The sequence below is a fragment of the Streptomyces sp. NPDC002564 genome (assembly GCF_042889645.1).
Taxonomy (GTDB): Bacteria; Actinomycetota; Actinomycetes; order Streptomycetales; family Streptomycetaceae; genus Streptomyces.
Genome location: NZ_JBIARE010000002.1, coordinates 814943 through 927747, shown reverse-complemented (window position 1 = coordinate 927747; position 112805 = coordinate 814943). Strand labels below are relative to the sequence as shown.

Genomic DNA, 112805 nt, shown 5'->3' with positions numbered 1-112805 from the left:
CTGTCCGGTCTGTTCCTGGACACGGCGGCGCACCAGGTCGCGGTCGACGATGTTGACGTCCTCGCCGTGGTGCTTGGCGAAGCTCTCCACGGGCAGGGTGGTGAACTCGACGTTGCCGCCGGTGAGGTTCTTGGCCTGCTGAACGAACGAGAAGACGCCCCAGCCCTTGTCGAGGACGACGTTGTCCTTCACGACGTCCTTCAGGTCCAGCAGCCGGGCGGGGTTGGTCAGCGTGCCGACGCTGTTCGCCTCGTGCAGTGCCGAGGCGAGGAAGGCCTGCTGGCGGCGGGTGCGGTCCAGGTCCCCGCGCAGCAGGCCGTGCCGCTGCCGGACGAAGGCGAGGGCCTGCTGTCCGTCGAGCTTCTGCTTGCCGGCCGGGAAGTCGGCGCCGGAGTAGCGGTCCTTGACCGGCTTGTTGAGGCAGACCTCGACGCCGTCGAGCGCGTCGGCCAGGTGGTAGAAGCCCGCGAGGCTGACCTCGGCGAAGTGGTCGATGGGGACGCCGAGGAAGTCGCGCACCGTCCGGATCTGGGCGGCGCGGCCCGCTTCCCTGCCCGCGCTCTCCAGTTCGTGGCCGTCGGTGACGCCCGCGTCGCGCAGCTTGGTCTCCTTGGCCGCCTTCGCGAGACCGTACGCCTTCTTGATCTTGTCCTTGCCGAAGCCCGGTATGTCGACGAGGTCGTCGCGCGGGATGGAGAAGCCCTTGGCCTTCCCGCCGTCGGCCGGGACGTGCAGGAGGATCAGGGTGTTGGCGTTGTACCCGCCGATGTCGGAGCTGCCGGCGTGCAGCTTCTTCAGGACGTCCGCCGGGAGGTCGTCGCCGTTCTGGTCCTTGCGCGTGTCGAGGCCCATGAGCAGGATGTTCGTCGAGCCGTCCGTCGACTTGGGGGCGTCCGCGCCGAGGGCGGACGAGGATCCGATGCTGTCGATCTCGCGGTACAGGTACCAGGCCGTGGCGCCGCCGCAGAGCACCAGGACGCCGGTGAGGATCAGCAGCGTGCGGCCGAGCCGGGCCCTTCGGGAGACGCCGCGCGAGTGCCTGCGGCGCGGGCCATGTCGTCGTGAGCGGGGGCTGACGGCTCGGTGCTGGGACATGGGGACGATCCTGGCCGCCCCTTCCTGAGCGGATCCTGAGGAGCCGGAAGGGCTCTTCAGGAAACCGCCGGGGTCCTCAGGAAAGGGGGCCCGCCGTGGGCAGCCGCAGGACGAGCCGTGCGCCCCGCTCGCCCGGTGCCACCCCCAGGGTCCCGCCGTGGGCGCGGGCGATCTCCCGTGCGATGGCGAGGCCGAGTCCGGTGCCTCCGCTGGCGCGGTTGCGGTCCGCGTCCAGCCGCGCGAACCGCTCGAAGACCTCCTCGGCCGACTCCCGCGGAATGCCGGGTCCGTCGTCGGTGACGTCGAGGCGTGCGGTGCCGGTCGCCGGGTCGACCGCCGTGGTGACGCGGACCTCGGAGTCCGCGAACCGTTGGGCGTTGTCGAGCAGGTTCGCGAGCAGCCGCTCCAGCTGACCGGGGTCGGCCCGTACGAGGACGGGGTCGTCGGCCGCGTCCAGGACGAGCGGCACCGGGGCCGACCGCCGTCGGGCGATCTGCTCCGCCGCCAGCAGCGACAGGTCGACGAGCTCGACGGCCGGCGGCTGCTGCGCGTCGAGACGGGCCAGGAGCAGCAGGTCGGCGGCGATGCGTTCCAGCCGGACCGTGCTGTCGAGTGCCTGGCCGAGGGAGGCAGCCGCTTCGGGCTCCGGCTTCTTGAGGAGGGCCAGTTCGAGTTCGGCGCGGGCGGCGGCGATGGGGTTGCGCAGCTCGTGCGAGGCGTCGGCGACGAACTGCCGCTGCCGGGTGACCGAGTGCTCCAGGCGTTCCAGGGTGTCGTTGACGGTCTCGGCGAGGCGGGTGATCTCGTCCTGGGCGTCGGGGGCGGGCACGCGGCGGCCGAGCCGGTCCGCGGTGACGGACGCGAGCTCCTTGCGGATGGCCTCGACGGGGCGCAGCGCGGCGCCGGTCACCGACCAGGCGATGAGTCCGGTGAGCAGGACGACGAGCGGGCCGCCGACGAGGACGGTGACGCCGAGGGCGCGTTCGGCGTCGGCCACGGCGTTGAGCACGGTCAGCGCGTAGACGTAGCGGTCGCCGTCCGGCGAGGGGGTGCGGACGACGGCGACGACGCTGGTGTGGCTGGCCAGCGCGGGCGAGGCGTCGAAGTCGCGTACCGCGGAGTCCTCCCCCGGGCCGGGGCGGAAGGCGGCGAGGACGCTGGCGCGGGCGGCGGGGTGCGGGGCGGTGCTGGCCAGGGCGCGGCCCCGGTCGTCCAGGACGAGCACGGCGTCGACGCCGCCGTCCGGCTCCGGCATGTCGCCGTGCGGGGGGCCCGGCCGGGCGGCGATGTCGGCGGCGGCCTGCCGGGCGGCGAGCTCGGTGCGGGCGGAGGTGTTCTCGATGAGGTTGCCGCGCAGGGTGGCGTACAGCCACCCGCCGCCGAGGGACAGCGCCAGGATCATGGTGAGGACGGCCGCGGCGGTGGCACGGGCACGCAGGGTCCGGGGCAGGCGCGGGCGGAACCGGCGGGGGAAGCGGGGGGCCTTTCGGGGGTGGGTGGGGGTGGTCGGGGGTGCGGGGTGCGCTGCCGAGTCGGCGGGGCTGTCTGCTGGCCCGTTCACGTCGGCCGGACTGACTCCCGGCCCGGTTACGTCGGCCGGACTGACTCCCGGCCCGGCCACGTCGGCCGGACTGGCTTCCGGTCCGGTCGAGTCGGCCGGTCTGCGGTGGCCCTCGGGCGGGCCCGTCGGTTCGTTGTGGCCCTCGGGTGGGTCCGTCGGTTCGTTGTGGCGCCCGGGCGGGTCCGTCGGGGGCTCAGGGGGCATCGGGAGCCAGTCGGTAGCCGATGCCGCGCACCGTGCGGATCGTGTGGCGGCCGAACGGCGCGTCGATCTTCTTGCGCAGGGAGCTGACGTACACCTCGACGATGTTGGGGTCGAGGTCGGTCGGCGAGTCCCAGACCTCGTCGAGGATGTCCTGCTTGGAGACCGTGCCGCCCTCCGCCGCCAGGAGGCAGCCGAGCACCTCGCCCTCCCGCGCGGTGAGCTCGACGGTCTGCTCGCCGCGCTTGCACAGCCGGGCGACGACGTCCAGCGTGAGGTCGCCGACCTGCAGCGTCGCGGGGCGCTCCCGGCCGGCCCGGCGGCCGAGCGCGCGCAGCCGGGCGAGCAGCACGACGAGCGAGAACGGCTTGGTGAGGTAGTCGTCCGCGCCCGCGTCGAGCCCGTCGGCCTCGTCGTACTCGCTGTCCTTGGCGGTGAGGATGAGGACGAGGGCGTGCTCGTCCAGGGCCCGCAGCCGACGGCAGACCTCGAGCCCGCTGAGGCCGGGCAGCATCAGATCCAGCACGATCACGTCGTAGCCGCCGGTCAGCGCGAGCTCGAGCCCCGTGTGCCCGTCATGGGCGACGTCCACCCAGTGGCCGTCCGAGGAGATGGCCCGGCGCAGGGTGTCGGCGAGTGCTTGCTCGTCTTCGATGACCAGGATCTTCACGGCACAAATGTCACATATCTCGTCAATACGATGCGGACTGCCCACTCTACGGTGCCGTTGCTGAGCCGTTCCTGAGGAGCCGGTGGACGGGACCCGGTCCTGAAGGGTCGTTCAGCTCGCTCAGGTTGCCTTCAGGGGCCGGGCACCAGGGTGGAGGGGCCGGCGCCGGGAGTGCGCCGCCCGAGGATGTGAGGAGGTGGTCGTTGTGCTGTACGGCGACCCTCCCAGTCGCTCGTCCCGCCGTTCCGAGCGTGTGGTTCCCGCCGGACGGCCGCGGCACCTCGCCGCCTGACGCGCCCTGGTACGCCCTGACGCGCGAGGCGGCCCCGGCCTGCCGCGCCCCGACGCGTCTCCCTGTCACCCCGCCTCAGGGCCCGCACCCGCGCGGCACGTCCGCGCCCGTGCACCGTGCCCGCAAACCTTCCGGGTCTCCCCATGTCCAAGCTCCGCCAGTTCCCCTCCCGCGGCGCCGTGCGCGTCGCCCGTATGCGCCCCGTCGACGTCCTCGTCCTGCTGGGCGTCGTCGCGGTCTTCTACCTCGTGGCCCGGGTCGGCGCCTCGACCGACCGGCCCTTCGACGCGGACCGGCCGCCGGTCGTGTCCACGGATCCGGGCGAGCTGCCGTACTACGCGGCGCGCTCGCTGCTGCGGATGTTCGCCGGGCTGGTGCCCGCCGTGCTCTTCACCTTCGTGTTCGGCACCTGGGCCGCCCGCTCGCGGCGCGCGGCCAAGGTGATCGTGCCGGCCGTCGACATCCTGCAGTCCGTGCCGGTGCTGACCTTCCTCAGCATCACCGTCACCGGGTTCATCGCGATGTTCCCCGGCTCCACCCTCGGCCTCGAACTCGCCTCCGTCTTCGCCGTGTTCACCGCCCTGGTGTGGAACATGGCGATGGCCTTCTACCAGTCCCTCACCACCCAGTCCAAGGAACTCGACGAGGCCGCGCGGCTGATGCGCCTCACCCGCTGGCAGCGGTTCTGGAAGGTGGACGTGCCCAGCGGCATGATCGCCCAGGTCTGGAACGGCATGATCAGCTTCGGCGCCGCCTGGTTCGCGCTGTCCGCCTCCGAGACCATCAGCGTCAACGGCCGCGACAACGGCCTGCCGGGCGTGGGCTCGTACGTGGCGCAGGCCCTGGACAAGGGCGAGGGCAGCAGGGTCGCCCTGGCCATCGCCGTGATGATCGTGATGATCGTGTCGGTCAACTTCTTCTTCTGGCGGCCGGTCACCGCGTGGGCCGAACGGTTCCGCACCGAGGACTGCGAGATCGCCGAGCAGCCCCGCAGCTGGTTCCTGAACGTGCTGCGCCGCTCCACCCTGCCCGCGCTGGCCGGGCGGATGCTGCACCCGGCCGGTGAGCGCCTCGACCGGGTCATGCGGCGCGCCCTGGGCACCAGCTCCGGACGGCTGCAGCACGACCCGGTCCGCCGCAGGCGGGCCGACATCGCCTTCTACGTCCTGTGCACCGCGGCCGTCGCGGCCATCCTGGGGAAGGCCTGCTCGTACATCCTGGACAACGTCCCGGTCGGCGAGGTCGGCCACGCGGCGTGGCTCACGCTCATCACATACGGCCGCGTCATGATCCTGGTGGTCTTCTCCACGCTCGTCTGGGTGCCCATCGGCGCGTGGATCGGCATGAACCCGAGGGTCAACCGGATCGCCCAGCCGATCGTCCAGGTCCTCGCCTCGTTCCCGTCCAACTTCCTCTTCCCGCTCGCCGTCGTGGCGCTCGGCGCGTCCGGGATCTCCCTGAACTGGGGCGCGATCGCGCTGATGGCGCTGGGCGCCCAGTGGTACGTCCTGTTCAACGTGATCGCGGGCGCCAGCTCGATCCCCGGCGACCTGCGCGAGGCCGCCGACGACCTGGGCCTGCGCGGCTGGCTGCGCTGGAAGAAGCTGATCCTGCCCGCGGTCTTCCCCTCGTACACGACCGGCGCCCTGACAGCGTCCGGCGGCGCCTGGAACGCCTCCATCCCCGGCGAACTCGTCAGCTACGGCACGACGACCCTGACCGCCGTCGGCATCGGCGCCTACATCACGCAGGCCACCGACGCGGGCGACTTCGCCCGCAACTTCCTGGGCGCCGTCCTCATGAGCGTCTACGTCGTCATCATCAACCGGCTCCTCTGGCGGCGCCTGTACCGCTTCGCACAGAAGCGCTGCGCCCTGTGACCGGGCCCGCCGCACCGGGGCACGGCCCCTCCGCCCGCTGCCGGTACCGGACCTCCTCCCACCACCCCCGCACCACCGCATCGCTCAGGAGCGATCCCATGAACACACCCGCCACGAACACACCCGCCATGAACGCGTCCGGCACCTGCACCGCGGCCCGGGTCCCGGCCCTCGCCGAGAGTGCCGTCATCACCGTGAGCGGCCTGCACAAGCACTTCACCTCGCCCACCGGGGACGTGCTGCCGGTCCTGCAGGACATCGACCTCACCCTGCACGAGGGCGAGATCGTCGCGCTGCTCGGCAAGTCCGGTTCGGGCAAGTCGACGCTGCTGCGGCACATCGCCGGGCTGCTCGCCCCGTCCGCGGGGACGGTGCGCTACCGCGGCGCGCCGGTCGAAGGACCCAATCCGGGGACCGCCATGCTCTTCCAGTCGTTCGCCCTGATGCCGTGGCTCACGGTGCAGCAGAACGTCGAACTCGGCCTGCAGGCCCGGGGCGTACCGGCCGCCGAACGGCGGAGCCGGGCGCTCGCGGCGATCGACATGGTCGGCCTCGACGGCTTCGAGAACGCGTACCCGAAGGAGCTCTCCGGCGGCATGCGCCAGCGGGTCGGCTTCGCCCGCGCGCTGGTCGTGGAGCCGGACGTGCTCCTGATGGACGAGCCGTTCTCCGCCCTGGACGTCCTGACCGCGCAGACCCTGCGGGGCGAACTGCTCGATCTGCTCACCCGCCGCGACAGCCCCACCCGCACCGCCCTCCTGGTCACGCACTCCATCGAGGAGGCCGTGCAGCTCGCCGACCGGATCCTCATCCTCGGCACCGACCCCGGCACCCTCTCGATCGAGCTGCGCGTGGACCTGCCGCGCCCCCGCAACCGCCGCACCCGCGGCTTCGAGGCGCTCATCGAGGACGCGTACGAGTGCCTGACCGGTGAGCGCGCGGAGCTGCCCGCCGCGCTCGGCGGGCACGACCCGCTGCGCGCCGCCGCGCCCCTGCCGCACGCCGACGTGGAGCAGCTCACGGGCCTCCTCGAGGAGCTCGACGGCCGCGGCGGTGCCGTCGAACTCCCCGTCCTCGCGGACGCGCTGTCCTACGCGGTGGACGACCTGATGCCGCTGGTGGAGGCCGCCAAGATGCTCGCGTACGCCCGGGTCCGGGCCGGCGAGCTGCGGCTGACCACCACCGGCAGCGGCTTCGCGAGCGCCGACATCCTCACCCGCAAGCACCTCTTCGCCGCCGCGGTGCTCGCCAACGTCCCGCTCATCGCCACCGTCCGCACCCTGCTGACGGCCTCGGACGGCGGACGGCTGCGCGAGAGCCACGTGACGGACCGGCTCCGCGCGACCTGCTCGGAGTCCACCGCGCGCCAGCAGCTCACCATCGCGATCACCTGGGGCCGTTACGCCGAGCTCTTCGAGTACGACGCCCGTGACGGTGTCCTGACGCTGCCGTGCGAGGACCACGGGGCGGGGGACGAGCGATGACGGCCCCGTTCCTGTGCGGCGTGCTGCTCGCGGTCGCGACCGCGGCCGTGGGACTCGCCCTGATCGGCTGGGGCTCCGCGCGCCGCGCACCCGGCGACCTCTGAAGGAACGGCTTCCCCCATGCGCATCGCCCTTTGTGCCCTTCTGCTCACCGGGCTCCTGGTCTTCCCCGGCGTGCTGCCGAACTCGCCGGGGCACCTGGGAAGCCTGGCGGAGACGGCGCTGCCGTGGTTCGGCCTCGGCGTCCCGCTCCTGCTGGTGTGGGCGGCGGTGCGGCGCTCCGTCAAGGAGGTGACGTGCGTCCTGGTGCCCGCGGTCGCCTGGGTCGCGCTGTTCTGGCCGGGCATCGTGGACTTCGGGGGGCGGGACCTGGGGCGTGCCGACTTCCGGGTGCTGACCGTCAACGTGGGCGGCGACCGCACCGCGCCGCGCGACGTGGCCCGTCGGGTGCGGGCCACGGATGCCGACGTGGTGGCGCTGGAGAAGGTCCCCGGCCCGGCCATGCACGCGTACGAGAAGGAGCTCGGCGGCCGCTACCCGCACCACGCGGTGGGCGACACCCTCGGGCTGTGGTCCCGCTATCCGCTGCGCGGGGTCGAGAAGCTGGACCTGGGCGGCGCCTGGCCGCATGCCGTACGCGCCGTCGCCCGGACCCCGGTCGGGGACACGGCGGTGTACGCGGTGCGCCTGCCGTCCGTCCGCGTCGGCCTGGGCAAGGGCTTCACCGTGCAGGAGCGGGACGCGAGCGCGGCGCGGCTCGCCCGGCGCGTGGCGGACGACGGCACGCCGCGCGTGGTGCTCCTCGGCGACCTCAACGGCAGTCTGCGCGACCGGGGTCTCGCCCCGCTGGCCCGGGAGCTGCGGTCCGCGCACCGGCAGGCGGGCGAGGGACTCGGATTCACCTGGCCCGCCGCGTTCCCGCTCGTCCGTCTCGACCACGTCCTGGTGCGCGGTCTCGACGCGACCGGCTCCACCGTGCTCCCGGACCTGGGCAGCGATCACCGCCCGGTCGTCACCGGGCTCCGGGCCGCCCGCTGAGCCCGCCCGTCCTCCCGCGTCGGCCCGGCGTTCAGGAATCGGTCAGGGAACGCACGCGGATTCCCAGAGGCCGAAAGTCCCCGCCTTTAAGGACCTTCGCCGGGGAGTTCGACGGAATCGAGCTGTGACGATGACAGAGCGGAAGATCATCTATCGCCCCGTCAACACGCTTGCGCAAGGCGCCCGTTGCTCGACGCGGACAGCGCACCGATCGCCGGGCACCACCTGCGCAGTCACCGAAAGGCAGGTCACACAGTGCGGAAACCGAAACACACCCCGGCGCGGCACGGCGCGCCTCGACGGCGGAGCGTGGCGCGGGGAGCGGTCCTGGCGGCCGCCGGCACCGCCGCGCTGCTGACCGTCGGGGCCGGGACGGCGAGCGCCGAACCGGCACCGAGCAGGGCGGGCTGGGACGGCTCCCGGTACTGGTACAAGGACGCCACCGGCTGGTGGCGCTGGACCAGCCACAAGGACCGGTACGAGGCCCGCACCGGCACGTCCGGGGCCACGGGCACGTCCCGGGCGACGGGACGGTACGAGGCGCCGGGCAGGTCCGGGCGCGTCGCGCGGGGCGACGGCGGCTCCCTCCACGGCGCCCCCTCGCGCCACGGCTCCGCCACGTCGAGCGCCGCCGCCCGGTGGGCGCAGGGGCAGCTCGGCAAGCCGTACGTCTGGGGCGGCAGCGGCCCGTACGGCTTCGACTGCTCGGGGCTCGTGCAGCAGGCGTTCCGGCACACGGGCGTCAGCCTGCCGCGCGTCGCCGACGCCCAGTACCGCGCCGCCACGCACATCTCCCGCTCCGAGCTGCGCCCGGGCGACCTGCTCTTCTGGTCGTCGGACGGCTCGGCGGCCGGGATCCACCACGTGGCGATCTACCTCGGCGGCGACACGTACGTGGAGTCCCCGCGCCCGGGAAAGCAGGTCCGCGTCTCGTCCTTCTCCGCGTACCACCCCGACCTCTACGGCCGCGTGGGCTGATCCCCGCTTCCTTTCGGTCGCGCACAGAAAGGCTGTCCCATGACGTTCCCCACGGCGCTGCGCCACAAGAGCCCCGCGACGGTTCCCGCGCCCCGCCCCCTCCCCACTCCCGTCCCGCTCCCCGCCCCCGCGCCGGCGCCGAGTCCCGAGCCTGCCGCCGTCGCGCGTGCCGCCACCCCGCTCCACCCGCTCACCCACGGCTTCCTGCCGCGGCGCCTGCCCGTGCCGCATCTCTCCGGGGCCTGGACGGATCTGGACGACCTGGCGCGGGCCGCCGCTGCCGCGCCCAGCCGGGAGGTTGCCCGCCTCCTGGTCGAAAGGGCCTGCCGGGACGAGGAGTTGGCGGTGCTTCGCCGGCGCGTCGCCCGTCTGTCGGAGCACCGGGCGACGGCGGCGGCCATGCGGATGGCGGTCGTCGTGGCGGCCTGCGGCTGGACCGGCCTCGACCCGCACGCGCCCGTCTCGCGCCGGACCGCGAACGAGCAGTTCCTCGCCCTGTGGGCGTCGCTCGCGCACCGCAGCGACCACCAGCAGTTCGTGGCGCTGCCCACGCTGTCGCTGCTCAACTGGACGCCGGTGCGCAAACCCGGCCGGGCGGTGGCCGTCGACCAGCTGGCCCGTGCCGAGAGCCTGACGCCGATCGTGCGCTGGTCGGCACCGGGCCTGCCGCTGTCCCGCCTGGACCGGCTCATGCTGGCCACGGTGCGGCTGGAGGCGCACGGGACGTGGCTCTTCCGGCTCGCCGAGTCGCTGGCGGGCCGGACTCCCGGGGACGACGCGGTCGGGGTGGCGCTGAGCCGGATGACCCGCATCCAGCACGCCCTGCTGCGGCACCTGAGGCTGAGCGCGGTGCAGTTGAACCTGGCCCCGGCGACCGCCCAGCAGTGCGCGGTGCTCGACGCGCTCGCCGAGCAGGAGGCGCTGGAACCGCCGGTGCTGCTGGTCTCGGACGCCGTCCTCGGCATGGGCGGCCGGATGGGTGTCGGCAGCCGCTACCAGCTGCGCCGCCACCTGCCCGCCCGGCACCGCGCCTGGCTCTCCACCCTGGACCGGCGCAGCGCGGCCCTCAGGACCCTCGCGCACCGGCGCGGCCCCGACGCGGACGCCTATCGCGAGGCGCAGGAGTCGCTGGTCGCGCTGCGCTGCGCGTACGCGGGTCTGGTGCGCACCGCCGGCACGCCGTCGCCGGGCGGGCGCGCCCCGGTCGTGCCGCGCGGCAGCGGTGCGCCGGGGCGGCCGGTGCCGCGGCTCAGCGCTTGAGGGCGGCCGCCCCTTCGGCGGCCTGGTCGGCGGCCTTCGTGCGGGCCGCGGCGGCTTGCGCGCCCTGCCCGAGGCCGTCGGCGAGGCGGGCCTGGGCCAGCCAGTTGTAGGGGCAGACCGGGCGCAGGTTGATGCGTTCGCTCAGCAGCGTGCGGGCCAGTGCGTGGTGCTCGGCGCGCAGGGTGGCCTCCAGCAGCGTCTTGTGCACGGCGTCGCGCTGGGCGTGGCTGCCGCCGTACTCCCCCAGGCGGTGGCGCACGGGCAGCAGGAGGTCCACGACCTCGTCGTAGTGCCCGCGTCCGTAGGCGACCAGCGCGCGGCACACCGGCAGGCCGATGTCCGCCGTCATGGCGCGGTTGGCGGTGCGGGGGCCGCCGACCGCGACGTACGCCTCGCGTGCGCGCACCAGGCGTTCGGCCTCCGCGAGGCGGCCCGCGCAGACGTACGCCATGACGGCGTGCACGTCGTTGAAGGCGTAGTAGGCCCCGTCGTGCCGGGCGGCCCAGGCGTCGGCGAGCCGCGCTCCGCGCTCCCCGGTCTCCGCGTCGGCGAGGTGCAGGCGCCACAACAGGGCGGCGGCGTCCAGGAGTTCCATGGCCGCGCCCGGTGACTGCGCGTGGTGCAGGGCGGCGTCGTAGATCTCCAGGACGCGGGGGGTGTCGCCGGCCTCCAGGGCGTAGAGGCAGTAGTGCCACCAGTTGTGCACGTTCAGGTAGTTGCCCGTCGCCCAGGCGTCGGCGCGGGTGTCGAGGTAGCGGATGCCGTCGGCGAAGCGCCCTTGCATCTCGTAGGTGTGCACGACGGCATGGATGGCCCACACGTCGCGCGGCCCCCGGTCGACGGCCTCCAGGCCGGCCTCCCTGGCCTGTTCGTAATGGCCGGACTCCTCCAGGCCGAAGGCGTACATGCCGAGGACGGGGCCGTAGTGCGGGTCCGAGGGGTCCCAGGCGGACAGGGCACCGCCGATGCGGTCGCGCAGCCGGGGCGCGTCGCCGGTGAAGAAGTCGATCTGGTGGCCGACCGCCAGCGCGAGCGCGTCGTGCGGGTACTCCACGGAGATCTCGCCGAGGACCCGTCCCGCCCGGTGGATGTCGCCGTTCAGCCAGGAGGTGGCGGCGGCGACGTGCATCCGTTCGCGCGGTGTCATCTCGCCGCGGTGCGCGTGTTCCTTGAAGCGTTCGAACGCGGTGCGGGCCTCGGCCGCGTCCTTCTCCTCGGTGCCGAGCAGGCCGAGGTGTGCGGCGAGGACGTTGCCCATGACGGAGCGGGGTGCCTCGGCGAGCACCCGTCCGGACGCGTCGGCCACCTCGGGGCGGAAGAACAGCAGGTGGTCCAGGGCCTGTTCGTAGGAGGCCACGGCCTCGGGGCCGGTGCGGGACATCGGGTGGCCGTGCCGGTCGCCTGGCATGGTCGGCTCCTTCCGCGGGGCGGCGCTCGGCGGTCCGGTGGACGGCGCGTCGAGCGACGGGGTCCCCATCCTGCCCGCCGCGGGGCCGCCTGACGCGTCGCGACCCGGACGGAACGTGTCCCGGTGGCGGCCCGAAGGCACTCTGGCATCACCGCTCCGGGCGATCTACCTTGGCAGCGGTGCACGCACCACTCGCACGGCTTGTCATGCACTTGTCCATTTTGTCCCGGCAAGAGGCACGAGGTGAGCCATGTTCCTCCGTCACAGACGCGCCGCGCACGGACACCACACCCGTCCGCGCCGCGGCCAGGCCCGTCGTACGACCGTCGTCGCCACCGCGCTGGCCGCCCTTGCGGCCGCCGCCATCGGCACCGCCCAGGCGACACCCGACGAGAGCGGGGAGGCCGACCGGACCCGGCCCTCCCTGGTCCGGCCCATCGACCCGCAGAACTGGCGCAATCCCGACGACATGACCTGGAGCGAGTACCGCTCCGTGCCCGGCACGAACTGGGCCGACCCCGACATCGAGCCCACCCGGCGGACCTTCAAGGGCGCTCTGGTGCTCCTCGACTACCCCGACGAGGAGTTCACCGTCAGCGGACCGCCGGGGTCGACCGTGTTCGGCAACCCCCAGCCCACCGCATCCGGCGTACCGCGCGACGAACTGCCCGCGTTCTACGAGGACTTCCTCAACAAGCCCGGCACCCTGAACCGGGGCCACACCATCAACGAGTACTGGATGGAGGACTCCGGCGGTCGCGTCGGCGTCGACCTGAAGGCGTTCGGCGTGTACCGCATGCCGTTCAAGTCCTTCCAGTACGGCATCGAGCCGGGCATGAACCCCGGCGCCTGCCCGACCGGCAGCACCTGCGGCAAGGACATCCGCGCCAACGGCAAGGCGGCCTGGATCGCGCAGGTCGGCGAGGCGGAGGCGGCCAAGTACGACTTCGTCTTCTACCTCACCGCGGGGCAGGACGAGTCGTCCACCTGGCAGGAGTTCGGCCAGATGAAGTTCGGCTCCGAGGGGCAGGTACCGGCCGCATGGGGCCCGCCCTCCCCCATCCTGTCCGGGAGCAACGCCGCCACCACCCGCTACGTGCCGTGGACGTCCTGGCAGGCCGCGGCCCGCATCTGGCCCAACGCCGTCACCGGCTCCTCCACCCAGGCCGAGAGCTCCGGCATGGGGGTGTACGCCCATGAGCTCAGCCACATCCTGGGCATCGGCGACAACTACAACAATCCCTACGGCAAACCCCTGAGCCGCGCCTACACCGGCATCTGGAGCATGCTCTCGCGCGGTTCGTTCAACGGCCCCGGCGGACCGCACACCCGCTGGAAGATCCCCGCCACGGACGGCGGCTCGATGGGCTCGCAGCACATCCTGCGCGACAAACTCGAACTCGGCATCGTGGACGAGAAGAACGTGCTGCGTCTGGACCGTGACGCGCTGAAGGACTCCGGCGTGGTCGTCGCCAAGGTCACCGCCCGCTCCGCGCCGCCCGGCGCCACCGGCCTGTCCGGCGTCAACATCGCCATGAACCGCGACCTGTCCCCCGCCTGCGACCGCGACACCGACCCGCTGTGCGATGGCGGCGGCTACCAGAATTACACCGTCGAAGTCGTGGACCGGATGGGCATGGACTCGTTCACCCCGGACAACGGAGTGCTGATCACCAAGACCAAGAACGAGGACCGGGCCCCCTTCGCGTGGGTGATCGACAGCCACCCCGAGGACATCGACATGGTCGACTTCACCCGCCCCGACGGTACTCCGCAGAAGATCACCATGGGCGACTACCGTCAGCTGAGCGACGCGCTCTTCCACGCGGGGGCGGACTCCGGCAGCTCGTACGAGTACGTCGACCGGGCCAACCGCCTGCACTTCTACGTCACCGACATCCAGCGCAACCGCTCGCGCATCCTGTCGTACACCATCGCCGTCAAGTCCCTGGACGGCGCGGGCCCGCAGCGCCGCGGGGCGTCCCTGCGCCGCGGCGAGGCGGCGGGCAGCCCGGTCAAGGGCCGCGCCACCTGCACCTTCCCGCTCAAGAACACCGGCAGGGCGGCGGCCGAGGCGCCCGGCGGGCACCCCGAGGACGTCTCCCGCTACCTCGACTCCGACGTCTACCGGCTCTCCGCCGAGGCAACGGGGCGCGGCTGGTCCGCGTGGCTGCCCAACGAGCTGGCCACGGCCCGGGCCGGCGCCACGGTCGACGTGGACGTCGCCGTCACCGCGCGGCCCGACGCCCGCAAGAACGCCCGCATCACCCTCACCGCGCGCTCGGTGAGCGACCCGGGCAAGAGCGCCGAGGCCTCCTGCGTCGTCGACAGGAAGGGGAGCAGCCGACACGGGTGACCCGTGACGACGGGCCATTCCTGGGGGCGCGGTTCATCCCCTGGGTCACGGCCCACTCCTGGGGGGGGCGCGGGTCACGGCTCGCGTCCCCGAGGTGTCAGCGGGGCAGGCAGGCGCTCACTCCGCCGCTTCCGCCGGAGTTGAACGCCTTGATGCGCTGGTCGGCGTTGCCGTGGTCCCGGGAGCTGGTCCAGGGTGTGTCGTCGGCCAGGGCGGTGAGGGCCTGGCCCAGCTCCTGGGAGTCGCCGTCCTCGAACCGCAGGTCGTCGGAGCCGTAGAGGGTGGCGCCCGCCAGGCAGTCGGCCTGCAGCTCCGCCGCCACGTCGGACAGCCCCTGCACCCGGCCCTGCACGGCGTGCGCCCATTCGTGGGCGATCACCAGATAGACCCACGCGTCACCCTGCTGATAGCCGCTGCTCATCAGCTCCGCGTCCCAGGCGACGAAGTCCTGGGGGCGGCAGTAGAACGCGTTGAAGGCGACGGCGGGTTGGCCCGCGCAGGTGGGGGCCTCGGCGGTGCCGGGGGTGTAGGCGCCGCGCACGGTCGGCGAGTTGTAGGCGCCGCTGAAGTGCTCGTTCCAGTGCGCGCGCCAGAACCCGTCGACGACGTTGACGGCGTCCTGGGCCTCCGCCTGCCAACCGCGGTCCGGGGTCTGCCCACCGGCCGCCCCCGGCGTGCCGCCCCCTTGCGCCGGAGCGCTCGGGTCGGCCTGCGGGCCGCCGTCCGGCGCCGGGGAGCCGTCCGAACAGCCGCCCACGGCCAGGACCGCACCGACGGTGAGGGCGAAGAGAGGCCTTCGGCGGCGCGCCGCCCTGACGGGGTTTCCCGGGGTCACGTCCATACCGGTCTCCGTTCCGCGATGCTCAGATGATGGCCTCGATCCCCCCAGCCGTCGAGACCACCGCATCACTCCTGAGACCACCTCATCACGGCCGAGACCACCCCATCACGCCCGGGACCACCCCATCGCCGTCGAGATCACCCCGCCGTGCCAGGACGCATGCCGCCCGCCCGGACCCCGCGTCCCGTCGTCCCGTCGTCCCGGCGCCCCGCTCACTCGAAGACGTACCGCTGCCCCGCCCGCACCTTCACCACCTTCGATCCGCCCCCGAACAGGTCGCTGCGCAGGGTGAGTTCACGGGTACGCGTGGCGGTCAGCGTGATGCGGGTGGCGCGGCCCGACGACCAGTCGATGTCGAGCGTGGCGCCGCCGCGGGCCCGCAGACCGCGCACCGACCCCTCGGGCCAGGTCGCGGGCAGGGCCGGCAGGATCTCTATCGCCGTGTGCTGGCTCTGCAGGAGCATCTCGACGATGCCGGAGGTCGCACCGAAGTTGCCGTCGATCTGGAACGGCGGGTGGGTGTCCCAGAGGTTGGGCAGCGTCGAGGACTTGAGCTGTTCGCCGAGCATCTTGTGCGCGTGGTCGCCGTCGTGCAGGCGGGCCCAGAAATTGATCTTCCAGGCCTTCGACCAGCCGGTGCCGCCGTCGCCGCGCGCCGTCAGGGAGACCTTGGCCGCGTCGGCCCACTTGCTGCCCGGCTCGATCTGGCGCCCGGGGTGCAGGGCGTAGAGGTGGGAGACGTGGCGGTGGTCGTCGGCGCGGTCGTCGAGGTCCGTCTTCCACTCCTGGAGCTGGCCCCACGAGCCCACGCGCAGGCCAGGATCGAGGGCTCTGAGCGTCTTCTCCAGCTCGGCGCGGAAGGCCGGCGCGTCGCCGAGGACCCGGGCGGCCTCCAGCGTGTTGGTGAACAGGTCGTGGACGATCTGCTGGGCCATGGCGTCGCCCGCGGTGAAGTCGCCGTGCTCGGGCGAGTAGCTGGGCGTCACGATCAGCGTGCCGTCACGCGGGTCGGCGCGCAGGTTGTCCAGCCAGAACTCGGCGGCCTCCTTCATCGGGGGATACGCGGTGGTGCGCAGGTAGTCCGTCGAGCCGCCGAAGCGGTAGTGCTCGTAGAGCTGCGCGGTGAGCCAGGCCGCGGCCTCGGGGAACCAGAAGGAGGTCGACCAGTCGTGGACCCCGGTGAAGCCGAAGGGGTTGGTCTCGTTGTGCACGACCCAGCCACGGCTGCCGAACATCTCCTCGGCGGTGCGCCGCCCGGGCGCGCGCAGCGCCTCGACGAAACGGTCGTAAGGGGCCGTCGTCTCGGGGAGGTTCGCCGCCTCGGCGAGCCAGTAGTTCATCTGGAGGTTGATGTTGGTGTGGTAGTCGGCCGACCAGGGCGGGGTGGTGCTGTTGTTCCACACGCCCTGGAGGTTGGCGGGCAGCGAGCCCGCACGCGAGGAGGCGATGAGGAGGTAGCGGCCGTACTGGAAGAAGAGGGCCTCCAGGGCCCGGTCGGCGGCGGCCGCGCCGGTGCCGTACTGCTTGAGCAGCCGGTCGGTGGGGACGTCGGCGGGCAGCGCCTGCCCGATGTTCAGGGCCACGCGGCCGAACAGGGCACGGTGGTCGCCCAGATGCCGGGTGCGCAGCGCGCCGTGGCCCGTCGTCACGGCCTTGTCGACGGTGCGGGTGACGGTGGCGTGCGGGTCGTCGCCCCGGTAGTCGGGGTAGGTGTCGGCGTACTCGGTGCCCGCGGCGAGTACGAACCAGACGTGGTCGGCGCCGGTCACCGTGACGCTGCCGTCGCCGTTCGCCACCCGCTTGCCGCCCTGGTTCAGCACCCGCAGCTGGGCCTCGAACGTGAGCGCGTTGTCGGCGAGTTCACCTCGTACGGTGATCCGGTCGCCGTTCGCCCGCGCGGTGAAGTCGGCGCGCGGCGAGCCGTACCGGAGCGTGCACGTGACCTGTCCGGTGCGGTCGGCGGACAGCTTCCCGACGATCACCCCGTCGGGACAGGAGGCGAAGAACTCCCGCTGGTGGTGCACCTGTTCATGGGTGTACGAGACGGTCGCGAGGCCCTGGGCCAGGTCGAGGGAACGGCGGTAGGTGCCGTCGGGCGCGGCCGGGGCGCCGGGCATCTCGATGTGGAGGTCGCCGAAGGTCTGGTGGGCGCCGTAGCCGCGCCGGGCCTGGCCAAGTCGCGCCGCGACGGCGTCCGGGGAGAGCCGGCCCTTCGTGTCGAGTTCGTCGCGCAGGGCGTCGAGGGCGCCGGGGCGGTCCTCGCGCCAGTTCCCGAAGTCGTAACCCTCCCGGGAGCCGGGGCCGCCGGTCCACAGCGTCTTCTCGTTGAACTGGAGCCGTTCGGAGGCGAGGGTGCCGAAGACCATCGCACCGAGGGCTCCGTTGCCGATCGGCAGCGCCTCGCGCTCCCAGTCCGCGGCGGGCGCCGCGTACCAGAGAAGCGATTCATCGGAGGTATCGAGTCCCGGACGTGCGTCAGCCGCCGCGGCGGACCCGGCACCGGCGAGCGTGCCACCGCCCGCCGCCAGTGCGGCCGCACCGCCGATCGCGGACCTCATGGTCGTTCTTCGCGTGATCCCCTGAGTCATGTCCGGTCACGTTAAAAGTCCGATGACTGCGTGGCAAGAGCACGACACAAAACTGCCCCGCTCCGTGGCAGGAACGGGGCAGCGCGGGGACAGGAGGAACGGTCAGCCCTGCTGGAAGAGCTCCGCGGGCAGCGGCTTCAGGAGCGCGTACAGGTCGTCGGTGATCGGTCGGTCCCAGGCCGCGATGGTCACCAGGACGTTGTCGCTGCGGTCGAACTGGACGCAGGAGATCCGGCTCTCCGAGAGCTTCAGGCGGCGCACGATGAGGAGGTTGTCCCCCTGCATCACCGGCATGTCCTCGGAAGAGACGACCGTGACCTCCTCCTCGTTCTCCAGCGCCAGGAGAAGCTGGGCCACCTCGAAGGGGATCTCGCCCTCGGCGGTCTCACGGGCGGGCGATCCCTCGGGAAGATTGCCGATGATCATCGCGGGGCCGCGGCCGCCGAACAGGTCGTAGCGCAGGAAGACGCCCTGGCAGCTGCCGTCGGGGGCGGGCAGCAGGCCCGCGCCGAGATTGCCGGGCCAGTCACCGGGGTCCATGGCCAGGACATCGAAGTCCGGGCCCGCGGGAGTGGCGGAGCTGCGGCGGCGGAGGAAGGACATGCGCCCATGGTACGTGGCCCGCCGCGCGAACCGGCGCCGGGGCCACGCCCCCGAAAGGCGCCGCGCCGGGGTCTCTGAGGTTCCGTACCGCTCGTGTGACCAGCGAGGACACGGCCGGGGCACGCCGTGCCGTTCACCGGGAAGGGGGCCGCTGGGCACAGCCGCCCGCCCCGACGCCTCCTCCTCAGCCCGCCGCCGGCTCCGGCGGTACCACCGCCACCGGGCACCCCGCGTGCGGCAGCACCGCGTGGGTGACGGAGCCGAGGATCCGGCCGGGGGCCAGCCTGCGCCGGTGGCGGCCCACGACCAGGAGGTCGGCGCCCTGGGAGGCCTCCACGAGGTGCCGGGCGGCGTCACCGGGGGCGACGACCACGTCCACCGGCACCTCGGGGTGGCGCGTGAGGTAGGGCGTGAGCACGTCGTCGGCGAGCTCGCCGTAGTCCCGCTCCGTCTCCTGGTCGGCGACCGCGTTCATCACGAAGTCACCGGCGGGCGTGCAGCTCAGCACGGGCCACGGGTAGGCGGCGACGACCTGCAGCCGGGCCCCGCGCCGCTCGGCCTCGGCGAAGGCGAACGCGACGGAGTTCTCGTCCGGCGCGGGCGCCGAGAGCCCGAGGACCACGCGCGGTCCCGCCGCCGCCCCGGGGTCCGCGGTCTGCCCGGCCGCCGTCGGGCGGGGCACGATCACCACGGGGCAGGCCGCCTCGCGTGCGCACGCGAGACCGTTGGAGCCGAGCAGCAGGCTGGCGAAGCCGCCCCTGCCGCGCGAGCCGAGCACCAGCAGGCCGGCCCCGGCGCCGAGCCGCGGCAGCTCGCGCCCGGGACTGCCGTCCACGCCGACGAACTCCAGCTCGGGCAGGTCGGCGCGGCCCACGAGGGCGGCGCGCACCTGATCGAGCACCGGGTCGCTCTCGGTGCGTTCGAGCACGGAGGAGAAGGGGCCGTCGACGAGCGGCATCTCGTACCCCCGCACATGCGTGATGCGCAGGGGCACGCCGCGCAGCCGTGCGGCGGTCAGCGCCCACTCCAGGGCGCGGCCGCTGCCGGCCGAACCGTCGACGGCCGCGACGACGCGCTCGCCGTCCCCGGACCCGTTGCCGCTCACGGACTCACTCACGGACTCGACTGTCGCGTTGCTGACCGGTTCGCTGCTCATGGCTTCAGCCTCGTGCAGTCCGGCCCCCGGAGGGAGAGTCGAAAGTCACGTGCTCGGCGGGGTCCAAGGACCGTCGGGCGCCGTCGCGCCGGGCGCTACGTGAGGTCGAACTCGCCCGCGCGGGCGCCGTGGACGAACGCGCCCCACTCGGCCGGGGTGAAGATCAGCGAAGGGCTCTCGGGGCGCCCGCCGTTGCGCATCGCGATGAAGCCCTCCACGAAGGCGATCTCCACGTCCCCCCGCCCTTCACTGCTGGATCGCCAGTCCGCGGTGCTGAGGTCGAGCTGCGGCTTCTCCCAGCCCGCGAGCGGGTGTTGCTGAATGGTGCTGTCGGCCACGTCGGTGCTCCTCCCGGATGCGTCGTCCGGCGCCAGCCTAGCTTTCGCTCCCGGCGCCGGACAGGCCGCGGCGGAAGGTCTCGGTCCACCCTCGCGCGGCGAATGCCCTCAGGTGGTGGGCGGGCGGTCCCCGACGAGCCACATGGCGAAGAACTGCGAACCGCCCCCGTAGGCGTGCCCCAACGCCTTGCGGGCGCCGTCGACTTGGTGCTCGCCCGCCTGACCGCGCACCTGAAGTGCCGCCTCGGCGAAGCGGATCATCCCGGAGGCGCCGATGGGGTTGGTCGACAGGACGCCCCCGGACATGTTGACCGGGAGGTCGCCGTCCAGCTCCGTGACGCCGGACTCGGTGAGCTTCCAGCCCTCGCCCTCGGCGGCGAAACCGAGGTTCTCCAGCCACATGGGCTCGTACCAGGAGAACGGCACGTACATCTCGACGGCGTCGATCTCCCGGCGCGGGTCCGCGATGCCGGCCTGCCGGTAGACGTCGGCCGCGCAGTCCTTGCCGGCCTGCGGGGACACGAAGTCCTTGCCCGCGAAGAGCGTCGGCTCGCTGCGCATGGCGCCGCCGTGCATCCAGGCGGGCGGGCGGGGCGAACGGGCCGCGCCCGCCCGGTCGGTGAGGACCATCGCGCAGGCGCCGTCGGAGGACGGGCAGGTCTCCGAGTAGCGGATCGGGTCCCACAGCATCGGCGATGCCTGGACCTTCTCCAGGGTGATGTCCTGCTCGTGGAGGTGCGCGTAGGGGTTCTTGAGGGCGTTGCGCCGGTCCTTGTAGGCGACGAGCGCGCCGACGCCGTCGGGGGCTCCGGTGCGCCGCATGTACGCGCGTACGTGCGGGGCGAAGAATCCGCCCGCGCCCGCGAGCAGCGGCTGCTGGAAGGGGACGGGCAGCGAGAGGCCCCACATCGCGTTGGATTCCGACTGCTTTTCGAAGGCGAGGGTGAGGACCGTGCCGTGGACGCGGCCCGCGACGAGGTTGGCCGCGACGAGGGCCGTGGAGCCGCCGACGGAGCCCGCCGTGTGGACGCGGAGCATGGGTTTGCCGACGGCGCCGAGGGCGTCGGCCAGGTACAGCTCGGGCATCATGACGCCCTCGAAGAAGTCGGGCGCCTTGCCGATGACGACGGCGTCGATGTCGGCCCAGGTCAGCTCCGCGTCGTCCAGGGCGCGGCGGGCGGCCTCGCGGACCAGGCCGGCGATCGACACGTCGTGCCGTGCGGCCACGTGCTTGGTCTGGCCGATCCCGACCACGGCGACGGGTTCCTTGGCCACCCGCTTCCCGGCCACGGGCGCGGTCCCCTCAGGACTGCTCATCGGGCGTCTCCTTCCAGGACGGCGACCAGGTTCTGCTGCAGGCACGGCCCGGACGTGGCGTGGGCGACGGCGCGGTCGGAGGCACCGCGGTGGATGCGGGCGGCGGCCTCGCCGATCCGGATGAGTCCGGCGGCCATCACGGGGTTGGCGGCGAGGGCGCCGCCGGACGGGTTGACGGTGACGTCGTCGCCGAGGCCGAGGACCTTGCGCAGGACGACCTCCTGCGAGGTGAAGGGGGCGTGCAACTCGGCGGTGTCGACCGGCCGTTCGAAGAATCCGGCGCGCTCGGCGGCGAGCCGGGTGGACGGCGAGTCGGTGAGGTCCCGGACGCCGAGGCCGTGCGCCTCGATGCGGTGGTCGATGCCGCGGATCCAGGCGGGGCGCTCGCACAGCTCCCCGGCCCGCTCCCCCGCCGCGAGGATCACGGCGGCGGCCCCGTCGCCGATCGGCGGGCAGTCCCCGGTGCGCAGCGGGCGTACGGCGTACTCTCCCTGCGCGACGGCGCCGCGCAACTGCGCGTGGGCGTTGTCGGCGGCGTCCGCGCGGCTGCGGCTCGCGACGCCGGCGAGGGCGGGCTCGTCGGTCTCGCCCGCGTCGATCAGCGCCTGCGCCTGGAGGGCGGCGAGGGCCACCGCGTCGGGCCAGAGCGGGGCCAGGTAGTACGGGTCGAGCTGGCGGGTCAGGACGTCGCGCACGGAGCCCGGCGACGACTTGCCGTAGGAGTAGACGAGCGCGGTGTCGGCCTCGCCGGTCTGCAGCTTCACCCAGGCCTCGTACAGCGCCCAGGCGCCGTCCATCTCGACGTGCGACTCGGAGATCGGCGGCCAGGCGCCCACCCCGTCGAGCGCCATGGTGAAGGAGAAGGCGCGGCCCGCGAGGTAGTCGCACGATCCGGAGCAGGTGAAGCCGATGTCGCTGGTCTTGAGGCCGGTGGCGGCGAGCACCTGGTGCAGCACCGGCATGAGCATCTCGACCTCGGAGAGCTCGTCGGAGGTGCGCAGGTGGTCGCTCTGCCCGAAGGCGACGACGGCGACCTCGCGGGCGGGCCGCATCACGGACGGCTTTCGGGGCGCCATCACACCAGCTCCTTGTACGTGTCGTAGTCGGCGTCGGGCTCGCCGGTGGGGCGGTAGTGGTCGGGGAAGCGGCCGCCCTCGGTCCACACCGGTTCGACGCGCAGGCCCATGCGGACCTGGTCGTAGGGGATGCCCGCGATGCGTGCGTGCAGGGCGAGGTCGGCGCCGTCGAGCGCGATGTGCGCGTAGACGTAGGGGACTTCGATGTCGAGGTTCTTCGCCTTGATGTTCACGATGCAGTACGTGGTGACGGTGCCGCGCGGACCGACCTCCACGCGCTCGACCGTGGCGACGCCGCAGGTGGGGCAGGCGCCGCGGGGCGGCACGTACACCTTGCGGCAGGAGGGGCAGCGCTCGCCGACCGTCTTGCGTTCGGAGAGCGCGTTGATGTAGGCGGTCTGGGCGCGGCCCGGCGAGTAGGTGTAGTCGAGGCGTGCGGCGGCGACGATGCCGGTCACGGGGTCCTCGAACACCCCGTCGTGCGGTGCGGGTTCTCGTGCCGTCCCGTCTCCTTCACGCGGTGCGGGTTCGTGCGGTTCGAAGCAGGCGATGTCCGTGATGGCGCCGGTCCGGTCGGCGGCCCAGCGGACGCGGACCCGCATGCCGGTGCGGACCGCGTCGGGGCCCGGCGCGTCCAGGGCGTGCAGCAGGGCGGTGTCGGCGCCGTCGAGGGTGACGAGGACCCAGGCGAAGGGCGTGTCGAGGGGCTGGCCGCGGCGGGGTTCGTGGTTCCAGGCCCAGGTGGTGACGGTGCCGGTGGCGGCGACCTCGACCAGGTCGCGCAGTTCCTCGGCGGTCACCGGGTCGTACTCGACGGGCGGCACGAGGGTGCGGCCGTCGCCGGTGCGCACCCCGAGGACGGTGCGTTCGCGCAGGCCGGTGAGGAAGGCACTCTGGACGGGCCCGAGGGAGCGGGTGAAGGGGAACTCGACGACGAGCGGCGCGCGCAGCACCTCCGGCGAGGGGGCGGACGTCATGGCAGCACTCCGTTTCACGTGACGGCGGGGGCGCCCCGGCGAGGGGCGTGGGTGGCCGCTGCGGCCCGCAGCGGCACGGCGGCTACGCGCGCCGGAAGACCGGGGCCCGTTTCTCCGCGAAGGCCTTGGAGCCCTCCTTCGCGTCGGCCGTGTCGAAGACCGGCCACCCCCGTTTCAGCTCGGCCGCCAGGCCGTCCGTCTCCGTGAGTTCGGCGGCCTCGTACACGGACGCCTTGACGGCCTCGACGGCGAGCGGCCCGCACGCGTTGATCTGTTCGGCGACGACGAGCGCCTTGTCGAGCGCGGTGCCGTCCGGGACGACGTGTCCGATCAGGCCGATCGAGGCGGCCTCGGCCGCGGAGTAGGGGCGGCCGGTGAGCAGCATTTCCAGGGCGTGGGTACGGGGGATCTGGCGCGGCAGGCGGACGGTGGAGCCGCCGATGGGGAACAGTCCGCGCTTGACCTCGAAGAGGCCGAAGGTCGCCGACTCGCCCGCGACGCGGATGTCGGTGCCCTGCAGGATCTCGGTGCCGCCCGCCACGCAGTAGCCCTCGACGGCGGCGATGACGGGTTTGCGGGGGCGGTGGTGGCGCAGCATCGCCTTCCAGTGCAGGTCCGGGTCGTCCTTGAGCCGGTCCCGGTACTGCTCGCCCGTCATGCCCTGGCCGGCGAGCGCCTTGAGGTCCATGCCGGCGCAGAACGAGCCGCCCGCGCCGGTGAGCACGATCGAGCGGATGTCGTCGTCGGCGTCGGCCGCCAGCCAGCCGTCGTAGAGGCCCACGAGCATCGGCAGCGACAGTGCGTTCTTCGCCTCCGGCCTGTTCAGCGTGAGTATCAGTGTGGCGCCTTCGCGCCGCACGGAGAGGTGTTCCGTCCCACCCATTGCCGTGCTCCCTCCGTCGCCGGCCGTCCTGTCGCCGCCGGACCTGGAACAGGTTGCAGTAGCCGGGGAGCCAGTTCAATAGTTTTCTGACACTCAGTCAGTTTTCTTGCGCGGAGGCCCTTCCCACTTGTGTGCGCCTCTGCTCTGATGACCGCCAAGCCGGACGCCGCTCGGGACGGGCGAGACGTCACTGTGGACGCCGGGGTCAGGAGGAGTGCGGTGGAGTACAACCTTGCCGACCTGTTCGAGTCGGTCGTCGACGTGGTCCCCGACCGCGAGGCGCTCGTCTACATCGACCACCCCGGCACGGGCGCGGAGCACCGTCTGACGTATGCCGCGCTCGACGCGGCCGCCAACCGCATCGCCCACCACCTGATCGACAGCGGCCTGCAGCCGGGCGAGCACCTGGGTCTGCACCTGTACAACGGCGTCGAGTACCTGCAGACGGTGCTGGGCTGCCTCAAGGCGCGCCTTGTCCCGGTCAACGTCAACTATCGCTACGTCGAAGAGGAGTTGGTCTACCTCTACCGGGACGCCGACCTCGCGGCGCTCGTCTTCGACGCCGAGTTCACCGCGCGGGTCGCGGCGGCGCTGCCGCGCACGGAGAAGCTGCGGCACCTGATACGGGTGGGGGCGCCGCCCGCGGACGCGCCCCCGCTCGACGTGGTGGCCTTCGCCGACGCGGAGGCCGCGGCGTCACCGGAACGCGGGTTCGGTCCGCGCTCGGCCGACGACCTGTTCATCATCTACACCGGCGGCACGACGGGCATGCCCAAGGGGGTGATGTGGCGCCAGGAGGACCTGTTCTTCGCGGGGCTGTTCGGCGGCGAACCGACGGGCGAGCCGGTGAAGCGGCCCGAGGAACTGGCCGAGCGGGTCGCGGCGGGCGGTCCCGGCCTCACCTTCTTCCCCACTCCCCCGCTGATGCACGGCACGTCGACGCTCACGTCGTTCATCGCCTTCAACTACGGGCAGCGGGTGGCCCTGCACCGCAAGTACGTGCCCGAGGAGGTGCTGCGCACCATCGAGAAGGAGAAGGTGTCGAGCGTGTCGCTGGTCGGCGACGCGATGCTGCGCCCCCTCATCGACGCGCTGCACGGCCCCCTCAGGGGCACCGACCTGTCGTCCCTGTTCAGCGTCTCCTCGTCCGGCGCGATCATGTCGGATACGGTGCGCGCCCAGTTCCAGGCGCTGGTGCCGAACGTGCTCCTCCTCAACAACTTCGGCTCGTCCGAGTCGGGCTCCAACGGCAAGGCGACGGACGACTCGGGCCCCGAGAAGGGCTTCCGCCTGGAGGTCAACGAACGCACCCAGGTGGTGGATCTCGCGACGCACGAGCCGGTGCCGGTGGGTGAGGTCGGCCGCCTGGCCCAGCGCGGCCACGTGCCCCTCGGCTACTACAACGACCCCGCGAAGACCGCCGAGACCTTCTTCCAGAAGGGCGCGGAGCGCTGGGTGCTGCTCGGCGACATGGCGACGGTCGACGAGGACGGCATCGTCACCGTCCTGGGCCGGGGCTCGCAGTGCATCAACACGGGCGGCGAGAAGGTGTATCCGGAGGAGGTCGAGCAGGCCCTCAAGTCACACCCCGACGTGTACGACGCCCTGGTCGCCGGGGTGCCCGACGAGCGCTGGGGCAGCCGGGTGGCCGCGGTCGTGCAACTGCGCGGCTCGGCGGACCCGTTGGACCTGGAGAAGATCCAGACCCACTGCAGGTCCCTGCTCGCCGGTTACAAGATCCCGCGGGCCGTGGTCTTCACGGACCGCATCCAGCGCTCGCCGAGCGGCAAGGCCGACTACCGGTGGGCGAAGGCGGTGGCGGCCGGCGACCAGGCGCCGTGAGCCGGTCGTCCGCGGCGCTCACCGGGCCTGCTCGGCCCCGGTGAACATGTCGACCAGGCTGTGGGGCGCGCCGGCACCGAACATGCGCTCGTGGAGGCGGGCGGCCTCGACCGCCTCCGCGGCGCTGCGGGGGAACAGCGCCCGCTCGTACTCCGCCAGCGCGGCCTCGGCGTCCCCGGGGTGCGCGGCGAGGGCCTTGCCGAGTTCGGCGCCGTCATACATGGCCAGGTTGGCGCCCTCGCCGGACGGGATCATGAGGTGGGCGGCGTCGCCGAGCAGGGTCACCCCCGGCACCCGCTCCCACCGGTGGTCGGCCGGCAGTGTGTGCAGCGGGCGCAGGACCGGCGCGGTCTCCCCGTCGGTGATCAGCACGGTGAGCTCCGGCGCCCAGCCGTCGAACTCGGCCGCGACGCGCGCGGTGACCGCGTCGGCGTCGGTGAAGTCGAGCGCGGCGAACCACTCCTGGGGCCGGGCGAGTGCCACGTACGTGTGCAGGGTGCCGCCGGTCTCCCGGTGGGCCTGGATGCCCTTGCCCGGGACGAGCGCCAGCAGGGACCCGGCGCCGACGGCCTTCGCGGCGTCCGGGTGCCGGGTGTCGCCGTCGAACAGGTAGGTCTCGACGTACGACGTGCCGACGTACGCGGGCCGTGCGTCGGAGAGCAGCGGCCGCACCTTGGACCAGGCGCCGTCGGCGCCGACGAGGAGGTCGGTGGTCACGGTCGTCCCGTCGGCGAACGCCACCTCGTGGCGGCCCGCGCCCAGGGGGCGGACGCCGGAGACCTTGTGGCCCCAGCGGACGGTGCCGGTGGGCAGCGAGTCGAGCAGGATGCGCCGCAGGTCGCCGCGGAGCACCTCGGGGCGCCCGCCCGTGCCGTCGTCGGGCTCGTCGTGCAGGACGGCGCCGTGCCGGTCGAGGACGCGCAGGGCCTCGCCACCCTCGTGGATGAGTGCGCGGAACGCGTCGGTGAGTCCGGCCGCGGCCAGGGCGGGCTGGCCGTTGTGCTCGTGGATGTCGAGCTGTCCGCCCTGCGTACGGGCGTCGGCGGAGGCTTCCGCCTCGTAGACCGTCGCGGGGATGCCGTGGACGTGCAGGACACGGGCGAGCGTGAGGCCGCCGAGTCCGGCGCCGATGATCGTGACGGGGGTGCGCATGGTGACTCCTTCGGGTGGGGGTGTCGGTGAGGGTGCCGGTGTGGGTGCCGTCCGGGGACGGGATTGGAACACCGTTCCACTCTCATGTTGGAACGACGTTCCAGTCATGTCAAAATGGGTCCATGACAACGCGGACGCGCCGCTCGCAGCGGCGCACGGAGGCGCTCTCCCGGGAGCGCATCATCGAGGCCGCCGTCGAGCTGCTCGACGCGAGCGGGGAGCGCGGGCTGACGTTCCGGGCGCTGGCCGAGCGCCTCGCCACCGGGCCCGGGGCGATCTACTGGCACGTGGCGAACAAGGACGAGCTGCTCGCGGCCGCGACCGACTCCGTCGTCGCGGCGGCCTTGGCGGTCGAGCCGGTCGGGGACCGGGCGCCGCAGGCGGAGATCCGTGCCGTCGCGCTCGGCCTGTTCGACGCGGTCGAGGAGCATCCGTGGCTCGCCGCCCAGCTGTCCACGCAGCTGTCGCGCAGTCCGTGGGGTGCGGTGGCACCGCGCATCTTCGAGAGCTTCGGGCGGCGGGTCGGCGCACTGGGCGTGCCCGAGGAGGGCTGGTTCGCGGCGACCTCGGTCCTGGTGCACTACGTCCTGGGCGCCGCGGGGCAGAACGCGGCGAACACGGAGAGCGCCCGCGCCCTCCCGCCCGGCACCGACCGCACGGAGTTCCTCGACAGCGTGTCGCGGGCCTGGGAGGAGCTCGACCCCGACGCGTACCCGTTCACCCGGGCCGTCGCGGGCCGGCTGCGCGACCACGACGACCACGAGCAGTTCCTCGCGGGCGTCGATCTGGTGCTCACCGGCATCGCGGCGTCGGGGCGGCCCGAGATCGTGCGGTGAGGGTCGCGACGCCCCGGGACCCGTCCGGCGTCAGGCCACCCAGCGCGGTCGCGCGGGGGCGGAGGGCGGCGCGAGGTCGTCGGCGAGTGCCGCCGCCATGCGGCGCACCGCTTCGTGGAGCGTGTCGGCCGGCGTGGTGTACGGGATGCGCAGCCGCTGTTCGAAGAGGCCGGGGTCGGCCGCGAAGAAGGAGCCGCTCTCGATCCGCACGCCGTGGTCGAGGGCCCGCTCCGCGAGCGCCGGGGCGACCGGCTCGCCGAGATCCACCCACAGCGAGAGGCCGCCGGGCGGCAGGCGCAGGCTCCACCCCGGAAGGTGCTCCTCCAGGGCGGCGCAGAGCGCGGCGCGCCCCGCCCGCAGCTCGGCCAGGCGCGGCGGCAGCAGGACGTCGGACCGGTCGAGGAGGTCGAGGGCGAGCAGCTGGTCGAGGACCGGGCCGCCCATGTCGGTGGCGACGCGCTGCCCGGCCAGCTCGGTCACCAGCCGCGCGGGCGCGCGCAGCCAGCCGATGCGCAGGCCCGCCCAGTGGGTCTTGCTCATCGACCCGACGGTGATGACCTGGCCCGCGCCGCCGGGTCCCGCGTGCGCGGCGAGGGGCGGCGGCGCGGGCACGTCGAGGGCGAGCTCGGCGAGCGTCTCGTCGACGACGAGCCAGCTGCCCGAGCCCCGGGCGGCCCGCAGCACGCGCGCCCTCTCGTCCGCGGGCATGAGACAGCCCGTCGGGTTGTGGAAGTCCGGGATGAGGTAGGCGAGTCGGGGCACCGCCTGCCGGAAGGCCGACTCGACGACATCGATGTCCCAGCCCGCGTCGGTCACCGGCACCGACAGGGTGCGCAGCCGGGCGCGGCGCATGGCCTCCAGCGCGTTCGGGTACGACGGGTTCTCCACGAGCACCCGGTCGCCCGGCGCGCACAGCAGTCCGAGGACGAGGGTCAGCGCGTGCTGGGCGCCCGAGGTCACCAGGATCTGCTCGGGCACGGTGGGCAGCCCCCGCCGGGTGAAGCGCTCGGCGACGGCGGCGCGCAGATCCGGCAGGCCGTAGGGGTGGTAGCCGGGCGTGTGCGCGTGTGCCGCCAGCTGCGGGGCGACGCGCAGCAGGGTGTCGGCGAGCTCCTGCCGCGGCAGTCCGGGGGCGGCCCTGGCCAGGTCGATCGCGGTGTCCTCGGCCGCGAGGAGCCGCCGCACGCCCCTGGGCGCGCGCCCTTCGGGGAGCGCCGTCCAGGTGCCCGCGCCCTGGCGGCTGCGCGCGTATCCGTTCTCGCGCAACAGGTCGTACACAGCGGTGACGGTGGTCCTGCTGGTGTCCAGGGCGGCCGCCAGTTCCCGTTCGGCCGGGAGCCTGACGTGCAGGGCGATGCGGCCGTCCAGGATCAGGTCCCCGATGGCCTGGGCGAGATGCCGGTAGGCGGGGCGCAGGCCGGACGGATCGGGCAGCAGCGCGGCGAGCTGCCTGCCGCCCAGCGTCCGTTCGGCACGGCCGGACGGGTCCGCGGGCCGCTCCGGGTCCATGTCGACCACACCATTCTCCCGGGATTGGCTGTGTTGACCGGGCCAATGACTCTACAGAGTGGCCGCAATGGCCCTGAAGGCACGGGCTTCAGGGCGGACACCGGCACGGAGGCACCCCGGCATGCGGCAGGACAGCTCACACGTCCCCACCCCGGACATCTCGTACGTCCCCTTCCACGACGGCCTCCTGAGACGCCTTCCCCAACTCCTGCTCGGCCTGGGCCTGTACGGCTTCAGCCTCTCGCTGCTGGTCCGCGCCGGGCTCGGCGTGAACCCGTGGAGCGTCCTGTACGAGGGCCTCGAGCGGCGCACGCCGCTCAGCTTCGGCACGATCAGCGCCGTGCTCGGCGTGCTCGTGCTGCTGCTCTGGATACCCCTGAAACAGCGGCCGACGTTCGGCACGTTCGCCAACATCGCCGTCCTCGCCGTCTCGTCCGACCTCGGCCTGCGGGTCGTGCCCGAAGGCCTCGGCCTGCCCGCGCGGACCGGCCTGCTCATGGGCGGGGTGGTCCTCAACGGCCTGTCCGTGGCCGTCTATGTCGGCGCGCGGTTCGGCCCCGGCCCCCGGGACGGCCTGATGACGGGCGCGGCCGCCGTCACCGGTCGTTCGCTGCGGCGGGTCCGCACCGTCATCGAGCTGGGCGTCCTCGCCGTGGGCGCCCTGCTCGGCGGGACCGCGGGCCTCGGCACGGTGCTCTACGCCCTGGCGGTCGGCACGGTCACCCAGCGCGCCCTGCCGTGGTTCGCCTACCGGCTCCCCCGCGACCGGCCCCGGGTCTCAGCCCGCGCAGACTGACCGCAGCGAGCGGCCGAGGGCGACGGTGTGCAGGGCGTCGAGGCGGTCCGCACGGCGCACGCCGTCGGCCGCCGCGACCAGCATCGCCCCGCAGTACGGCGCCGTGCGCGCGCCCGTGGACGCCGCGATGCCGCGCACCAGCTCGGCGTTGACGCGGTTGATCTCCGCACGGACCTCGGCGAGGTCGGGCCGCTCCGTGGGCGCCTGCGCCGGATCGGCGTCCCAGTGCCGGAACAGGCCGCGCTGGACGACCTTGTTGGCCTCGATCTGGTCCCGGAAGATCCGCACGGTGACCTCGGGATCGGCGCCGGCCTCCGTGGCCTGCGCGGCCACGGTGTCCAGCACCTGCCGCTCGCGGGCCGGGTCGTCGACGGGGCTGCCCGTGCCGTATTTGGCGGCGGCGACCAGGTCGGCGGTGGCCAGCCGCCGCGCGGACAGCTCGGCGAGGGGGCGCAGGCGGGCGGAGGACCCCGTCACGGCGCCCGCGCCGGGCCGGTCGGCCGCCGCGACGGCGGTGCCGCCGCCTCCCGCGAGCAGGGTGGCGCCCAGGACACCGGCGGCGAGCAGACGGCGGGCGGAACGGGTCGGGCGGGTGGAGACGGCGAGGCGCACGGCGGATCCCAGGGGCTCGGTGGCGGACGTCCGGCGACCGCGCACGACCCGTCGATCGCGTACGGCCGTGGCCATCGTACGAGCGGGGCCTGTTGGGAGGGGGAACGCGCCGGACGGCGTGCGCGCGAGACGCCCTGCGCTCGGGTCGGCCTGCGCGCGATGCCGTTTCGAAGGGCGCTCTCAGGACACCCGTATGTGTCCGGCCCCGACGGTGACGCGGCGCGGGTGCGCTCCGGACGCGGGGCGCGCGGCGCTCCTGAAGAAACGAGTCCCCCCATGATGACCAAACTGCTGATGGGTCTCGCGCTCGTGGTGGGCTACGTCCTGGGGCGGCTGAGGCGTCCGAAACTGGCCTTCGCCCTGGGCACGATGATCGCGGGCAGGCGGCTGCGGCTGAGCCCCAAGTCCCTGGCGTCGTTCGCAGCGGAACAGCTGGCGCAGCACGGGAACCGGCCGCAGTAGGTTGGCCGGATGCAGTCACACCAGGACCACACCACCCCTGCCCCGCCACCCGTCACGACCGGTCGGCCGGGCCGCCGCACGTCGACCGCCGCCGTGTGGCTGGCCGTCGGCCTCCTCGTCGGGGCCGGGGCGGTCGGCGCGGCGTGGGCGCTGGACGGCGGCGGCGCGAGCGCGGACGGGGCCGACGCGGCCGGGGACGCGCGGGCCGCGTGCCAGGCGCTCGACGGGTTCGACGAGGGGGCGTACACCAAGAAGGGCACGGCCGGTGAGATCGCCATGAACCGGTTCGCCGCGGCGGGCGCGTTCGCCGGGGCGGCCGCGGCGGGCGACGAACGGTACAAGCCGCTGGCCGAGGCGGTCCGCCGCACGCAGGAGCGCCACGCCCGGCTGTTCGCGTTCGACGCCGAGGCGAAGCGGGACCTGGCCGAGGCCCGCGGGTTCTGCCGCGACCTCTAGCGCGCGAGGCGCCGGCCCGCAGGTGCGGGCCGGCGCCGTCCCCGGTGGGGATGCGGTCGGACGGGGGAAGCGGCGGTCAGAACTGCAGGAACCAGGAGTTGATGGTGCCGGTGTCGTTGGTCCAGTTGTCCGTCACCCGCAGCTTCCAGGTGCCGTCGGCGGTCTCGGCGGAGGCGTCGACGCGGTAGGTGGCCTGGACGTTGTCGGCACTGTCGTTGCTGTTGTAGTCCTTCAGGACGTAGGCGGTGCCGTCGGGCGCGACGAGCTCGACCTTGAGGTCGCCGCGGAAGGTGTGCCGGATGTCGACGCCGACGGTCAGGTCGGCCGGGGCCCTGCCGGTGACGCCGCTGACCGTGAGGGGCGACTCGACGGTGGCGTTGTCACGGATCGGGTAGTCGTCGGTGTTCTCGAACTTCTTGCCGGTGGGCGGTGTGGTGCCGCCCGCACCCGTGTACAGGAGCTTGTTCGGCGAGCCGGTACGGGCGTCGGTGACCTTGTCGGACGTGGCGCCCGCGACGAGCTTGTCGCGGACCTGGGCCGGGGTCCAGGACGGGTTGGCGGCGAGCAGCAGCGCGGCGGCGCCGGCCACGTGCGGGGAGGCCATGGACGTACCGCTCATGGTCTGCGAGTTCCCGTCGCCGGAGTTGGACGAGGAGACGATGCTGTCGCCCGGGGCGAAGATGTCCAGGCAGGAGCCGTAGTTGGAGCCCTGGCCGTTGGACCACCCGGTGGCGCGGGCGTCGCGGCTGTTGGTGGCGCCGACCGTGATGGCGGACGGGGTGGAGGACGGGGAGTACGAACAGGAGTCGGCGTTGTTGTTGCCCGCCGCCACGACCCAGGTGACGCCGGAGGCTATGGAGGCCGCCACGGCGTCGTTCACGGACTGGGTCTTGCCGCCGCCGATGCTCATGTTGGCCACGGCCGGCTTGACCGCGTTCTTGGTGACCCAGTCGATCCCGGCGAGGACCGGCGCCCAGGTGTCGCCCGACGTGCCCTGGCAGTTCAGCACCCGCACGCCGACCAGCTTGACGCCCTTGGCGACACCGTACGAGCCGCCGCCGACGGTGCCCGCGACATGGGTGCCGTGGCCCTGGCAGTCCGAGGCGTTCGAGTCGTTGTCGATGAAGTCGTAGCCGCTGACCGCACGGCCGCCGAAGTCGCGGTGGCTCATGCGGATACCGGTGTCGACGATGTACGCGTTCACGTTGGCGGCGGTGGTGTCGTACGCGTACTGCTTGTCGACCGGCAGGTCGCGCTGGTCGACGCGGTCCAGACCCCAGGAGGGCGGGTTGGTCTGCGTGTCCACCGCGTAGGCGGCGGCGTCGGCCTCGACGCGGGCGACCGAAGGGTCGGCGGCCAGTTCCTTGGCCTCGCCCTCCGACATCCGCACGGCGAAGCCGCGCAGGGCGGCGGTGTAGGTGTACCGCAGGCTGCCCGCGTGCTCCTTGGCCAGGGCCTTCGCCGAGGCGGGGACGGCGGAACGGGCGACCGAGTCCTTGAAGGTGACGATGTACGAGCCATCGACGGCGCCGGGGCGGTCCGCCCCGACGATGCGGCCCTCGCCGTCGCCCGGCGGGACGGGAGCGGCGGCGGCCCCGGAGGTCGCCGCGACTCCCGCGAGCAGGGCGGTACTTGCGCCGACGGCGAGCACGCGCCGGACGGCGCGAGCGTCGATCTTCATGGTTTCTCCCTCGGAATCCGACACGACATATGCCGTGTCCATGACAGGTGGGGCGTGACAGGACCGGCGTGCCGCGTGCTGTGGGCGACAGCCGAGTGTCGGAGGGGGCGCGCCGCACGGAGTGGGTGCGGGCCGCGCCTGCTGGGTGGTGTGCCGCACGGAGTGGGGCTCCGTGCGGCACGGGTCTGATCACGTCACACGGCTGTTGGGGACAGCCGTCCTCGTCCGTCCGGTCCTGCCGGCGGGGGCCGGGGCGTTCGAGCGTGACGTCGTCGGACGGGCCAGAGCATCGGCCAGGCCGAGGCGGCGCAGCAATCCGTAGCGCTACCCAAAGAGTGGGAAGCGGAGGCGCCCGGCGCCCCCGGGAGCGCCTCGGCCCGGGCCTGCGGGGCCGCTCCGGCACCGGGTGGCGGCATTCCCTAGGTGGTGACCCCCTATTGCGACGGGGGTGGCCGAACGAGTAGACCACCGTTCAACGAACGCCGTGTCCCGGCGAGCAGGCCCCGACAGCCCCGCACCACGTGGCGCTCCCGACGCGGGCCGCCCGGGACGACGGCAGCGAGAGGCGGAGCCGTGGACGGACGTTCCTTCGATGCGGGCCGGGACGCGGAGACGCGCGGCGGACACGGCACGGTCGGCCGGGCCGCCGAGACCCGGCGTCTGCGCGAGGCCCTGCGCGCGGGCCCGGTCGTCGTGGTGGTCCGCGGTGAGACCGGCACGGGCGTGCCCCGGCTGGTGGACGAGGTGCTCGCCGAGGCGGAGTTCACGGGGTGGTCGCAGTTGCGCGGGGTGTGCCGCGAGGACGTGCGGCCAGGGTCGGGGCCTGACGGGGGCGGGGGTTCGTGGGCGACCGCCCCGCTCTCTCCCGTCGCCGACGCGCTCGCTGGGCTGCCGTACCGGCCCGGCATCCCCGGCCCCGCCCTCCCGGAAGTGACCGGAGTCATCGCACTCCTGGTGCCCGAGCTGGCCGACCGGCTGCCGCAGCCACCCCCGGCCGCCGCCGACCCGCACGTCAGGAACGCGCTGCTGCCGCGCGCCGTCCAGACGCTGCTCGACGCGCTCGGGGACGCCGTCCTCGTCGTGGAGGACGTGCACCGCGCCGACCCCGCCACCCTCGCCCTGCTCCAGCACCTGATCGGCGCGCTGCCGCCCCGGCTCCGCCTGGTCGTCACCGAGGACGCGGCGCCCGGGCTGCCGCTGTTCGGCGTCCCGCTGCCCGCGCGGGCCCGCGTCGAGGAGATCGACGTCCGGCCCCGGACGTGCGGGGACACGGAGGAGTTCGTACGCCGGTGGCTGCACGCCCACCGGCCGCAGCGCGCCGAGGACCTGCACGACCTGGTCGTCCACGTGCACGAGTCGAGCGGCGGACTGCCCGACGTGGCCGAGGCGTTGCTGGCGTCCGCCGACGAGCTGCTGCGCACGCGGGAGCGGAACCGGACGGGCCTGCCGGGTGTCGCGGCCACCATCGGCCACAAGGTCCGGGACATCGGGTACGCCGGGGCGACGGCCACGCGGGGCGAGGGCCGGCAGGAGCACCACGAGGCGCACAGCGGCGAAGAGCCGGCCGCCGCGGGCGGCCGGTGCGACGACGCGCACCCCGCGGAGGTCAGCCTGCTCGCCGCCCTGCGGGACGTCGGCGTACCTCCGCAGGTCCGGCGCGACTTCGCCCTGCGGTACGGGCGGCTCGGCGAGGACGCCCTGCGCGTCGTGGAGGCGGCGGCCGTGCTCGACCGGGCGGTGCCCGTCGGCCTGCTCGCCGAGGTGGCCGGGCTCTCCGCCGAGCGCGCGGAGGCGGCCGTGGACGCCTGCGGGCGCCGTGCCGTCCTGCGGACGGACGGGCCGAGCCCCGTCTTCCGGCACCCGCTGGACCGCCGTGCCGCGCTGGCGCGGATGCCGGGGACGCGGGTGGCCCGGCTGAGCCTGCGGGCCGCCCGGGCTCTGCACCGGGACGGCGCGGGCCCCCTGCCGCTGACCGATCTGGCCAGGCTGTACACGGCCGCGGGACGCGTGCGCGAGGCGCTGCGCTGCCTCGTCGCGGCGGCCGACCGGGCGGCGGCGGAGGGCGATTACGCCGCCGCCACCAGCCTCTACACGCGAGCGATCGACGAGGACCCGCACGCCGAAGGACGTATCCGCGCCGCGGCGAAACTGGCCCGCACCGCCCAGCTCGCCCGCGCGGGCGAGCACGTGGTCGCCGCCGTGCGGCGGGTCCTCGACGAGGACGCGCCGCCCGCCCGGCTGCGCGGCGAGATCCGACTGCACCTGAGCGTCGTGCTGCGCAACCAGAGCGGCGGGGCGCTGGACAGCCTCAACGAGGTCGCCCGCGCCATCCCCGACCTGGAACTCACCGACCCGCAGACCGCCGCCCGCGCCATGGCGGTCGCCGCCATCCCCTCCATCAAGGGCTGGCCCGTCGACCGCCACCTGCACTGGCTGGACCGCTGCGAGGCGCTCACCGGCCAGGTCACCGACCCCGTCGCCCGCGCCGCCATCGCGGCCAACCGCGCGACCGCCCTGATGCTCCTCGGCGAACCCCGGGCCTGGACCGCGGCAAAGGCGCTGCGCGGCCCGGCCGGAAGCGCCATGGAGGCCGCGCACCACGCCCGGGGCTGGACGAACCTGGCCCACGCGGCCACCGCCCTCGGCCACGACGTGCGGGCCCGGGAGTTCCTCGACCGGGCGGCCCACGGCCTGGCCGACACCAGGAGCCCGTACCTGGAAGGGCTCACGCAGACCGCCCAGTTGGTGCTCGCCTGGCACGGCGGGCACTGGCAGGGGCTGCACGCGTCCGCGGACCGGACCACCCGGCACTACGCGGAGATACCCGATCTGACCTCCGAGGCCATGCTGATCCGCGGGCTGACCGCGCTGCACATGCTCGGCGACGTCCCGCGGGCCCGCCGCGACCTCGCCGAGGCCGCCCGGGTCACCCGCTACGACACGGGCGTCATCCTCACCGCGTCCGCCGCCGCCACCGCCCGCGTCCACCTGGAGGCGGGGCGGCCCGGTCAGGCCTGCGAGGCGGTCGAGGAGACCCTGAACCGGCTCGCCCGCACCGGCGGTTGGCTGTGGGCGGGCGAGCTGGCGCCCATGGCCGTGGAGGCGCTGCACGGCAGCGGGCAGGGCGCGCGGGCCGTGCGGCTCGTCGACGACTTCGCCGCGGGCACCGTCCGGCAGGACGCGCCGGCCGCCCGCGCCGCGCTGACCGTGTGCCGGGCGCTGCTCGCCGAGGCGGCCGACCGGCCCGACGAGGCAGTCGTCCTGCTGGCCGACGCGGAGGCCCAATGGCGCGCCCTGGGACGCCCCTTCGAGGCCGCGCGGGCGGCGGAGACCCGCGGGCGCTGCCTCCTCGGCCTGCACGGCGAGGCGGCGGCCGACGTCATCCAGGACGTGGTCGAGGCCTACCGTGCGCTCGGGGCGCGCTGGGACGTGGCCCGCTGCCAGCGGCTGCTGCGCCGCCACGACATCGTCACCACCCACCGCAGGGGCCGCCTCGGCTACGGCGACCAGCTCTCGCCCCGCGAGCAGGAGGTGGCGCACCTGGTCGTCCAGGGCCGGGCCAACCGTGAGATCGCGGAGAGCCTGGTCCTGTCGACCCGCACGGTCGAGCACCATGTGGCCCGCATCATGCGGAAGTTGAACGTCACGTCCAGGACGGGCATCGCGTCGGCCGGCCGGGCGGGCGACGAGCCGCGGGCCGCCGACCGGCCGAGGTGAGCGGCCCCTCGCCCCGGACGCCGGCCCCGGTCAGTCCTGCGCGAGGAATCCGGCGACCCGCCGCACGAACCACTCCGGGTCGTCCAGCCACGGGAAGTGGGCGCCGCGCGGCTGCACTTGGCGCACCCCGTGCGGGAAGAGCGCGGCGAACTCCTCGGCGTGCGCGGGGTTCGGGCCGCTGTCCCACTCGCCGGCGAGGACCAGGACCGGCGCGGCGAGGGCGGTCAGGGCGGCGCGGGTGGCGGGCGGGTCGAAGGCGCCCTCGGCGTAGAAGGCGGCCGCCGCGTCCGCGTTCTTCTCGGTGGCGCCGGCCGCCCGGTGCGCCTGCGCCGTGGCGTCCCAGCGCCCGTACGCGAGGGGCGCGAGGGCGTTCCACACCTCGGCGGTGGCGCGGCCGGCCGCGATCTCCTCCAGCGCGGCCTCCGCGGCGGGATACCAGGGCTCGCCCGCGCGCAGCGCCGCCGCGTCCCGGTGGTCCCGGTCGGTGACGGTCAGGCCGACGGAGTGCGTGGCCGGGGTGACCAGGACGAGGGCGCGGACCCGCTTGGGGCGGCGGGCCGCGTACAGCGTGGCCAGGTTGCCGGACGCCGAGTGGCCCAGCAGGTCGATCCGTTCGAGCCCCAGGTGCTCGCGCAGCGCCTCGACGTCGTCGACGAGCCGGTCGCAGCGGTACGTCGCCGGGTCGTCCGGCACCGCCGAGTCGCCCGTGCCGCGCAGGTCGAGCAGGATCAGGCGGCGGTGCGCGGTGAGGCCGCCGAGGTCGCCGAAGTAGGCGGCGGCCCGCATGGGGCCGCCCGGGAGGCACAGCAGCGGTTCGCCGTCCCCCTTCTCGTGGTAGGCGAGCTCCGTCCCGTCGTACGCGCTGAATGTCGGCATGGGGATGATCATCACATTCCGCGCGCCGCCCGGGCAACGCCGTCGGGCACGGCGTCCGGGCGCTGCCGTCCGGCGGCCCGCCCGGGGGTGGCCCATGACGGTGGCCCTTGCCCTCGCGCCGCAGCTCAAAGCCGCTGTGCGAGATCCCTTGACGGCCACCTCCCGGCCTGGATTACTGAGCTCACCAGAAGATCGACGACCGAATGATCGGTCGCCCGTTCAGGACGGGAGCAATGCTCATGACGCGTATGCCGGCACTGCTGGACGCGGCGGAACGACTCGGCCCGCACGAGCTCCGTGCCCTGCAGTGGGAACGTCTCCAGGACACGCTGCTGCACGCGTACGAGAACGTCCCGTTCTACCGGGCGGCGTTCGACAAGGCGGGGCTGCACCCCGACGACTGCCGATCGCTCGCCGACCTCGCGCGGTTCCCGTTCACCACCAAGGACGACCTGCGGGCCAACTACCCGTTCGGGATGTTCGCGGTGGAGCAGTCCGAGGTGCGCAGGCTGCACGCCTCCAGCGGCACGACGGGTCTCCCGACGGTCGTCGGGTACACCGAGCAGGACCTCTCCATGTGGGCGGACGTCGTCGCGCGCTCGATCCGGGCCGCGGGCGGCCGTCCCGGCGAGAAGGTCCATGTGGCGTACGGGTACGGCCTGTTCACCGGCGGCCTGGGCGCGCACTACGGGGCGGAGCGGCTCGGGTGCACGGTGATCCCCGCGTCCGGCGGCATGACCGCGCGCCAGGTGCGGCTGATCCAGGACTTCCGGCCCGAGATCATCATGGTGACCCCGTCGTACATGCTCACCCTCCTGGAGGAGTTCGAGCGGCAGGGCGTCGATCCCCGTACGACGTCCCTGAAAGTCGGCATCTTCGGCGCGGAGCCGTGGACGGAGGAGATGCGGCGCGAGATCGAGGAGCGTTTCGCGATCGACGCCGTCGACATCTACGGGCTCTCCGAGGTGATCGGCCCCGGGGTCGCGCAGGAGTGCGTGGAGACCAAGGACGGGCTGCACATCTGGGAGGACCACTTCTATCCCGAGGTCGTGGACCCGATCACGGGCGAGGTGCTGCCGGACGGCGAGCGCGGTGAGCTGGTGTTCACCTCGCTCACGAAGGAGGCCATGCCCGTCATCCGGTACCGGACGCGGGATCTGACGCGCCTGCTGCCGGGGACGGCACGGGTGTTCCGCCGGATGGAGAAGATCACCGGCCGCAGCGACGACATGGTGATCCTGCGGGGCGTCAACCTCTTCCCCACCCAGGTCGAGGAGATCGTGCTGCAAACGGCGGGCATCGCCCCGCACTTCCAGCTGCGGCTGACCCGCGAGGGCCGCATGGACGCGCTGACGGTGCGCGCCGAGGCCCGCGCGGACACCCCGCCGGAGCGGCGCACGGCCGCGGCCCGGGAGATCGCGTCGGCGGTGAAGGACGGCATCGGCGTCTCGGTCGGCGTGGAGATCGTCGACCCGGAGACGCTGGAGCGGTCGGTGGGCAAGTTCAAGCGGATCGTGGACCTGCGCCCGAAGGGGCAGGCCGGCTAGGGCGACCGGCACCCGCGGAACGTCTCCGGCCGGTGGGGCCCGTGCGCGACACTGGACGTGCGGCACGGGCCAGGGAGGTCGAGGTGTCGGAGCAACCGGGGCAGGATCCCGCACACGACGGCGACGAGGCGGCGCACTGGACGGCGTCCGCGATCGACGGCCGCCTGCCGCCGGGCCTGTTGGAGAGCATCGCCCGACAGCTCGGCGACGAGGAAGCGGAGGATGAGGGCGAGGCGGACGGCGAGGACGAGGACGGCGGGGGTGGACAGGGGAACGGGGGCGCGGACGGGGGCGGCGATTCCGCGTCCGCGGGTTGACGGTCAGCCGCCGCCCTCCCCGCCCAGCTCCCGGAGGATCGCCCGCACGTCGTGCTGCCCCCAGTGGTAGCCGATCTCCACGCTCATCTGCTCGGCGAGCGCCAGCTCGGCCCATGCCGACTCGTTCTCGCCCGACCTGCGGTGGAGTTGGGCCAGCAGCATGCGGCCCTCGATCTCGGCGATGCGGTAGCCGTCGGCGACCGCCATCCGCAGCGCGGGGGCCAGCTGGACGTCCGGCACGGTACCGGGCGTTCCGAAGCGCAGTTCCCAGCGGCACGCGCCCAGCATCGCGCGGATCAGCACGTCACGCCGGGCGATGCCCCGGGCGAGGAGCAGCCCCTCGTCGTACGCCCGGCGGGCCGCCGCCGCGTCGCCGCGGTCCAGGGCCAGGTCGCCGAGGCCGACCAGGCAGCTCACCTCGTCGCCGCGCCACCCCGCCGCCCGGCACACCGTCAGGTTGGTCCGGTGGACCCGGCGGGCCGCGTCGTCCTGCCCGAGCCTGCGCAGGTGCTCCGCGTAGCGCGTGCCGCTGCTGCTGTAGAGGGCGGGGATCGGCGTGTGCTCGCGGGCGATGCGCAGCGCCTCGGCGAAGGCGCGGCCGGCCTCTTCGGTGCGGCCCTCGAAGTGGGCGAGGGCGCCCTTGAGCGTCTCGGCCACGAGCACGTCCTCCTGGTCCGCCGACCGTTCCGCCAGCGCGAACGCCTCGGTCACGATGGCGCCGCACGCCGGCAGGGCACCCAGGCTGAGGTAGAGCTCGGCCAGGTTCTGGCAGCTCACGGCCGCGTCGTGCCAGGCCCCGACGGCCTTGAACGCCTGCATGGCGCGCCGGGTGGCGACGCCCGCCTCGCGCAGCCGCCCGAGCATCTGCAGGCAGGTCGCCACCTCGTGCTGGACCCAGCCCCGTGAGGCGCTGTCCCGCATCAGCGGCAGCCGCATGAGCTCGCCGTCCGGGTAGAACTCCCCGAAGACCGACAGGGCCGTCTCGTACGCCCCCAGCTCGCGGGTGATCAGACCGCGCTCCCCCGCGTACAGGACGGCGTGCACGAGGTTTCCGGCGGCTTCGTAGTCACCGCCGCCGCACGCGTGGTGGATGGCCTCGACGGTCGGCTCCAGCTCCTCCAGCGTGCGCCGCCGCTCCGGCTCGTCGGTGGTGCCCAGGAAGTAGCGCATGGCCCGCAGGTGCAGGGCGCGGCGCTGCTCCCGGTCCGTCGCGCGGGTCTCGAAGAAGTCCCGGACCAGGGGGTGCATGCTGGTGCGGCCCGCGACGTCCCGGCGCAGGATGCGGGCCGCGAGCAGGTGCTGGAACATCACGGTCCGCGCCTGCTGCCACTCGGTGTCGGCCTCCTCCCAGGGGCGCTCGGGCAGGACGTGGCGCAGCGCCTCGTCGGGCACCGCGACGCGGAAGACGCTGTAGCGGGTGAGGAAGGAGCGCTCCGCGTCGGACAGGCAGGCGTCGTAGTCGAGGAGGACCTGGCGCAGTTGCTGGTCGCGGGAGAGGGAGGGGTCGGGGGCGGGCAGGGAGGCGACCCGCCGGATCTCGCCCTGGTGGCGCTTGGTGAGGATCGCCGCGATCAGGCTCAGGGTGAGGGCGTGCCCTTCCCAGTCCCGCACCAGGCGCTCCAGGGAGCTGTCGGGACCGTCGATGCCCAGCTTGCGCAGGAGTCGCGTGCCGGCCGCGAGTGACAGCGGGGGGACGTCGACCTGCTGGCACGTCACGTAGCGCACGAGGTCGAGGACCGGCGCCCGGGTGGTGATCAGGCAGAAGGACCGGTGTCCGGGCGTCGCGAAGAAGGTGAGGAAGTCGTGCAGGTCGGCGCTGCGCAGGGTGCCGTAGTAGTCGCCGGTCTGGTGCTGCATGACTTCGAGTCCGTCGAGCACGAAGAGGAAGGGCCGCAGTTCGAGGAGGGCGGCCACGCTCTCCGCGCGGGCGCGGCCGTCGGGCAGTTCGCCCGAGGAGATGCGGCCGCCGCTGACGAACTCCAGGGCGGCCTCGAAGAAGTCGTCGGCGCTCGCGCGTTCGGTGAAGCTCCACCAGAAGACGTCGCTGAAGGTGCCGTCGGCACCGCCGCCGGTGGCCCGGTCCACCCAGCGCCTGGCCAGGCTGCTCTTGCCCTCTCCGCCGAACCCCACGAGGGCGACCACGAGGGATTCGTCGTCGCCCGCGGCCCGGTCGAGTTCGTCGAGCAGCGTGTCGCGCCCGACCCATTCGGGCAGGGGCACGGGCGCCGAGTCCATCCGCCGTCCGGCGGGCACCCGCGCGGCCCGCCCCAGCAGGTCCGGTTTCACCCGGGCGGGTTCGGCGGCGGCCAGCGGCAGGGAGTCGGAGCGCAGGTCCACGCGCAGCGGAGAGAAGTCGAGGACCTGGGCGTTGACCGCCCAGGCGGTGTCCCGGTCCTTGCCCGTCACGGTCTCGGCGATCCAGGTCTCGGAGACGACGCCGACGACCAGGTTGCGCTCGATGTCGAGGACGGCCGCGCCGCTCATGCCCGCGTCGATCTGGCTGGACTCCAGCTGGACGGGGTCGAGCAGCAGGTGCCGGCCCACCGGCGGTTCGACCTCACCGAGGATCACCCCGCGCGCCCAGGCCCCGATGTAGCCCTCCAACTGCCGGTAGCCGTAGCTGCGGAAGGAGTTCCACTGGGACTCGACGGCAGTGCCGAGCACGGCCACCCGGTCGGCGGGCAGCGGCAGGTCGCCCTCCACCTGGAGGCAGACCAGGTCGTCCTCGCTGTCGGTGAAGGCGGCCGCCACCCACGCCGGGCGCACCTCGGAGAGCCGCGACCGGTGGTTGACGGCGGGGAAGTACACCTCCACCTGCGCCTCCCTGCTGGCCAGCGGTTCGACGCCGCACGCGCGGACGACGTGGGCGCAGGTGGCGACGATCCCGCCGCGCGAGATGACCACGCCGGTGCCCACGATCCGGCCGCTCGCCGGGTCCCTGATCTGCACGGTGAACTCGCGGATGTCCTGGAGGATGACCCGGGGCGGGGGCCGCCGTGACGTGCCGTGGCTCATGTCTGGCCACCGGCCCCCCAGCGCAGGGTGACGCTCACCGAGGCCTCGACGCCCGCCTTGGCGATGACGGCGCCCGCCTCGGTGTCGAACTTGATGCCGAAGGTGACCTCGACGCCGTCGGGCCGCAGGTCCATCCGGGCGACGGTGCCGCGGACGCGTTCGGCCATGGCCCGGATCGTCTCCATGGCCTGGTCGACGGCCCGCGCGGACTGGGCCATCGCCTCGGGGGCGTTCAGGGCGACCTGGCGCACGCCGCCGCGCTGCTGGAACTCGACCAGGATGGCGGCCCGGGGCGGTCGCTCGCCGGTGTGCTCGGGCATGGTGTCCCCTCCCCCGTGACGGACATGACGCAGCGCTCGCCCGCACCACGGCAGCGCTGCGGCCACCGTCGCGCCCGGGTGGACCACCGTCAATGTGCGGCGCGCCGGAACATGGGTCCGAGGGCGGGTGCGCTGTCCCGTGCCGGGGTCACGCCCGCCCGAAGCGGTCCCGCAGTTCCCTCTTGAGGATCTTCCCGCTCGCGTTGCGCGGCAGTTCGTCGACGAACAGGACCCGCTTGGGTGCCTTGAAGTGGGGGAGCTTCTCGCGGGCGTGGCCGATGAGTTCGGCCTCGGTGAGGTGGTCGTCGCCGCGGACGACGACGGCGGTGACGGCCTCGACCCAGCGCTCGTCCGGCAGCCCGATCACCGCCACCTCGGCGACGCCCGCGTGCGTGTACAGCGCGTCCTCGACCTGCCGGGACGCGACGAGGACACCACCGGAGTTGATGACGTCCTTGACCCGGTCGACGACGGTGAAGTAGCCCTCTTCGTCGCGCACCGCGAGGTCCCCCGAGTGGAACCAGCCGTCGCGGAAGGCCTCCGCGGTCTCCTCGGGCTTGTCCCAGTAGCCCTCGCACAACTGCGGTGAGCGGTAGACGACTTCGCCCCGGGTGCCGTCCGGCACCTCCCGGCCCTTCTCGTCGACGACGCGTGCCTCGACGAACAGGACGGGCCGGCCGCAGGAGTCCATCCGCCCCTCGTGCTCGTCGGGTCCGAGGACAGTGGCCAGCGGGCCGATCTCGCTCTGTCCGAAGCAGTTGTAGAAGGCCAGCCCGGGCAGCCGGGACCGCAGTCGCTCCAGGACCGGCACGGGCATGATCGACGCACCGTAGTAGGCCTTGCGGAGCGCCCCGAGGTCACGGGTGGCGAAGCCGGGGTGGTGCGAGAGGCCGATCCACACGGTGGGCGGTGCGAAGAGGCTGTCCGCCTTCCCGGCCTCGACGAGGTCGAGGATCCGCTCGGCGTCGGGTGCGTCGAGGAGGGTGTTCTCGGCGCCCACCGCGAGGTAGGGCATGAGGAAGACGTGCATCTGCGCCGAGTGGTAGAGCGGCAGCGAGTGGACGGGCCGGTCGGTCTCCTTGAGGTCGAGGGCGGTGATCGCGCTGGCGTACTCGTGGAGCAGGGCGCGGTGGGTGAGCATGGCGCCCTTGGGCAGGGCGGTGGTGCCGGAGGTGTACAGCAGCTGGGCGAGTCCCTCGCCGTCGTCCGGGCCGGCGACGGCGTGCGCCTCGCCGGGGTGTTCCCGTTCTGCGGGGTGCTCGCCGTGCTCGCCAGGGCGTTGCCGCTCTGCGTAATCGAGGAGCGAACCCGTCGTGCCGCGCAGCGGCAGCACTCGCGCGGAGTCCGGCAGGTGGTGCCGCACGTCGGGGTCGGCCAGGACGGCGGCGCTGCCGGACTGTTCGACGATGTAGCGCAGGTCGTCGCCGGTGAGGTGGTGGTTGATCGGCACGTGTACGAGCCCTGCCCGGGAGCAGGCGAGGAAACCGATCAGGTAGGCGTCGGAGTTGTGTCCGTAGGCCCCCACCCGGTCCCCGTGGGCCAGCCGCTCCCCGAGGAGGAACCCGGCGGCCCGCGTCACCGCGGCATCGAGCCCGGCGTACGTCCACACCCGCTCGCCGTAGCGCAGCGCCACCCGTCGTGGGGTCCGGCGCGCACTGCGCGCGAGGACGTCGTCGACCCTGTTGCCACCCGCACCCGTCATGCCGTGATCCTGGGTCCCGGTGGCCGCCCGGTCAAGGGACGGCGAAAATGACCAACCGCTTGGTACGCTCAACCGCTCCTTCCCGAACCCCAGTTGGGAGGCACGATGCGCATCCGCACGAGACGTACGGCGGGCGTGGGAATCACGCTGTTGACGGCGGTGGCCCTGCTGCCGTCGTCGGGCGCGGGGGCCGCGCCCCGGGACACCCGCCCGTCCGACGGCGGCCTGCACGCCACCATCCGCTACACCCAGTACGGCATCCCGCACATCCTCGCCAAGGACTACGAGAACCTCGGCTTCGGCACCGGCTGGGCGCAGGCCGCCGACCAGGTGTGCACGCTCGCCGAGGGCTATGTGACCGTCCGCGGCGAACGGTCCCGCCACTTCGGGGCCGAGGGCAATCCCGGCGGCGCCCTGTCGTCCGCGTCCACGAACCTCGGCAGCGACCTGTACTTCCGCGGTGTCCGGGAGGCCGGGACCGTGGAGAAGCTCCTGGCCGAGCCCGCGCCCGCGGGGCCGAGCCGCACCTCCCGGACCCTCATGCGGGGTTTCGCCGCGGGCTACAACGCCTGGCTGAAGCAGAACCGCGTGACCGACCCGGCGTGCGCCGGGGCGGACTGGGTCCGCCCGATCTCGGCGCTCGACGTGGCACGGCAGGGCTTCGCCGTGCAGGTGCTCGGCGGGCAGGGCCGGGCCATCGACGGCATCACGGCCGCCGCCCCGCCGGGCGCGACGGCCAAGGACCGCGGCGTCGACCCGAAGGCCACGGCGAAGGCCGCCCGCGAATTGTTCTCCGCGCAGGACGCCGACATGGGCTCCAACGCCGTCGCGTTCAGCGGGAAGACCACGGCGAACGGCCGGGGGCTGCTGCTGGGCAACCCGCACTACCCCTGGCAGGGCGGCCGCAGGTTCTGGCAGTCGCAGCAGACCATTCCCGGCGAACTGAACGTGTCCGGCGGGTCGTTGCTCGGCACGAGCGTGGTGAACATCGGCTTCAACGGCGATGTGGCGTGGAGCCACACCGTCGCGACCGGGGTCACCCTGAACCTGCACCAGCTCACCCTGGACCCGGCCGACCCGACGACCTACCTCGTCGACGGCAAGCCGCGGAGGATGACCAAGCGCACGGTCACGGTGCCGGTCAAGGGCGGGAAGCCGGTCACCCGCACCCAGTGGTGGACCCGCTACGGACCCGTCGTCACCGGTCTGGGCGCCCAGTTGCCACTGCCCTGGTCCTCGACCACGGCGTACGCGCTGAACGACCCGAACGCCGTGAACCTGCGCGGCAGCGACACCGACCTGGGCTTCGGGAAGGCGCGCTCCACCGCGGGCGTCCTCAAGGCCCTGCGCGACACCCAGGGGCTGCCCTGGGTGAACACCGTCGCCGCCGACCGCGGGGGCCATTCGCTGCTCAGCCAGTCCCAGGTGCTCCCCCGGATCACCGACGACCTGGCGCAGCGGTGCAGCACGCCGCTCGGCAAGGTCACCTATCCTTCGGCGGGTGTGGCCGTGCTCGACGGGTCGCGCGGCGCATGCGCCCTCGGCTCGGACAAGGACGCGGTGCAGCCGGGCATCTTCGGGCCGTCGCGGATGCCGACGGTCAAGGACGCCCCGTACGCGGAGAACTCCAACGACAGCGCGTGGCTGACCAACGCCGACCGGCCGGTCACCGGCTACGAGCGGATCTTCGGCACGATCGGCACGCAGCGCTCGATGCGCACCCGGGGCGCGATCGAGGACGTGGCGGCGATGGCGGACAAGGGCCGGCTGACGGTCCGTGACCTGCAGCGCCAGCAGTTCGCGAACCGGGTGCCCGCCGCGGACCTCGCGGGCGCCGACACCGCCGAGGCCTGTGCGGCGCTGCCGGGCGGCACCGCGACGAACAGCGGCGGCAAGGCCGTCGACGTGTCCAAGGCCTGCCGGGCGCTGGCCCGTTGGGACCACCGGATGGACAGCGACAGCCGGGGCGCGCTGCTCTTCGACCGCTTCTGGCGGAAGCTGACGGCGGCGGTGCCGAACGCGCAGCTGTGGAAGGTGCCGTTCTCGGCGGCCGACCCGGTGCGCACGCCGCACACCCTCGACACCTCGCGGCCGGCCTTCGGGACCGCGCTGGCCGACGCCGTCACCGAGCTCACCGCGGCGGGCATCGCGGTGGACGCGCCGCTGGGCGAGAACCAGTACGTGGTGCGCGGCGACCGGCGCCTGCCGGTCTCCGGCGGTACGGAGTCACTCGGTGTGTGGAACAAGGTCGAGCCCACCTGGGACGCGACCAAGGGCTACACCGAGGTCGCGCACGGTTCGAGTCACATCCAGGCGGTCGGCTGGGACAAGAGCGGCTGCCCGGAGGCCCGCACGCTCCTGACGTACTCCCAGTCCTCCAACCCCCGCTCGCCGCACTACAGCGACCAGACGGAGCTGTACGCGAAGGAGCGCTGGGTGACGTCCCGCTTCTGCGAGAAGGACATCCTGCGCGATCCGGCGCTGGAGGTGGTGCGGGTGCGCGAGCGGCGCTGATCCGGCGCCACCGCCCGCCCGCCACGGGCCGGGCCCACCGCGCGCCACGCGGTGGGCCCGGCCCGTGGTGTCGGCGGACCCGCGGCCCGCCGGTGTCACATCGCGCGCTCGCGCCCCGCCCAGTACGGTTCGCGCAGCCGCCGCTTGTACAGCTTGCCGTTCGGGTCGCGCGGCATCGCGTCGATGAAGTCGACGCTCTTGGGGCGCTTGTAGCCCGCGAGGTGCCGTTCGCAGTGGGCGAGGATCTCGGTGGCGAGGGCGTCGTCCGCGGCATGGCCCTCGGCCACCTCGACGACGGCCTTGACCTCCTCGCCCCAGTCGTCGTGCGGGATCCCGAAGGCGGCGGCGTCCGCGACCGCGGGGTGGGTGAGCAGCGCCGACTCGATCTCGGCGGGGTAGATGTTGACCCCGCCCGAAATGATCATGTCGATCTTGCGGTCGCGCAGGAAGAGATAGCCCTCCTCGTCGAGGATGCCGAGGTCGCCGACGGTGAAGAAGTCGCCGATGCGGTTCTTCTTCGTCTTCGACTCGTCCTTGTGGTACGAGAATCCGCCGGTGCTCATCTTCATGTAGACGGTGCCGAGCTCACCGGGCGGCAGCCGCTTCCCGTCGTCGTCGAAGACGGCCAGCTCGCTGATGGGCCAGGCCTTGCCGACGGTGCCCGGCTTCTTGAGCCAGTCCTCGGCGGTGGCGAACGCGCCGCCGCCCTCGCTGGCCGCGTAGTACTCCTCGACGCACTCCCCCCACCACTCGATCATGGCGCGCTTGACGTGGTCGGGGCAGGGCGCGGCGCCGTGGATGGCGTGCCGCATCGAGGACACGTCGTACCCGTCCCGTGTCCGCTCGGGCAGGGCGAGCAGACGGTGGAACTGGGTGGGGACCATGTGCGTGTGGGTGCAGCGGTGCGCGTCGATGAGGCGCAGCATCTCCTCGGGCGTCCACCGGTCCATCAGGACCAGGGGGTGGCCGATGTGCAGGGCGGCGCCCGCGAACTGCAGGACGGCCGTGTGGTAGAGCGGCGAGCAGACGAGGTGGACGTTGTCGTCGAAGGGCTTGATGCCGAAGATGCCGAGGAAGCCGCCGAGGTAGGACTCCTCGGGGAGCTTGCCGGAGAGCGGGCGGCGGATGCCGCGGGGGCGGCCGGTGGTGCCCGAGGTGTAGTTCATGACCCAGCCGAGGGTGCGGTCGGCGGGCGCGGATTCGCTCTGTCCGTGGAGGAGTTCGGCGTACGGGCGGAAGCCGGGCGCGTCCCCCACGGCGTAGCGGTGGCTCGCCGGGAGCCGCGCCTCGTCGGCCGCCGCGACCGCCGCGTCCGCGAACCGCTCGTGGGCGATGAGCACCTTGGCGCCGGAGTCGGCGACGATCCAGGCGATCTCGGGGCCGACCAGGTGGTGGTTGACCGGGACGAGGTAGAACCCGGCCTGGGAGGCGGCGAGATAGGCGGCGATGAACTCGACGCCGTTGGGCAGGACGACGGCGAACGCGTCGCCGCGTTCGAGGCCCGCGGCCCGCAGGCCGTGCACCAGTTGGTTGACGGCGCCGTGCAGCCGGCCCGCCGTCCATTCCTCGCCGTCGGGTGCGACCAGGACGGTACGGCCGGGATCGGCCGTGGCCTGGGCCCAGAAGCCGTTGGGTGGTGTGCTCACGACTGACTTCCCCTCTCCGCGATGCGGATGACTCGGTCGACGGCCCGCTCGAAGCCGCGCGTCAGGTCGTCGAAGACGGCCTGGACGCTGCGTTCGCTGTTCATCCGGCCGACGATCTGTCCGACCGGGGTGCCGAGCAGTTCCTGCACCTCGTGCTTCTGGATGCGCGAGACGGCCTCGGCGACCAGCAGTCCCTGCAGCGGCATGGGCAGCGTCCCGGGGCCCTGCGGGTCGTCCCAGGCGTCGGTCCACTCGGTGCGCAACTGGCGGGCGGGCTTGCCGGTGAGGGCCCGGGAGCGGACCGTGTCCCCGGATCCGGCGGCGAGCAGTTTGCGTGTGAGGGCGGGTGAGTGCAGGTCGGCCTCCGTGGTGGTGAGCCACAGGGAGCCGAGCCAGACACCCTGCGCGCCGAGCGCGAGGGCGGCCGCGATCTGCTGTCCGCTGCCGATGCCCCCGGCGGCCAGCACGGGCAGCGGGGCCACCGCCTCGACGGCCTCGGGGGTGAGCACCATGGAGGCAATCTCACCGGTGTGGCCGCCCGCCTCGTACCCCTGGGCGACGACGATGTCGATGCCCGCGTCGGCGTGCTTGCGCGCGTGCCGGGCGCTGCCCGCGAGGGCCGCGACGAGGACGTCGTGGTCGTGGGCGCGCCGGATCACGTCGGCCGGGGGTGAACCGAGCGCGTTGGCGAGGAGTTTGATCGGGTAGTCGAAGGCGACGTCGAGCTGGCTGCGGGCCACCTGCTCCATCCAGCCCGTGATGCGCCAGCCGGACGCCTCGCCCTCGGCGAGTTCGGGCACGCCGTGTTTGGCGAGGGTGTCCCTGACGAACTGGCGGTGCGTCTCGGGGATCATCGCCTCGACGTCGGCCTCGCTGACGCCCTCGACCTTCTTGGCGGGCATGACGACGTCGAGCCCGTAGGGCTTGCCGTCCACGTGCTCCTGCATCCAGTCGAGGTCTCTGGCCAGCTCGTCGGGTGCCGTGTAGCGGACCGCGCCGAGCACCCCGAACCCGCCCGCCCTGCTGATGGCGGCGGCCACCGCCGGGAAGGGCGTGAAGCCGAAGATGGCGTGCTCGACTCCGAGTTTCTTGCTCAACTCCGTCTGCATGGGCGCAGGATGCCGCAGCGGCCCGGCCGAGGGAAGAGATTTTCTGATGCAGTGTCAGGTAATTGGTGCGGGGTTGATTGGTGCGGGGTGCCGGGCCGCCGCCCTCCCGACGGCGCTACTCGCCCAGTGCGGCCATCGCCGCGTTGTGCCCGGGGATGCCGCTGACGCCTCCGCCGCGCACCGCGCCCGCGCCGCAGAGCAGGACGTTCGCGTGCCGGGTCTCGACGCCCCAGCGGCCGGTGTCCTCCTGGGCGTAGGGGAAGGCCAGGTCGCGGTGGAAGATGTTGCCGCCGGGCAGCCGCAGGTCCCGCTCCAGGTCGAGCGGGGTCTTCGCCTCGATGCAGGGGCGCCCCTCGGCGTCCGGGGCCAGGCAGTCGGCGATCGGCTCGGCGAGGTGCGCGTCGAGCTGCGCGAGGGTGGCATCGAGGAGGTCCGCGCGTACGGCGTCGTTGTCCCCGGCGAAGAGGCGGGCCGGGGTGTGCAGCCCGAAGAGGGTCAGGGTCTGATGACCGCTCTCGACGAGGTCGGGGGCGAGGATCGTCGGGTCGGTGAGCGAGTGGCAGTAGATCTCGGACGGCGGCGCGGCGGGCAGGGAGCCCGCGGCGGCCTGGGCATAGGCGGCCCCGAGCGCGTCGTACCCCTCGGCGATGTGGAAGGTCCCGGCGAAGGCCTCGTGCGGGTCGACGGACGTGTCGCGCAGCTTCGGCAGCCGCGTGAGCAGCATGTTGACCTTGAACTGGGCGCCCTCGGCGGGCGGGGGCGGCTCCTCGCCCAGGAGCCCGGCAAGGGCCTGCGGGGAGGCGTTGACCAGCACGTGGCGTGCCCCGACGGTCCGTTCGCCGTCCTCCGCGGCGTACCTGACCTCGGCGCGCCGGCCGTCGGAGGCGATCGCCGTCACCTCGCACCCGGTGCGCAGCACCGCGCCCGACTGGCGTGCCGACTCGGCGATGGCCGCGGTCAGGGCGCCCATGCCGCCGACGGGCACGTTCCAGTCGCCGGTGCCGCCGCCGATGACGTGGTAGAGGAAGCAGCGGTTCTGCCGCAGGGACGGGTCGTGGGCGTCGGCGAAGGTACCGATGAGGGCGTCGGTGAGGACGACGCCGCGCACCAGGTCGTCGGCGAAGCGCTCCTCGATCGCGGCGCCGATCGGCTCCTCGAAGAGGGTGCGCCACGCGGTGTCGTCGGCGACGCGCTCGCGCAGTGCGCCACGCGTGGGCAGCGGTTCGGTGAGGGTGGGGAAGACACGCCGTGCGACCTCCCCGGTCATGGCGTAGAAGGCGCGCCACGCGTCGTACTCGTGCTCGCTGCCGGTGAGCCGGGCGAACGCCTGCCGGGTGCGGGCCTCGCCGCCGCCGACGAGCAGCCCGGTGGGGTGGCCCGCGCGCTCGGCCGGGGTGTAGGAGGAGACGGTCCGGGTGCGCACCCTGAAGTCCAGGTCGAGGTCCCGGACAATCTTCTTGGGGAGCAGGCTGACCAGGTACGAGTAGCGGGAGAGCCGCGCGTCGACGCCGGGGAAGGGCCGACTCGACACGGCGGCGCCGCCGGTGCCGCCGAGGCGCTCAAGGAGCAGCACGGACCGCCCGGCGCGGGCGAGGTAGGCGGCGGCGACAAGACCGTTGTGGCCACCGCCGACGATGACGGCGTCGTACGCATCACGATCGGGCATGGCTCTTCCTAGCACGAGGGCCCGGGGGCGGGCCCCGGTCGTTCCGGACAGGCGTGGCGCTTCCGCACGCCACGAAGCCCGCCGGACCGGCCGCCGGGGCATGGTCCGACGGGCCGTCGGACATCACGGGGAAGGGGTCGCCCGCGTGGGCGTCAGTCCGTCGCCATCAGGCCGGCGCGGAGCTTGCCCACGACCCGGCTGATCAGCCGGGAGACGTGCATCTGCGAGCAGCCCAGCTCCTCGCCGATCTGCTGCTGCGTGCGCTCCTCCACGAACCGCAGATGGATGATGGTGCGCTCCCGCTCGTCCAGGTCCGCGATGAGCGGGGCCAGCGAGTGGAAGTTGTCGATGAGGTCGTACGAGGTCTCCTCGAAGCCGATGAAGTCGGCGAGCGCCGTGTCGGACTCGTCGGCGGACGACGACACCGTGGCGTCGAGCGAGGTGGCGTTGTAGCCGTTGGACGCCATCTGCGCCTGGGCGACCTCGGACGGGTCCAGCTGCATCAGTTCCGCGAGCTCCGCCGTGGTGGGCGAGCGGTCCAGGCGGGTGCGCAGCTCCTCGGTGGCCTTGGACAGCTCGATCCGCGCCTCCTGGAGGCGGCGCGGCACGTGCACCGCCCAGGTGGTGTCGCGGAAGAACCGCTTGATCTCACCGGTGATGTAGGGCACGGCGAAAGAGGTGAACTCGACCTCGCGGGTCAGCTCGAACCGGTCGATCGCCTTGATCAGGCCGATCGTGCCGACCTGGACGATGTCCTCCATCTCCTGCGGGCCGCGGTGCTTGAAACGGGAGGCCGCGTACTGCACCAGGGAGAGGTTCATCTCGATCAGGCAGTTGCGCACGTACTGGTGCTCGCGCGTGCCCTCCTCGAGTCCCGCGAGCCGCTCGAAGAACCGCTTGCCGACCTCTCGCGCATCCCGCGGCGCGATCGACGAGGGGTCCCGATAGGCACGCTCGACCAGGTCCCCTCCGACCGAAACGTCCCTGCCCTGCAGCTGCTTCTGCGCCATCATGGTGATCATTCCTCCGCCCCTCATCAGCTCAAGCCCGAATTTCGGCCCACGCTGCCCCTGCGGTTACCCGTGAAGCGAACACGCACACGCACGACTCCCCGCTCTCCTTCACGGCAGGTGGAACCTCTTGCCACACGTACGCCGGCCGGGCCGGCGGGGCGGGTCACCACCGGTACCAACGACCCTTTCGGCCACCGCTCGCCGCGGGACGGATCACGAAGCCCAGCAGCCACACCACGAGCACGATGACCGCGATCCACCACAGCGCCTTGAGCGCGAAGCCCGCACCGAAGAGGAGCAGGGCCAACAGAAGAACCAGAATCAGGGGAAACATTGTTATCGACCTCCTGGCCACCGTGTGCTCACACCGCGATCACACAAACACTCGAATCTCGCTTTACTTTCACAAGAAGCGCGGGATCCGGGCGTGTCGTGACCACACATGGAAGGTGTCTGCGGCTAGGGCGCCACCCGCGCGAGCCCTCCCGTTTCGAGGGCGGCCCAGAGGGCGCCGTCGGGACCCACGGTGATGCCGTGCGGTTCGGACGCGGGGGTCGGCAGGTCGTACTCCGTGATGTCGCCGTCCGCGGTGACCCGGCCCACCCGGTTGGCCCCCCATTCGGTGAACCAGCAGTCCCCGGCGCCCGCCGCGACGATGGCGTGCGGCCGGGCGGCGGGATCGGGCAGCGGGAACTCCTGGATGTCGCCGTCCACCGTGATGCGGCCGACCCGGCCCGCCCCGATCTCGACGAACCACAGGGCCACGCCGTCGCTGGCGATGCCCACGGGAGCCGCGTCCGGGGTGGGGAGGGAGTGCACGGTGACGTCGCCCTCCACGGTGATGCGGCCGATCGCGTTCGCCTGGTTGAGGGTGAACCACAGCGCGCCGTCCGGGCCCGCGACGATCGCCGAGGGGAAGCCTCCCTCGACGGGCAGGGGGAACTCGCCCACCTGCCCGTCGGCGGTGATGCGGCCGATCCTGTCGGTGTTCATCTCGGTGAACCACATCGCGCCGTCCGGACCGGGGGCGATCCCGAAGGGCCCGCTGTCCGGCGTGGGCAGCGCGAAGCTCTCCGTTTCGCCCGCCACGGTGATGCGGCCGATGCGATGGTCCTGGTAGCGGGTGAACCAGAGCGCCCCGTCACCGCCCGCGGCGATGACGGTGGGGCCGCAGTCCGGTGCGTCCAGGGCCCATTCCCGCAGGGAGCCCGCGCCGTCGAGGCGGGCGATACGACCGGCGTGCACGAGGGTGATCCACAGGGCACCGTCCGGTCCCGTCGTGATGCCGTAGGGACCGGCCTGCCGGTCCGTGACGGTGATCTCGCTGACGGCAGGGGCTTCGGAGGGGCGCACACGAACTCCAGGTGTCGGGCCTACGGTTGATCAACCGTACTCACTGCCCTCCGTCGGCCCGGCCCCGGCGCAGCGCCGCCACCCGGCGGTAGAGCTCGACGGCCTCGGTGCCCCGGCCTAGCTGCTCCAGGCAGTGCGCCTCGTCGTTGCGGCTGGCGAGGGCGTCCGGGTGGTCGGCGCCCAGGACCTGTTCACGGGCCGCCGCGACCCGGCGGTACTCGGTGAGCGCGTCCGCCCAGCGGCCGAGCCAGCCGAGGCCGACGGCGACCTCGCGGCGGCTCACCAGCGTGTCGGGGTGGTCGGCGCCGAGGACCCGCTCGCGGATGGCGCACACGTCGCGGGCCTCGGCGAGCGCCTCCTCCCAGCGGCCCTGCCGCCCGAGGTTCACGCCGAGTCCGTGGCGGGCCCGGAGCGTCTCGGGGTCGGCCGGGCCGTTGACGCGCGTCCGGTCGTCGATCAGGTCGCGGTACAGCTCGAGGGCCTCGCCGCCGCGGCCGAGCCTGCCGAGGCTGATGCCGACCTCGTAGCGGGCGGCCAGGGTGTCCGGGTGGTCGGCGCCGAGCGCCCGCGTCCGGGCGTCGGCGACTTCCCGGTAGGTCCGCAGCGCCTCCGGCCAGCGGCCCAACTGCCCGAGCGCGTACGCCACTTCGTACCGCGTGACGAGGGTGTCGGGGTGGGCGGGCCCGAGCACCCGCGCGCGGGCCGCCGCGACCTCCTCGGCCAGCCGGTAGGAGTCCTCCAGCCGGCCGAGACGGCTCAGGTTGTACGCGAGGTTGTGGCGGCAGCGCAGCGTGTCGGGGTGGTCGGGTCCCGCGGCGCGCTCGCGGGCGGCGAGCACCGAGGTGTACGCCTGGTGGGCCTCGAAGTGCCGTCCGAGCTGGCCCATCACATACGCCATCTCCTGGCGGGCCGCGAGGGTGTCGGGGTGGTCGGGGCCGAAGGCCCGCTCCCTCCCCTGCGCGACGCGCTCGTACTCGCGCAGGGCGTCGGCGGCACGGCCGGTGCGGCTGAGCGTGAAGCCCACCTCGTACCGGCTGGCGAGGGTGTCGGGGTGGTCGGGGCCGAGCGCGTGCTCGCGCTCGGCGGCGACCGAGCGGTGCACCTCGCCCGCCTCCGCCCAGCGGCCGAGCCGCCCCAGGCTCAGCCCGGCGTTGTGGCGGCTGGTGAGGGTGGCGACCAACTCCGCGGACGGCGCGGGCCGTTCGGGGTGGCGCGGGGCGGGGGTGCGGCGGGCGTCGGCGCGCGGGATCCACTCGCCGGTCAGGCCGGCCGCCGCGTCGGGCGGGGTGGTGCGCAGCACGGAGGCGCCGCCCGCCTTGTGCCCGGTGGTCATGCCGCGGGTCCAGGAGGGCAGGCGCGGCTCGTGCGCGGGGGGCGGGTCGGCGCGGCGTACGGAAGGCGTGACGACGGTCGGGACGTAGCCGATCGTGGTGCGGCCCGCGGCGATGCGGCGCACCAGCTCGCGCGCGTCCCGCGGCCGGCCGCCGGGCTCCTTGGCGAGCAGGTCGAGGACGATCCGGTCGACGTACTCGGGCAGCTCGCCGCGGTGTTCGCGGGGCGGCCGGGGTGCGGTGTCGCGGTGCCCGACCAGGACCGCCCAGGCGTCCTCCAGGTCGAACGGCGGGGCCCCGGTGGCGATCTCGTACAGCACGCACCCGAAGGAGTAGAGGTCGCTGCGCTGGTCGACGGGCTCGCCGCCGATCTGCTCGGGCGACATGTAGTGCGGGGTGCCCATCGCGATGCCGGTGCCGGTCAGGCGCGAGGTGAAGCCGATGTCGGCGCCGAGCCGCGCTATGCCGAAGTCGCAGATCTTCACCGTGCCGTCGCCGAGCCGCATGATGTTCGCGGGTTTCAGGTCGCGGTGCACGATGCCCTGTTCGTGGGTGTACGCGAGGGCGCCCGCGACCTGCTCGGCGATCTCCACGACGTCGGCGACGGGCAGCGGGTGCTGCCGGTTGTCCTCCAGGAGCTGGCTCAGATTGCGCCCTTCCAGGAGCTCCATCACCAGGTAGAGCACGCCCTCGTACTCGCCGAAGTCGTGCACGACGGTGACGCCGCGGTGCTGGAGGGCGGCCGCCACGCGTGCCTCGCGGCGGAAGCGTTCGCGCAGGACACGGGTGAAGGACGGGTCGTGCTGGGGCCCCATCGGTTTGAGGCACTTGACGGCGACCTGGCGGCCGAGCGATTCGTCGCGCGCCCGCCACACCTCGCCCATGCCGCCGCGGCCGATCAGCTCCAGGAGCCGGTATCGGCTCTGGATCAGCCTGGTGTCCGCCATCTCCCGCTGTCGCCCCCGTCGCCTCGCTGCGCCCTCCCCGGCCCGTCCAGTATGGCGTCCCGTCTGTCGAGTTTGTACGGGGCCGGACGGCTGTCGGGGCCGAGCCGGGCGACGGCGCTCAGGATGTGCTTGGGCGGGAGCTGCCAGCGCACCCGCGAGGGGACGCGGCGCAGGACGGTGCCGGTGAGGGCGAGCCTGCGGGTGACCGTGGCGGGCGCGGGCGCCGCCCTGCCGTACAGCTCGTGGGCGTACGGGGGCAGGCTGGCGTATGCCAGGTTCGCCACCCGGCGCCACAGCAGGGCGCGGGCCGGGACGAGCAGGGGGTGGGTCGGCGGGCGCTGCAGGAAGTCGTCGACGGCGCGGGCGTCGGCCCCGGCGGTCAGTGCGGGGCGTACGGCGGTGAAGTACGCGGCGAGTTCGGCGGTCGACGCGGGTACGTCGGCGGGGTCGAGGCCCACGAGGCGGGCGCTCTGCCGGTGTTCGTCGACGTACCGGTCGGCGAGCGCGTCGGTGAGGCGGAACCCGGAGCGGCGTACCACGTGGAGGTAGGAGTCGATCTCCGCGCAGTGCACCCAGAGCAGCAGCTCGGGTTCGTCGACGCCGTAGCGCTCGCCGGTCTCCGGGTCGGTGGCCTTGAGCATGGTGTGGATCTTCCGCACGCGGGCGCCCGCCATCTCGGCCACCTCGGTCGTGCCGTACGTGGTGGTGCCCACGAAGTGGGCGGTGCGCAGGAGACGGCCCCAGGCGTCCTTGCGGAAGTCGGAGTTCTCCATGACGCCGCGGACCGCGCGCGGGTGCAGGGCCTGGAGGTAGAGGGCCCGGATCCCGGCGACCCACATCATGGGGTCGGAGTGCGCCTGCCAGGTCACCGACGCCGGGCCGAAGAGCCCGGGGTCGGGCGCGGTGGCCGGGGTGTGCTCGGGCATGGTGCGACCATCTCCTGACGCGTGGCGCCGGCCGGCCCGCGTCCCGGGCGCGCTGCCCGGGCCGGGGCCGTACCGGCTCTGGTCCTGATGTCCGGACTCCCAGTGTGACCAGCTCGCGCGGCGGGCACCAGCGGCTTCGCCGTCACTGTCCTTCAGCGTCCCTCAGCGTCCTGTCGAGCCGTCGATCAGCTCGCGCAGGATGTCCGCGTGACCGGCGTGCCGACCGGTCTCCTCGATCAGGTGGGTGAGGGCCCACCGGACGCTGGGCGCGGCCGCGTCCGGACGCGGGCGGGGCAGCGGGGCGGCGAGGTCCGTGCATCCGTCCAGCACGTGGTCCGCCTGCTCGACGGCTTCGCGGTAGCGGCCGACGACCTCGGCCACGGTGTCCGTCGGCGCGGCCCGGAACGTGCCTTGCCAGTCGGTGACCCGGTCGCCGAGGAACGTGGCGCGCTCGACGGAGGTCAGGTGGTTCAGGAGGCCGAGGAGGTTGGTGCCCGAGGGCACCGCGGCCTCACGGACCTGCGGTTCGGGGGCGCCCTCGACCTTGGCGGCGACCGAGGTGCGCAGGTAGTCGAGGAAGCCGCGCAGTACCTCGGTCTCGCTGCTGCCGGTGCGGGGCGGCGGGGTGTCGCGTCGTCGGCCGCGGAGAGTGGTGGACATGGTGTCTCCTGACGCGGTGCCGGTTCAGGCCGTGCGGCGCACGATCATCACGTGGTCGATGACCTCGGCGGTGCTCCCGTCGGGCCCGGTCGCCGTGCGGGCGGACGCCTCCGCCCGGTCGGCCGTCCAGCGGGACGGGTCCAGGGCGATGCCGTCGAGGACTTCCCGGGGGGTCGGGTAGTGCAGGTCGGGGTCCTGGTTCCAGGACCAGGGCGCGGTCGATCCGTGGTCGACGACGAGCAGTCGGCCGCCGACGCGCAGGGCGTGGGCGGCCGTGCGCAGGACGGTCGCCCGGTCGAGGTCGAGGGGCGTCTGCAGGTAGTGGGCGCAGATCAGGTCGAAGGCGCCCTGCGGGAACGTCGCCTCCAGGTCGTGCCGTGCGGCGTCGATCCGGTCGCCGAGGCCACGGGCGGCGGCCAGGCCGGTGAGGCGTTCGACGGCGACGGCCGACACGTCGGCCGCGGTGACCCGCCAGCCCCGGCGGGCGAGCCACAGCGCGTCGCCGCCGTCGCCGCAGCCGAGGTCCAGCGCGTCGCCGGGCGGCAGGTCCGCGACCGTCTCGGTGAGGCGTGCGTTGGGCCGGGGGTCGTCGGCGGCGGGCCGGGCCGCGTAGACGCCGTCCCAGAACGTGACCGCATCGGTGGTGCTCATGGGGGCTCCTTCAGTCCGTCTTTCAGGCAACGGGCCTCAGCCTCGCCGCCTGCCCCCGTTTTCGCACGTCTGCTTGCCGTTCCGGCAAAGAGCGGCCCTCGTGGACCTCAGGACTCCGCGCCGTCGGAACCGTTGGTGTACGGCCGGAGGGGAAAGCCGCTCAACAGCGAGACCGGACCGAAACAGATGACGGACTGGGGTTCGCCGGACGTCCACACCGCGTCGCACGCGGTGCAGAGAAATCGATTGGAGAGCCCGTCGGCGAAACATCCGCAGACCGGGCACGGCTCGGTGGAGAAATACGTACCCGTGATCCGCACCCACTTTCGCCGCTCTGCCCGAGGAGGGTAATGCCGCGTCGATATCCGTCGCACGGGTCCAGGGGGAGGATCTTTCCCCCACCCCGTCCTCGTCATGTGTTCCCCAGGCTCGTGTACCCCGGGATCCGCGGACTGTGCAGGTGCCCCGGGTCACTTCCGACGGCACCTTTTCGTGCGGCCTGCCTGCCGCGCTACTCCTCGATCTCGCTCTCGGAGCCGTTCGGTTCCCGCTTCGTCCGCACCCACGTCTTCTTCTCCAGGGAATAGCCGTACGTCGTATTGTGCGGGTCGCCGCTCGTGCGGAACGGATTCCCCTTGTCGTCGATCGCGATCGTGCCGCGCCGGGTCCCGCTGGACCACTTCAACTCCAAGTACCAGCGGACGTCGTGGGAATGGGCGCGCGCGTCGACCATGAACGCCTCGGGGTCGCTCTCGCTCACCTTGAAAGGAAACGAGTCCCCTTCGGGTACGAGGGTGGGCTGTCCGGAATCCAGGCCGGTGCCGAAGACGTGCTCGCGCACGTCGCCGCCGCAGCCGGCGCCGACGAACCCCATGCTGTAACTGATCCAGTCGGGAGGCGTCCGCCGCCCGACCACCCGGACGTTCAGCGCCTCCAGGACGACGGTCTCCTTGCCGGTCCCCTGCACGGTGAACTTCACGTACTGCTTTCCGGCCGAGACCGCGCCGAACGCGGTCACCCAGCTGTCCGCGTCCTGTTCGGGCGGCGGTGTGGGCAGCCGGTCCGGGGAGCGGTCGATGAGGTAGGGGCGCCCGCAGGGGGAGCCCCAGTACTGCGGCTCGACGGAGACGGTGACGGGGGCACGGCGCGAAGTGCCCTCGGCCGAGCCGGAGTCGCCGTCCCGCGCGCCGCCGCCCGAGGGCTTCTCCTCGGTCCGGCCCGTGCCGTTCTCCTCCCGCCCGTCCCGGTCGTCGCCCTCGTGCCCGTCGCCGCCCTTGTCCGTCTTCTCGTCGCCCTCCTTGCCGCGGTCGTTCTCCGGCTTCCCGGTGGGGAGTTCGAAGGACGCGGACGGCTTGCTGTCGGCGGCGCTGCCGGTGTTGTGCCTGCCGCCGTTGTCCGGCAGGAGGCCGAGCGTCAGGGCCACGGAGCCGAGCACGGCGGCCACGGCCACGGCGGCGAGGACGATGCGGCGGCGCGAGCGGACGGGCCGTTCCGAGCCGGTGTCGTAGTCGGTACCGAAGTCGGCGCCCGGGGCAAGCTCCGTGTCGCGGTCCGGCTCCGTATCGCCGTCCAGCTCCGTATCGCGGTCCACCTCTGTAGCGCGGTCCAGCTCCGGGCCAGGTTCCAGCTCCGTCCCCCGGCCCACTCCGGAGTCCGGACCGCTCGCCGGGTCACGGTCCGGTGCCGTGTCCGGTGCCGTGTCCGGGTCCGACGCCGTGTCTGTGTCCGGTGCCGTGTCCGGGTCCGATGCCGTGTCTGTGTCCGGGTTCGGCGGCGCCGGCGCCCGTCGGCCCCGCCCCATGTCCGCCACGATCCACCGCCGGTGGACCTCCACCAGTTCCTGCGGCGTCGCCCTGCACAGCCGCGCGAGCCGGTCGACGGGCGCGAACTCCGTCGGCACGGCGGTGCCGTTCACATACCGGTGCAACGTCGACGTGCTGACGTGCAGCCGCTTCGACAGAACCCCGTAGCTGAGCCCGGAGCGTTCCTTCAACTCCCGCAGCAGATCAGCGAGATCGCCCGCCCCCACGCGTTCCTCCATCCCCGCCCGCGCTTCCCGGCGGCCGTCTTTCCCCAGTTCAGGGCCGTACGTGCGGATCCGGCATCCCCGGCGGCCCGGCCGTGCCGGGAAGGAGGGCGAATCGTCGTACGAGCTCGGGCCATCCAAGCACGCCGCTTCGCCGCACCCGTCGCCGCGACGCGTGTCCGCTCCGTCACAGAGGAAAGAGATCAGCCACTTCCGCCCGCCCCGGGGCGGGCCCGGCGCGCGGGCCCCGGAGCGCCCGGGCTGCGGGGGCGTCCCGTGCGTACCTAAGCTGGCGGTCATGAGGACGCGACCCACGTTGACCTGGGAGCCCGAGGGCGACCTGCCGCCCGCCACCAGCGACCTGTCCGCGGTCGTCGCCGCCGTGCGCGCGGGCGGCGTCGTCGTCCTCAGCGGGGCGGGGCTCTCCACGGAGTCCGGCATCCCGGACTACCGGGGGGAACACGGCTCGCTGCGGCGCAACCACGTACCGATGACGTTCCAGGAGTTCACCGGCGACGCGCACGCACGGCGGCGGTACTGGGCCCGCAGCCAGCTGGGCTGGCGGGCCATGACCCGGGCGCGGCCGAACTCCGGGCACCGGGCGGTCGCGGCGCTTGCCGGGTCGGGCCGCGTCACGGGCGTGATCACGCAGAACGTCGACGGGCTGCAGCAGGCCGCGGGCGTGCCGGACGTGGTCGAACTGCACGGCAGCCTGAGCCGGGTGGTGTGCCTGGACTGCGGCCGGTTCAGTACCCGGGCGGAGCTCGACGACCGGCTGCGGGAGGCCAATCCCGGTTTCGAGGCCGTCGCGGAGCGGCACCGGGCGGCGCGGGTCAATCCGGACGGCGACGTCGAGCTGGCGGACGAGGCGGTACGCGCGTTCCGGGTGGTGGCGTGCGCGGCCTGCGGGACCGGCGTGCTCAAGCCGGACGTCGTGTTCTTCGGCGAGAACGTGCCGCCCGCGCGGGTGGCCGAGTGCCGTGATCTCGTCGGTTCGGCGGCCACCCTGCTGGTGCTCGGCTCGTCCCTGACGGTGATGTCCGGGCTGCGCTTCGTGCGCCAGGCGGCGCAGGCCGGCATTCCGGTACTGATCGTGAACCAGGGCCCCACCCGCGGTGACCGCTGGGCCGCCCACCGGGTGGAGCTTCCGCTGGGGCAGGCCTTGACCGAACTCGTGACCCGGACCGACTCCCCCTAACCCTCCGGGGCGGTCTCGCGGGTACGGCCGGCACGGGCCCCGGCGGCCGCTACCCGTCGCTCTGCGCGGTCTCGTTCCGGATGACCGCGCGCAGGGACGCGGAGGTGCGGTCGATGTGCCGGGCCAGGAGTTCGGCCGCGGTGGCGGCGTCCCGGGCGAGGGCCGCGTCGAGCAGCTGCTGGTGCTCGTGGGCGACGTCCCGGTCGTAGTCGCCCCCGACGGGGATGGACCAGCGGCGGTAGATGGTGGCGGCGTCCCGCAGGCTCATGGCGACCCCCAGCAGACGGTCGTTGCCGCAGCCGTCGAGCAGGGCCTGGTGGAACTGCTCGTGCACGGCGAACCACTCCGCGCTCAGCGTGCCGTCCGGCCCGGTGACGGGGGTGTTGACCAGGTGGTGATGGGCGGCGACCGCCGCCGCCTCCCACTTGATGTCCCCGCGCTCGATCGACAGGCGCAGCACCATGGACTCGATCTCGGCGCGCGCCTCGGTGAGTTCGTCCAGGTGCTGGAGCGAGAGGGCGACGACGCTGAACCCCTGCTGCGGCGCGGCCACCACGAGGCCCTGCTCGGAGAGCCGGGTCAGCGCCTCACGGATGACGGACTGGCTGACCTCGAAGCGCTGCGAGAGCTCCACCAGGCGCAGTCGACGGCCGGGGCTCAGGACTCCCTGGAAGATCTCTTCCCGGATCCGCGCGTGCACCGCGGCCGCTCGTGTCGTCTTCACTCCCGCCATGGTCGCCGACCCTACCAGCGAAGCGCCAGATCGACGGATTATCGTTAATCTATTGCATTCAAGAGAATGCGGATGAACACTGGGCCCGCAAGCCGACGACGCGACCGCGGGAGTGCTCATGCGCATGGCGAACATCGGCGGGCGGCTGGTCCTGCGCCGCCCCGACGGCTTTCTGGACGTCGCCGAGGCGAGCGGCGGCCGGTTCGGCCCCGACCCGCAACAGGCCTTCGACGACTGGGACGCCTTCGCGGGGTGGGCGCGGGGGTACGTCGACGGCGGAGGCGGCGAGGGCGGCGGAGCCGACGGGCGGCCGGATCCCGTGCTGCGCCCGGCACCCGGCACCGGAGCTCCGTGGGGTCCCCCGGTTCCCCGCCCCGCCCAGGTCTTCGCCGTGGGCCTGAACTACCGGGACCACGTCACCGAGTCCGGCCTGACGGTTCCCGACGAGCCGGCCGTCTTCACCAAGTTCCCCACCTCGCTGACCGGTCACGAGCACCGGGTCGCGCTGCCGGAGGGCCTGGTCGACTGGGAGGTGGAGCTCGTCGTCGTCATCGGGCGGCACTGCCACCGGGCCACCCGCGCGGAGGCCTGGTCCCGGGTGGCGGGGGTGACGGTCGGTCAGGACCTGTCCGAGCGGCGGCTCCAGCTCACCGGGCCCGCACCGCAGTTCTCGCTGGGCAAGTCGTATCCCGGGTTCGGGCCCACCGGCCCGGAGCTGGTCACCGTCGACGAGCTGCCCGACCCGGACGACCTGGAGATCGGCTGCGCCCTGGAGGGCGGCGAGGTGCTCCAGAAGAGCCGCACCTCCGGCATGGTCTTCGACGTCCCGGAGCTGATCGTGCGGCTGTCGGCCGTCTGCCCGCTGCTGCCGGGGGACCTGATCTTCACCGGCACCCCGGCGGGTGTCGGCGGCGCCCGCACCCCGCAGAAGTTCCTCGCGCCCGGCGACGTCCTCGTCAGCTGGATCGAGGGGGTCGGCAGGCTCCGCAACCCGATGGGGTCCGACTGACCGTCCGAAGCAGAGAAGCAGCCCGTCTGAGAGAAAGCCGGTCACCATGCCACTGCACCGTCTGACCCAGATCCTCATGGGCGTCCCGAACGTCGAGCGGACCGCCGCGTACTACCGGGACTTCGGCCTCACCCCGAGCGCGCTCACCGACTCCGGCGGCCCCACCGGCACCGCCCCGCGCGCCGAGGGGCACGGGTTCGCCACCGCGGACGGCGGCGAGCAGCTCCGCATCGTGCACGCACCGCGCCGACGGCTGATGGAGCTGGGGGTCGGCGTTGACGACCCCGACGACCTCGACCGGGTGGCGGCCTCCCTGGCGCGGCTCGGCGTCCCCGTCGACCGGGGCGCGGGCGTCGTCGCCGCCGTAGACCCGGGCACCGATGTGCGCGTCCGCGTCGAACTCGCCCCGCGCTACGAGCAGACGGCCACTCCCCCGCCGCCGTCCAACGCCCCGGGCCACGAAGCCCGCCTGCACCGGCGCGCTCCCGGCCTCCTGCGCGAGGGCCCGGTCCGGCCCCGCAAGCTCGGCCATGTCGTCCTCGGCTCCACCGACCAGGAGTTCTCCCAGCGGTTCTTCCAGGAGGGCCTCGGCTTCAAGGTCAGCGACACCGTCAAGGGCCTGGCCGCCTTCATGCGCTGCTCCAGCGACCACCACAACGTGCTGGTGCAGCAGGCGCCGGTGGCGTTCCTGCACCACACGTCCTGGCAGGTCGACGACGTCGACGAGGTGGGGCGCGGCGCGACGGCCATGCTGGAGGCCGACCCCGGGCGGCACACCTGGGGCCCCGGCAGGCACTTCATCGGGTCCAACTTCTTCTGGTACCTCAAGGATCCGGCCGGCACGTTCTCCGAGTACTACGCCGACCTGGACTGCATCGTCGACGACGCGCTCTGGACACCCGGCGACTGGGAGGGCGCCAGGTCGCTCTGGGCCTGGGGGCCGCCGCCTCCGCCGTCCTTCCTCGCGCCCGACGACCTCGCGGACCTCATGACCGGCGCTCACGCCGGTCCCGCCAAGTAGGGCCCGGGCATGGCTCCTCACGAGGAACGCGACACGAGCGGCGCGACGGACGCCGACGTCAGCGACGTCCTGGTGGTCGGCGCGGGGCCGGTCGGGCTGGCGTGCGCGCTGTTCCTGGCCCGCCACGGGTGGACGGTGACCGTGCTCGAACGCCGGCCGGAGCCCTACCCCCGCCCGCGCGCCGTGCACTTCGACGACGAGGTCGCGCGGCTGCTGGCGGGCACCGGCCTCGGCGACCGGCTCCGCGACCTGACCGAGGCGGCCGACACGTACGACTGGCGCAACGCCGACGGCGAGACCCTGTTGCACTTCGACTGGTCGATGCTCGGCCCCTCCGGCTGGCCCACCGCCTCGATGATGCATCAGCCGGATCTGGAACAGGCCTTGGTCGACATCGCCCGGACCACCGGAACGATCACCGTCCTGCGCGACCACACGGCGGTCGGGCTCGTCGAGAGCACGGATGCGGTACGCGTCACCGCCCGGGACGGCCGGGGCCGTGAACGCCGTTTCGACGCTCCGTGGGTCGTCGGCTGCGACGGGGCCAACAGCTTCGTACGCACCCGCATGCCAACCAGGATGGCCGATCTCGGCTTCTTCTACGACTGGCTGATCGTCGACGTACGCCCGCACGAAGATCGCACGTGGACGCCGGTCAACCTGCAGGTCTGCGACCCGGCACGCCCCACCACCGCCGTCTCCGGAGGGCCCGGGCGCCGCCGGTGGGAGTTCATGCGGATGCCCGGCGAGACGGTGGAGCAGCTCAACACCGCGCCCATGGCCTGGGAGTTGCTCACCCCCTGGGGCCTCACCCCGGACAACTGCACCCTGGAGCGGCACGCCGTCTACACCTTCCAGGCGCGGTGGGCCGACGTGTGGCGCTCGGGCCGTCTGCTGCTCGCCGGTGACGCCGCCCACCTGATGCCGCCGTTCGCGGGCCAGGGCATGTGCTCGGGCATCCGCGACGCGGCCAACCTCGCCTGGAAGCTCGACCTCGTGCTCAAGGGCGAAGCCGCCCCCGCCGTCCTCGACACCTACGGCGGCGAACGCGGCGCCCACGTCCAGCACGCCATCGGCCTGTCGGTGGAGCTCGGCAAGGTCATCTGCGTCACCGACCCCGAGTCCGCGGCCCTGCGGGACACCTTCATGACCGGCCGGGGCGCCGACCCGGATCGCATCCTGCCCGCGCTGCCACCGGCACGGCTGCTCGGCGGCGTGGTCTCCGGCAGCGGGACGGACGGGGCGGCCGGCGTGCTCGGCCCGCAGCCACGCGTGTGCCACCGGGGCCGCACCGGCCTCCTGGACGAGGTCGTCGGACACGGTTTCGTCGTGGCCTCCACCAGTGACCCGCGCGACACCCTCACCCCCGGCCGGCTCGGCTTCCTGGCCCGCATCGGCGCCCGGCTGCTCCACCTGGTGCCGCCCGGCACCCCGGCCGATCCGGAGGTGGCCGCCGTCGACGTCGACGGCGTCTGGCTGCCGCACCTCCAATCCGCCGGACACATCGGCGTGCTGATCCGCCCCGACCACTACCTCTTCGGCGCGGCACACGACACCCGCGAACTGACGTCACTCGTGGACGAATTGGCGTCCCACTTCACGGCTCCCGACCCCGTGCCGCGCCCTAGCGGCGCACCCGCGGCATCCCCAGGCCGATCCAGGAGATGATCTCGCGCTGGATCTCGTTGTTCCCGCCGCCGAACGTGAAGATCACGGCCGAGCGGTAGCCGCGCTCCAGCTCACCGTGCAGGACCGTGCCCGCCGAGCCCTCCTTGAGCGCGCCGACCGCGCCGACGACCTCCATGAGCCAGGCGTAGGCGTCGCGGCGGGCCTCGGAGCCGTAGACCTTGACGGCGGAGGCGTCCTGGGGGGTGAGGGTGCCCTCCTGGACGGCGTTCACCATCTGCCAGTTCAGGAGCTTCATCGCGTCGAGCCTGGTGTGGGTCCTCGCCAGGCGCTGGCGGACCCACGGCAGGTCGATGACGCGGCGGCCGTCGGTGAGCTTGGTGTCCATCGCCCAGCGCTGCACGTCGTGGAAGGCCCGGATGGCCATGGTGCCGTGCGCGGCGAGCGTGACGCGCTCGTGGTTGAGCTGGTTCGTGATCAGCCGCCAGCCCTTGTTCTCCTCGCCGACCCGGCGCGACACGGGGACACGGACGTTCTCGTAGTAGCTGGCCGTGGTGTCGTGCGAGGCGAGGGTGTTGATGAGGGTGCAGGAGTAGCCCGGGTCGCTCGTGGGGACCAGGAGCATGGTGATGCCCTTGTGCGGCGGCACGCCTTCTCCGGGGGTGGCGGTACGGACGGCGAGCCACACCCAGTCGGCGGTGTCGCCGTTGGTGGTCCAGATCTTCTGCCCGTTGACGACGTACTCGTCGCCCTCCCTGACGGCCTTGGTCCTGAGGGCCGCGAGGTCCGTGCCCGCGTCGGGCTCGCTGTAGCCGATCGCGAAGTCCAGCTCGCCGGAGAGGATCTTGGGCAGGAAGAACTCCTTCTGCTCGTCCGTCCCGAACTGCATGATCGTCGGGCCGACCGTGTTGAGGGCCATGAGCGGCAGCGGGACGCCCGCCTGGGCCGCCTCGTCGAAGAAGATGAACTGTTCCATGGGCGACAGCCCGCGCCCGCCGTACTCCTTCGGCCAGCCGACCCCGAGCCACCCGTCGGAGCCGAGCCGCCGGACGGTCTCCCGGTAGAACCGCTTCTGGGCGGCCGGTTCGCCGTATCGCGCGTAGGCGTTGTCCGGCACCAACTCGGCGAAGTACGCACGGAGCTCGGTGCGCAACTGCTGCTGCTCAGGCGTGTATTCGAGGTGCACGGCCCCTCCAGGCTCTACTGGCTCACTGCTCGGCTCGCTCGGTCCCGGACCCGACGGCGCACACAGTAGAACCCGTTGCAGAAATTGGGAATGGCGGCGGAGGGGTGAAGAACGGGGCGCGGGGAACCGGACGCCTCGGCCCGGGTTCGCGGGCTCCGGTCAGCCGAGGGTCGTCAGGAAGTCGTCGCACGCCTTCGCGCAGCGGCGGCAGGCCTCGGCGCACCGGGCCGACGCCGGATGGAGCTCGCAGAGCGCGGCGCACTGCAGACAGACCGCGCGGCACCACTCAACCTGCATGCGGACCCGCTGCTCGTCCTCGCCCTGTTCGGCAAGGACGCGGGACGTCGCCTCGCACACGTCGGCGCAGGCCGCGTTGAGGCGCTGCGCGCCGTCCGGCTCGCACGGGGCCCGGCGACCGGTGCACGCGCGCACGCAGTCGTCACAGGCCTGCGCGCAGGCGAAGCGGTCTTCGAGATAGCGGACGAGCTCGTGGTGGCCGAGCTCCGTCGGCGCGCTCGCCGCTCCGGTCGTCCGTCCGGTCGCTGATCCGGTCGCTGATCCGGCCGTCGGTCCGCTCGGCGGCCGGTCCGTGGGCGTGGGCGCGAGGGTGTCGCGTGCCTCGGCCGGCGCCGTCCGCACGGCCGACGGGGATGGCGTGGCTGTCACGGAACCCCTCCCTTCGGAGCCGTACGAGTTGCCCTCCCGCGATGGCTCAAACACTGCGACCCTGCCGGACGAGAGCGCCGGACCAGACCGTTCCCTCCGTACGAAAGCGCCGAACCAGACCGTTCCTTGCCCCGGACGAAAGCGCCGCGCACGACCGTTCCTTGCCCCGGACGAAGCGCCGCGCACGACCGTTCCCTGCCGTACGAAAGCGCCGCGCGCGACCGTGGACCTACCGGAAGAAGGCACCGCGCCAGACCGCGTCCTTGCGCCCCGGCGCGCCGGAGGCCGGGATAGAACGGGCGCCATGACGCCTCACCCCGGCAGCCGCTCCGTGCCGACCCCGGAGATCGGCGACCGCCACCCGCTGTCCCTGGTCCTCGTCACCCTCACCGTCGTCAGCGGTCTCGTCGACGCCGTCTGCTTCCTCGGCCTCGGGCACGTCTTCACCGCGAACATGACGGGGAACGTCCTCATCATCGGGTTCGCCCTGGCGGGGGCGCCCGGATTCTCCGTCACCGGCTCACTCGTCTCGCTCGGGGCGTTCCTCGTCGGCGCGGTGGCCGCCGGACGGCTCGCGCTCGCCTTCCGCGACCGGCACCGCGTGCCGTGGGTGCGCACCGCGCTGTGGTGCGAGGCGGCGCTCCTGGCCGTGTCCACCGTCGTCGCGTTCGGCGCGGGCGGCGTACCGCCGTACCCGCTCATCGCCCTGATCGCCCTCGCGATGGGGCTGCGCAACGGCACCGTCGGGAGGCTGGCCGTGCCGGACCTGACCACGACGGTCCTCACCCGCACCCTGGCCGCGCTGGCCGCCGGGTCACGGCTCGCGGGCGGCACCGACCGGCGGTCCGGCCGCAAGGTCGCCGCCGTGGCCGCGATGGTCGCGGGCGCGGTCCCCGGCGCGTGGCTCGTCCTGCGCCACGGCATCGGCTGGCCGCTTCTGCTGGACACGCTGACCGTCACCGGGACGGCCCTCGTCTACCGCGAGGGGGGCTGAGGGCCCCTCCGGGACGTGAAGGACCCCGCCGCGACGGGGGAGACACGGCGGGGCCCACTCATCGATTGCCCGCTGCGGCGGGGCTCACACCCACCGATCGCACAACTTTCCGAGATCGCCGGTCGACGGCCCGCTCCGGCCGCCTCCTCCCGTACGGTCCCGTCATGGCCACCTCGATCGACCTCACCCTCGACTGCGCCGACGCGGGTCTCCTCGCCGCCTTCTGGAAGACGGCGCTCGGCTACGTCGACGAGCCACCGCCCGCGCCCTTCACCACGCGTGCCGAGTGGCTCGCGAGTTTCGACCTGCCGGAGGGCGAGTCCGCGGACGACGCCGCCTGGCTCTGCGATCCGGCGGGCCGCGGACCGCGTCTGTCGATCCTCGAGGTGCCCGAGCCCAAGACCGCGAAGAACCGTCTGCACCTCGACATCCGGGTGCCGGGACACGGCGGCGCGGACGAGCGGTGGGCGCGCATCACGGCGGAGTCGGCGCGGCTGGTCCGGGCGGGCGGCAGGGTGCTCGCCGAGTTCGCCGGGCACCACGTGGTGATGGCAGACCCCGAGGGCAACGAGTTCTGCGTGGCCGCCGCCCCGCGCCCGACTCCCCCGGGAGGGCGGGAGGGTCGGACGTGAGGTGTGCTCCTGTCACGGGGTGTCGGGAGCGGCGGGAGTGTCGGGAACGGCGGGAGTGTCGGAAGCACCGGAGGTGGCGAGGCGGTCCGTCGGGCCATCCGTTCCCGAGCGTCGCCTGATCGTCCGGACGATCGCCGAGAAGTCCTGCGCCGCTCCCCCGTCGGCGGCGAACTCCGCGTACAGACGGGCCGCGCGCAGACCGAGTTCGGCGTCCACTCCGCCGGCGCGGGCGGCGCCCGCGGCCAGCCCCAGGTCCTTGGCCATGAGGGCGGCGGCGAAGCCCGGGCGGTAGTCGCGGTTGGCCGGGCTCGCGGGGACGGGTCCCGGTACGGGGCAGTTGGAGGTGAGCGCCCAGCACTGCCCGGACGCGGTGGAGGCCACGTCGAACAGGGCCTGCGGGGACAGCCCGAGGCTCTCGCCGAGGACGAAGGCCTCGCTGACGGCGACCATCGAGACGCCGAGGATCATGTTGTTGCAGATCTTCGCCGCCTGCCCGGCGCCGGGCTCCCCGCAGTGCACGACGCGCTTGCCCATGGCGGTCAGCAAGGGCTCGGCCTCGGTGAACTCCGCGGTGCCGCCGCCCGCCATGAAGGTCAGCGTGCCCGCCTCCGCTCCCAGCACGCCGCCGGAGACCGGGGCGTCCAGACCGCGGTGGCCCGCCTCGACGGCGGCCGCGTGGGCGGCGCGGGCGTCGGCGACGTCGATGGTGGAGCAGTCGACGAACAGCGTGCCGGGAGCGGCCGCCGCGAGGAGCCCCTCGTCGCGGTAGAGCGCAAGGACGTGACGACCGGCGGGGAGCATGGTGATCACGACGTCGGCGCCCGGCACCGCCTCGACGGCCGAGGGCGCGGGCACCACTCCCCGGGCCGCGGCGGCGGCCAGCGCGTCGGCCGACAGGTCGTGGCCGACCACGCGATGGCCCGCCGCGGCCAGGTTGGCCGCCATCGGGCCGCCCATGTTGCCGAGGCCGATGAAGGCGACGGTCCTTCCGGCGGCCGACTCCGTGCCCGCCCCCGCGCCGTCCGCCTGGCGCCCGGTTCCCTCGGTCCGGTTCACCACGCCACCTCCTGGGTCACGGCGCCGTCGGCCAGGGCGAGTTCCCGGTCGCCGAGCGGCGCGAAGTATCGTGCGACGTCGTCCCCGCCCACTCCGGCGAGCGTGCCGGGGTTCCAGCGGGGCGTGCGGTCCTTGTCGATGACCTGGGCGCGGATGCCCTCTGCCAGGTCGTGCGAGGCCAGGGCCGCGCAGGAGACCCGGTACTCCTGGTCGAGCACCGCTTCGAGGGAGCCGAGTCCGCGTGCCCGGCGCAGGGCCTCCAGGGTCACCTTGAGGGCGGTGGGCGACCGGGACAGCAGCGTCTCGGCCGCTTCCTTCGCCGCCCGGGACCCGTCGGCGCGGAGACGGTCGACGATCTCCTCGACGGTGGGGGCGGCGTAGCAGTGGTCGATCCACGCCCGCTCGTCGTCGAGCGGGCCGGGCGGCGCGTCCGCCACGTACCGCGCGAGGACCTCCCGTACCGGCGCGTCGGAGAGGTCGGCGATGAGCAGGGGCAGCGAGGTCGCCGGTACGAAGTGGTCGGCGAGGCCGCACCTGAGCGCGTCGCCGGCCGTCACCTGCGCCCCGGTGAGGGCGAGATGGGTACCGAGGCCGCCGGGTGCGAGGCTCAGGAGGTAGGTGCCGCCGACGTCCGGCACGAAGCCGATGCCGGTCTCGGGCATGGCCACCCGTGAGTGCTCCGTGACCAGGCGGACCCCGCCGTGCGCCGAGACGCCCACGCCGCCGCCCATGACGAAGCCGTCCATGACGGCGACGTAGGGCTTGGGATAGCGGGCGATACGGGCGTCGAGGCGGTACTCGTCGCGCCAGAAGGCCCGGGTCGCCGCGCCGTCGCCGGTCGTGACGTCCGCGTGGATGGAGCGGATGTCGCCGCCCGCGCACAGGCCGCGCTCCCCCGCGCCGGTGAGCACGACGGTCTCGACGGCGGGGTCCCGCTCCCAGGCGGTCAGCGCCTCGTCGATGCGGCGCACCATGGCGTGGGTGAGGGCGTTGAGGGCCCTGGGCCGGTTGAGGACCAGGTGGGCGGCGCGGCCCTCGACCCGCAGCAGCACGGTGTCGTCGGGCGCCGTCATCGGACGGCCTCGGTCAGACCGCGGGCCACGATCAGGCGCATGATCTCGTTGGTTCCTTCCAGGATCTGGTGGACCCGCAGGTCGCGGACGATCTTCTCGATGCCGTACTCGCTCAAGTAGCCGTATCCGCCGTGGAGTTGCAGGGCGCGGTCGGCCACGGAGTAGCCGGTGTCGGTGGCGAAGCGCTTGGCCATGGCGCACAGTTCCGGGGCCCCCGGGTCGCCCCGGTCGAGGACCTCGGCCGCCTGGCGCACGAGCGCGCGGGCGGCGGACAGTTCGGTGGCCATGTCGGCGAGCCGGAACCGCAGCGCCTGGGCGTCGAGGAGGGGCGCGCCGAACGCCTCGCGGTCCGCGAGGTGGGCCACGCTGCGGTGCAGGGCGCTCTGGGCGCCGCCCAGCGAGCAGGCCGCGATGCCGAGCCGGCCGCCGTTGAGGCCGTTCATGGCGATGCGGAACCCGTCGCCCTCGGCGCCGAGCCTGCGGTCGGCGGGGATCCGCACGCCGTCGAGGACGACCTGACGGGTGGGCTGGGCGTTCCAGCCCATCTTGCGTTCGTCGGCGCCGAAGGAGAGGCCTTCGTCGTCCCGTTCGACGACGAACGCCGAGATGCCGCCGGGGCCGTCCTCTCCGGTGCGGGCCATGACGACGTACACCTGCGAGGCGCCCGCGCCCGAGATGAACTGTTTGACGCCGGTCAGCACATAGCTGTCGCCGTCGCGTTCGGCGCGGGTGCGCAGGGCCGCGGCGTCCGATCCGGCGCCGGGCTCGGTGAGGCAGTAGCTGCCGAGGGCGGCGGCGCTGCACAGTCCCGGCAGCCAGCGGGCGCGCTGTGCCGCGTCGCCGTACCGGTCGATCATCCAGGCGACCATGTTGTGGATGGAGAGGTAGCCGGCGATGGAGGGGCAGCCGGTGGCCAGGGCCTCGAAGACGAGGGTGCCGTCGGCGCGGCCGAGCCCCGAACCGCCGTGCTCCTCCCGTACGTAGACGCCGCCGAGGCCCAGTTCGGCGGCCTTGCGCAGCACGTCGACGGGGAAGTGCTTGTCCCGGTCCCAGGCGACGGCGTGCGGCGCGAGGTGTTCGTCGGCGAAGTCGAGGGTGACCTCGGTGAGCGCGAGCTGGTCCTTGGTGAGGGTGGTGGCGGTCGGTGTCATCGCGCTCATCCCATCGTCGGGATGGTGAAGTTCGCGCCTTCCCTGGTCCCGGAGGGCCAGCGCGAGGTGACGGTCTTGGTGCGGGTGTAGAAGCGGACGGCGTCGGGGCCGTGCTGGTTGAGGTCGCCGAACCCGGACCGCTTCCAGCCGCCGAAGGTGTGGTAGGCGACGGGTACCGGGATCGGCACGTTCACGCCGACCATGCCGGCGCCGACGCGGCGGGTGAAGTCGCGGGCGGTGTCGCCGTCCCTGGTGAAGATCGCGACGCCGTTGCCGTAGGGGTGCTCGGTGGGCAGCCGCAGGGCGGCCTCGTAGTCCGCCGCGCGGGCCACGCACAGGACCGGGCCGAAGATCTCCTCGCGGTAGATCCGCATGCGCGGCGAGACGCGGTCGAAGAGGGTCGCTCCGGCGAAGAAGCCGTTCTCGTGGCCGGGCAGGGTGAAGTCACGCCCGTCGACGACGAGTTCGGCACCTTCGTTGACGCCGATGTCCACGTAGCGGCGGACCCGGTCGAGGGCCTCGCGGCTCACCAGCGGGCCGAAGTCCGCCGCCGGGTCGTCGGAGCGGCCGATGCGCAGCTCGGCGACGCGCTCCTTGAGGCGGGCGACGAGGGCGTCGGCGGTCTCCTCGCCGACGGGGACGGCGACGGAGATGGCCATGCAGCGCTCGCCCGCCGAGCCGTATCCGGCGCCGATCAGGGCGTCCACGGCCTGGTCGAGGTCGGCGTCGGGCATCACGATCATGTGGTTCTTGGCGCCGCCGAAGCACTGGGCGCGTTTGCCGTGCGCCGCGGCGGTGGCGTAGATGTGCGCGGCGATCGGCGTGGAGCCGACGAAGCCGAGCGCCTGTACGCGCGGGTCCTCCAGGAGCGTGTCGACGCTCTCCTTGCCGCCGTTGACGACATTGAGCACGCCGGGCGGCAGGCCCGCCTCGACGAACAGCTCGGCGAGCCGGAGCGGCACCGAGGGGGCGCGCTCGGACGGCTTGAGGACGAAGGCGTTTCCGCAGGCCAGTGCGGGCGCCGCCTTCCACAGCGGGATCATCGCGGGGAAGTTGAAGGGGGTGATGCCCGCGGTGACGCCGAGCGGCACGCGCAGGGAGTGCACATCGATGCCGGTGCCCGCGTTGTCGGTGAACTCGCCCTTGAGCAGGTGCGGGATACCGGCGGCGAACTCCACGACCTCCAGGCCGCGTTGCAGGTCGCCGTGGGCGTCGGCGACGGTCTTGCCGTGTTCGCAGGAGAGCAGCCGGGCCAGCTCGTCCCGCTCGCCCTCGACGAGTTGGAGGAAGCGCAGCAGCACGCGGGCGCGGCGCTGCGGGTTCCACTCGCCCCAGGCGCGCTGGGCGGACTCGGCGTCGGCGATCGCCGCCTCCGTCTCCGCCCGCCCGGCGAGCGGCACCTGTGCCTGCACGGAGCCGGAGTTGGGGTCGTACACGTCGGCGAAGAGCCCGGAGGCGCCGCTCACGTGCTTGCCGCCGATGAAGTGTGTCAGTTCACGGACCATGAGAGCCTGCTCTCGTCAGGTGAGTCCGGGGATGGCACGGCAGGCCGACGACGCCACCGGGTGAGGGGCGCGGGCGGGTCTGTCGTGGGACGCGAAGGCCTAAGAGCCGTCGTGGAGTCGGGCGTCGGCGCGGGCCGTCGCTCGCTTCGCCGGATCACCTGGGTCGTGGGTACGGACCGGTGCCATGCGTGTCTGCTCCATCCTCGTGGACAACACGGAACACCCCGCGGCCGGTATCCTGACTCCCGGATCAGCGCGCGTTCTCCCGCCTTCCCGACGGGACTTGTCCGTCAGTGGCGTATCACTCGCGAGAACGCACTCCCCGGTCACAGTGGCGGGACCGCGCCGGATTCACACCGGCTTCCCTGCACCGCGGGCTCTGGTCACGAACATATAGTTGGACGTCCTAGTAAGTCCACCCCCGTCTTTCACGCCACCCACTTGCGGCCCGGTGACGCCCGGGCCGGACGGGGACACACAGGGTGGCGCGGAGCGGGCCGCCGCGAGGTGCCTAGCCCCTCACTGACCGTCCTTCAGCTTGATGATCTTGCCGTTCTTGTCGAGCGTGTGGTCGTTCCAGTACGTGTCCCACTTGTCCCCGACGTGCTCGGGGACCTTGCCCTCCGGGTAACGGGCGTACCCCTTCGGCGGCTCCTCGCCCTTGGGGTGGCAGGCGGAACCGCTGCTCCCCACCAGCAGGATCGGGTACTCCTCGCCCCCGCAGACCGCGTCCTGCATGGAGCACCCGGTCAGCACGGCGGCGGCGCTCACGCCCGCGAGCGCGAGGCCCACCACGGACCGCGCACGACGGTTCCCGGTGGCTCGTCCTGCCGGGCTGACTCGGATGATGCTGCGCACGGTTGGCTCCCTCTCGTCGGCTGAGGGGACCAGCCTCCGCGACCCGCGAGGAACGATCATGAGTACGGATACTCAGCCGACCGTGGTCGAGGTACCCGATTCGCCGTCCAGGACCACGTCGACGGCGCGTCGGCGGTGCGCGGCGAAGCGCTCGCGCGCGATGTCGGCATCGCGGGTGCGCAGGGCGGCGACGAGGTCACGATGTTCACGCGGCACGCGGTCGAGGTACCCCTGGGAACTGTGCCCGATCCGGGTCAGCAGGAACAGGTGGACCTGACAGCGGATGCCCTCCCACGCCTCGACCAGGCGCCGGTGCCCGCCGGCGGCGAAGACGGCATCGTGGAACTCGATGTCGCGCCGGACCAAGTCGTGCGCGTCGGCGGCCCGTTCCATCAACTCGGCGCTCCGGTCCAGCCGGGCGAGGTCCTCCTGCGAGGCGCGCGCGACGATCCGCTCCACGGCCAGGTCCTCCAACGCGCCGCGCAGACTGTCGAGTTCGGCGACGTCATCGGGGGTCAGCGCGGTCACCGTCGTGCCGCGATGCCACGCGCAGTGGACGAGGCCCTCCCGCTCGAGGAGCCGCAGCGCCTCCCGCACGGGGCCGCGGCTCACGTCCATCGCCACCGACAGTTCCACCTCGCGCAGTTGCGCGCCCGGGGCGTAGGCCCCGCTGAAGATGGCCTCCCGGATCCGGTCCGCCACCTCGTCGGCAAGCCCCCGGCGCCGCGCGGGCGCCACCTGCCCCAGCTCGTTCATGTCGTGCTCCTCCCGGGGCCGACAATGTTAACATGCGACCTATCTCCTAATATCCGCATGGAGACACCGGATGTCTTCATGGGGTCACCGACTGCGGGCACACCGGCAGTCGGGCCATTCGCACCGGGCGGCTCCCCGGCCGCCCCGCACGGAAGGGCAGTGCCGACCATGAGCGATACGGAGTCCGCAATCCCCCGGTTCCACCTGGCCGTGCCGGTCGACGACCTGGCCGCCGCGCGCCTCTTCTACGGCGAGGTGCTCGGCCTGGAGCAGGGCCGCAGTGCGGAGACCTGGGTGGACTGGGACCTGCACGGCCACCAGTTCGTCACCCATCTCGTGCCGGAGCGGGCGCAGCGCGTGCACAACCCGGTCGACGGCCACGACGTGCCCGTACCGCACTTCGGACTGATCCTGCCGATACCCGCGTTCCGGCGGCTCGCCGACCGGCTGCGGACGGCGGGCGTCGAGTTCGTCATCGAGCCCTACGTCCGCTTCGAGGGCCACCAGGGCGAGCAGTGGACGATGTTCCTCCTCGACCCGGCCGGCAACGCCCTGGAGTTCAAGGCCTTCGCCGACCCGTCGCAGATCTTCGCCGCCTGACGCCACCCGGCCCACCGGCGCATCCGACAGGGTGTCCTAGACTCCGCCGCATGAAGATCGCGCCCGCTGCCGTCATCGAGGACCTGGCGCCGACCGGCGTACTGCGCGCCTCCGTCAACCTGGGCAACCCGGTGCTCGCCCAGGGCACAGCGGCCGCCCCCTCCGGCATCACCGTGGACATCGCGCGCGAGGCCGGCGCACGGCTCGGCCTCCCCGTGGAGTTCCTCTGCTTCGACGCGGCCCGCATGTCGTACGAGGCGATGGCCGAGGGCCGGGCCGACCTGTGTTTCCTCGCCGTCGATCCGGCCCGCGAGGCCGAGGTCGCCTTCACCGCGCCGTACGTCGTCATCGAGGGCGTCTACGCCGTGCCCGCGGAGGCGCCGTTCACGACGGCTGCCGACGTCGACCGGCCCGGTGTGCGGGTCGGCGTGAAGCGCGGCTCCGCCTACGACCTCTTCCTCTCCCGCACGCTGCGGCAGGCGAGCGTGGTGCGCGGCGACGAGGGCGTCGACGTCTTCCGTGCGGAGGGCCTGGAGGTCGCGGCGGGCATCCGCCAGCCCCTGACCGCGTACGTGGCGTCGCACCCCGGGATGCGCCTGGTCGAGGACCGGTTCATGGAGATCCGGCAGGCGGTGGGCACGACGCGGACGCGCGCGCCCGAGACCGTCCGCTTCCTCCACGACCTGGTCGAGGAGCTCAAGGCCACGGGATTCGTCGCCGACTCGCTGCGCCGCTCGGGCCGGAGCGAGTCCCTGGCCGCGCCGCCCGGGTAGGCGCCTGCCGCACCGCCCGCACCCGAGGGCCGAGCGCCCGCCACGGCCTCTTTCTGGGCCCCCTTCCAGGCCTCCGTCACGGCTTCCTCCTAGGCCCCCTTCCAAGCCTCCGTCACGGCTTCCTTCACAGCGGCCCCGGACCGAGGAGCTGGCCGCCGTCGACGACCAGCGTCTCGCCGGTGATCCAGCGGGCGCCCTCGCCCGCGAGGAACGCCACGGCCTCCCCCAGGTCCTCCGGTTCACCGATGCGGCCCAGCGGCGTGGCGTCGGCGACGCGCTGCTCGTTCTCCTGCCACAGTGCCTCGGCGAGCCTGGTCCGCACGACGCCGGGTGCGATGGCGTTCACCCGGACCTTCGGGGCGAGTTCCAGGGCGAGCTGTTTGGTCAGGTGGATGAGCGCGGCCTTGGAGACGTGGTAGATGCCGACGTCCTGGGCGACCGTATAGCCGCCGATGGAGGCCGTGTTGACGACGGACCCGCCGTGCTCGCCCATCCAGGCCTTCACCGCGAGGGAGGTCCACAGGATCGGCGCCCAGAGGTTGACGTCCATGGTCTTCGCGAAGCGGCCGTGGTCCTGGTCGACGACCGGGCCGTACGCGGGGTTCGTCCCGGCGTTGTTGACCAGGATGTCGAGGCTGCCGTAGGTGGCGACCGTGTGCTCGACGCAGGCGCGCGCGGCGGCCTCGTCGGTGGCATGGGCGCCGAACCCGTCGACGCCCGCACCGAGTTGGGCGGCCGCGTCCTTGGCGCGCTCCTCGCTGCGCGAGGTGATGACGACCTGCGCGCCGCGGTCGCGCAGGGCCGCCGCGGCGGCGAGGCCGATGCCCCGCGAGGCGCCCGTGACGACGGCGACCTTCCCCGCCAGGGGGCCCTTCCCCGTCACGGGGCCGCTCATCCCGCGTTCCGTTCGGTCTCGCGACGGCGCAGTTCCCGCAGCGCGATGGTGCGCTTGTGCACCTCGTCGGGGCCGTCGGCGAGCCGGAGGGTGCGCAGGTGGGCGTACATGCTCGCGAGCGGGAAGTCGTCGCTGACCCCGGCGCCGCCGTGCACCTGGATCGCCCGGTCGACGACCTTGAGCGCGACCTCGGGGGCGGCGACCTTGATCGCGGCGATCTCCGTGCGGGCCTCCTTGTTGCCCACGGTGTCCATCAGGTGCGCCGCCTTGAGGGTCAGCAGGCGGGCCATGTCGATCTCGACGCGGGACTCGGCGATCCAGTCCTGGATGTTGGCGCGGTCGGACAGCGGCGCGCCGAACGTCGTACGCGACTGCGCGCGGTCGATCATCAGATCGAGGGCGCGCTCCGCCATGCCGACGGTGCGCATGCAGTGGTGGATGCGGCCGGGACCGAGGCGCGCCTGGCTGATCATGAAGCCGTCGCCCTCGCCCGCGAGCAGGGCGGTGCGGGGCACGCGTACGTCCTCGAACAGCACCTCGGCGTGGCCCTCGCGGTCCTGGTAGCCGAAGACGGGCAAGCCGCGCAGGACCGTGACGCCCGGGGTGTCGAGGGGGACGACCATCATGCTCTGCTGGCGGTGGCTCGGCCCGTCCGGGTCGGTCTTGCCCATCACGATGAGCACGCGGCAGTTGCGGTGCAGGGCGTTGGAGGTCCACCACTTGCGGCCGTTGAGGACGTAGTCGTCGCCGTCGCGGACCATCCGCATCTCGATGTTGCGGGCGTCGGAGCTGGCGACCGCGGGTTCGGTCATGGCGAACGCGGAGGCGATCTCGCCCGCGAGGAGCGGCTTGAGCCACTTCTCCTTGTGCTCGTCGGTCCCGAACAGCGTGAGGACCTCCATGTTCCCGGTGTCCGGCGCGTTGCAGTTGGTGGCCTCGGGGGCGAGGTGCGCGCTGCGGCCCATGATCTCGGCCAGTGTCGCGTACTCCAGGTTGGTCAGGCCGGGACCCCACTCCGGGTGCGGGTGGAAGAGGTTCCACAGGCCCTGCCGCTGCGCCTCGGCCTTGAGCTCCTCCAGGACCGGCGGCTGGAAGTGCGGGTCGCCCGACTCCGCCATCTGTGCCTCGTACACCGCTTCCGCGGGGTAGATGTGCTCGTCCATGTAGGCGAGCAGCTTCTCCTGGTACTCCTTGGCCCGGTCGGTCACGTCGAACACGGATCCTCCAACGGTTCTGGTGTGGTCTGAGTCTGGTCCCCGGGCCCGCCCCGCGGATACACCGCCCGGCCGTCGGCCCGCCTCACGTGCCGGCGGGCGGCGCGAGGAGGCGGGCGAGCTCCGCCTCGGTGGCGGCCGCGTCGCGGTGGACCACCCCGGCGATGCCGAGCCGGTCGGCCGCGGCGATGTTCTGCGGCAGGTCGTCCACCATGACGGTGTCCCCGGGGCGTGCGCCGAGGCGCCGGCAGGCGATCTCGTAGGCGCGGCGGGAGGGCTTGCGCACGCCGATCTCGCCGGACACGGTGACGGCGTCGAACATCGCGGGCAGGTCGAACCCGGCGTAACAGTCGTCGCCGAGGGAGTTGGAGAGGAGCCCGACCCGGTGGCCCTGGCTCCGCACCCGTGCCACCAGGGCGATCATGTCGGGGTCCGGGCGCAGCCGTTCCTGCAGCCCGCGCACCAGGCCGGGGCCCGCGACGGCGGCTCCGTGCGCCCGCAGCCGGGCCGCGAAGCCCGTCTCGAACTCCCGCTCGCCGATGCGCCCCTCCTCGTGCGCCACGAGAAGGGCACTGCTCTCCACGTCCTTGGAGAGCAGCCGGAGCAGCAGCTTCGGCTCGTCGGCGAGCTCGGTGCCGAGTTCCTCGAAGGCGACGACGACGCTCGTGGTCAGCACCCCGCCGAAGTCGAAGAGGACCGCACCGCGCGTCCCTGCGTCGTCCATCGCACCGCACCTCCGCTCGCCCCGGCCCCCGTCAGTCGCTCCCCGGGTCCCGTCAACCTATTTGAATCCGGGTTCAGGTTCAAGAGCCTCGATACCGGGGCGGACGAGGGCGTCCGGGGCCGTACGCCCCGGACCGGACGCGCTGTACATTTGAAACCAACGTCAAGTTCAATGACCCGAACACGGCCTCGGTCGGCACGTGTTCCGCCGCCCCGGTCCCGCGAACGACAGGAGATCAGCCCATGGCGCACCACATCCCGATCGCCGACTGGGAGCGCGTCGCCACGCGCGAGGTCACCTCGGGCGACGTCACGCTCCGGGTGTACGACCACGGCGAAGGCCGTCCGGGCCGGCCGCCGGTGGTGCTCTGCCACGGCTTTCCCGAGCTGGCGTTCTCCTGGCGGCACCAGCTGTTCGCCCTGGCCGACGCGGGGTACCGCGTCCTCGTCCCCGACATGCGCGGCTACGGCGGCAGCTCCCGTCCCGCCGACGCGGACGCGTACGACATCCTGACGCTCTGCGGCGACCTGGCCGCGATCCTCGACGACGTGGGCGCGGACGACGCCGTCTTCGTCGGGCACGACTGGGGGGCCGCCGTGGTGTGGCAGATGGCCCTGGCCCACCCGGAGCGGGTGCGGGCGGTGGCCGGGATGAGCGTGCCGGTGTCGCCCCGGGCTCCGGCGCCGCCGCTGCCGATCCTGCGCAAGCGGCTCGGCGACGACTTCTACATGGTGTGGTTCCAGGAGCCCGGCGCCGCCGACGCGGTGCTGCACCGGGACGTCCGCAGGACCCTCACCGCCCAGGAGATCTACTCCGCCCGGCTGGCCGAGGAGGGCGGCGCCGCGGCGACTCCCCCGCCGTGGCTCGACGACGGCGAACTCGGCTACTACGTCGACACGTTCGAACGGACCGGATTCACCGGCGGCCTCAACTACTACCGCAACCTCGACCGCAACTGGGAGCTCACCGCGCACCTCGCCGACCGGCGTGTGACCCAGCCCGCGCTGTTCGTCACCGGCTCCAAGGACCCGGTCGGGCAGTTCATGCCGGCCAAGGGCCTCGACGCGATGCTCGCCGATCCGCGCGGGCACGTCGTGCTCGACGGCGCCGGACACTGGATCCAGCAGCAGCGGCCGGACGAGGTGAACGCCGCTCTCCTGGAATTCCTCGCCGACGTCGGCTGATAGCATCCGCTGCCACCGACAGGTGACCGACACGTACCGGTGTCGACCGCACGCTCCGCCCGACAGTGAATGGATCGCAGTGGCTGCCCAGGCCCCGGCCGCAGACGGCGGCCAGAAGCAACCGATCACGCCCCGCAGCGCCCGCGGCGTCAGGACGCGCAACGCCCTGGTCGCCGCCGCGCGCGAGGTGTTCGAGCGCGACGGGTATCTGGACGCCCGCATCACGGACATCTCCAAGGCGGCGCACGTCGCCTCCGGGTCGTTCTACACGTATTTCAACAGCAAGGAAGAGATCTTCCAGGCACTCGTCGAGCAGGTGCAGGAGGAGATGCTCCACCCGCACCTGCGCGAGCGCACCGGCATCACCGATCCCCGTGAGCTCATCGACGCATCGAACCGCGAGTACCTGCGCGCGTACAAGAAGAACGCCCGCCTGATGGCGCTCTTCGAGCAAGTCGCCCAGATCGACGAGCAGTTCATGGCGCTGCGCATCGAGCGGGGCAACGCCTTCGCCCGGCGCAACGCCAAGCTCATCCGGACCCTGCAGGAGAACGGGCAGGCCGACACGAGCCTGGACCCGCTGGTGACCGCGCACGCCCTGTCGGTCATGGTGAGCCGCATGGCGTACATGGTGTTCGTGCTCGGCCAGCGCATCCCGTACGAGCGGCTCGTCACGACGCTCAACACCATCTGGGAGAACGGGCTTCAGCTCAGGGACCCCGCGAACCCGGCGGACCCCGCCCCCGGCGCCTGACGTCCGGACACTACCCGCGCTACCAGTCGCGCGCGGATTCCAGCAGGTGGTCGCGGACGAGGGCGACGTGCGGGTTCTCCGCCGAGCCCGGCCGTTGCACGAGATAGCCGGTGTTGATGGGCGGGTCGTCCGGGTCGGCGAGAAGGGCCAGGGCTCCCGACGCGAGCTCGTCCAGGCACAGGTAGCGGGGCAGCACGCTGAATCCGGCGCCGCCCGTGACGGCCGCCCGGACCGCGCGCAGGTCGGGCATGGTGACGGCGGGCCTGCACACCAGGCGCTTGCCGAAGACGTGCCGCCAGTAGCGGCGGACGATGGGCAGGTCCTCCCCGTACGCCACCAGGGGGACGCCGTGCAGGGCGGCGGGTCCGTCGGCGGCGATCCGCGCGGGCCCGCCGATCCGCTCCGCCCAGGCGGCCGAGGTGACCAGCACGAACTCCTCGTCGGCGAGGGGCACGGCGGCGAGTCCGCGGCCGCGCGGCCGGGTCGTGGCGATCAGCAGGTCGTGCCGCCCCGCCCGCATCTCCGCGAGAAGCTCGTCCGTCAGACCGGTCGCGATCCGCAGCAGCACGCCCTTCTCCACCAGCGGCGCGAGGTGCGGCAGCACGCAGTGCGAGAGGAGTTCGGCAGGCCCCGCGAGGTGGACCGGCTCGGCCGCCGAGCCGTCGGCGCCGTGGCCCGCGACCTCGGCCAGGGCGTCCAGGGGCTCGACGATCCGCGACGCCAGTTCGTCGGCGAACGGCGCGGGGGCGGCGCCGCGCGGCAGCCGCTCGAACAACTCCCGGTCGAGCTGTCGCTCCAGGGAGCGGATCTGGGCGGTGACCGTGGGCTGCGAGAGGCCCAGGAGGCGGGCGGCGGCGGTGAAGGACCCGGAGCGGTACACCGCGAGGAAGGTGCGCAGCTGATTCAGGTCCAGCGTCCCCGCCGACCCGCCCGCGCCCCGGGCCCCCTCCGCCTGTCCATCGGTCTCGCTATGCATCATGAGGCCGAGCCTAAGGGAATCCGATGGGTTCCGATGGGTGAGGTGGGTGAGGTGGGTGAGGTGGGTGAGGTGGGTGAGGTGGGTGAGGTGGGTGAGGTGGGTGAGGTGGGTGAGGTGGGAGAAGTGGATGAGGTGGGTGACGCGTGAGGGCCGTGGGGGCTGTGGGGGCTGTGGGAGCCGTGGGGCGATATCGGAGCGGCCGACGTCCGGTCGGGCCGCGCAGGCCGCGCCGTGCGGGCGGCCTCAGGCCTCCCGCACCCGCGGGGCCACCTCGTCCGTGACGAAGCGGATGAAGCCCTCCGGGTCCGGTTCGTCGCCGGTGGGCTGCAGGACGACCGTGTCGGCTCCGGCCCCGGCGAGACGGCGCACTTCCTGCGCCACCTCGTCGGCGCTGCCGGCGACGCCGGGCCCGGCGGCCTCCCGGCCCTCGCTCCGGAGTTCCGCGCGCAGCCGCGCCGCTCCGTCGGGCCCGGTCGCGGCGAGGAGGTAGACCACCACGGGGTGCGTCCGGGTCCGCCCCGCCGCCGCCCTTCCCTCGTCGATGAGTCGACGGGCCTCGCGGACGCCGTCGGGCGAGGTGCCGGCGTCCAGGATCGTGCCGTCCGCGGCCTCTCCGGTCAGCCGCAGCGAGCGCGGGCCCCGGGCGCCCGCGTAGACCGCGGGCGCCGACGCGGGCGGCCAGTCGAGCGCGACGTCGTCGAGCCGCACGTACCGCCCCCGGACCGTGACGCGCTCGCCCGCGAGCAGCGACCGCATCGCGTCGAGGTGCTCGCGCAACAGGGTGAGCGGCGACTCGGCCCGCGCCCCCACCTGCCCCATCCAGTCCTGCACCCCGTGCCCCACGCCGAGCATGACGCGGTCCGGGAAGAGCCGGTGCAGCGTGGCCGCCTCCATCGCGGCCAGGGCGACGTTGCGCAACGGTACGGGGAGCAGCCCGACCCCGACGCGCAGCCGCTCGGACCACGCGAGGGCCGCGGAGGCGGCGGCGATGCCGCCCTCCAGGAAGCAGTCCTCCCAGAGCCACAGCTCCGCGAGTCCGGCGTCCTCGGCCGCGCGGACCATGCCGCGCAGGCGCTCGGGGGGAAGTTGGGGACGGAACACCACGCCGAGAGTCGTCATGGCGCCTTCCTACCGCGCCGCCCGGCCGCGATCAACAGGGTTCCGCGCACTCCCCCACGAGTCGCACCCGGTAAGGCTTGTGACGTACAAGGGGCTTACTCGACCCTGATCGACATGACACAGCCCGCCGCACCAATCGCCCCTGTCCGTGCCGCCGTTCGCCGCGCGGTGGCCACCGACATCCCCGAACTCGTACGCCTGCGCGCACTGCTCTTCGAGACGCTCGGCGGGGAGTACTTCAATCCCGCCCCGGGCGAGGACGACTGGCGTGAGGACCTCGCCTCCGTACTGACGGACCGGCTCGCCTCGGACTCCGCGCGCCTTCTCGTCGTGGACGGCGCAACGGGCCTCGCGGCGTGCGGGATCGGGACCGTCGACCAGTGGTTCCCCGGTCCGCACAACCGCAATGGACGGGTCGGCCACGTGATCGGCGTGGTCACCGACCCCGCGTACCGCCGCCGCGGACTCAGCCGCGCGATCATGCGCGAGCTGCTCGACTGGTTCCGCGCGTGCGAGGCGTCCCGCGTCGACCTGTACGCCTCCCACCAGGGCGAACCGCTCTACCGCGACCTGGGGTTCGTGGACCACCCCGACCCCGCGCTGCACTGGCGCCCCTGAGGGGGTGGCCACGGCACGGGGGTCGCGGCCGGGCGGCGGGAGTTACTTGCTCCGCACCGCCCCCAGCGGCTCGGGGTCCTCCGCCAGCGCGGCGGTCGCCGTCTTCCAGGCGGTGTCCCCCGGGTAGAGGGCGCTGCGGAGGAAGGCCGTGGTGAGCCGCTGGATCAGGGCGACGCGGGCGGGGCTCTCGTCCGTGGTCTCTGCGGCCTCGTATCCGGGGATCCCGCCGAGGGAGTGCTCGGCCCCGAACAGCGTCAGCAGGCTCTTGTCGCCCGGGCTGTACGTGTAGGGGTCGGTGAACCAGTCCGGGCCCCGCGTGGACAGGTGGGACTGGTCGGCGTCCCCCGCGACGACGAGGGCCGGTGTCGTCATGGCGTCGAAGGACGGCTTGAGGAAGGGGAGATGCTCGGCGGCGAACGGGGTCAGGTCGTCGCCGAGGCCGGCCAGGGCGAACAGCACCCCCGCCCCGACCCGGGAGTCGGACATGTCCGGGCCGGGCACGCCGTCGGCGTCGAGGACCCGGGCACCCAGCAGGGTGCTCACCGTCTGGGCGCCCCAGGAGTGGCCCGCCACGGCGACGCGGTCACGGTCGACGCGTTCCGCGAGGCCCGGCACGGCGGCCGTCAGGGTGTCGAGTCCGTCCAGCACGCGCGTGACGTCCTCGATGCGCAGGCGCCAGATGCGCGGCGTGCGCGGATCGTCGGCGGGCAGGCCGAGCGTCCGGGAGTCGAGGTGGGTGGGCTGCAGGACCACGAAGCCCTGCGCGGCCCAGTGGTCCGCCAGCGGGGCGTAGCCGTCCATCGACCAGCCGAAGCCGTGCGAGAAGACGATGACGGGCAGGTCGCCACCGGTGGTGGGGGCGGAGACGCGCACCTGAAGGTCCTCGCCGCGGCCGGGAGCGGGCAGGATCACGGGCCGCACGGATATGACCGGGGCGGGCGCGCCGGGGACGGGCGGTGCGTGTGTGGTGTGCACGTCGGGCAGCGGTGCGTGCGTGGTGTTCACGTCGGACATGGGTGTGCCTTCCGTTCAGGTCTTAAGAGTCGTGGTGGGGCCGGACCGGACCAGGGGCCGGTGGCGACGCCGACGGGCGCGGCGGCGCCCTGCCGACTGGTCGGCGGCCCGCCCGGTCTGCCATCATGGAGAAACGGAACCTCGTTCCGATTACGATACGGAACGTCGTTCCGTTTCGCAAGGATGCAGGATGAGGACGAGGGACGAGCCAGGATCAGGAACAGGACCAGGGAGGACGTCCGTGGTGGACGACATGGACGACAACGGCGAGCGCGCGGGAAGTCCGGCGAAGTCCCGGCGCAAGGACGCGCGGCGCAACCAGCAGACCTTGCTGGACGCGGCCGCCGCGGTCTTCGTCACCTCGGGGGTGGAGGCACCGGTCCGCGACATCGCGGCGAAGGCGGGGGTCGGGACGGGGACGATCTACCGCCACTTCCCCACCCGGGCGGACCTCGTCATCGCGGTCTACCGCCATCAGGTGGACGCCTGCGCCGAGGCCGGCCCCGCCCTGCTGGCGGCCGGCCCGACACCGCACGCCGCCCTGGGCCGGTGGGTCGGGCTCTTCGTCGACTTCCTGGTCACCAAGCACGGCCTGGCCGCGGCGATGCAGGGGGACGGCGCGGGCTTCGAGGCGCTGCACGCGTACTTCCTCGACCGCCTGCTGCCGGTGTGCGCCGAACTCCTCGACGCCGCCACCGCGTCCGGCGAGGTCCGCTCCGACCTCGACGCCTACCAACTCCTGCGCGGCATCGGGAACCTCTGCATCGGCGCCGACAGCGACCCGCGCTACGACGCGCGCCGACTGGTCGCGCTGCTCGTCGCCGGACTCCGCGACAGGACGGACTGACCGCGGGCCCGGATCACGCTCCCCCTCCCCTTGGGCTTCCCTCGGCTTTCTTCGCGTCGGCCCCCTCGGTTCCCCTCCGTTTCCCTTGGCCTCCCATGACGCGACGGTCATTTCGCCGTCGCGAGTCAATTCTTCCGCCGTCATTCACCCGGACGGTGATTGATTGTTGCGCCTTTGTGAGCCGGCTCTTTCGGCGGTGCGATCGTCGTAGTCGGCTATGCCGCAACGGCATAGAGTCGCTGCCGAATTGGTCCGTTCACGGTAAACATCAGGCGCAGTAGCCTGACGCGGAAGGAACCTGGAAAACCATCTCCCTCAGGAGGATTCAGTGGCTGACAAGCGCATCTTCGCCAAGCCGGAGGAGCTGGCCCGCGCGGTCGCGGACCACGCGGTCCGCGAGCTGGGCACGGCCGTCGACCGGGCGGGCGAGGCCACCTGGGTCCTTGCGGGCGGCAGCACTCCGGCGGCCGCCTACCGGCTGCTCGCGCAGGGCGCGCCCTCCCTCGACTGGTCCCGGCTGAACGTGCTGGTCGGCGACGAGCGCTGCGTCCCGGTCGGTGACGCCGACTCCAACTGGGGCCAGGCCGCCGCGGCGCTCCTGGACCACGTGCCGGTGGACCCGGACCGGCTGCTGGTGCCCGACGGGACACTGCCGCCGGACGAGGCCGCCGCGCGGTACGAGGCGCGGCTCGCCCTGCTCCCCAAGGACGGCACGGGGCTGCCCCGGCTGGACCACGTGTGGCTGGGTGTCGGCGAGGACGGTCATACGCTGTCGCTCTTCCCGGGTCTGGAGGCCGTGGAGGTGACGGACCGCCTGACCGTGGGCGTGCACGACTCGCCGAAGCCGCCGCCCGAGCGGCTCACCCTCACCCTGAACGCCCTTGAGGGGGCCAAGGACTGCCTGATCATCGCGGCCGGGGCGGGCAAGGCCGAGGTGATCGCGGGGGCGCTGCAGGGCGACGACAAGTTGCCGGTGGCGCGGGCGGCACGTGCGGTGGAGGAGGCCGGCGGGCGGGTGACCTGGCTGCTCGACGAGGCGGCGGCCGGCGGGCTCGGCTGACGGCGCGGCCGGTCGACGGCAGGGCTCAGCCGCACTCCTCCGGTGCCGCTCCCCGGGGCGCCGCCACGCCCCTGAGCCGGGACGCCGCCCGGATCATCTCGGCGAAGATCCGGGCGGCCGAGGAGAGCCCGCCCGACTTCCAGTGCAGCCACACGTCGGTGTAGATGGCTCCGTCGGACGCGACCAGGACACTGCCGCGGTCCGGCTCGGCCGGGTCGATGTTGTCCCGGGCGACGATCGGGATGCCGACGCCGCCGCGCCCCAGGGCGAGCAGCGAGAGCGGGCTGGAACTCTCGACGAGCACATGGGGGCTGAACCCGCACTTGGCCGCGCCCCGTTCCACCTCGACCCGGGAGAAGTAGCCGAGCGGTGCGGTGAGCAGCGGATATCCGCGCAGTGCGCCCAGTTCGACCTCGGTGTTCCCGTGGTCCGGGTGTTCCTCGGGCAGGACGGCCACGATGTCCGCGCGGTACGCCTTGAATCCGTCGAAGTCGTTTCTGGGACCGGGGGCCATCGCCAGGTCGAGGGCGCCGAGCCGGAGGTCTTCGTAGAGCCGTCGGGCGACTTCGGCCCTCCGGCTGTCGGCGAGGCCCGTGAACTCCATTCTGATGGCGGGGTGTTCACCGAGGAATTTCCCGATGACGGGCGCCAGCAGATACCTGATGTGCACGGGGAAGCAGCCGAACCGCACCAGCCCGGTGCGTCCCTGGCTCAGATCGGCCGCGACCTCGCAGAGCTGTTCATTGGCGGTGAGGACGCGTTGCGCCTCGGCCAGCAGGAGGGTGCCCGCCGAGGTCAGCACGACGCGATTTCCCGATCTCTCGAAGAGGGGAACTCCGAGCTCCCCCTGCAGGCTCTTCACTTTCCGCCAGAGCGCGGGCTGGGACACGTGCAGGCGCTCCGCCGCCAATACGTAGGAGCCCGAGGTGGCCACGGCCGTGAAGTACGCCAGCTGTTGCAGCTCGATCGTCATTGCGTCCCCCGTCTATGCCGCCGGGACATAGGCCTCTTACGAACTTGTGCCATTGACCCTTCCTGAACCCCTGCCCGGATAATGGTGCAAGGACCCGCGACGCACAGGGGGACGGCAATGAGCCATTGCGAGGCGGGCGCTCCGGCGCCCGCCGGGGGTGCCCGGGCCGGCGAAAGGGAATTCCCGGGTCCGACCGCGGCACAGCGTCGCCGAACGGTGTCCCGGAGCCCGCGGTGACCAACAGGAGGCAGGCCCAGGCACCGGCCAGGGGCCGCACACCGGCCGTCGACGCCGTACCGCAGCGCCGCGCCGTGGGCACCGGCCTGGTGGCCGTCGGCTGCGGGGCGACGTCACCCGCCACCGCCCTGCTCGCCCAACAGGCGGGCAGTCCCGCCTGGTTGCTCGTCACGCTGGTCATCGGTGCGCCTGTCAGCGCCTCCCTGGTGGCGGCCGTCACGTACGCGCTGATGCGTCGCACGGACGCCGATGTGCGGGTGCGCGAGGAGGCTGCGGGCGCCGCCCGCGACTCGGTCGTGGAGACCGCGCAGTTGAGCACCCTCGAAACGCTACAGCAGATCACTTCGCAGGGCGGCCAGTTCGTCCTCACCAGGTCGGCCGACGGGGCCGTGAAGATCGAATGCACGGCCGCGTCACAGGAGTTCGGGACTCCCCGGCCCGAAAGCGGGACGCGGGGACAGAGCTGAGGCCCCGGCGAATTTCGACACCGCCGCCCGGGGGATACCCGGCGCCATCCCTCCGCAGCATCATGGGAAGGAGGCGAAACGGGGGTGCCGTCATGGCTGTTCGCTCCGGTTCAGGCGCGGTCGGCATACCGGTCTGGGTCTTCGCCGTCGCCGGGTGCGTCCTGGTGGTGGGGCTGTTCCTGGGGATACGCACCGTCGCGTCGCCCGGCGGAGGGGCGCAGGGAGGCGGCGGCGGCTCCCTGGGCGGCGGCGCGAGTACGGGCGTCGACGGCGGCGCGGGCACCCCGTCGGGGGCCGACGGCGGCGGCACGACGAGCGGGGCGACGAGCGGTTCTTCGGCCGGTTCCTCCGACGGGTCTTCCGACGAGACGACGGACGGGAGCTGGCAGACCGGCGGCGGCGACGGGAGCAAGGGCGGCAACGGGAACGGCGGCGGCGGGAGCGGCGGGCAGGGGAAGCCGCCCGGCTGGCTGCCGTGGGGGCCCAAGTCGCCGAACACCGACGAGGCGCTCGAACCGGACAGCGCGTACGACCTGCTCCAGCGGGGTGAGTGCGGGCGGGCGTACGCCGCGTCGGTCGATCCCGGGCACGAGAGGGGCGACCACGCCTCGCCGCAGGCCTGGAAGGTCATCGAGGGGCTGGCCGGGATCTGCCGGGCGGCGCAGGGCGAACCCGGCGGCCTCGGCATCGCGACGAAGGCGGAGGCGGGGCTGCGCGCGAGCGGCTACCGGCCCGCGGGCACGGAGCAGCTGTGCAAGGACGGGGATGCCTTCACGGTGCTGCAGCACTTCGTCTCGTACTACCGGAGCCACCCCCGCGAGAACGTCGTCCTGCGGTCCGCCCCGGCGGGCGTCGACGCCTGCGCCGACAGGATCAGCGCAAAGGACGCGATCGCGACGCCGGGCGGATCGGTCTCCTTCTACGGCACGTGGCCCGACGATCCGGACACGGTCGAACTGCGGGGCGCCGGCCTGACGGACCCGATCGTCCTGCGGCCCTTCGGCGACGCGGACGACAAGGCGAGGTGCTGCAAGGACGGCACGGTCACCGTGGACCTGCCGGGGGCGGACGGCTTCGGTGGCGCCCGGCCCACGGCGGTGGACGTGACGCTCGTGACGAAGAACGGGGTGAGGGTCTCGCGTCGGGCGGCGTTCACCCTGGACTGGAGCGGCGTCGTCGCGTCACCGCGTACGCCGTCGGCCGCGCTTTCGCCGGGAACGGCTCCGGTGGGCGCGGGCGCGACCTCGGCCGGCGCCTCAGGCGCGCGCCCGTGATGAGCGGGCCTCCGCCGGATCCCCGCCGCGCCCCCGCCGCCCCGAGCCCGGCAGGAGCCCCCGACCCGGACCCCGCCCCGCCCCCTCCCCCGAACCGGACACCTGACCCCGGCCCCGGCCCCGGTCCGGACTCCAGCCCGAACCCCGAGCCCAACCCGGACGCCGATCCGAACGCGGACCCCGAGCCGGACCCCGACCCCAGCCCGGACGCCCATCCCAACGCGGACCCCGAGCCGGACCCCGACCCCAGCCCGGACGCCCATCCCAACGCCGACCCCGACCCCGACCTCCGCCCGGACCCCAACCCCAACCCAGCCCCCGCCCCGGCCCCCGAGCCCGACACCACCCCTGCCCCCGCCTCTCCCCCTGCCCCCACCTCACCCCGAGTCGGCTGGGTCGAGGGCGTCGGGGCCGTCGGGTCGCTCGTCACCCTGCTGACCGCGGTCCTCTTCTACTTCGGCTGGGCCAGCACCGACGCCGAGACCAAGGCACTCGGCCTGCGCGACACCGTCTTCCACCTCTCCACCAGCGACTATCTGCTGCGCAGCGTCGGCGCGCTCTATCTGCCCGCCTGGCTGGCCGCGGGCATCGCGCTGGGTGTGCTCGGGCTGCTCCGCTGGACGGCCGCCGCACCGGAACGGCTGGCGGGCGCCGTGCGCGTCCTGCGGTTCGCCTGGGCGGTGCCGCTCGCCCTCGTACCGCTGTATCCGCTCGCCCCATGGCTGTTCGACCTGGTGCTGCCGCTCACCGCGATCGGCGGACTCGCGCTCAACGCGTACGCCCGCACCCGTGACCGCCGCGACCTGCGGCTGTGGGGGCTCACCCTGTTCGTGTGCGTCCTGTCGCTGTTCTGGGCCGTGTCGTCCTACGCGGCGATCGCGGGCCGGGGCCGGGCGGAGCTGACCGAGCGGACCCTGCGCGACGAGTTCCCCGCCGTCGTCGTCTTCAGCGAGAAGGACCTGATGATCCGGGGCGGCGGCAGCTGCTACCGCCGCGTGACGGAGAAGGGCAGCCAGTACGCGTACGAGTACGCGGGACTGCGCCTGTTCCACGTCTCGGGCGACCGGATCTTCCTGGTGCCGCGCGGCTGGAGCCCCGACGACGGCACGCTCTACGTCGTCGAGGAGGGCGAGGGACGGCGGGTCGACCTGATCAGCGGCGCCGGGCGGCGGGCGCAGGAGTGCCGCTGACCTGCCGGTGTGGCGCCGCGTCCGCGTCCACCGCATGATCGTTCCGTGAGCGGCAGCACGGTGAAGGACGGCGGGGCCCGGGCGGGCGGACGGATACGGCCCTGGCTGCGGCCGGTCGCCTGGGGCGTCCTCGCGCTGTCCACGCTCGTACTGGTCCTCGCGGGCTGCGCCCGCGCGACGGTCGTCAACCGCGTCTTCTACCAGTCCGTGCTGGACGAGCAGGACGCGTACGAACGGCTGTACGACGAGGTCCTGGTGGATCCGGCGACCGCCCGCGTCACCCGCGATCTCCTCGGCCGGCTGCCCGTGCCGGAGGCGCAGGTGACGGCGAACCTGAAGAACGTGCTGCCGCCCGCCACCCTGCGCACCCTGGTCGACGAGCAGATCGGGCACGCCGTGGCCTATCTGCGCGGGAAGGAACCGCGGCTGAGCGTCAGCGTCGATGTGCGGCCCGTCCTGACGAACATCGGCAGCTTCGCCGAGATCTACCTCGGCGACCTCGTCGCCTCCGCCCAGGGCCGCCGGGCCCCGGACTTCGCCGCCTTCACGCGCGAGCTGACGACGGCCCTCGACGACATCTCCCGGGGCCGCCGCCCCGGGAACCTGCCCGAGCTGCGCCTGGACGAGGACGCGGCGCGGCAGGCGGCCGACTGGCTGATGGAGCCCGTGCCCGAGGACCGGCGGGCCGCGCTGCGCCCGCAGGTCGAGGCGGCGCTGGGCACCGGCGACGTGGCCTCGGCGCTCGCGGACGTGGGGCCGTACGCGCTCGGGGGCAGGACGAGCGGCGCCGCGTCCGACCTGTCGGCCCTCACCGAGGACGGGCACTGGAACGTCGTGCCGGACCTGGAGGCGGCGGGCGTGGACCTGGGCGCCGCCAAACAGGCCCGCTTCTTCACCAAGTTGACGCTGGGCGTGGTCCAGGGGGTCGCGCTGGCGCTCGCCCTCGGCTCGGCCGCGGTGCTGGCCTTCGCCGGAACCGCGTCCTGGGCGCCGCGGCTGCGACGGATCGGCACGGCGCTCGCCGCGGGCGGGGCCCTGGCCGCCGTGGTCCTCGCCCTGGCGCGCTGGCAGGTGGCGAGTCTGATGGTCCGGCCCCCGCCGAGCTGGCCGCCGTCGGTCTCCCGCCTCCTCGACGACGTGCAGCACGGCGCCGCCGACGCCCTGCTCTCGGTGGGGCTGATCACCTCGGCGCTGCCGCTCCTGGCCGGGCTGGTCCTCGTCGCGGCCGCATGGGGGTACGAGCGGCTGATGGCGCGGCGCGCGCCGCGTCTGTCCGCGCGGCGGCGGGGCGCGGTCCTCGGGACGGCCGTGGGCGCTCTGCTGGCGCTCGCGATGGCGGGGGCGGTGCTCGCCCCGCTGGCCGCCGGCAAGGACTCCCGCGAACTGTGCCTCGGCTCGGAGTCGCTGTGCGACCGGCGGTACGACGAGGTGGCCTATCTGGCCACGCACAACGCGATGTCGACGACGGCCGACAAGTTCATCGGCCCGCTGCACGACCCGGACATCGTCGCGCAACTGGACGCCGGTGCCCGCGCGCTGCTCATCGACACCCAGACCTGGGAGACCCCGGCCGAGGTCGCCGAACGGCTGCGCGACGCGGACTTCCCGCCCGACATGAAGCGGCAGATCACGCGCCTGGTGGAGCGGGCCAACCCGCCGCGCCCCGGCCTGTGGCTGTGCCACGCGGTGTGCCGGGCGGGCGCGATCCCGCTGGTGGAGACATTGCGCACCCTCGGCACGTGGCTCGACGCGCACCCGGGCGAAGTGGTCACGCTGATCGTCCAGGACGCCGTCGACGGCACCCGGACCCGGCAGGCGTTCCGTCAGGCGGGCCTGGAGCGGCTCGTGTTCACGCCGGACGCGGACCCCGGCAGGCCCTGGCCCACCCTGGGCGACATGGTGGACTCCGGGCGCCGCCTGGTGGTCTTCGCCGAACAGGCCGACGGGCCCGCGCCCTGGTACCGCAACTTCTACCGGTACGGCATGGAGACCCCGTTCGCGTTCACCGCGCCGGAGGAGATGAGCTGCGTCCCGCACCGCGGCGGAACCGGCAAACGCCTCTTCCTCCTGAACCACTTCATCACCGACATGGGCGGCAGCCGCCTCGACGCCGCGGTGGTCAACAAGCGCGACTTCATCCTGGACCGTGTCCGGCGCTGCGAGCAGGCCCGTGGCCGGCCGGTGAACTTCGTCGCCGTCGACTTCGCGACCATCGGTGACGCCCTGGGCGCGGTCGACACGCTCAACAAGCGGCGCTGAGCCGGTCCGTGGGCTACTCGGCCGTGGCGGGCGGCACGGCGTGTTCGGTGAAGTGGCCGCAGGTGCGGAAGCCCAGGCGCCGGTAGACGGGTTCGCCCTCCGCGGACGCCTGCAGGACCGCGCGGGTGTGGCCGCGGGTGCGGGCGGTGTGCAGTGCGGCGAGGGTGACGGCGCCGCCGTAGCCGCGTCCGCGGTGCGCGGCCAGGGTGCAGATGTTGTAGATCCCGGCCACTCCCGCGTGCTCGAAGACCTCGGCGGAGCAGACCGGCATACCGTCCGCGTAGCCGACCAGGAGGCGGGCCGGGCCGTCCGGGGCGAGGAGCCGGGGCGCGGCGCGCTCGTAGAACACGCGCACGGTCGCGGCGGGCGGGCTCCAGTTGGCGGCGAGGATCCCGGCGTAGTCGGCGAGGTGCGCGGCCGTGGTCACGGGCCGGATGTCGAGGCCGCGCACGGAGGGCCCGGGCCGGGTGTCGTCGAGCTCCGCCCACATGGCCGTCTCGCGCTCCGCCACCGGCAGGCCCGCCGCCGCGAGGAGCGCGCTCAGGTCGGGCGGTGTCGATGCGGGCCCCACCCACCAGGAGAACGGGCGGCCGGTCGCGGCCACCTGCCGGGCCGTCCCGGCGATCCGGGCCGGGGCCGTGGCGGGCGTGAAGCGGGCCGCGGCGACGATGTTGAACGTGTCGTCGGCCAGGCCGCTGTCGGCGATCAGGAGGTCCGCGCCCTCCGTCACGGTCGCGCCCGCGGCATGCCGGTGCAGATGGCAGGCGTGCTCCGCGAGGTTGCGTTCCGTCCTGTCGAGCAGGTCGGCCTCGTCATGGCCGCGGGAGGAGCCGCCTCGGTCCTGGCCGCCGGAGGACGGGCCGCCGCAGTCCTGGTCACCGGAGGACGGGCCGCCGCGGTCCTGGCCGTCGGAGGAGTCGTCGTCCCCGCGTGCGGGGTCGGGGCATGCGTGGATCATCCGTCCAGTCTGCCCCGCTCGCCCTGCCCGCACCGTCCACCCCGCCCTCCTCGCGATCGGCCGACGACCTTCCCCACGGACCGTGCTCCAGGTCACAGCCACTGCACGGAACTCACGGCGGGGCCGGGCCGACTCCTGTCGAGGACTTGATGAGCCGGGGAGCGAAGGAGTGCCTGTGACGGCGGAGCCGAGGGATGTCCGGGAGAAGGCCACCGGGGGTGGCGGGTCCCGTGGTGCCGGGCGCGGCGACGGGGCGATGACCGCGCTGCTCACCGGCGCCATGGCCTTCTCGATGATGCAGCTCTTCCTCCTCGGGGCGCTCGGCCCCCGTATCGTCCGCGCGCTGGACGTCTCGCCGACCGTGCTCGGGCTGACCACGACCGTCGGATTCGGGGCCGCGGCCGTGCTGTCGCCGCTCGGTGGGCGGGTCGTGGACCGGGTGGGCCCCCGCCGCTGTCTGGTGGCCCTGCTCGCGGTCGCCGCCGGGGCGCTCGCGCTGATCGGGTCGGCGCCCGGCACCGGCTTCCTGCTGGCGGCGGTCGCGCTCGGCGGTGTGCCGCAGGCGCTCGCCAACCCGGCGACCAACAAGGCGATCCTGGCCGCCGTGCCGGTGGAGCGGCGCGGCGCGGTCACCGGCATGAAGCAGTCGGGCGTGCAGCTCGGCGCGTTCGCGGCCGGGCTGCCGCTCGCCGCGCTCGCCGGGGCCGCGGGCTGGCGCGCCGCCGTGTGGACGGCGGCGGGGGCCGCCGTGGCCGCGGCGGTGTGGGCGTCCCGCACGCTGCCCGCCGATCCCGCCCCGAGGTCGGCGCCGCCCGCCGCCTGGCTGCCGCGCGGCACCATCGCCTGGCTCGCGGCGTTCTCGCTGCTCCTCGGCTGCGGCATCGCGTCGGTGAACACCTATCTGTCGCTCTACGGCGCGGAGCGGCTCGGGCTCGGTCCGACGGCCGCCGGGGCGCTCGTGGCGGTGCTCGGCGTCGCGGGGATCGCGGGGCGCGTGGGCTGGTCGAAGGTCGCGGGCGTGCCGGACCGGGCCCGGTGGCTGCCCGCCGTGCTCGCCGTCGGGGCCGTCGCGGCGGCGCTGCTGCTCGCCGTGTCGACGCACGCGCGTCCCCTGGCGTGGCTGGCGGCGGTCTGCGTGGGTGTCTTCGCGGTCGCGGCCAACGCGGTGTCGATGGTGCTGGTGATGCAACGCGCCGCGCCCGGCCGCGCGGGCCAGGACTCGGCCCTGGTCTCGGCCGGCTTCTTCGCCGGTTTCGCGCTCGGCCCACCGCTGTTCGGCGTGCTGGCCTCGGCGGGCAGGTACGGGACGGGGTGGCTGATGGTGGCGGGCGAGTTCGCGGGCGCGGGCGCCGTGGCCCTGGTGTGGGCAGCGCGCGAGCGGCGCGCGGTGGGGACGGGGACCCGATGAGTGGGCAGGCAGGGGAGCGGCGGGGCGCGTCGGGGACGTCCGGGCCGCCCTCCCCCGCACCGCGCGACGGCAGCACCCCCGTGCCGTCGGCCCCCCTCGCCCTGCCCGAAGCCCACACCGCACTCGCCGCGCTCCTGGACCGGGTCGCCGCCACCCGGGCCCAAGTGGGCGACCGGTTCCCGCTGTTCGCCGATCCGGACACCGGGCGGTGGACGACATCGCGGCGCGGATCGTGGACCGGCGGGTTCTGGGCCGGGCTGCTGTGGCTGCGCGCGCGGCTGACCGGTGACCCGGCGGACCGTACCGCCGCCGTCGCCTGCACCGCCCGGCTGGCGGCGATGGTGGAGGCGGACACCGCGACCCGCGGGCTCATCTTCTGGTACGGCACCGCACTCGCCGACGACGACGCGTCGGCCGCGCTGCGCGAGCGCGCCGCCCTCGCCTGCCGGGACGCCTACGACCCCGCACTCGGCCTGGTCCCCTGGGGTTCGGCCTTCGGCGGCGAACGCCTGCTGGCCCGGGCGGACGGCGTGCCGGGCCTGGTCCCGCTGCTCGCGACGGTGGACCCCGAGGCGGCCCGCTCCCACCTGCGCCGCCACCTCGAACTCTGCCTCGCCGAAAGGCCGTTCCGCTGGTCCCTGCGGCACGGGCCGCGGGCGGGCTGGACCGCGTGCGCCGACCCGCCGCCCGGCTGGAGCCGGGGCCCGGCCTGGCTGCTGCTGGCCGTGGCCGACGCCGTACGTCACGCGCAGGAGCAGCCGGACACCCGGCCCGGCGCCGGCGAACTCCTGTCGGTGGCAGCGCTCCTGGTCCCGCCCGTCCATGTCCCGCCGGCCGACGACGCCCGGCCCGGCGGGCCCCTCGACACCTCCGCCGCCGCGCTCTCCGCGCTCGCCCTGCTCAAGTTCGGGCGGCACGACCGCGCGGCGGCGCTGCTGCGGCGGCTCGTCCGGGACCATCTCACCGGGGACGGGCGGCTCCTGGACGGCTGCTACGACCTGGGCTCCGGCACGGCCGTCCGGCACGAGCTGATCTGGGGCGACTTCTTCCTCGCCTGCGCGCTCGCCGTGCTGACCGGTGCGCTCGGGGCCCACGCGCTCTAGGTCGCGTCCGCGAGGCGGTCAGGTGCGCAGGACCCGGCGCGCGACCGAGGTGATGTGCAGTTCGTCGGGGCCGTCGAGGATGCGGGCCATGCGGCCCGTGCGGAAGAGCGCGGGCAGCGCCGTGTCCGGGCCGAGTCCCGCCGCGCCGTGCACCTGGATCGCCGCGTCGGCCACCTCCTGGAGCGTCCGTGCGGCGGCGACCTTCGCGAGCCCGACCTCCACGTGCGCGTCGGCGCCCGCCGCGACCTTCGCGACGGCCTCGTACACGAGCGGCCGGGTCGTGCGCAGGGCGAGCAGGGAGGTGAAGACGTGGCGCTGGACGAGCTGGAGGTCGGCCAGCGGGCCGCCGGACCGGGAGCGGGTGACGGCGCGCTCGCGCAGCGCGTCGAAGGCGCGGCCCGCCTGTCCGAGCCAGCGCAGGCAGCGCAGGGTGCGGCCGAGCTGGAGGCGTTCGCCCGCCACGGCGAGCGCCTCGCCCGGTGCGCCGATCACGTGGTCGGCGTCGACCGCCACGCCGTCCAGGGCGATCTCCCACTGGCCCGACGCGCCGAGGACGGGCAGGGGGCGTACGACGCGGAATCCGTCCGCCGTCGCGGGCACCAGGAGCAGGGAGAGGCCGGCGCGGTCGGGGGCCTGCCCCTCGGTGCGGGCGAGGACCGTGACGAGGTCCGCGTCGGCGGCCCCGCTGATGAACCACTTGCGGCCACTCACCCGCCAGCCGCCGTCCCGCCGGGGCTCGGCACGGGTGGCGGTGAGGAAGGGGTCCGTGCCGGGGGTGTCGGGCTCGGTCATGGCGTAGCAGGCGCGGAGGTCGCCCGCGGTCAGCCGGTGTGCGTACCGTTCGCGGGCGTGCGGGCTGCCGTGCCGGGCCAGCATCAGGACGTCGAGGAGCGGCGCCGAGCCGAGCGCCGCGGGGCCGTGGTCGCTGGCGCCCTCCGCCTCGGCGACGTGGGCGTACACCGGCAGGGGCAGGCCCTGGCCGCCGAACTCGACGGGCAGCGGCAGCGCCCACAGCCCGGCGTCCCGCGCCTCCTTCTGGAGCCGGGCCAGGGTCGCCGACGCCTCGGGGCCTCCGGCGTCCAGGACCGGTTCGCAGGGGATGACCCGTTCCCGTACGAAGCCGGCGACCCGGTCCCTCGGTCCGACGGCGTCCGCCGGGCAGGCAGGTCCTCCGCTGACGTCCCACATCTGCCGCTCCCTCACTTTTCTCCCGTCGCGCGGGAACTCCCGCGAACGGCCGTCCGACTGACTCTTCTGTGGAACAGGTCGGGGGCGCGGGCCCCCGAGTTCCCGCGCGTCAGGGAATGGAGAGGCATGGCGACACCGATCACGCAGGTCACACCGGCGCTCGCGCGGCACGCGGCACCGCTGGAGGGGCTGCGCACGGACCATTCGGGACCACCGGGCCCCGCCGACGGCCTGGTCGCGGAGCACCTGCGGCTGCTCGGCGCCCGGGGCGGCCGCCGCTCCGGCGGCCTGGTCACCGTCGACGGCGGTGAGCTGGGCGAAGTCACCGCGCGGTCGACGTGGAGCGGGCGGGCGGACCTCGTGGACGAGGCGACCGTGCAGGCGGCCACCGGCATCATGGCGGTGCACGGGCGGCGCGACGGCGGGCCGCGCGGGCTCGCCGTGGACTACGCCGCCACCGCCACCGGCATCCTCACCGTGCAGGGCCTGCTCGCCGCGCTCCTCGCGCGGGCCCGGGGCGGGCAGGCCGCACGGTTGGAGGTCAGCGCGGAGCGCGCCGGGCTGCTCGCGGTCTCCCAGTACCTGGCGGCGGCCGGCGCCGAGGAGGGCGAGGCCGCCGAACTGGCGCCGGGCGGGCCGCCGTTCACGTCGGCCGACGGCGTCGTCTTCGAGCTGGAGACGCTCGACCCCGGGGTGTGGGCGGTGTTCTGGCGTGCGCTCGGCGCCCCCGAGGAGGCGGTCCGGGGCGGCTGGCGCCCCTTCCAGTTCCGGTACGCCACCGCCTGCGCGCCCTTTCCCGAGGAGCTGCACGCGGCGGCGCGGGGTCACGGCTGGGAGCGGGTGCGGTCGGCCGCCGCGTCGGCGGGCGCCGACGTGTGCCGGCTGTGGTCGCCGGAGGAGCGGGCGGCCGAGCACGACGGGCGTCCGCCGTGGGAGCTGACCGCGCGCGCCGGGTCGTCCCCCGCGCCCCGGTCCTCCTCCCCCGGCGGCGGCGCAGGGCCGCTCGCGGGGATCACGGTCGTCGAGGCGGGCCGGCGCATCCAGGCGCCGCTCGCCGCGCACCTGTTGGGGCTGCTCGGCGCCGATGTCGTACGGATCGAGCCGCCGGGCGGTGACCCGCTGCGCGGCATGCCGCCCGCCTGTTCGGGGATCTCGGCGCGCTGGCTGGCCCTGAACCGGGGCAAGCGGGCCGTCGAGGTCGACATCAAGTCGGCGGCGGACCGGGAGCGGCTGCGCGGCCTGGTGGCCGACGCGGACGTCTTCCTGCACAACTGGGCACCCGGCAAGGCCGCCCAGCTCGGCCTGGACGAGGCGGACCTGGCCGCCGTGCACCCCGGGCTCGTGTACGCCTACACGAGCGGCTGGGCCGACCGGCTGCCCGGCGCGCCGCTCGGCACCGACTTCATGGTGCAGGCCCGCACCGGGGTCGGCGCGGCGGCGCGCCCCGCCGACGAGCCGCCCGCGCCGTCCCTGATGACGCTGCTCGACGTGCTGGGCGGGCTCCTCGGCACCGAGGCGATCCTCGCCGGACTGCTGCTGCGGGAGCGCACGGGCGCCGGGGTGCGGGTCGACTCGTCGCTGCTCGGCGCCGCCGACGTGCTCACCGCGCCCGCCCTGGACCGGGCCGCACGCGGCCTCGCCCCCCGGCGTCCGGCCGGGTTCCGCCGCCCGCTGCCCACCGCCGACGGCTGGCTCGCCCTGCCGGACGACGGCGCGCTCCCCTACGACGTGCGCGAACTGCCCACCGGGCAGGCGCTGGAGCTGCTCCGGGGCCGCGGCCTGACCGCGGTGCCGGTCGTCGCGGACGTCGCCGACCTCCTCGCCTCCGACGCCGTGCGGCGCGACGCCCACGGCGCCCCCGCCGTGCCCGACCCCTGGAGCTTCCTGTGACCGTGGCCCTGCACGACCTGCTGCCGACCGAGCTGCGCCGCTCCTGGGCGACCGACGGCACCTGTCCCGACCTGGACCTGTACAGCCTCTTCCGGGCGCGCCGGATCGCCGATCCGCACCGCGCCGCGGTGATCGACCGCAAGGGCGAGCTCTGTTACACCGCCCTGGACCGCAAGGTGCGATGTCTGGCCGCCGGGCTCACGGAGCTCGGCATAGGCGCGGGCGACGTCGTCGGCGTCCAGCTCCCCAACGGGCGGCACGCGGTCGTCGCGGACCTCGCGCTGGCGGCCGTGGGCGCCGTCGCGCTGCCCTTCCCGGTCGGCCGCGGCGGGCTGGAGGCGGCCTCGCTGCTGCGCAGGTCCCAGGCGGTCGCGGTGATCGCCGCGAGCGAGCACCGGGGCTGCCGTCACGCGGCCGACCTGGTGGCGCTCATGGGTGAACTGCCCGGGCTGCGCGCGGTGATCGCGGCCGGGGACGCCCCCGAGGGCAGCGTCCCGCTGGCCCGGCTCCTGCGCACCGACCCGAAGGCGTTCGTCCCGGCCCGGCCCGACCCGGACGCGGCGGCCCGCATCCTCGTCTCGTCCGGCTCCGAGGCCGAGCCGAAGATGGTCGCGTACTCGCACAACGCGCTCGCGGGTGGCCGCGGCAACTTCTTCGCCTCGCTGATGCCGGACGGGCGGCCCCCGCGCTGTCTGTTCCTGGTGCCGCTGGCCTCCGCGTTCGGCAGCAACGGCACCGCCGTCACGCTCGCCCGGCACGGCGGCACGCTGGTCCTGCTCGACCACTTCACCCCCGAGGCCGCCCTGGCGGCGCTCGCCGAGCACGAGCCGACCCACCTCCTGGGCGTGCCCACGATGATCAGGATGCTGCTCGACCGCGTCGCCGAGGGTGCTCACCCGGCGCTTGTGCCGCCCACCGCGCTGGTCGTCGGCGGGTCCCCGCTCGACGCGTCGACGGCCGCCGAGGCCCGGCGGGCGTTCGGCTGCCCGGTCGTGAACCTCTACGGTTCCGCCGACGGCGTCAACTGCCATACCGGGCTCGCGGACGGCGGCGCGGACGGCGAGGGTCCCGGCATCCTCGCGGGGCACCCCGACCGGCGGGTGGCCGACATCCGGATCGCGGTACCGGGCACGGACTTGCTGGTGGAGGCGGCGCCCGGCACGGTCGGCGAGATCGTCGCGCGCGGGCCGATGACCCCGCTGTGCTACGTCGCCGCGCCCGAGCTCGACGCCCGCTACCGCACGGCGGACGGCTGGGTGCGCACCGGTGACCTCGGCGTGCTGGCGCAGGACGGTGCGCTGCGCATCGTCGGACGGCTCAAGGACGTGGTGATCCGGGGCGGGGCCAACATCAGTCCGGCGGAGGTCGAGGTCGAGCTCGCCGCGCACCCGCTGGTGCGGGACGTGGTGTGCGTGGGCGTGCCCGACCCGCTCATGGGCGAGCGGCTCGCGGCCTGCGTGGTCGCACGGGACGGCGGGGAGGTCACGCTGGCCGGGCTGTGCGCGCACTTGGAGGCGCGGGGCCTCGAACGGCGCAAGCATCCCGAACGGCTGCTCGTGCTGGCCGAGTTGCCGTTGACCCCGGCCGGCAAGCCCGACCGTGCCGGGCTGCGGGAGCGGTGCGCGCCGCCCCTGGTGGAGCAGCAGCCGGTGGCGTCGGTGGGCTGAGCGCCGCCGCCCGGGGAGCGGCGGTACGACGGTGGGGGCCGCCCGGGCGATCCGGGCGGCCCCCACCGTCGGTTCCTCACGCCGCCTTCATGGCCTTCTCGACCGTGGTCGCCGCGTTGCGGTAGACGGCCAGGAGATCCAGGTCCTTGCCGGGGTAGTTGACGATGTCGATCTGCCGGGCGCCGGAGTCCGGGAGTACCGTGCCGGTCGACATGTGGACGTTGTCGAGGACGAAGGCGGGCTTCTTCTTCGACAGGTCGGACAGCTGCCGTGCGGTCACCGCCTCCGGTCCGTACGTGCCGACGACGTCCGCGCCCGCCAGCTTCGCCGACCACGCCGAGTAGACCTGGGCGACGACGGCCGGGCTCCTGCCGCCCGGCCACGCCTTCTCCAGGTCCTTGCGCAGTGTGGCGTACTCGGTGTCGAAGGACTTGTTCCACCGGGCGGCGGCGCTCCGGGTGCCGAACAGCTTGCCGAGCCGGGTCACTTCGGCCTTGACCCGCTCGGGGTCGTTGTCCAGCTTCTGCTCGACCAGCTCCGCCTCGGACCCGGCGGCCTCCTTGATCTTCTCCGCGTACGGTTCGAAGGGGGCGTAGAGCACGAAGTCGGCCTCGGCCACGGCGGCCAGGTCGGAGGGCCTCGGGTCGTAGTCGGGGGCGTGCTGCGCCGACGACGGGACGATGACCTTGACGTTCTCGGCCCCCGCGGCCTTGGCGAAGGCGCCCTCCCAGGTGGTGGTGGCGACGACCACGGGCGCGCCGTCCTTCGCCCCGGCGGCCTTGGGGCCGTCGGAGGAATCGCTGTCGCCGCAGCCGGTGGCCGTGAGGGTGAGTCCCGCGCTGAGGGTCAGTGCGAGGAGGGAAGTGATGCGGACGCGGGTGCGCGCCATGAGGCGATTCTCCGTTCGGGGACGAGGTGGACGGCGAGGACGAGCACGCCAGCCGTGAGGACGAGGACGGGCCCGGGCGGCCAGTCGTAGCGGAGCGCGACGAGAAACCCGGTGAGGTTCACGACGACGCCGATGCCGACCGCCCAGGCGGTGATGGAGACGAGGGAGGTGCCCAGGCGCCGGGCCGCGAGCGCGGGCAGCAGCGTCAGGGCGTCCACGAGCAGGGCGCCCGTGAGCTTGATGGCCCCGGCGACCGCCACCGCGACCAGGACGAGCAGGACGAAGGTGAGGCCGTCGACACGTACTCCGGACGAGACGGCCAGTTCCCGGTCGTGCAGCAGCAGCGCGATGTCGCGCCGCCGCCACCAGAACAGGCCCGGCACGGCCACGGCCAGCGCGGCGAGCACCCACAGGTCGGCGGCGCCCACCGAGAGGATGGAGCCCCACAACAGCGCGAAGGCCCCGGCCGCGTTGACGCCGGACACGGACAGGACGAGCAGGGCGGCGGCGATGGCCAGGCTCATCACCAGGCCCATCGCGCCGGACAGGCCGTCGGGCGTGCGGGCCAGCGGCGCGACGCCTGCTCCGGCGAGCGCGCAGGCCACCAGCGCGCACAGCATCGGGTCGAGCCCGGTGAGCAGGCCGACCGCGATGCCGAGCAGCGCCACGTGCATCATCGCGAACCGCACCGGCATGATGTCGAGCCCGACGATGACGACGCCGATCACGGGGAGGCCGACGGCGGCCAGGAGCAGGGCGAAGCCCGCCCGTTGGACGGGCACGAGCCGCAGCAGCTCGCCGACGTCGGCTGCGGCCAGGGCGTTCACCGGACCTCCCGCAGCCGCCCGGCGGCCATTTCCAGGACGCGGTCGCAGCGGTCGGCCAGGGAGCGGTCGTGCGTGACGACGACCACGGTCACCGGCAGCGCGAGCAGGACGTCGGCGGCCTCCTCCTGCCCGGCGAAGTCGAGTGCGGCGGTGGGTTCGTCGGCGAGCAGCACACCGGCGCCCGCCGCCACGCAGCCGACCGCGCGCGCCAGGTACATGCGTTGGAGCTGGCCTCCGGAGAGCGTGTGCAGGGCCCGCCCGACGAGCGGTCCCACGCCCAGCTTGTCCGCCGCCTCGGTCGCCTCGGCCGGGGCGCCGCTGCTGTGCAGCAGCTCGCCCGCAAGGAGCGGGAAGCGTCCGGCCGCGGGCTTCTGCGGGATCCACGCGCACGCCCGGCGCCGCCACGCCCACTCGGCCGCGTTCCCCACACCGCGCCCGCCGACCAGGATGCGGCCCGCGTACGGGCGGTGCAGCCCGATGACCGCGCGCAGCAGTGTGGTCTTGCCCGAGCCGTTGGTCCCGGTCATGGCCACCCGCTGGCCGGCCGCGACGTCGAGGTCGACGTCGTGCACCGCCTCGACGCGGCCGTGCCGGCAGACGACGTCACGCATCCGGACGTCCAGTCCCTCCATGCCACCTCCCTGTTCCCCTCAGCAGTCGGAGGGGAGGGGCGGTTGGTTCCCGGCAATCCGGGATCCGGGCGGGAGAGGTGCGGTCAGCGGGGTCCGTCGGCCACCGGGTAGGGCACGAACGTGCTGCTGTTCTGGTCGATCCGCAGCGGGCGGCCCAGCGGGGGCGCGGCCCGTTGCGGGCAGTCGAGGCGTTCGCAGACCCGGCAGCCCATGCCGATGGGGGTGGCGGCGGCCGTGCCGGAGAGGTCGAGGCCGTCGGAGTAGACGAGCCGGTGGGCGTGGCGGATCTCGCAGCCGAGGCCGACGGCGAAGGTCTTGCCGGGCTCGCCCCACCCGCCGCGGTGCCGGGTGATCGCCCTGGCCGTCCACAAGTAGCGCTGCCCGTCGGGCATTTCGGCGATCTGTACGTGGATGCGGCCCGGCGCGGCGAACGCCTCGTACACGTTCCACAGCGGGCAGGTGCCGCCGGTGCGGGAGAAGTGGAAGCCGGTGGCCGACTGCCGCTTGGAGAGGTTTCCCGCGCGGTCGACGCGGACGAAGGAGAAGGGCACGCCGCGCAGCCGCGGCCGCTGCAGGGTGCTGAGCCGGTGGCAGACGGTCTCGTAGCCGAGGCCGTAGCGGTCGGTGAGGCGCTCGATGTCGTAGCGGACCTCTTCGGCCGCCGCGTGGAAGGCGCGGTACGGCAGGACGAGCGCGGCGGCGAAGTAGTGGGCGATCCCGATGCGGGCCAGGGCGTGGGTGGGGGTGCCCGGCGGGAAGTCCTCCGCGGCCTGGCGGTCGAGGGTGTCGCCGTGTTCGAGTAGGGCGAGTTGGGTGGCCATGCGGAAGGCGCGCTGGCCGGGGCGCAGCCGGGCGGAGAGGTGCAGGGTGCGGGTCGTCGGGTCGTAGTGGTGCAGGCGCTCGCCGGTCTCGGCCGTCATGCGGACGCCGTGGGTGTCGGTGAGGCGGGCGGTCAGGGCGCGGGTGGCCTCGCCGGGCCGGATGCCGAGGTCGTCCGCCAGGTGTTCGGCCGCGAGGTCGGTGTCGTGGAGGTAGTTGCGGCGGCGGTAGAAGAAGTCCCGGATCTCCTCGTGGGGCGAGCGGGGCAGGTCCGGGGCCGCGCCGTCGCGGCCGTCGGCGGCCTCCGCGAGCCGCTCGGCGAGGTGCTGTCCGCGCCGGCCGAGGTCGAGCAGGACCTGTGCGAGGCCGGGCATCCGTGCCGCGAGTTCGGCGAGTTCGGACGGGGAGACCCGGGACTCGGCGAGCTCACCGGCGAGCGCCTCCCGCAGGTCCGCCACGAGCCGGGTCGCGTCGCGCTCCGAGAAGAAGCCGGGGTCGACGCCGAAGGTCTCCGTGAGCCGGAGCAGCACGGGCACCGTGAGGGGGCGCGAGTCGTGCTCCATCTGGTTGAGGTAGCTCGGCGAGATGGCCAGGGCGCGGGCCAGTTCGGCCTGGCTCATCCGGCGTTCCTCGCGCAGCCGCCGCAGCCGCGCGCCCGCGTAGGTCTTGCTCACCGTGGGGTCCTCCGTGGGGGCGACGAACGGGTGGCGGTCAGCGTACGGGAACAGGAGCGCCGCGCACCCTTCGCAATCTTGGCAATCCGGCGCCTGAAGATTCGCAGAAGTTGGCACGCTTCCACGATTGATGGCACTCAGTGCCAGTGCCAGAGTCTGAGTGCGGCCCACCGGATCCCGGCGGACGGCACCCGGTCCGGGACGCGATTCATGCCCTGACGTCGGAGATCCCGGCACGGGCGGCGCTCCGCACCCGGCAGCATTGCTCACCTTCGCCGCACGACGGGACGGTGGGCCGCATCCCCCGAACAGCATTCAACGACACACAGTGCCACCCCGGTTCGCCCGAGCAGGGGACCTTGGCAGCCCATACAGATCAACACACCCGACACAGTCGAGGAGACGGTGACAGAGATGGCAGAGGCGAGGAAGCAGGCGGCCGACGAGCTCGCGACGCGCTGGGCGACGGACCCCCGGTGGCAGGGCATCGAGCGGACCTACGGCGCCGACGACGTCGTCCGGCTCTCCGGCAGCGTCCGCGAGGAGCACACGCTGGCCCGGCGCGGAGCGGAGCGGCTGTGGCGGCAGCTGCACGACCTGGACTACGTCCACGCGCTCGGCGCGCTGACCGGCGGCCAGGCCGTCCAGCAGGTCAAGGCCGGACTCCAGGCGATCTACCTGTCCGGCTGGCAGGTGGCGGCCGACGCCAACCAGGCGGGGCACACCTACCCCGACCAGAGCCTGTACCCGGCCAACTCCGTCCCGCAGGTGGTCCGCAGGATCAACAACGCGCTGCTGCGCGCCGACCAGATCGCCACGAGCGAGGGCGACGACTCCGTGGACTGGCTCGCGCCGGTCGTCGCGGACGCGGAGGCGGGCTTCGGCGGTCCGCTCAACGCGTTCGAGCTGACCAAGGCGATGATCGCGGCGGGCGCGGCGGGCATCCACTACGAGGACCAGCTCGCCTCCGAGAAGAAGTGCGGTCACCTCGGCGGCAAGGTGCTCGTGCCGACCGGCCAGCACATCCGCACCCTCAACGCGGCACGCCTCGCGGCCGACATCGCCGACGTGCCGACGCTGATCGTGGCCCGCACGGACGCGCTCGCCGCCAACCTCCTCACCAGCGACGTCGACGAGCGCGACGCGGAGTTCGTGACCGGCGAGCGGACGGCGGAGGGCTTCTACCGGGTCCGGGCCGGCATGGCCCCGGTCATCGCGCGCGGCCTCGCCTACGCCCCCTACGCCGATCTCATCTGGGTCGAGACCGGCACGCCCGACCTCGCGCAGGCCCGGGAGTTCGCCGAGGCGATCCATGCGGAGCACCCCGACCAGATGCTGGCGTACAACTGCTCGCCGTCCTTCAACTGGAAGGCCGCCCTGGACGACGACCAGATCGCCAAGTTCCAGCGCGAACTGGCGGCGATGGGCTACAAGTTCCAGTTCATCACCCTGGCCGGCTTCCACTCCCTGAACCACGGCATGTTCGACCTGGCGCGCGGTTACGCCGAGCACGGCATGACGGCCTACGTCGACCTGCAGGAGCGGGAGTTCGCCGCGCAGGAGCACGGGTTCACCGCGGTGCGGCACCAGCGGGAGGTCGGCACGGGGTACTTCGACCTCGTGTCCACGGCCGTCAACCCGGCCTCCTCCACGACGGCGCTGGCGGGCTCCACGGAGGCCGAGCAGTTCCACTAGGCCGCGCCGCCCGGTCCGGCGGTCGCCCCCTCGAGTCGTTCCCCTCCCGTCACCGCTTTCAGGAGATCCGATGTCCAGCAGCGCTCTGGCGCACCGCGTCGACGTCCTCGGCCCCTCGGGGCACCGTCACGACGAGATCCTCACGCCCGCCGCACTGGACTTCGTCGGCCGGCTGGCCGGCGCCTTCGGGGAGCGGCGCAAGGAACTGCTCAAGGAGCGGCGCCGCCAGGCCCTGCGGCTCGCGGCGGGCGCCCCCCTCGACTTCCCGATGGTCACCTCCGCCGTGCGGGAGGACCCGGGCTGGCGCGTGGCGCCGCCCGCGCCCGGGCTCACCGACCGGCGGGTGGAGATCGCCGGTCCGCCCGACCGCCGGACGACCATCGACGCGCTCAACTCCGGGGCGCGGGTGTGGGTGGCGGACTTCGCGGACGCCACCGCTCCCACCTGGGACAACATCGTCGGCGGGCAGCTGAACCTGCTGGACGCCGTCGAGCGCCGCATCGACTTCACCACGCCGGAGGGCACGCCGTACCGGCTCGCCGAGCCGGACCGGCTCCCCACCCTCATGGTCCGCCCGCGCGGCTGGCACCTGACCGAGGACCACCTGGAGGCCGACGGAGAGCCCGTACCCGCCGCCCTGGTCGACTTCGGCCTGTACTTCTTCCACTGCGCCCGGCGACAGATCGACGCCGGCCGCGGACCGTACTTCTCCCTGCCGAAGCTGGAGAACCGGTACGAGGCACGGCTGTGGAACGACGTCTTCGTCGCCGCGCAGGACCTCCTCGGGATCCCGCGCGGCACGGTCCGCGCCACCGTCCTCATCGAGACGATCACCGCCGCCGTGCAGATGGAGGAGATCCTCCACGAGCTCCGCGAGCACGGCGCCGGACTCGGCGCGGGCCGCTGCGACTACCTGTTCAGCCTGATCAAGACCTTCGGACACCGCACCGACTTCCTGCTGCCCGAGCGCGCCAGGCTGACGACGACCGCGCCCTTCCTGCACGCCGTTACCGAACTCCTCGTGCGCACCTGCCACAAACGCGGCGCGCACGCCATCGGCGGGACGGCCGCCCAGGTGCCGTCCGGCGAACCGGACGCCGACCGGGCCGCGTTCGCCGCGGTCCGGCTGGACAAGGAGCGGGAGGCCGAGGACGGCTTCGACGGCTCCCGGGTCGCCCACCCCGGACTCGTACCGCTGTGCCGGGAGGTGTTCGACGCGGTCCTCGACGGGCGGCCGCACCAGCTCGACCGGACCCGGGACGACGTGGCGGTGACGGCCGCCGACCTGTTGTCGACGCGTCGTGTCGGCGGACCGCCCACCCCCGAGGGCGTGCGGTCGAACATCGCGGTCGCGCTCGGGTACTTCGCCGCGTGGCTGCACGGTCAGGGCGCCGTCGCCCTCGACGGGCTGATGGCGGACGCGGCGACCGCCGAGATCGCCCGGGTGCAGATCTGGCAGTGGCTGCGCCACCGGGTCGTGGACCGGGAGACGGTCCTGCGGCTGCTCGACGACGAGCTCGCCGCGCTCGGCGCCGCCTACCCGTGGGCGGACCTCGACGCGGCGCGGGGCATCTTCGAACGGTGCACGCTGGCGGTGGAGTTGCCGCAGTTCTTCACTCCGGACGCCGGTGCGCGCCACCTCGTCAGGAGCCACCGGGGGACCCAGGACGGCCCGGGCTGAGGGGCCCGGGCCCGGCCGCCGACCGAGGGGCCGGCGGCCGGTCGCGAGGGGCGGGCGGGAAGGCCGGAGTGTGCCGCCTTCCCGCCCGTCGCGCCCCGCCCTTCCCGCCCGTCGCACCCGCGAAGCACGCGGCGCACGTGTTCCAGCTCACCCTCCCAATGCCGGAGCGGACCGGGACCACCGGCGGGCAGGCCCTTAAGGTGATCAGTGCAGCTGGTTCGCCCCGCCCGCCAGACGGGAGCGTCGTAAGAGGGAACCCGGTGAGATTCCGGGACTGCCCCGCAGCGGTGAGCGGGAACGACCGCCGTCACACGCACTGGGACCGGAGTCCGGTCCTGGGAAGCGACGGCCACTAGGTGTCCTCCCCCGGAGGACGTGCCCGCGAGTCCGAAGACCTGCCCGCTGTCCGCGCCCGCACCAGTCGTGCGCGGATATCCCGGTGACCTCGAGGGCGGGTCGGCGCACACATCGGACGGAGCGACCACGCCGACGGCGTGCTCCCGTCCGGTCCGTCGCCCTTCGCGCTCTCGTCCCGTCCCCGGGATCTCAGGGATTCATCTCGCGAAGGAGATCTCCGTGACCAGCAAGTCCGCAGCCGCGGCAGCACGGGCCACCGTGTACGGCTACCCCCGTCAGGGCCAGAACCGCGAACTGAAGAAGGCGATCGAGGGTTACTGGAAGGGCCGCGTGGACGCCGACGCCCTCCGCTCGGCCGCCGCCGAACTCCGCCGCTCGAACTGGCGCGAGCTCGCCGACGCGGGCATCGGCGAAGTCCCCACCGGCGACTTCTCGTACTACGACCATGTCCTGGACACCTCCGTGATGGTCGGCGCCGTCCCCGCGCGCCACCGCGCCGCGGTCGACGCCGACGCCCTGGACGGCTACTTCGCGATGGCGCGCGGCACCCAGGACGTGGCGCCGCTGGAGATGACGAAGTGGTTCGACACCAACTACCACTATCTGGTGCCCGAGTTGGGTCCCGACACGGTCTTCCGGGCCGACTCCACCAAGCAGGTCGCCGAGTTCACCGAGGCCCAGGAGCTGGGGCTGACGGCCCGGCCCGTCCTCGTCGGCCCGGTCACCTACCTGCTGCTGGCCAAGCCCGCGCCCGGCGTCGCCGCCGACTTCGACCCGCTCACCCTCCTCGACCGGCTGCTCCCGGTGTACGCGGAGGTGCTAGCCGATCTGCGCGCGGCGGGCGCCGAGTGGATCCAGCTGGACGAGCCCGCCCTGGTCCAGGACCGCACGCCGGCCGAGCTGAACGCCGCCGAGCGCGCCTACCGTGACCTCGGGGCGCTCACCGACCGGCCCAGGATCCTGGTCGCCTCCTACTTCGACCGGCTCGGCGACGCCCTGCCGGTGCTCGCCAAGGCTCCCGTCGAGGGTCTCGCCCTCGACTTCACGGAGGCGGCCGCCGCCAACCTGGACGCGCTCGCCGCCGTCGGCGGACTGCCCGGCAAGCGGCTGGTCGCCGGTGTCGTCAACGGCCGCAACATCTGGGTCAACGACCTGGAGAAGTCGCTCAGCACGCTCGGCACGCTGCTCGGTCTCGCCGACCGGGTCGACGTGGCGGCCTCCTGCTCCCTCCTGCACGTCCCCGTCGACGCGGCCCTGGAGCGGGACATCGAGCCGCAGATCCTGCGCTGGCTGGCCTTCGCCCGCCAGAAGACCGCGGAGATCGTCACCCTGGCCCGGGGGCTTGCCGGGGGCACCGACACGATCTCCACCCAGCTCGCCGCGAACCGCGCCGACCTGGCGTCCCGGTCCGGCTCCCCCATCACCCGCGACCCGGCCGTCCGCGCCCGCACCGGGGCGGTCACCGAGACGGACGCGCGGCGCTCCCAGACGTACGCCGAGCGGGCCGCCGCCCAGCGCGGCAGCCTCGGCCTTCCGCTGCTGCCGACCACGACCATCGGGTCGTTCCCGCAGACCACCGAACTGCGCACCGCCCGCGCCGACCTGCGCGCCGGGCGGCTCGACGGCGCGGGGTACGAGGAGCGCATCAAGGCCGAGATCCAGGAGGTGATCTCGTTCCAGGAGAAGACGGGCATCGACGTGCTGGTGCACGGCGAGCCCGAGCGCAACGACATGGTGCAGTACTTCGCCGAGCAGCTCACCGGCTACCTGGCGACGCAGCACGGCTGGGTCCAGTCGTACGGCACCCGCTATGTGCGGCCGCCGATCCTCGCCGGGGACATCTCGCGCCCCGAGCCGATGACGGTGCGCTGGACGACATACGCCCAGTCGCTCACCGGGCGGCCCGTCAAGGGCATGCTCACCGGGCCGGTCACCATGCTCGCCTGGTCGTTCGTCCGTGACGACCAGCCGCTCGGCGACACCGCCCGTCAGGTCGCGCTCGCCCTGCGGGACGAGGTCGGCGACCTGGAGGCGGCGGGCACCTCGGTAATCCAGGTCGACGAGCCGGCGCTGCGCGAGACGCTGCCGCTGCGCGCCGCCGACCACCCCGCCTACCTGGCGTGGGCGACCGAGTCGTTCCGCCTCAGCACCAGTGGGGTGCGCCCGGACACGCAGATCCACACGCACATGTGCTACGCGGAGTTCGGCGACATCGTGCAGGCCATCGACGACCTCGACGCCGACGTGATCAGCCTGGAGGCGGCCCGCTCGCACATGCAGGTCGCCCGGGAGCTCGCCGCCCACGGCTATCCGCGCGAGGCAGGGCCCGGCGTGTACGACATCCACTCGCCGCGCGTGCCCAGCGCCGAGGAGGCCGCGACCCTGCTCCGCACGGGTCTGGAGGCGATTCCGGCCGAGCGGCTGTGGGTGAACCCGGACTGCGGTCTCAAGACGCGCGGCTGGCCCGAGACCCGCTCGTCCCTGGAGAACCTGGTCACGGCGGCCAGGACGGTCCGCGAGGAACTGCCCACGTCCTCCTGACCCCGGGCCGGAGCCGGGGGGGGGCCCCCCGGGGGCCGCCCCGCCCCCCGCCCCCCCGGGGGGGGCCCGCCCCCCGGGGCGGCCCCCCCCCCGGGGGGGGGGGGCGGCTCCGCCGGGGGTGGGCGCGCGGGGGGGGGGGTTGGGGCG

The 112805-nt window shown here is 73.6% G+C and carries 93 protein-coding genes and 2 riboswitches (1 of these 95 cut by a window edge); of the genes, 39 read left to right on the top strand and 54 right to left on the bottom strand.

From position 1 onward, the window contains the following. From ACFYXE_RS10325 to ACFYXE_RS10315, 3 genes are all read right to left on the bottom strand, one after another. A protein-coding gene (locus tag ACFYXE_RS10325; RefSeq protein WP_389310936.1) for an LCP family protein crosses the window boundary here: on the bottom strand, nucleotides 1-1095 show its 5' portion. The gene continues 165 nt to the left of window position 1, outside the view; only the first 1095 of its 1260 coding nucleotides appear in the window; it begins with the start codon at nucleotides 1093-1095; its stop codon lies beyond the left edge, outside the window. A 76-nt stretch (nucleotides 1096-1171) separates the two neighbouring features. Next, on the bottom strand, nucleotides 1172-2497 hold the full coding sequence (locus ACFYXE_RS10320) for a sensor histidine kinase (protein ID WP_389310934.1): 1326 nt from the start codon (nucleotides 2495-2497) through the stop codon (nucleotides 1172-1174). A 352-nt stretch (nucleotides 2498-2849) separates the two neighbouring features. After that, complete coding sequence (locus ACFYXE_RS10315; protein ID WP_361177169.1) at nucleotides 2850-3527, bottom strand: response regulator transcription factor; 678 nt, start codon at nucleotides 3525-3527, stop codon at nucleotides 2850-2852. A 435-nt stretch (nucleotides 3528-3962) separates the two neighbouring features. On the opposite strand from ACFYXE_RS10315, the gene ACFYXE_RS10310 reads away from it, so the two are divergent. The 5 genes from ACFYXE_RS10310 (at nucleotide 3963) to ACFYXE_RS10290 (ending at nucleotide 10459) form a co-directional block, all read left to right on the top strand. Next, a complete protein-coding gene (locus tag ACFYXE_RS10310; protein ID WP_389310931.1) occupies nucleotides 3963-5699 on the top strand; it encodes an ABC transporter permease in 1737 nt (578 codons plus the stop codon). A 98-nt stretch (nucleotides 5700-5797) separates the two neighbouring features. Then, nucleotides 5798-7183 (top strand): nitrate/sulfonate/bicarbonate ABC transporter ATP-binding protein, encoded by a 1386-nt coding sequence (locus ACFYXE_RS10305; RefSeq protein ID WP_389310929.1) that lies wholly within the window; start codon nucleotides 5798-5800, stop codon nucleotides 7181-7183. A 120-nt stretch (nucleotides 7184-7303) separates the two neighbouring features. Then, the gene (locus tag ACFYXE_RS10300; RefSeq protein WP_389310927.1) at nucleotides 7304-8221 is read left to right on the top strand and encodes an endonuclease/exonuclease/phosphatase family protein; all 918 of its coding nucleotides are present in this window, start codon (nucleotides 7304-7306) and stop codon (nucleotides 8219-8221) included. Nucleotides 8222-8530: 309 nt separating this feature from the next. Further along, nucleotides 8531-9199, top strand: coding sequence for a C40 family peptidase (locus ACFYXE_RS10295; protein ID WP_389310925.1), 669 nt, complete (start codon nucleotides 8531-8533; stop codon nucleotides 9197-9199). Between the two features lie 39 nt (nucleotides 9200-9238). Continuing rightward, complete coding sequence (locus ACFYXE_RS10290; RefSeq protein WP_389310923.1) at nucleotides 9239-10459, top strand: hypothetical protein; 1221 nt, start codon at nucleotides 9239-9241, stop codon at nucleotides 10457-10459. Here ACFYXE_RS10290 and ACFYXE_RS10285 read toward each other — a convergent pair. Next, entirely contained in the window at nucleotides 10449-11867 is a 1419-nt protein-coding gene (locus ACFYXE_RS10285) for a tetratricopeptide repeat protein (protein ID WP_389310921.1), read from the bottom strand. The genes ACFYXE_RS10290 and ACFYXE_RS10285 overlap by 11 nt on opposite strands. A 250-nt stretch (nucleotides 11868-12117) precedes the next feature. Here ACFYXE_RS10285 and ACFYXE_RS10280 point away from each other — a divergent pair, with 250 nt between their 5' ends. Continuing rightward, the gene (locus ACFYXE_RS10280) at nucleotides 12118-14223 is read left to right on the top strand and encodes a M6 family metalloprotease domain-containing protein (protein ID WP_389310919.1); all 2106 of its coding nucleotides are present in this window, start codon (nucleotides 12118-12120) and stop codon (nucleotides 14221-14223) included. Nucleotides 14224-14320: 97 nt separating this feature from the next. Here ACFYXE_RS10280 and ACFYXE_RS10275 read toward each other — a convergent pair whose 3' ends face one another. The 9 genes from ACFYXE_RS10275 to ACFYXE_RS10235 form a co-directional block, all read right to left on the bottom strand. Continuing rightward, nucleotides 14321-15064, bottom strand: a complete 744-nt coding sequence (locus ACFYXE_RS10275) for a hypothetical protein (protein WP_389310917.1) — start codon at nucleotides 15062-15064, stop codon at nucleotides 14321-14323. A 212-nt stretch (nucleotides 15065-15276) separates the two neighbouring features. After that, nucleotides 15277-17622, bottom strand: coding sequence for a glycoside hydrolase N-terminal domain-containing protein (locus tag ACFYXE_RS10270; RefSeq protein WP_389310915.1), 2346 nt, complete (start codon nucleotides 17620-17622; stop codon nucleotides 15277-15279). A gap of 132 nt (nucleotides 17623-17754) precedes the next feature. Next, nucleotides 17755-18255 carry a hypothetical protein gene (locus ACFYXE_RS10265; RefSeq protein WP_361177660.1) on the bottom strand — a complete coding sequence of 167 codons (501 nt, stop codon included), beginning with the start codon at nucleotides 18253-18255 and terminating at the stop codon, nucleotides 17755-17757. A 184-nt stretch (nucleotides 18256-18439) separates the two neighbouring features. Next, nucleotides 18440-19372 carry a universal stress protein gene (locus ACFYXE_RS10260; protein ID WP_389310913.1) on the bottom strand — a complete coding sequence of 311 codons (933 nt, stop codon included), beginning with the start codon at nucleotides 19370-19372 and terminating at the stop codon, nucleotides 18440-18442. A 134-nt stretch (nucleotides 19373-19506) separates the two neighbouring features. Continuing rightward, the gene (locus ACFYXE_RS10255; RefSeq protein ID WP_361177656.1) at nucleotides 19507-19749 is read right to left on the bottom strand and encodes a DUF397 domain-containing protein; all 243 of its coding nucleotides are present in this window, start codon (nucleotides 19747-19749) and stop codon (nucleotides 19507-19509) included. A gap of 108 nt (nucleotides 19750-19857) precedes the next feature. Beyond that, the gene (locus ACFYXE_RS10250) at nucleotides 19858-21024 is read right to left on the bottom strand and encodes a thiolase domain-containing protein (RefSeq protein WP_361177671.1); all 1167 of its coding nucleotides are present in this window, start codon (nucleotides 21022-21024) and stop codon (nucleotides 19858-19860) included. Nucleotides 21025-21062: 38 nt separating this feature from the next. Beyond that, entirely contained in the window at nucleotides 21063-22142 is a 1080-nt protein-coding gene (locus ACFYXE_RS10245; protein ID WP_389310911.1) for a thiolase domain-containing protein, read from the bottom strand. Next, nucleotides 22142-23119 (bottom strand): Zn-ribbon domain-containing OB-fold protein, encoded by a 978-nt coding sequence (locus tag ACFYXE_RS10240; protein WP_389310909.1) that lies wholly within the window; start codon nucleotides 23117-23119, stop codon nucleotides 22142-22144. Before ACFYXE_RS10240 ends, ACFYXE_RS10245 begins: the two co-directional genes overlap by 1 nt. 82 nt (nucleotides 23120-23201) lie before the next feature. Beyond that, nucleotides 23202-24002 (bottom strand): crotonase/enoyl-CoA hydratase family protein, encoded by an 801-nt coding sequence (locus ACFYXE_RS10235; protein WP_389310907.1) that lies wholly within the window; start codon nucleotides 24000-24002, stop codon nucleotides 23202-23204. 219 nt (nucleotides 24003-24221) lie between these two features. Between ACFYXE_RS10235 and ACFYXE_RS10230 the strand changes: the two genes are divergently transcribed. Beyond that, nucleotides 24222-25844, top strand: coding sequence for an acyl-CoA synthetase (locus ACFYXE_RS10230; RefSeq protein WP_389310905.1), 1623 nt, complete (start codon nucleotides 24222-24224; stop codon nucleotides 25842-25844). Between the two features lie 18 nt (nucleotides 25845-25862). Here the strand turns inward: ACFYXE_RS10230 and ACFYXE_RS10225 are convergent, their stop codons facing one another. Continuing rightward, nucleotides 25863-26996, bottom strand: coding sequence for an FAD-dependent oxidoreductase (locus ACFYXE_RS10225; protein ID WP_389310903.1), 1134 nt, complete (start codon nucleotides 26994-26996; stop codon nucleotides 25863-25865). 122 nt (nucleotides 26997-27118) lie between these two features. Between ACFYXE_RS10225 and ACFYXE_RS10220 the strand changes: the two genes are divergently transcribed. Beyond that, nucleotides 27119-27832, top strand: coding sequence for a TetR/AcrR family transcriptional regulator (locus tag ACFYXE_RS10220; protein WP_389310901.1), 714 nt, complete (start codon nucleotides 27119-27121; stop codon nucleotides 27830-27832). 30 nt (nucleotides 27833-27862) lie between these two features. Here the strand turns inward: ACFYXE_RS10220 and ACFYXE_RS10215 are convergent, their stop codons facing one another. Further along, nucleotides 27863-29341: a PLP-dependent aminotransferase family protein gene (locus tag ACFYXE_RS10215; RefSeq protein ID WP_389311419.1), complete on the bottom strand. Its 1479-nt coding sequence runs from the start codon at nucleotides 29339-29341 to the stop codon at nucleotides 27863-27865. A 121-nt stretch (nucleotides 29342-29462) separates the two neighbouring features. Between ACFYXE_RS10215 and ACFYXE_RS10210 the strand changes: the two genes are divergently transcribed. Next, nucleotides 29463-30137 carry a YitT family protein gene (locus tag ACFYXE_RS10210; RefSeq protein ID WP_389310899.1) on the top strand — a complete coding sequence of 225 codons (675 nt, stop codon included), beginning with the start codon at nucleotides 29463-29465 and terminating at the stop codon, nucleotides 30135-30137. Here ACFYXE_RS10210 and ACFYXE_RS10205 read toward each other — a convergent pair. Further along, nucleotides 30120-30749, bottom strand: coding sequence for a chorismate mutase (locus tag ACFYXE_RS10205; RefSeq protein WP_389311417.1), 630 nt, complete (start codon nucleotides 30747-30749; stop codon nucleotides 30120-30122). The two genes, ACFYXE_RS10210 and ACFYXE_RS10205, sit on opposite strands and share 18 nt — an antisense overlap. Before the next feature lie 276 nt (nucleotides 30750-31025). Between ACFYXE_RS10205 and ACFYXE_RS10200 the strand changes: the two genes are divergently transcribed. Next, complete coding sequence (locus tag ACFYXE_RS10200) at nucleotides 31026-31211, top strand: hypothetical protein (protein WP_389310897.1); 186 nt, start codon at nucleotides 31026-31028, stop codon at nucleotides 31209-31211. Between the two features lie 9 nt (nucleotides 31212-31220). After that, entirely contained in the window at nucleotides 31221-31667 is a 447-nt protein-coding gene (locus tag ACFYXE_RS10195; protein ID WP_389310895.1) for a hypothetical protein, read from the top strand. A 76-nt stretch (nucleotides 31668-31743) separates the two neighbouring features. Here ACFYXE_RS10195 and ACFYXE_RS10190 read toward each other — a convergent pair whose 3' ends face one another. Next, complete coding sequence (locus tag ACFYXE_RS10190; protein ID WP_389310893.1) at nucleotides 31744-33348, bottom strand: S8 family peptidase; 1605 nt, start codon at nucleotides 33346-33348, stop codon at nucleotides 31744-31746. 573 nt (nucleotides 33349-33921) lie between these two features. Between ACFYXE_RS10190 and ACFYXE_RS10185 the strand changes: the two genes are divergently transcribed. After that, nucleotides 33922-37065 carry a LuxR C-terminal-related transcriptional regulator gene (locus ACFYXE_RS10185; RefSeq protein WP_389310891.1) on the top strand — a complete coding sequence of 1048 codons (3144 nt, stop codon included), beginning with the start codon at nucleotides 33922-33924 and terminating at the stop codon, nucleotides 37063-37065. 30 nt (nucleotides 37066-37095) lie between these two features. On the opposite strand, the gene ACFYXE_RS10180 is transcribed toward ACFYXE_RS10185, so the two are convergent. Further along, complete coding sequence (locus ACFYXE_RS10180) at nucleotides 37096-37941, bottom strand: alpha/beta fold hydrolase (RefSeq protein WP_389310889.1); 846 nt, start codon at nucleotides 37939-37941, stop codon at nucleotides 37096-37098. Between the two features lie 248 nt (nucleotides 37942-38189). On the opposite strand from ACFYXE_RS10180, the gene paaK reads away from it, so the two are divergent. After that, on the top strand, nucleotides 38190-39488 hold the full coding sequence (gene paaK / locus ACFYXE_RS10175; protein WP_389311415.1) for a phenylacetate--CoA ligase PaaK: 1299 nt from the start codon (nucleotides 38190-38192) through the stop codon (nucleotides 39486-39488). Between the two features lie 83 nt (nucleotides 39489-39571). Beyond that, nucleotides 39572-39805 carry a hypothetical protein gene (locus ACFYXE_RS10170; RefSeq protein WP_389310887.1) on the top strand — a complete coding sequence of 78 codons (234 nt, stop codon included), beginning with the start codon at nucleotides 39572-39574 and terminating at the stop codon, nucleotides 39803-39805. A gap of 3 nt (nucleotides 39806-39808) precedes the next feature. Here the strand turns inward: ACFYXE_RS10170 and ACFYXE_RS10165 are convergent, their stop codons facing one another. The 3 genes from ACFYXE_RS10165 to ACFYXE_RS10155 all read right to left on the bottom strand — a co-directional run bounded on the left by ACFYXE_RS10165 (nucleotide 39809) and on the right by ACFYXE_RS10155 (nucleotide 44842). Beyond that, on the bottom strand, nucleotides 39809-42820 hold the full coding sequence (locus tag ACFYXE_RS10165; RefSeq protein WP_389310885.1) for a trypsin-like peptidase domain-containing protein: 3012 nt from the start codon (nucleotides 42818-42820) through the stop codon (nucleotides 39809-39811). Further along, nucleotides 42817-43140, bottom strand: coding sequence for a CU044_2847 family protein (locus ACFYXE_RS10160; RefSeq protein WP_361174130.1), 324 nt, complete (start codon nucleotides 43138-43140; stop codon nucleotides 42817-42819). Before ACFYXE_RS10160 ends, ACFYXE_RS10165 begins: the two co-directional genes overlap by 4 nt. A gap of 148 nt (nucleotides 43141-43288) precedes the next feature. Next, a complete protein-coding gene (locus tag ACFYXE_RS10155; protein WP_389310883.1) occupies nucleotides 43289-44842 on the bottom strand; it encodes an acyl-CoA synthetase in 1554 nt (517 codons plus the stop codon). Between the two features lie 105 nt (nucleotides 44843-44947). Between ACFYXE_RS10155 and ACFYXE_RS10150 the strand changes: the two genes are divergently transcribed. Continuing rightward, on the top strand, nucleotides 44948-47356 hold the full coding sequence (locus ACFYXE_RS10150; protein ID WP_389310881.1) for a penicillin acylase family protein: 2409 nt from the start codon (nucleotides 44948-44950) through the stop codon (nucleotides 47354-47356). A gap of 95 nt (nucleotides 47357-47451) precedes the next feature. Here the strand turns inward: ACFYXE_RS10150 and ACFYXE_RS10145 are convergent, their stop codons facing one another. From ACFYXE_RS10145 to ACFYXE_RS10095, 11 genes are all read right to left on the bottom strand, one after another. Then, the gene (locus ACFYXE_RS10145; protein ID WP_389310879.1) at nucleotides 47452-49002 is read right to left on the bottom strand and encodes an acyl-CoA synthetase; all 1551 of its coding nucleotides are present in this window, start codon (nucleotides 49000-49002) and stop codon (nucleotides 47452-47454) included. Continuing rightward, nucleotides 48999-50111 carry an NAD(P)H-dependent flavin oxidoreductase gene (locus tag ACFYXE_RS10140; protein ID WP_389310877.1) on the bottom strand — a complete coding sequence of 371 codons (1113 nt, stop codon included), beginning with the start codon at nucleotides 50109-50111 and terminating at the stop codon, nucleotides 48999-49001. The genes ACFYXE_RS10145 and ACFYXE_RS10140 overlap by 4 nt, the downstream gene beginning before the upstream one ends. Nucleotides 50112-50226: 115 nt before the next feature. Further along, nucleotides 50227-51777 (bottom strand): phytoene desaturase family protein, encoded by a 1551-nt coding sequence (locus ACFYXE_RS10135; RefSeq protein ID WP_389310875.1) that lies wholly within the window; start codon nucleotides 51775-51777, stop codon nucleotides 50227-50229. A 152-nt stretch (nucleotides 51778-51929) separates the two neighbouring features. Further along, the gene (locus ACFYXE_RS10130; protein WP_361174112.1) at nucleotides 51930-52799 is read right to left on the bottom strand and encodes a SigB/SigF/SigG family RNA polymerase sigma factor; all 870 of its coding nucleotides are present in this window, start codon (nucleotides 52797-52799) and stop codon (nucleotides 51930-51932) included. 154 nt (nucleotides 52800-52953) lie between these two features. Then, the gene (locus ACFYXE_RS10125) at nucleotides 52954-53124 is read right to left on the bottom strand and encodes a hydrophobic protein (RefSeq protein ID WP_361174109.1); all 171 of its coding nucleotides are present in this window, start codon (nucleotides 53122-53124) and stop codon (nucleotides 52954-52956) included. Between the two features lie 125 nt (nucleotides 53125-53249). After that, nucleotides 53250-54143 carry a virginiamycin B lyase gene (locus ACFYXE_RS10120; protein ID WP_389310872.1) on the bottom strand — a complete coding sequence of 298 codons (894 nt, stop codon included), beginning with the start codon at nucleotides 54141-54143 and terminating at the stop codon, nucleotides 53250-53252. A 40-nt stretch (nucleotides 54144-54183) separates the two neighbouring features. After that, the gene (locus ACFYXE_RS10115; RefSeq protein WP_389310870.1) at nucleotides 54184-56421 is read right to left on the bottom strand and encodes a tetratricopeptide repeat protein; all 2238 of its coding nucleotides are present in this window, start codon (nucleotides 56419-56421) and stop codon (nucleotides 54184-54186) included. Continuing rightward, nucleotides 56403-57347: an oxygenase MpaB family protein gene (locus tag ACFYXE_RS10110; RefSeq protein WP_389310868.1), complete on the bottom strand. Its 945-nt coding sequence runs from the start codon at nucleotides 57345-57347 to the stop codon at nucleotides 56403-56405. Before ACFYXE_RS10110 ends, ACFYXE_RS10115 begins: the two co-directional genes overlap by 19 nt. Nucleotides 57348-57509: 162 nt before the next feature. Continuing rightward, a complete protein-coding gene (locus ACFYXE_RS10105; RefSeq protein ID WP_389310866.1) occupies nucleotides 57510-58007 on the bottom strand; it encodes a DinB family protein in 498 nt (165 codons plus the stop codon). Nucleotides 58008-58031: 24 nt separating this feature from the next. Beyond that, nucleotides 58032-58658: a methyltransferase domain-containing protein gene (locus tag ACFYXE_RS10100; RefSeq protein WP_361174094.1), complete on the bottom strand. Its 627-nt coding sequence runs from the start codon at nucleotides 58656-58658 to the stop codon at nucleotides 58032-58034. Between the two features lie 511 nt (nucleotides 58659-59169). Next, entirely contained in the window at nucleotides 59170-60687 is a 1518-nt protein-coding gene (locus tag ACFYXE_RS10095) for a helix-turn-helix domain-containing protein (protein ID WP_389310864.1), read from the bottom strand. Nucleotides 60688-60982: 295 nt separating this feature from the next. Between ACFYXE_RS10095 and ACFYXE_RS10090 the strand changes: the two genes are divergently transcribed. Next, complete coding sequence (locus tag ACFYXE_RS10090) at nucleotides 60983-61882, top strand: NAD-dependent protein deacetylase (protein WP_389310862.1); 900 nt, start codon at nucleotides 60983-60985, stop codon at nucleotides 61880-61882. 49 nt (nucleotides 61883-61931) lie between these two features. Here the strand turns inward: ACFYXE_RS10090 and ACFYXE_RS10085 are convergent, their stop codons facing one another. After that, entirely contained in the window at nucleotides 61932-62615 is a 684-nt protein-coding gene (locus ACFYXE_RS10085) for a GntR family transcriptional regulator (RefSeq protein WP_361174086.1), read from the bottom strand. 118 nt (nucleotides 62616-62733) lie between these two features. On the opposite strand from ACFYXE_RS10085, the gene ACFYXE_RS10080 reads away from it, so the two are divergent. The 3 genes from ACFYXE_RS10080 to ACFYXE_RS10070 are packed head-to-tail and all read left to right on the top strand — an operon-like array spanning nucleotide 62734 to nucleotide 66313. Next, entirely contained in the window at nucleotides 62734-63624 is an 891-nt protein-coding gene (locus ACFYXE_RS10080; protein ID WP_389310859.1) for a fumarylacetoacetate hydrolase family protein, read from the top strand. A gap of 46 nt (nucleotides 63625-63670) precedes the next feature. Then, on the top strand, nucleotides 63671-64645 hold the full coding sequence (locus ACFYXE_RS10075) for a VOC family protein (RefSeq protein ID WP_389310857.1): 975 nt from the start codon (nucleotides 63671-63673) through the stop codon (nucleotides 64643-64645). Between the two features lie 9 nt (nucleotides 64646-64654). After that, entirely contained in the window at nucleotides 64655-66313 is a 1659-nt protein-coding gene (locus tag ACFYXE_RS10070; protein WP_389310855.1) for a bifunctional 3-(3-hydroxy-phenyl)propionate/3-hydroxycinnamic acid hydroxylase, read from the top strand. Here the strand turns inward: ACFYXE_RS10070 and ACFYXE_RS10065 are convergent. Next, entirely contained in the window at nucleotides 66270-67457 is a 1188-nt protein-coding gene (locus ACFYXE_RS10065) for an acyl-CoA dehydrogenase family protein (RefSeq protein ID WP_389310853.1), read from the bottom strand. The two genes, ACFYXE_RS10070 and ACFYXE_RS10065, sit on opposite strands and share 44 nt — an antisense overlap. A gap of 159 nt (nucleotides 67458-67616) precedes the next feature. Then, nucleotides 67617-68123, bottom strand: coding sequence for a ferredoxin (locus tag ACFYXE_RS10060; RefSeq protein WP_389310851.1), 507 nt, complete (start codon nucleotides 68121-68123; stop codon nucleotides 67617-67619). Nucleotides 68124-68427: 304 nt separating this feature from the next. Here ACFYXE_RS10060 and ACFYXE_RS10055 point away from each other — a divergent pair, with 304 nt between their 5' ends. Next, on the top strand, nucleotides 68428-69117 hold the full coding sequence (locus ACFYXE_RS10055) for a YoaK family protein (RefSeq protein ID WP_389310849.1): 690 nt from the start codon (nucleotides 68428-68430) through the stop codon (nucleotides 69115-69117). Nucleotides 69118-69281: 164 nt separating this feature from the next. Next, nucleotides 69282-69749, top strand: coding sequence for a VOC family protein (locus ACFYXE_RS10050; RefSeq protein ID WP_389310847.1), 468 nt, complete (start codon nucleotides 69282-69284; stop codon nucleotides 69747-69749). Nucleotides 69750-69761: 12 nt separating this feature from the next. On the opposite strand, the gene mmsB is transcribed toward ACFYXE_RS10050, so the two are convergent. The 6 genes from mmsB to ACFYXE_RS10020 all read right to left on the bottom strand — a co-directional run bounded on the left by mmsB (nucleotide 69762) and on the right by ACFYXE_RS10020 (nucleotide 76148). After that, nucleotides 69762-70808, bottom strand: coding sequence for a 3-hydroxyisobutyrate dehydrogenase (gene mmsB / locus ACFYXE_RS10045; RefSeq protein WP_389310845.1), 1047 nt, complete (start codon nucleotides 70806-70808; stop codon nucleotides 69762-69764). Further along, a complete protein-coding gene (locus ACFYXE_RS10040; protein ID WP_389310843.1) occupies nucleotides 70802-71878 on the bottom strand; it encodes an enoyl-CoA hydratase/isomerase family protein in 1077 nt (358 codons plus the stop codon). Before ACFYXE_RS10040 ends, mmsB begins: the two co-directional genes overlap by 7 nt. Beyond that, nucleotides 71875-73029 carry an acyl-CoA dehydrogenase family protein gene (locus ACFYXE_RS10035; RefSeq protein WP_389310841.1) on the bottom strand — a complete coding sequence of 385 codons (1155 nt, stop codon included), beginning with the start codon at nucleotides 73027-73029 and terminating at the stop codon, nucleotides 71875-71877. Before ACFYXE_RS10035 ends, ACFYXE_RS10040 begins: the two co-directional genes overlap by 4 nt. Nucleotides 73030-73034: 5 nt before the next feature. Beyond that, complete coding sequence (locus tag ACFYXE_RS10030) at nucleotides 73035-74534, bottom strand: CoA-acylating methylmalonate-semialdehyde dehydrogenase (RefSeq protein ID WP_389310839.1); 1500 nt, start codon at nucleotides 74532-74534, stop codon at nucleotides 73035-73037. A gap of 210 nt (nucleotides 74535-74744) precedes the next feature. Then, nucleotides 74745-74924: riboswitch (cobalamin riboswitch) on the bottom strand. A 129-nt stretch (nucleotides 74925-75053) separates the two neighbouring features. Further along, complete coding sequence (locus ACFYXE_RS10025) at nucleotides 75054-75383, bottom strand: SCO0607 family lipoprotein (RefSeq protein ID WP_389311413.1); 330 nt, start codon at nucleotides 75381-75383, stop codon at nucleotides 75054-75056. A gap of 81 nt (nucleotides 75384-75464) precedes the next feature. After that, nucleotides 75465-76148 carry a GntR family transcriptional regulator gene (locus ACFYXE_RS10020; protein ID WP_389310837.1) on the bottom strand — a complete coding sequence of 228 codons (684 nt, stop codon included), beginning with the start codon at nucleotides 76146-76148 and terminating at the stop codon, nucleotides 75465-75467. Nucleotides 76149-76316: 168 nt separating this feature from the next. On the opposite strand from ACFYXE_RS10020, the gene ACFYXE_RS10015 reads away from it, so the two are divergent. After that, nucleotides 76317-76748, top strand: coding sequence for a VOC family protein (locus ACFYXE_RS10015; RefSeq protein WP_389310836.1), 432 nt, complete (start codon nucleotides 76317-76319; stop codon nucleotides 76746-76748). A gap of 50 nt (nucleotides 76749-76798) precedes the next feature. Further along, nucleotides 76799-77521 carry a transporter substrate-binding domain-containing protein gene (locus ACFYXE_RS10010; protein WP_389310834.1) on the top strand — a complete coding sequence of 241 codons (723 nt, stop codon included), beginning with the start codon at nucleotides 76799-76801 and terminating at the stop codon, nucleotides 77519-77521. 124 nt (nucleotides 77522-77645) lie between these two features. Here ACFYXE_RS10010 and ACFYXE_RS10005 read toward each other — a convergent pair whose 3' ends face one another. The 3 genes from ACFYXE_RS10005 to ACFYXE_RS09995 all read right to left on the bottom strand — a co-directional run bounded on the left by ACFYXE_RS10005 (nucleotide 77646) and on the right by ACFYXE_RS09995 (nucleotide 80354). After that, a complete protein-coding gene (locus ACFYXE_RS10005; RefSeq protein WP_389310832.1) occupies nucleotides 77646-78416 on the bottom strand; it encodes an SDR family oxidoreductase in 771 nt (256 codons plus the stop codon). After that, nucleotides 78413-79633, bottom strand: a complete 1221-nt coding sequence (locus ACFYXE_RS10000) for an acyl-CoA dehydrogenase family protein (RefSeq protein WP_389310830.1) — start codon at nucleotides 79631-79633, stop codon at nucleotides 78413-78415. Before ACFYXE_RS10000 ends, ACFYXE_RS10005 begins: the two co-directional genes overlap by 4 nt. A gap of 82 nt (nucleotides 79634-79715) precedes the next feature. Continuing rightward, nucleotides 79716-80354, bottom strand: a complete 639-nt coding sequence (locus ACFYXE_RS09995; RefSeq protein ID WP_389310828.1) for an HAD family hydrolase — start codon at nucleotides 80352-80354, stop codon at nucleotides 79716-79718. A gap of 242 nt (nucleotides 80355-80596) precedes the next feature. On the opposite strand from ACFYXE_RS09995, the gene ACFYXE_RS09990 reads away from it, so the two are divergent. Together ACFYXE_RS09990 and ACFYXE_RS09985 are read left to right on the top strand one after the other, a co-directional pair. Continuing rightward, entirely contained in the window at nucleotides 80597-81538 is a 942-nt protein-coding gene (locus ACFYXE_RS09990; RefSeq protein ID WP_389310826.1) for an alpha/beta fold hydrolase, read from the top strand. A gap of 79 nt (nucleotides 81539-81617) precedes the next feature. Further along, the gene (locus tag ACFYXE_RS09985) at nucleotides 81618-82292 is read left to right on the top strand and encodes a TetR/AcrR family transcriptional regulator (RefSeq protein WP_389310824.1); all 675 of its coding nucleotides are present in this window, start codon (nucleotides 81618-81620) and stop codon (nucleotides 82290-82292) included. A gap of 19 nt (nucleotides 82293-82311) precedes the next feature. On the opposite strand, the gene ACFYXE_RS09980 is transcribed toward ACFYXE_RS09985, so the two are convergent. Together ACFYXE_RS09980 and ACFYXE_RS09975 are read right to left on the bottom strand one after the other, a co-directional pair. Beyond that, nucleotides 82312-83271: a LysR family transcriptional regulator gene (locus ACFYXE_RS09980; protein WP_389310822.1), complete on the bottom strand. Its 960-nt coding sequence runs from the start codon at nucleotides 83269-83271 to the stop codon at nucleotides 82312-82314. Nucleotides 83272-83514: 243 nt separating this feature from the next. Continuing rightward, nucleotides 83515-84390, bottom strand: a complete 876-nt coding sequence (locus tag ACFYXE_RS09975) for an LLM class flavin-dependent oxidoreductase (protein WP_389310820.1) — start codon at nucleotides 84388-84390, stop codon at nucleotides 83515-83517. A gap of 114 nt (nucleotides 84391-84504) precedes the next feature. Here ACFYXE_RS09975 and ACFYXE_RS09970 point away from each other — a divergent pair, with 114 nt between their 5' ends. After that, nucleotides 84505-85008: a GNAT family N-acetyltransferase gene (locus ACFYXE_RS09970; protein ID WP_389310818.1), complete on the top strand. Its 504-nt coding sequence runs from the start codon at nucleotides 84505-84507 to the stop codon at nucleotides 85006-85008. Nucleotides 85009-85050: 42 nt separating this feature from the next. On the opposite strand, the gene ACFYXE_RS09965 is transcribed toward ACFYXE_RS09970, so the two are convergent. Next, nucleotides 85051-86022: an alpha/beta hydrolase family protein gene (locus ACFYXE_RS09965; protein ID WP_389310816.1), complete on the bottom strand. Its 972-nt coding sequence runs from the start codon at nucleotides 86020-86022 to the stop codon at nucleotides 85051-85053. A 253-nt stretch (nucleotides 86023-86275) separates the two neighbouring features. Here ACFYXE_RS09965 and ACFYXE_RS09960 point away from each other — a divergent pair, with 253 nt between their 5' ends. Further along, on the top strand, nucleotides 86276-86869 hold the full coding sequence (locus ACFYXE_RS09960) for a TetR/AcrR family transcriptional regulator (RefSeq protein WP_389311411.1): 594 nt from the start codon (nucleotides 86276-86278) through the stop codon (nucleotides 86867-86869). 328 nt (nucleotides 86870-87197) lie between these two features. Beyond that, a complete protein-coding gene (gene pgl / locus ACFYXE_RS09955) occupies nucleotides 87198-87929 on the top strand; it encodes a 6-phosphogluconolactonase (RefSeq protein WP_389310814.1) in 732 nt (243 codons plus the stop codon). A 25-nt stretch (nucleotides 87930-87954) separates the two neighbouring features. Here pgl and ACFYXE_RS09950 read toward each other — a convergent pair whose 3' ends face one another. Next, on the bottom strand, nucleotides 87955-88902 hold the full coding sequence (locus ACFYXE_RS09950; protein ID WP_389310812.1) for a LysR substrate-binding domain-containing protein: 948 nt from the start codon (nucleotides 88900-88902) through the stop codon (nucleotides 87955-87957). Between the two features lie 233 nt (nucleotides 88903-89135). Between ACFYXE_RS09950 and ACFYXE_RS09945 the strand changes: the two genes are divergently transcribed. The 4 genes from ACFYXE_RS09945 (at nucleotide 89136) to ACFYXE_RS09930 (ending at nucleotide 94329) form a co-directional block, all read left to right on the top strand. Beyond that, entirely contained in the window at nucleotides 89136-89606 is a 471-nt protein-coding gene (locus ACFYXE_RS09945) for a hypothetical protein (RefSeq protein ID WP_389310810.1), read from the top strand. 92 nt (nucleotides 89607-89698) lie between these two features. Beyond that, nucleotides 89699-90880, top strand: coding sequence for a hypothetical protein (locus tag ACFYXE_RS09940; RefSeq protein ID WP_389310808.1), 1182 nt, complete (start codon nucleotides 89699-89701; stop codon nucleotides 90878-90880). After that, a complete protein-coding gene (locus tag ACFYXE_RS09935) occupies nucleotides 90880-92070 on the top strand; it encodes a hypothetical protein (protein ID WP_389310806.1) in 1191 nt (396 codons plus the stop codon). Before ACFYXE_RS09940 ends, ACFYXE_RS09935 begins: the two co-directional genes overlap by 1 nt. A gap of 45 nt (nucleotides 92071-92115) precedes the next feature. Next, nucleotides 92116-94329 (top strand): hypothetical protein, encoded by a 2214-nt coding sequence (locus tag ACFYXE_RS09930; protein ID WP_389310804.1) that lies wholly within the window; start codon nucleotides 92116-92118, stop codon nucleotides 94327-94329. A gap of 13 nt (nucleotides 94330-94342) precedes the next feature. On the opposite strand, the gene ACFYXE_RS09925 is transcribed toward ACFYXE_RS09930, so the two are convergent. Beyond that, nucleotides 94343-95287, bottom strand: a complete 945-nt coding sequence (locus tag ACFYXE_RS09925) for a GNAT family N-acetyltransferase (protein WP_389310802.1) — start codon at nucleotides 95285-95287, stop codon at nucleotides 94343-94345. A gap of 256 nt (nucleotides 95288-95543) precedes the next feature. Here ACFYXE_RS09925 and ACFYXE_RS09920 point away from each other — a divergent pair, with 256 nt between their 5' ends. Together ACFYXE_RS09920 and ACFYXE_RS09915 are read left to right on the top strand one after the other, a co-directional pair. Then, nucleotides 95544-96695, top strand: a complete 1152-nt coding sequence (locus tag ACFYXE_RS09920) for an MFS transporter (protein WP_389311409.1) — start codon at nucleotides 95544-95546, stop codon at nucleotides 96693-96695. After that, a complete protein-coding gene (locus ACFYXE_RS09915; protein ID WP_389310800.1) occupies nucleotides 96692-97798 on the top strand; it encodes a sugar ABC transporter permease in 1107 nt (368 codons plus the stop codon). The genes ACFYXE_RS09920 and ACFYXE_RS09915 overlap by 4 nt, the downstream gene beginning before the upstream one ends. Before the next feature lie 18 nt (nucleotides 97799-97816). On the opposite strand, the gene ACFYXE_RS09910 is transcribed toward ACFYXE_RS09915, so the two are convergent. Beyond that, nucleotides 97817-98986, bottom strand: coding sequence for an acyl-CoA dehydrogenase family protein (locus tag ACFYXE_RS09910; RefSeq protein WP_389310798.1), 1170 nt, complete (start codon nucleotides 98984-98986; stop codon nucleotides 97817-97819). Between the two features lie 126 nt (nucleotides 98987-99112). Between ACFYXE_RS09910 and ACFYXE_RS09905 the strand changes: the two genes are divergently transcribed. After that, nucleotides 99113-100876 (top strand): CoA transferase, encoded by a 1764-nt coding sequence (locus ACFYXE_RS09905; protein WP_389310796.1) that lies wholly within the window; start codon nucleotides 99113-99115, stop codon nucleotides 100874-100876. Continuing rightward, nucleotides 100873-102543 carry a class I adenylate-forming enzyme family protein gene (locus tag ACFYXE_RS09900; protein WP_389310794.1) on the top strand — a complete coding sequence of 557 codons (1671 nt, stop codon included), beginning with the start codon at nucleotides 100873-100875 and terminating at the stop codon, nucleotides 102541-102543. Before ACFYXE_RS09905 ends, ACFYXE_RS09900 begins: the two co-directional genes overlap by 4 nt. A gap of 76 nt (nucleotides 102544-102619) precedes the next feature. On the opposite strand, the gene ACFYXE_RS09895 is transcribed toward ACFYXE_RS09900, so the two are convergent. From ACFYXE_RS09895 to ACFYXE_RS09880, 4 genes are all read right to left on the bottom strand, one after another. Continuing rightward, nucleotides 102620-103432, bottom strand: coding sequence for a metal ABC transporter solute-binding protein, Zn/Mn family (locus ACFYXE_RS09895; protein ID WP_389310792.1), 813 nt, complete (start codon nucleotides 103430-103432; stop codon nucleotides 102620-102622). Next, entirely contained in the window at nucleotides 103390-104259 is an 870-nt protein-coding gene (locus ACFYXE_RS09890) for a metal ABC transporter permease (RefSeq protein ID WP_389310790.1), read from the bottom strand. The genes ACFYXE_RS09895 and ACFYXE_RS09890 overlap by 43 nt, the downstream gene beginning before the upstream one ends. After that, nucleotides 104256-104891, bottom strand: a complete 636-nt coding sequence (locus tag ACFYXE_RS09885; protein ID WP_389310788.1) for a metal ABC transporter ATP-binding protein — start codon at nucleotides 104889-104891, stop codon at nucleotides 104256-104258. Before ACFYXE_RS09885 ends, ACFYXE_RS09890 begins: the two co-directional genes overlap by 4 nt. 83 nt (nucleotides 104892-104974) lie before the next feature. Beyond that, nucleotides 104975-106384: a short-chain fatty acyl-CoA regulator family protein gene (locus ACFYXE_RS09880; protein WP_389310786.1), complete on the bottom strand. Its 1410-nt coding sequence runs from the start codon at nucleotides 106382-106384 to the stop codon at nucleotides 104975-104977. A gap of 414 nt (nucleotides 106385-106798) precedes the next feature. On the opposite strand from ACFYXE_RS09880, the gene aceA reads away from it, so the two are divergent. From aceA to metE, 3 genes are all read left to right on the top strand, one after another. Next, a complete protein-coding gene (gene aceA, locus ACFYXE_RS09875; protein WP_389310784.1) occupies nucleotides 106799-108079 on the top strand; it encodes an isocitrate lyase in 1281 nt (426 codons plus the stop codon). 70 nt (nucleotides 108080-108149) lie between these two features. After that, nucleotides 108150-109760, top strand: coding sequence for a malate synthase A (aceB, locus tag ACFYXE_RS09870; RefSeq protein WP_389310782.1), 1611 nt, complete (start codon nucleotides 108150-108152; stop codon nucleotides 109758-109760). 197 nt (nucleotides 109761-109957) lie between these two features. After that, nucleotides 109958-110178, top strand: a riboswitch (cobalamin riboswitch). A gap of 158 nt (nucleotides 110179-110336) precedes the next feature. Beyond that, nucleotides 110337-112658, top strand: coding sequence for a 5-methyltetrahydropteroyltriglutamate--homocysteine S-methyltransferase (metE, locus tag ACFYXE_RS09865; protein ID WP_389310780.1), 2322 nt, complete (start codon nucleotides 110337-110339; stop codon nucleotides 112656-112658). The last annotated feature ends 147 nt before the right edge of the window (nucleotides 112659-112805 follow it).

What these genes read in the sequence shown, in the direction of transcription:
- ACFYXE_RS10005 (WP_389310832.1), bottom strand. Translation starts at nt 78,416, where the DNA reads ATGAGCGGCCCCGTGACGGGGAAGGGCCCCCTGGCGGGGAAGGTCGCC.
- ACFYXE_RS10310 (WP_389310931.1), top strand. Translation starts at nt 3,963, where the DNA reads ATGTCCAAGCTCCGCCAGTTCCCCTCCCGCGGCGCCGTGCGCGTCGCC.
- ACFYXE_RS10135 (WP_389310875.1), bottom strand. Translation starts at nt 51,777, where the DNA reads ATGCCCGATCGTGATGCGTACGACGCCGTCATCGTCGGCGGTGGCCAC.
- ACFYXE_RS09975 (WP_389310820.1), bottom strand. Translation starts at nt 84,390, where the DNA reads ATGACGACTCTCGGCGTGGTGTTCCGTCCCCAACTTCCCCCCGAGCGC.
- ACFYXE_RS09925 (WP_389310802.1), bottom strand. Translation starts at nt 95,287, where the DNA reads ATGATCCACGCATGCCCCGACCCCGCACGCGGGGACGACGACTCCTCC.
- ACFYXE_RS10165 (WP_389310885.1), bottom strand. Translation starts at nt 42,820, where the DNA reads ATGAGCCACGGCACGTCACGGCGGCCCCCGCCCCGGGTCATCCTCCAG.
- ACFYXE_RS10015 (WP_389310836.1), top strand. Translation starts at nt 76,317, where the DNA reads ATGAGCGATACGGAGTCCGCAATCCCCCGGTTCCACCTGGCCGTGCCG.
- ACFYXE_RS10155 (WP_389310883.1), bottom strand. Translation starts at nt 44,842, where the DNA reads ATGACGGGTGCGGGTGGCAACAGGGTCGACGACGTCCTCGCGCGCAGT.
- ACFYXE_RS10075 (WP_389310857.1), top strand. Translation starts at nt 63,671, where the DNA reads ATGCCACTGCACCGTCTGACCCAGATCCTCATGGGCGTCCCGAACGTC.
- ACFYXE_RS09935 (WP_389310806.1), top strand. Translation starts at nt 90,880, where the DNA reads ATGAGCGGGCCTCCGCCGGATCCCCGCCGCGCCCCCGCCGCCCCGAGC.
- ACFYXE_RS10150 (WP_389310881.1), top strand. Translation starts at nt 44,948, where the DNA reads ATGCGCATCCGCACGAGACGTACGGCGGGCGTGGGAATCACGCTGTTG.
- aceB (WP_389310782.1), top strand. Translation starts at nt 108,150, where the DNA reads ATGTCCAGCAGCGCTCTGGCGCACCGCGTCGACGTCCTCGGCCCCTCG.
- ACFYXE_RS10200 (WP_389310897.1), top strand. Translation starts at nt 31,026, where the DNA reads ATGATGACCAAACTGCTGATGGGTCTCGCGCTCGTGGTGGGCTACGTC.
- ACFYXE_RS10220 (WP_389310901.1), top strand. Translation starts at nt 27,119, where the DNA reads ATGACAACGCGGACGCGCCGCTCGCAGCGGCGCACGGAGGCGCTCTCC.
- ACFYXE_RS10320 (WP_389310934.1), bottom strand. Translation starts at nt 2,497, where the DNA reads ATGATCCTGGCGCTGTCCCTCGGCGGCGGGTGGCTGTACGCCACCCTG.
- ACFYXE_RS09895 (WP_389310792.1), bottom strand. Translation starts at nt 103,432, where the DNA reads ATGGCGCGCACCCGCGTCCGCATCACTTCCCTCCTCGCACTGACCCTC.
- ACFYXE_RS10105 (WP_389310866.1), bottom strand. Translation starts at nt 58,007, where the DNA reads ATGTCCACCACTCTCCGCGGCCGACGACGCGACACCCCGCCGCCCCGC.
- ACFYXE_RS10275 (WP_389310917.1), bottom strand. Translation starts at nt 15,064, where the DNA reads ATGGACGTGACCCCGGGAAACCCCGTCAGGGCGGCGCGCCGCCGAAGG.
- ACFYXE_RS09910 (WP_389310798.1), bottom strand. Translation starts at nt 98,986, where the DNA reads ATGTGGGACGTCAGCGGAGGACCTGCCTGCCCGGCGGACGCCGTCGGA.
- ACFYXE_RS09965 (WP_389310816.1), bottom strand. Translation starts at nt 86,022, where the DNA reads ATGTCCGACGTGAACACCACGCACGCACCGCTGCCCGACGTGCACACC.
- ACFYXE_RS10140 (WP_389310877.1), bottom strand. Translation starts at nt 50,111, where the DNA reads ATGCAGACGGAGTTGAGCAAGAAACTCGGAGTCGAGCACGCCATCTTC.
- ACFYXE_RS09990 (WP_389310826.1), top strand. Translation starts at nt 80,597, where the DNA reads ATGGCGCACCACATCCCGATCGCCGACTGGGAGCGCGTCGCCACGCGC.
- ACFYXE_RS10245 (WP_389310911.1), bottom strand. Translation starts at nt 22,142, where the DNA reads ATGGCGCCCCGAAAGCCGTCCGTGATGCGGCCCGCCCGCGAGGTCGCC.
- ACFYXE_RS09940 (WP_389310808.1), top strand. Translation starts at nt 89,699, where the DNA reads ATGGCTGTTCGCTCCGGTTCAGGCGCGGTCGGCATACCGGTCTGGGTC.
- ACFYXE_RS10305 (WP_389310929.1), top strand. Translation starts at nt 5,798, where the DNA reads ATGAACACACCCGCCACGAACACACCCGCCATGAACGCGTCCGGCACC.
- ACFYXE_RS09980 (WP_389310822.1), bottom strand. Translation starts at nt 83,271, where the DNA reads ATGATGCATAGCGAGACCGATGGACAGGCGGAGGGGGCCCGGGGCGCG.
- ACFYXE_RS09995 (WP_389310828.1), bottom strand. Translation starts at nt 80,354, where the DNA reads ATGGACGACGCAGGGACGCGCGGTGCGGTCCTCTTCGACTTCGGCGGG.
- ACFYXE_RS09915 (WP_389310800.1), top strand. Translation starts at nt 96,692, where the DNA reads ATGAGTGGGCAGGCAGGGGAGCGGCGGGGCGCGTCGGGGACGTCCGGG.
- ACFYXE_RS10215 (WP_389311419.1), bottom strand. Translation starts at nt 29,341, where the DNA reads ATGGACCCGGAGCGGCCCGCGGACCCGTCCGGCCGTGCCGAACGGACG.
- ACFYXE_RS10265 (WP_361177660.1), bottom strand. Translation starts at nt 18,255, where the DNA reads ATGTCCTTCCTCCGCCGCCGCAGCTCCGCCACTCCCGCGGGCCCGGAC.
- ACFYXE_RS10040 (WP_389310843.1), bottom strand. Translation starts at nt 71,878, where the DNA reads ATGACGGCGCCCGACGACACCGTGCTGCTGCGGGTCGAGGGCCGCGCC.
- ACFYXE_RS10090 (WP_389310862.1), top strand. Translation starts at nt 60,983, where the DNA reads ATGAGGACGCGACCCACGTTGACCTGGGAGCCCGAGGGCGACCTGCCG.
- ACFYXE_RS10180 (WP_389310889.1), bottom strand. Translation starts at nt 37,941, where the DNA reads ATGCCGACATTCAGCGCGTACGACGGGACGGAGCTCGCCTACCACGAG.
- ACFYXE_RS10190 (WP_389310893.1), bottom strand. Translation starts at nt 33,348, where the DNA reads ATGAAGATCGACGCTCGCGCCGTCCGGCGCGTGCTCGCCGTCGGCGCA.
- ACFYXE_RS09950 (WP_389310812.1), bottom strand. Translation starts at nt 88,902, where the DNA reads ATGACGATCGAGCTGCAACAGCTGGCGTACTTCACGGCCGTGGCCACC.
- ACFYXE_RS10035 (WP_389310841.1), bottom strand. Translation starts at nt 73,029, where the DNA reads ATGACACCGACCGCCACCACCCTCACCAAGGACCAGCTCGCGCTCACC.
- ACFYXE_RS10210 (WP_389310899.1), top strand. Translation starts at nt 29,463, where the DNA reads ATGCGGCAGGACAGCTCACACGTCCCCACCCCGGACATCTCGTACGTC.
- ACFYXE_RS10010 (WP_389310834.1), top strand. Translation starts at nt 76,799, where the DNA reads ATGAAGATCGCGCCCGCTGCCGTCATCGAGGACCTGGCGCCGACCGGC.
- ACFYXE_RS10130 (WP_361174112.1), bottom strand. Translation starts at nt 52,799, where the DNA reads ATGATCACCATGATGGCGCAGAAGCAGCTGCAGGGCAGGGACGTTTCG.
- ACFYXE_RS10020 (WP_389310837.1), bottom strand. Translation starts at nt 76,148, where the DNA reads ATGAACGAGCTGGGGCAGGTGGCGCCCGCGCGGCGCCGGGGGCTTGCC.
- ACFYXE_RS10055 (WP_389310849.1), top strand. Translation starts at nt 68,428, where the DNA reads ATGACGCCTCACCCCGGCAGCCGCTCCGTGCCGACCCCGGAGATCGGC.
- ACFYXE_RS10285 (WP_389310921.1), bottom strand. Translation starts at nt 11,867, where the DNA reads ATGCCAGGCGACCGGCACGGCCACCCGATGTCCCGCACCGGCCCCGAG.
- ACFYXE_RS10050 (WP_389310847.1), top strand. Translation starts at nt 69,282, where the DNA reads ATGGCCACCTCGATCGACCTCACCCTCGACTGCGCCGACGCGGGTCTC.
- ACFYXE_RS10080 (WP_389310859.1), top strand. Translation starts at nt 62,734, where the DNA reads ATGCGCATGGCGAACATCGGCGGGCGGCTGGTCCTGCGCCGCCCCGAC.
- ACFYXE_RS10100 (WP_361174094.1), bottom strand. Translation starts at nt 58,658, where the DNA reads ATGAGCACCACCGATGCGGTCACGTTCTGGGACGGCGTCTACGCGGCC.
- ACFYXE_RS09960 (WP_389311411.1), top strand. Translation starts at nt 86,276, where the DNA reads ATGGACGACAACGGCGAGCGCGCGGGAAGTCCGGCGAAGTCCCGGCGC.
- ACFYXE_RS10300 (WP_389310927.1), top strand. Translation starts at nt 7,304, where the DNA reads ATGCGCATCGCCCTTTGTGCCCTTCTGCTCACCGGGCTCCTGGTCTTC.
- ACFYXE_RS10240 (WP_389310909.1), bottom strand. Translation starts at nt 23,119, where the DNA reads ATGACGTCCGCCCCCTCGCCGGAGGTGCTGCGCGCGCCGCTCGTCGTC.
- ACFYXE_RS10225 (WP_389310903.1), bottom strand. Translation starts at nt 26,996, where the DNA reads ATGCGCACCCCCGTCACGATCATCGGCGCCGGACTCGGCGGCCTCACG.
- ACFYXE_RS10270 (WP_389310915.1), bottom strand. Translation starts at nt 17,622, where the DNA reads ATGAGGTCCGCGATCGGCGGTGCGGCCGCACTGGCGGCGGGCGGTGGC.
- ACFYXE_RS10030 (WP_389310839.1), bottom strand. Translation starts at nt 74,534, where the DNA reads ATGGTCCGTGAACTGACACACTTCATCGGCGGCAAGCACGTGAGCGGC.
- ACFYXE_RS09970 (WP_389310818.1), top strand. Translation starts at nt 84,505, where the DNA reads ATGACACAGCCCGCCGCACCAATCGCCCCTGTCCGTGCCGCCGTTCGC.
- ACFYXE_RS10280 (WP_389310919.1), top strand. Translation starts at nt 12,118, where the DNA reads ATGTTCCTCCGTCACAGACGCGCCGCGCACGGACACCACACCCGTCCG.
- ACFYXE_RS10160 (WP_361174130.1), bottom strand. Translation starts at nt 43,140, where the DNA reads ATGCCCGAGCACACCGGCGAGCGACCGCCCCGGGCCGCCATCCTGGTC.
- ACFYXE_RS10235 (WP_389310907.1), bottom strand. Translation starts at nt 24,002, where the DNA reads ATGGGTGGGACGGAACACCTCTCCGTGCGGCGCGAAGGCGCCACACTG.
- paaK (WP_389311415.1), top strand. Translation starts at nt 38,190, where the DNA reads ATGCCGGCACTGCTGGACGCGGCGGAACGACTCGGCCCGCACGAGCTC.
- aceA (WP_389310784.1), top strand. Translation starts at nt 106,799, where the DNA reads ATGGCAGAGGCGAGGAAGCAGGCGGCCGACGAGCTCGCGACGCGCTGG.
- ACFYXE_RS09885 (WP_389310788.1), bottom strand. Translation starts at nt 104,891, where the DNA reads ATGGAGGGACTGGACGTCCGGATGCGTGACGTCGTCTGCCGGCACGGC.
- ACFYXE_RS09905 (WP_389310796.1), top strand. Translation starts at nt 99,113, where the DNA reads ATGGCGACACCGATCACGCAGGTCACACCGGCGCTCGCGCGGCACGCG.
- ACFYXE_RS10290 (WP_389310923.1), top strand. Translation starts at nt 9,239, where the DNA reads ATGACGTTCCCCACGGCGCTGCGCCACAAGAGCCCCGCGACGGTTCCC.
- ACFYXE_RS10115 (WP_389310870.1), bottom strand. Translation starts at nt 56,421, where the DNA reads ATGGCGGACACCAGGCTGATCCAGAGCCGATACCGGCTCCTGGAGCTG.
- ACFYXE_RS10085 (WP_361174086.1), bottom strand. Translation starts at nt 62,615, where the DNA reads ATGGCGGGAGTGAAGACGACACGAGCGGCCGCGGTGCACGCGCGGATC.
- ACFYXE_RS10125 (WP_361174109.1), bottom strand. Translation starts at nt 53,124, where the DNA reads ATGTTTCCCCTGATTCTGGTTCTTCTGTTGGCCCTGCTCCTCTTCGGT.
- ACFYXE_RS10110 (WP_389310868.1), bottom strand. Translation starts at nt 57,347, where the DNA reads ATGCCCGAGCACACCCCGGCCACCGCGCCCGACCCCGGGCTCTTCGGC.
- ACFYXE_RS09920 (WP_389311409.1), top strand. Translation starts at nt 95,544, where the DNA reads ATGACCGCGCTGCTCACCGGCGCCATGGCCTTCTCGATGATGCAGCTC.
- ACFYXE_RS10195 (WP_389310895.1), top strand. Translation starts at nt 31,221, where the DNA reads ATGCAGTCACACCAGGACCACACCACCCCTGCCCCGCCACCCGTCACG.
- ACFYXE_RS10070 (WP_389310855.1), top strand. Translation starts at nt 64,655, where the DNA reads ATGGCTCCTCACGAGGAACGCGACACGAGCGGCGCGACGGACGCCGAC.